Here is a 115,343-nt window from a genome sequence, read left to right on the forward strand (position 1 = left end):
AGAGACAGCTAGAAAAACGGCAGTGGAATCAGGAATTTGTACTGAATGTCCTTATACTGACAAAGAGGAGAGACTGAAAAATGGTTCTGTCAAATTGGCAGAGTACAATGGTGTGATGCTGTCCTGTAAACTGCACCATTTGTTTGGCTATGTGTTTTCGACCTACCGTATGGCTCCTGAAAGCGAGCAACCTCTTCAAAGACAGTTTTTTTATAACAAAGAAGCAGCAAGCCAAGACTTTGCGATTCGTTCTGGGCTAGTTGATGAAAGGGCTCTTTTCACAGAAACTGAACTAATGGTTTTGCATTCTAACTTAGTCAAGCTTACAATGCTGGATAACAATCTTTCAAATGATGACATGCTTTCAGTCGGAAGAATGATTGAGAAAATTGAGGACATCGTTCCAGAGCTGCAAGGCAGGGACTATGACTTCGATTTTGAGGATGAGTTCAAGCAGGACATGGAGATAGGGGGGTAACGCATGCGAAATAAACGAAATCAGGTAATATCTATTGCAAGATTTTTAGCTTATAAATCAGACTTAAAGTTCAAAATGGAAAATATGACTGAAGATGAATACTTGAACAATCCAATCGGACTTGATGTAGGGCAGTATATTGATGATATGCTTAAATATTGTCCTGAGCAAACAGTAGACTCTGTATTAAAGTATCAGAACGAAATGATTTCAAGACTTGGGATGGAATACTTAGTGGTTGTTGCATTTATGACTTATGTAGGAGGAGGTGAATCAAATGCAGGATAGTAGACCAAACGCTAATATATGGGGCAACATCATCACATGTGGAGAAATTGCAATTGGAGTCTATGAAATTGTAGGAGAACACAAAAAAGGAATCATGATGCCTAAAAAAATGGCAGAAGAAATGCTTCCTGAATCCGTCATAGAAATGGCTGAGAAAGATGGCACGAATCTTTGTTTTACAGATGAGCTTAGTGCCAGTATGGTTGCAGATGAACTAATTGAGCAAGGAATTGTCACTGATCCTATATTTATCGCAAAACAAGAGGCTTTGAAGCAGCTTGATGATGCTGAAATGGATACAGGGTTTGAATCGTTTAATGAGATCGATTTTGAACTTGAGATTGAGAGGTGAAATTCTTGAAACTTGTTTATATATGTTCTCCACTAAGAGGAGCAATTGAAGAGAATATTAAAAAGGCCCATAGGTATTGTGAATATGCGGCTGGATGCGATGTTATTCCATTAGCTCCGCATACAATTTTCACAGCTTATTTGGACGATACGATCAAAGAGCAGCGAGAGCAGGGACTCAAAATGGGTTTGGAACTACTTAAACGGTGTGATGAGATTTGGGTGTGTGGTGATGAGATTTCTCAAGGAATGATAGGAGAGATAGACCTTGCAACTAAGTTAAACATTCCAACGATTTATGCACTTGATCATCATGTAGAGGAGGGCTTGAAAATTCGACAAAATAGTGTGGCTTTGGGTATTGATGATTGTTTGCCTGGAAGCGATCATCAGAATTATGAAAACAAAATATTAGTATTGAATCCAGAAGCATTAATCAGTAACTGTCGAACTGCGGAGAACAGTCTTTGGATTGCCTATAACGGATTTGGTTGTACATATGGTGCAAGAGGACAGGCAGTATATGCAAAGAATCTCTTTGACGGACATGAATCTCGCTGGGAAAGAGCTGATTTTCTAGGTATTGTTAAGCCGGAAAGTTTGAGGAAATGGCTTGAAAATACACCAATTAAAAATGAGTTGGCTGAATCCCTAATAATGGAGCAAGACAAGTGTGAGGATATGGAGCGATGAAGAAAGAGTCTAAACTAATTATCTGTTCATTGATTTTTGTATTAGGTACATTTGGGAACTTGTTTTTTTCGACAGCACTGCACCTATTGCTTTCAAGGGAAATGACAGTATTGAAATTGCTGCCAATCAGCGAGTGCGTCAATAGTCTTTTTCATAGTAGGCAACATGGACTGTTATATCTTTGTTTGCAAGGATTTGTGCTGATTATTGCCATCATGTACTACTTCACAAATCTAAGACCCTATCAATCTGATTTGGTGGAAATAACGCCAGATATTAAGACGCCCGTTTCCGTTGGTCAATTTCAGCATGGCTCAGCACGATGGCTAAAAGACGAAGAAAAGGATAAAGCATTTGACAGCTTTATCCTTGATCCGAGTCATCCATTGATAAAGCAATTGCTTATGCCAGAAGAAAAGATTAAGTCTTAGAGATTTTATGCCCAGTAATCTAATTTAATGTATTGCAATAATGAAAGGAGTTGATGCTTATGAATGAAATAACAAGGCAAGGAGGTGTTGTAATCGGAGTAAAAAAAGAAGGAAACAATGAGCGAATCTATTATATCGGTGAAGATAGTCACTTGCTTTGTATCGGAGCAACACGCTCAGGAAAGTCCCGAAACTTAGTTATCCAGTCGATTTGTACCCTTGGACTTGCTGGAGAGTCCATTGTTGTCAGCGATCCTAAAGCTGAATTGTTTCACTTCACTTCGGAGTTTCTTAAAAAACTAGGTTATGAAGTATTGGTTTTAGACTTTAAAAATCCTGGGAAAAGTCAAAGATATAATATTTTACAACCCATCATCAATGCTGTGAATCAAGGTGATACTGACAAAGCTGAGATGCTGGCATGGGACTTAACGAATAATCTAGTCGGCAAGCCCGAAGGTGAAAAAATCTGGACCAATGGAGAATGCTCTATAATTGCAGCTTCTATACTCTGCGTGGTATGCGATAATAAACTTCGTCCAGAATATCAGAATCTAACCAATGTGTATTGGTTCATAGCGGAAATGGTAAAAACAATAGGCAATAAAATGCCTCTACTTGAATACGTTAAAAAGCTTCCTCCTGCTCACCCTGCTAGAGCGTTATTGTCAATATCTGACGTAGCACCAAGCAGAACCAGAGGGAGCTTTTATACATCTGCACTAACAACCTTAAGGCTGTTCACTGGAAAATCGATTTATGCTATTACGCATAAAAGCGACTTTCAGCTTCAAGATATTGGACAGAAAAAGCAAGCATTGTTCATTATCCTGCCTGATGAAAAGACCACTTTTTATCCGGTAGCGTCGCTGATTGTCTCACAACAATATGAATTGCTTTCTAATCTTGCAGATATGAGAGGAGGTCGATTAAAACAGAGAGTCAATTTTATGCTTGATGAATTCGGTAACTTCACTACAATCAGTGATTTTACAAACAAATTAACGGTGGGTGGCGGTCGTGGAATGCGGTTTAACCTGTTTATTCAATCTTTCTCACAACTTAAAGAGAAATATGATGAGAATACTTCGGATACCATAAAAGCCAACTGCCAGACATGGGTTTATTTACAGGCCGATGATATGGATACCTTGCGTGAGATATCAGAAAAGCTCGGTACGTACACCGTTTCAAGTTATCAATTATCTGCAAACCATGCAAAGTATTCCACACCATCTAGCTCACACAGCATCAGCTTAATCGAACGAAAGCTATTGAACGTTGATGAAGTGAGGAGAATTGGTAGACCTTATCAAATTGTGACTTCACGAACACATCCGGCAATCATGTATTCTCCAGATCTTTCACAGTGGTATTTCAATAAAATGCTAGGTCTTGGAGATAAGGAGCATAATCGAAAACTGAGAGAAGAAAGGGAAAATAAGAGACCTATTATTACGAACACAAATGGAGAACTAGCACTATGGAACATCTGGATTTACTATCAGAAGGATATTGTTCGAAAAATGCAACAGCAGGCTCAAAAGGGAAATGGCGGGTTTGCCAATAATGAAATTGACTTAGATTAATAAGGAGGAGGAATCCGTGAATATCAAAGGTTTAAAAAAGATTATCAAAAGGTTTAAGAGAACGGTAAGTGCTGGAATGATGGCATTTACCGTTTTTTTTATGAGCAATGTACCGGTTTATGCGGATGATGTTCAAAACAGCAAGATCGTAAAAGGTACAGAAAAGTTAATTGGTGATGTCACTACATGGCTGATGGTGCTGGCACCTGTTGTTTCAGGACTTCTAATAATCTATTTCTTCATTCGCAGGTCGGCTGCAGATGAAATGGATCAGAAGAAATGGAACAATCGAATTGTTGTGGCCATTGTGTCCTGTATTGGTGCAGTTCTAGGTTCAGCAACTTTGAACCTCATTGTTGGCTACTATAAATAAATGTACACGTTACTCTGACTATGCGAAAGCATGGTCTTTATTGTTAAACAACCAAATTTTAAGGAGGATTTATTCATGAAAAACTTAATCAAACAAGCGGAAAGCAAAGCTATCAATGTGAGCATTATGCTCAGAAACAAGGCATTTGAGGTATGTGAAAGAACTAAAGGAGTTATGACAAACAATGAAGGTCAAGGAACGCTTGACGTTGCTATTACGGTACTTATTTCAATTGTACTTGGCGCATTGATTCTCGGTGGTTTGTATCTTATCATCAGCGGTACAGTTCTTCCAACAATCACTCAAAAGATTAAAGAAATGTTTAACTATCAGGGCTAATAAGCATAAAAACAGATCTATGGCAGCGTGTAACTCATTGCCAAATTTATAATATCAGGAGGCTTTTAAATGAACATTAAAGCAGAAATTAAGAAAACATTTGAGGACAAAGGCAAATTAAAGGCAGTGGCAAATCTGGTTTTTGAAGATGGATTTGTCGTAAAAAATGTGCGCTTGGTGGAAGGGGTCAAAGGTCAATTTGTTTCTATGCCAAGCCACAAGAAAAATGATGGCAACTATATTGAAGTATGCCATCCAATCAGCTCAAAAGTGAGAGAGCAAATTGAAAAATGTGTGATGGAAGCCTATCAGAATGTGATGATGGCATCTGTTGCGAATGCTGACAAAGCAGAGTAAAGGCAATTAAATCCTTGGGAGAGCACTTAATGCTCTCCCCGAAAGGAGTGATTAAATTTTGGAAGTCATTTTAGTAGCATTGATTATTGCCTTACTCAATGGTTCGATTGCCTATATTGATACACTACTTACCGATATTGTTCCAATGACACTTTATGCAGAACAATATATGACAGTGGTATCTGGAGTTAATCTAGCTGAAACTTTGTTTGACATCATATTTGGATTTGGAGTTTCACTCATTATCTTAAAGTTTCTCAAGAAAGGCTTTGATACCTATATTTTGTGGACAGATGGTGATGCTGATGAAGAACCACTTTATTTACTGACCAATTTTTTTAGAGCACTAGCAGTGGCAATCAGCTTTCCAACAATTTATGGTTGGCTTGGTAGTATTGTTGAGGATATGACGAATGATCTTCTTACAGCTATTGGTCTTGCAACAAGCTACGACTGGCAGGCTTGGGTAAATGGCATATCAACACTTGGAATAGTAACAGCCATATTCGGCTTGATATTTATTATCTGCTATTTCATGCTTTACTTCCAATTCTTAATGAGAGGTTTAGAAATATTGATCCTTAGAATTGGTGTGCCGTTAGCCTGTGTAGGTTTACTTGATAACGATAAGGGGGTATTCAGAAGTTATATCACCAAGTTCTTTCAATCAACACTGGCTGTGGTTATTCAGATTTCACTTGCGAAGCTAGGAGTCGGGCTCATGCTCAATATGCACATCTTTTGGGGTGTAGCATGTATGATGCTGGCAATACGTACACCAAGATTTCTGCAAGACTTTATTATTACAACGGGTGGTGGAGGCACTGGTGTAATCAACAATGTGTACCATAGTGTAAGACTTGTCGGTATGGCAAAGAACTTGGCGAAATAGAGGTGGTTTTGATTTGGTCACAATGGATGACATTTCAGTTGCTATCATCAGTTTGATTAGAATTGGTGCAGTGGCAAGATTTATTTATTGTATGGTGCGATTATCAGCTGCTGAAGAAGAGGCTACCCAATATAAGAAAAGAGCCAAGAATACGGTGATTTTCTATATTATTGCCGAGAGTATTTGGCAGATAAAGGATTTGGTGCTGTACTACTATTCTTGAGGGAGGATTTCAATGGATGAAAAATTATATATCCCAATGGGTGTAAAAACAGAAACAGAAATATTTCCTGGTTTCGGAAGGCGAGAATTTCTACAGTCTATTGTTGGGTCAGTAGGCACAGGAGTTTTAGCCTTTCTTATTTGGGCATTTTCACGTAATGTAACACCTTCTGTAATCTGTATTCTTACCGGAATTGTAGGGTCTGTCATGATGACAACAAAAGATCAAAGCAATCTATCGGTAGTGGATCAGGTTAGGAATATGGTTGGCTTCATGAGAAGCCAAAAGTATTATCCCTATGCTTATGGGGATGAATGGAGGTTGGGAAAATAGTGTGTGATGAACAAACTGATAAAAAGAAAAAGATGACCTTCATAGATTTTTTTAGTGGCATTGGAGGCTTTCGTGCAGGGCTTGAAGCCAGTGGAATGCAATGCATTGGTCATTGTGAAATTGATAAATACGCAGATTTAAGCTATCGAGCTATTTTTGATGTAAAGGAGGATGAGTGGTTTGCCAATGATATCACAAAAGTTAGACCAGAGGAAATCCCAAGAGCAAACATTTGGACTGCCGGATTCCCTTGTCAGGATATTTCAGTTGCAGGCAGTCAAAGAGGACTTAACGGAAAAAGAAGTGGACTCTTTTTTGAAATTGCTAGGCTCATCGAGGGCAAAGATGCCGAAGATCAACCCGAATGGATTATCCTTGAAAATGTTAAAAATCTGCTTTCCGTTAATCGAGGATGGGACTTTACGACAATTCTCGATACGCTGGCCTCACTCGGCTACGATTGCCAGTACGGACTTCTTAATTCACGAAATTATGGAGTGCCACAAAACAGAGAACGAGTCTACATTGTCGCTTATCGACATTCTGGAGGAAGAGGTTCTGGAAAAATATTTCCTCTCACAGGAAGCGACGGAAAAACTCTTATCCAACTTATAGGCGGGATGCAAGGTCAAAGAGTCTATAGTCTAGATGGAACAAGTGTTACACTCTCTGCACAAAGCGGAGGCTGGGGTGGAAAGACAGGTCTTTATTTTATTGACCTTAACAAAAATAGCAGAATCACAGATACAGCTCGGTGTATTAAAGCAAGATATAATGCCGGAATTACCAATCGTGGAGCGGATAATTCCGGTATTTTTTATGCTTGTGCAAGGGCGGTTTTGACTCCAAACAGACTGGAAAAAAGGCAAAATGGTCCAAGACTAAAGCCGTGTGGGGAGCCAAGTTTTACGCTAACAGCCCAAGATAGGCATGGCGTTCTTATTTGTAGCTGTGAAAATTGCAGTAAAAGCATTCGTGTGAATGAAGCGACAAAACAGGGCTTTGCAGAGGCTACATGTGGAGATAGCATCAATTTAGCTTTTCCAAATAGCAAGACTAGACGAGGAAGAGTTGGCAAAAGCATTGCTCAGACATTAGAAACAGGATGTAATCAGGGAACACCATTAATCGGTTGTGGTCGTATTAGAAGATTGACGCCGAGAGAATGCTGGCGTTTGCAAGGTTTTTCAGATGTGATGTTTGATAAGGTAAGGTTAATCAATTCGGATAACCAACTCTACAAACAAGCCGGTAATTCGGTCACGGTTTCAGTGGTACTTGCACTTGGAATTAAGATTCTAAAAGTCATAGAAGAAAATGAGGAGGAATTGGAGCAGTGATACTATGGATTATCAAAGGGTTATTGTTTTCTGTGTTCTTAATTATTGCGGCAATCTGTGACATGAGAAAACGAGAAATCCCCGATGCAATTCCTTTTTTCATTCTTGTGGCAGGCTTTTTATCAGTAAATATGGTGGAAGCTTTGATAGGTATGTTCCTTACAGGTATTCCTTATTTACTTGCTGCGGTATTGATTAAGAAAGACACTGGGTTTTCAATAGGGGGAGGCGATATTAAATTGATGGGGGCTTGTGGCTTTGTACTTGGTGCTCCCTTTGGTGCTTTACAAAGCATCTTTTCGCTCCTGCTTGCACTTGCTACAGGCATGTGTATCAAGGCTTTTAGCTCAAATAGAAAATGGAATTCCATAACCCTCCCACTAGCACCGTTTTTCTGTGTGGGAGGGATTTTATCATACTCAGCACTTGTTCTGAGTTTAATCAATTAAAAATAGGAGGATTTTGTAAATGAAAATGAATTTGAATATGGGTATTTTTAAGAATCGAACAACTGTAGGGTTGATCTGCATTGTTCTGTCTTTAGTTATTTGTTTTGGTATCACACCGCTATTTAACAGTAGTCTTCGTTCTCAAACAGAAATTGTCAGAGTTACATCAGATATAAAAAAAGGTGATGCTATAGGGGCGGATAAGGTTGAAGTGGTTAAGGTAGGAGCTTATAACCTACCAGACAATGTGATGAAAAGCAAAGATACTGCTGTAGGAAAATATGTGAATGCTGATATGCAGAAAGGAGACATGATTCTCTCGACAAAACTCTCGGATAAACCACTTACTGAATTCGAATACCTTAATGATCTTGATGGCACTAAGGTTGCTATGTCCATCACCATCAAAAGTTTTGCAGCAGGACTTTCAGGGAAATTAGAGGCAGGGGATATCGTAACACTGATTTCATCTAATTACGATAATATGGGCACAACCAATATTCCGTCAGAACTTCAATATGTCAAAGTGCTTGCTGCCACAGCAGAAACTGGAACAGATAAAGAATACACTTCACAAAAGGAAACAGATACGGATAACCCTGAAAAAAAACTGCCGGCAACTTTGACTCTGCTCGTGAATACCGAACAGGCAAAAGTACTTGCAGATCTTGAGCAGAAGGGTAATATTCATGCTACTTTGGTTTATAGAGGAACTAAAGAGAATGCAGATAAATTTCTGAATGAACAAGATAAATTTTTTGTTAAGAAAGTGATGCCCCAAACAAATTCAGAGCAGGTTATCCAAAATCCTGTGAAAGAGGGGGTGAAGGCTAATGCAGAATAATGGTAAGCAAATATTGGCTGTATGGGGAAGTCCAAACAGTTGCAAAACGGTTACAGCCATTAAGCTAGCAAAAATGCTTTCCGATAGAAAGAAGAATGTCATGCTTATTCTTTGTGATGATATTTGCCCTGTGCTTCCAACTGTTTATAAATCAAAAGATCCAATTGAAGTTTCATTGGGTGAAGTCCTATCTGCACCCAATATCACACAGGAAGTAATTTTAAGAAACTGTTTAACACTTGAGAAAAATCCTTACCTGAGTGTGCTTGGATATAAAGCCGGTGAAAATCCCTTCTCTTATGCTGAATATAATAAAGAGCGGGCAATTGATCTTCTGGTCTTGCTACGTCACATCGTAGATTATGTGGTCATTGATTGTTCAAGTATTTTAACCGAAAACATCATCTCTACAGCAGCTCTTGAAGTAGCTGATGAAGTGATTCGTATGGGAAGCTGTGATTTGAAGAGTATTTCTTATTTCATGTCTATTCTACCACTAATCAGTGATTCAAAATTTGGTGCAGATAAGCATATCAAAGTACTGTCGAATGTCAGACAATTTCAGAGCAGTGATGAATATAGGAATGCATTCAGTGGCGTTTCTTATTCAATGCCATATGTTCGGTCCTTGGAGGAACAAAGCGAGACACTAACTCTATTTGAGGAGCTAACAGACAAAGGTGCAAAAGGTTATGAAGCCATTATAAAAGAAATTATTAAGGAGGCGTTCGGGGATGAGTAAAAATATAGGTTTGTTTTACAACATTGCAAAGCATAAAAAAGAATTCTCCGAAGTCCTAAAAGAAGTACAGGAGTATCTTACGAGCAAATATGCAACCATGATTGTCAATAATGAGGTTGAGCAGAAGCAGCAGATAACGGCTTATATTGCAAAATATCTGACCGATTACAGTTTGGGCGTTGAGGGTATGAACTCAGAGGAATTAATCGAAAGGTTATATTCTGAGATGGCCGAATTCTCATTCCTTACAAGCTATTTATTTGCTACAAATATTGAGGAAATAAACATCAATAGCTGGAGGGATGTAAAAATAACCTATTCTGACGGAAGGGTTATTCCTTCCTCAGAAAAGTTCAATAGTCCTGAACATGCAGTTGATGTTGTAAGACGACTTCTTCATAAGTCTGGAATGATTCTTGACCACTCTCAGCCTGGGGTGGTCGGGCATCTTTCAAATAAAATTAGGATTACTGTTTTAGGGAATCCGATCACAGATCATGACAAAGGAGTTGCTGCATCCATTCGTATCATCAATCCTCAAAAGTTGGCAAGAGAAGATTTCATCAGAAACAATACAGCAACAGAACAAATGTTAGAGTTTCTAAGCGATTGCCTAAGATATGGATTATCCATGTGCGTGACTGGAAGTACAGGCTCAGGAAAGACCACCTTGATGAGCTGGCTTTTGTCTACTATTCCTGAAGATAAGCGTGTTTTTACTATCGAAAATGGTTGTCGTGAATTTGATTTGGTCAAAGAGGACGAACATGGGAATATCATCAATAATGTTGTTCACACTGTTACAAGGTATTCGGATGACCCAAAGCAAAACATGGATCAAGAAAAGTTGTTGGAATACGCATTGACTTGCAATCCTGATGTAATTTGTGTGGGTGAAATGAAATCAGCAGAAGCATTTGCAGCTCAGGAAGCTGCTAGAACAGGGCACGCAGTAATTACCACGACACATGCGAATAGCTGTACAGCAACTTATCATCGTATGGTGACGTTATGTACCCAGAAGTATGATATAAACGATAAAACACTATACAATTTGGTGACAGAAGCCTTTCCGATTGTGCTATTTGTAAAAAAGCTTGAGGACAACACCAGAAAGGTAATGGAAATCACGGAGTGTGAAATTTGTGAGGATGGAACTCGCAAAATTCACACTCTTTTTCGTTATCACATCACTGAAAATGCAGTTGTTAATGGCAAAATGCAGATCAAAGGTGAGTATCAAAAGGTAGAAAATATTTCTCAAAGTCTTCAAAAGAGACTTCTTGAAAATGGTATGCCAGTAAGGCTACTTGAGAAATTCTTGGAAGGAGTTGATGTGCTATGACTTTGTTGATTGTCATTGCCTTTTTAGGTTTGATTACTGGGAGTTTTGTTATTCTAAAGCTTACACCCTTCGAACTTATTGAGGATATCATGAAGCCTTTTCTGAAAAGAAAAATACCAATTGCCAAGCAAATCGAAGCTGTTAAAAACCCAAAGTCTGCAAAAGGAGTAAGAAGAACGGTAAATGAAGCGAAGGAAGTATTAAGGCTCATGGGAAAGGAAGAGAAGTTCGGAGCGATTTGCGTGTTTTCGTTCTTTCTTATGGTGATTGGACTATTTGCCTCGGTCATCATGGAGAATATATTGATGATTCCGGTAGCAACACTTGGAATGGCATTGGTTCCATTTTGGTATCTCATTTTTACGTCACATTCATACAAAAAGCAGATGGATGCTGAAATTGAAACTGCTCTATCTATTATTACAACAAGCTATTTGAGAAATGAGAGTATCATTACAGCTGTTCAAGAGAATATCAGTTATCTCAATCCACCAATTTCAAATGTATTTCTGGGTTTTCTGACTCAATCAAAAATGATTAATGTAAATGTTAAACAAGCGCTTGCTGACATGAAACTTAAGCTGAATCATTATGTTTTTCATGAATGGGTGGATGCAATGATTGCTTGTCAGGAAGATAAGACTTTAAAAACAACCATGGCACCAATTATCTCAAAGCTATCTGATATGAGGATTGTTACGGCAGAACTGGACTATTTGATGTATGAGCCGTTAAAGGAATTCATTACAATGGCTCTTTTACTGGTAGCCAACATTCCACTGATTTATTTTCTAAACAAAGAATGGTACAAGGTTTTGACTGATACAGTCTTTGGAAAAGGAATATTGGCAATCTGTGCAGCTTCAATTCTAATTTCGTTTGCTGCGGTGATTAGGCTCACAAAACCAATAGATTATAAACGATAGACCAATAAACAATTTAAGAGAGGAGAATGACTATGAATCAGAATAAGACAATTAAACAAGAGGATTATCAAAGAGCTTCTCTATTGTTAGGGAAGCTCTTTGAAGTAGAAACCGATATTACTGATCAAATCAATACTTGCATGGGACATTATGGGGTTGAAGGATTCTTCCAAAATCTCGAATCCTTTGATTTTTCAGCGGAGGTATTTGAAAAACTGGATGCAGTCAGAATGGTGCTTTTCGGACTAGGAGAAGAGGTTGTTCCAAAAGGATTTATAGAGAAGATGACTGGTGCGAAAGGAGGACAGGGGCATGAAGAAAAACTATGATGAAGCTTATGCATCTAGTTTCATAAAAGGTATTAACAAGTTAACAGGAATTTCTGAGACCAAATTGAAAAAATATGCATCCGACAATAATCTGTTCAATGTCCTTGAGCATCCCAATATCATTGAACCGAGTAAGCCTCAACTTGAAAAAATCAATATGCTCAATGAATTCATTTCTACCTACAAGCTACTAAAAATGCAGGAAAAAGAGAATAAAATTGTCCTCAATTCTTCATCGGTAGCAGGTGAATATTTTGTTTCAATGCTATGTGGGATAAAGGACAGAGAGAAATTCATGGCAGCATTTCTTGACAGCGGTAATAACATCATCGAAACGAGAATCTTTTCCGAGGGAAGCATTGGTGAGGCGGTTGTTTATCCTAGAATGATTTTGAAAGCAGCCCTTGACTGTGATTGCAAGTCGATTATCCTTGCTCACAATCATCCTGGAGGCAGCTTGAGTCCATCAATTCAAGACCGTGAGATTACAGAGCGACTGGTTTCTATCTTTGCACCACTTCAAATAAGCGTAATCGATCATATTATTGTTGCAAATATCCAGTTTCATTCAATGGCTGAGCGGGGAAATCTGCCAAGTCCTTGTGCGAAGAATGTCAGCTACGATGCAGTTCCTTTAAATGAAAACAATCGGGTTAAAGAGAATGGGGGAGGATTTCAACATCTATCTGACAAAGAGGATTCTATTGATTTGGATGATATTGAGCTGTTTGGGCAGGCAAATGAGGAGGAAGATGAATGGGAGAGATAACATACTACATGATTTTGCTAGTTGCAGGCATTATTTTGGTTTCAGGGCTTTATATCTTTTTTGCTGATACACTAAAGCTACCAAGAATGGCGGTCACAAAAGCGGTTCTCAATGTATCGAGGCAGGATAAAAAACAAATCAAAATCATAGAAGTCATAATATTTGACTTATCTTCAAAACTAGCAAATTATATACGACTGGATGGTTACAAAAAAAGAAAACTCACATCAACCCTTAAATCGGCAGGCATTAAGCTGACTCCAGAAACGTACATTGCAAAGGCGTGGGTTAAAACAGGTCTGATTGCAGCATTGTTGATTCCTATTATGCCTATTATCCCGATATTGGCTCCGGTTATAATTCTTCTCGCCATAGCAGTATTTTTTAGGGAATTGAGATTGGCAGATGAAATTCTAAGACAAAAGAGAGAAGAGATTGAATATGAGCTACCTAGATTTGTATCAACGATTTCTCAAGCACTTAAGGCTTCTCGTGATGTGACAGCAATGCTTAAATCATATCAAAAAAGTGCAGGAGATAGTTTTAAACAAGAACTTGAGATAACAATTGCTGATATGAAGTCAGGTAATGAAGAAACGGCACTGACAAGGTTGGAAGCACGTATTGGCAGTTCAATGCTTTCTGATGTGGTTAGAGGGCTAATCTCTGTGAAACGAGGGGACAACGGTGCGATGTATTTTGAAATGTTGAATCACGATTTCAAACAATTGGAACTGCAAAAGTTAAAACTCATAGCAATGAAACAGCCAGGCAAAGTTAAGAAATACTCGTTTTTAATGCTAGGATGTTTTTTACTCATGTACCTTGGCATTCTCGGCTATGCAATTATCAATGCCCTTGGAAAGATGTTTTAGTGAAACCTATTTTAAAATGAAGGGAGGAATAATGAGTGTTAATGGCATTATTGAAAGATAAAAAAGGTGCAAGCTTTGTAGATGCTTGTGTAATGGTCCTTGCTATTGCAATGGTTTTGGCTCTTGTCTTAAAGATCATGCCTGTATTCATTGCAAAACAACAATTAGATACATTTGCAACTGAAATCTGTAGAACGGCTGAAATAGCTGGTGAAGTTGGGAGTGCAACCTCAATTAAAGCTGATAAGCTTCGTACTCAGACAGGGCTTAATCCCACAATTCAATGGTCTAAAACGGGTAATATACAACTCAATGAAGAATTTACTGTAATTATAACCACAAACGTCAACATAGGTTTGTTCGGAGAGTTTGGGTCATTTCCAATCACGTTGACTTCAAAAGCCACTGGAGCATCGGAGGTGTATCATAAATGACAAATTTGAGAAAAGTATTCTCCAACAAACAAGGAAATTCAACCCTACTTATCATTGCACTGGTTTTGACCATTATAATTCTCTCGTGTGCTACTTTTGAATATATGAGATTGATGGTTGTCGCTATTGGAGTTAGAGATTCTGTTCAATCAGCAATCATTGATGTAGCAACGGAAAACTGGGATGAAGTCTATAATGGACTTCGTGAAGGTTATTCTGGTGGCTATTCACTCACGGGTACAACATGGGAACAAGACTTAACCTCAGGGGATGTATATGACAGGCTTGAGGATAATCTTGGATTAGAACAAAAGGGTGGAAGCTATGCTAAATATGCTGGTGATGTGTTGGAGTATGAGGTGTCAGGTTTATCAATTAATGTAATCAATGCGCCACTTGCACCATCAAATCCAAGGAGTATCAATCAGTTCACGGTAGAAGGAGCGGTTGATGTAGCGGTTCCACTTTCATTTGGGTGGGAGCACTTACCCTCGATGAAAATTAGGATGGGACTCAAAGCGGTATATATACCAAAATTTTAATATTACAATACATGCAACAAAGTGCGTAAAAATGACTGGACTATACGCAACAACGGTGATATAATCTAGTCAAGAAGAAACAACAAAGTGCATAAATGTTTTTAACCTTAAAGGAGGATTTTATATATGAGTATTAATATGCAACAAAGCAAAAAGAAACTTGTAATTGCAACGACTTCATTTATTTTCATAGCTGCTATTGTCATTATGATTTTGGTATTCGGGGGCAATGGAAATAACAATGAAATTAATAAAGCTCAAAGTAATGGTACAGATGTTACAGTAAGTGAGGTTCAGAAAGAAGTAAAAGTTGAACCGACTATTACTGAATCAAGTGAATCAGAAGTTGAATCAAGCATAGTTGTGCAAAGTATCGATGATAACAAAAATGATGAAAATGAGAAAATTGATACAAATGACATTCAGCTAACAAAGATCCCTGAAAAACCACAGCCACCTGAGAAACCAGCTACTGCGGTTGATACTGATGAGCCACATGATAAACCCACTGACCCTACATTGACCGATCCTACGAAAAAGCCTTCTGAAACCGTTGAGCCTGTCGAACCTACTAAACCAACCGAAGAAAAACCTTCTGGCGGAGAAACAAACAGCAAAGGTGAAACTTATGTACCTGGTTTTGGATGGGTTAAAGATAGTGGCCCTAACGTAGGTGGAACAAGTGATTCTGACGGCGATTGGAACAAGCAAATTGGAGATATGAATTAAATAAAATTTTGATGATACTAAGGCGAGTCTTTATGATTTGCCTTTTTTTTATTTGAAAGGAGACAAAATGAAAAGAAGAGTTTATTCTTTGATACTTATAGTGGTGCTGTTACTTTCAACATCGATATCAGTATTTGCTGATGGTGATGGGAATATCGATAACGGCGGTGGGAGTATGGGTAATGGTACAAGTCAGAATTCATGGACTCCCGGTAATGATGGTGTAAGGGTTACTGTTATCGATTCGGAAACACAAAAACCAGTTGGAAGAATTGTTGACTATACAAACCAGAATCCTGCTTCGAGTATCATACATTTTGGGAAGGTTTCAAAAATCCAATATAGGAATGGGACTTCATTAGTTCCGGTTATGGGTGGCTACTATTTTAAGAAACCAATGAACCCTTTGCCCTTAATAATTAGTAGTGGGAGCACCTCTGCAAGTATTGAAGCAATTAAAAAATATTTTTGTTCAGAAGGTGCAGCTCAAATGATAGCCGATGATGCTAGTATATCGTTTGAAAAACTGACTAATGGAAGTTACAAATTGCTTCTTGAACCGATAGCGTATTTTAAATATCAAGGAATTCAAATGGGCATGACCGCTCATGAAGCAGCCATGTATGACCAAATCCAAAACGGTGATTTGAGAAGTAAAATGGTCAGTTTAACTCATAAGAATTTGCCACTTGCTATGTTCTTAGAAAGATCTGACTTAGGCTTTCCTGCATGGAATGGTTCAAGTACAAGCAAGCAAACAAATTCGACAATTATGAAATACCTTGGCTTAGGTATTGTGAGCTACAAGGAAGCGCCTCCAGTTGATCCGGTTGATACCTCAGTAGTATACAGAATCAATACACAAGTCATTACAGCGGTTACGCTCAATGCCTCCAACGAGATAAATCCAGATAGTCCTGCAACAGTTACCTTCAATGTTGGGGGAAGTATATACTCCATGAGCAACATCGTTGTACCACAAGGTAACAGTCAGCTTGTCTGGTGCAAATGGACAACCCCTACTTCTGAACAGTATGTAACTATTACTGTAAGTACAAATAAAGGCAGCCTAAGCGAGAATGTTATAAAAGCAAAGATTGTCGATCTTGGTAAAAATCCACCACCTAATCCTACTGCAAATGATCGAAATGATGCCTTTAAAGTGCCTAACTTACCTAATAAAACTCAAACAACCTATTCTACTTGGAGTGTATGGTGGGCACAGTGGCATCCCTATTGGGTTTGGATATCAGATTGGGATTGGTGCGATCATGGTGAATGGGGACATTGGGTAGATAATGGCTGGTGGGAAGATCATGGATGGTATGACTTTTTCACAAATGTTTACAGTGCATCTTTGAGTGCTTCAAGTTCGGTAATTCCAGACAATAAAGTGCCTACCGCTTCTGGGAAAACGATGAAAAGTGGATACGGAATCAATAACAAAGTACAGACTGTGTTAAATATATCTGCACCAAGTAGCCATGTAACGGCAGCACAGACAGCAGTGAGTTATTTTCCTGAATTTGAATACAACACCTATTGGAGGTTATTAGATTTAATCAGTAACGGTTACTCATCACAATTTGAATTCAAGCCGAATCTTTATAGCACCTATAAGCAAAAAAGCCACTTTTCACCAATCTGGTATCCTGATGGTCAATACCGTGTTTACACTTATGTTCAAGATGCATGGACGCCTGCGGGAATGTTATCAGCAAACCTAAATGATGCGATTACCATTTCGGGATCGCTGTATGATGATTGGCACATTGCGCCAAAACAGTAAGGGAGGAAAACCTATGGAAAATATTAATGATACAAATGATATAAGTGATGTGATTCAAGTGCTCATAGTGGAGCCACAAAAGAGACCTTATGTGAAGGAAATAAGAAATGATTTTAGAGCCATGCAGGATATTGTAGGTGGTCCGATAGAGTATGTTTATCTGTCAGATGAGGTTCATATTTATTGCAATGAAGAGGGCAAACTTTTGGGACTGACAGGCAATCGCAAGATGGGGAATGGAGATGTCCTCGCAGGAACATTTTTTATTTGTGCTGATGATGGTTATGGCGGAGACGTTTCTTTGACAGAAGAGCAGATTGCTGAGTATACGGCAAGATTTCAGGAACCAGAAACTTTCTCTTATAGAGAGATGGATAGCAAGATTTTTGCGAGGGTAATGCCTGCTTATAGCATGGAGGATTTCTTAGAAAAAATGGGAATTGCTAATGAGGATGAAGAAGATTTGGAGAGGTAAAGTTGCGAGTATATCTAAAAAGATGTGCTCGCTATTTTTTTTGAGAGGTGGTGAGCAGATTGGGGCATCGAGGCATTTTTAAGATAATGGAGAACAATTACACTACTGGCTATTATACACATTGGGGAGCAGGAACTGTTTTTAGTGGTTTCTACAGGTTGAAAAATGCTTATGATATTCAAGTCAATCAGTTCCCTGAAAAAAGTATCTCTGAAATCTTCGGGCATTTAAGCTACGAAGGTGAGTACTTAGAATCAGAAGAAGTGACAGATTTAATTTTTGAACAACTTTCAGAAGATGAAACAAAGAATGAGGATCTAAATTTTGAGACACATAGCATGCTTGAGATGAGAGTCATTTATGACCTTGACAGTAATCATGCATCTATTGAGTTCAATCACTTTTATCATCCTAGAATGGGAAGCTTCGGTATACCCATCAATGAAGCGATTCATAATGTTGATCTGACACTGGCGATTACAAAGGAACATGGAATTGAAGATTTCATTGAAGCATCAAAAATATTTGAAAAAGGTTCGGGTATATATGAGCTTTTGTTGGAATCATCAAGGGTAAAAGAAATTGCTCGTGAAGATGTTGAAAGTTATCGAAGTAAAGAAAATGAAGAATTGGAGGTGGAAGTTGAATGATTTGTCCAATCGTTATGATTTTGATATGTGCTGCCCTTGGGGGTGGCACATTTCTTTTTATTAAGATATCAGAAAATAAGCGTAGAGCTATTCAAGCTACTGGTGCTTGTCAAACAGCAAACGAGTTTGTCAATGTCAAGGATATAAAAGGGAAATTTCTTTATACCAGAGATGCATTGGTTTTATGTTATTTAAGAATAAATCCAATCAGTATTGATCTTTTCAGTAAGACAGAAAAAAGCATTATCATCAAACAATTAACAGCAAGTATGTCTAGTATTCAATATCCATTCAAATTTATTGCAGTATCCAGACCAGTAGATATAACGCCATTAATAGCAGAATTGTCGGAAACGCTCATTACCAGTGACCCTAAACAAAAGGAGTTGTTAAAGCAAGAGATTGTTGAAATGACTACTTTCGCATTATCGGGAGAGGTAGTTGAGCGCCAGTTCTATGTTGTGATATGGGACAAAGCATATGATGGGGCAGAGAAAGAGCTGTTGATCAAAGCTAAAGAGTTTTCCTGTAACTTCACAGATAATGGAGTGTGCTGTGATTTGCTTGAACAGCAAGATATAGTCAGACTATGCAATCTGGTTAATAATCCCGCCTATATTCATCTTGAGGATACAGACTTTGAAGCAAATATTCCAATACTGAAAGGTGGTTTTAAGAATTGATAAGAGAGAAAAAAGGCAAATCAGATTTTGTCCCTGTCAATGAAGCACTTCTTAATGTTATTACGCCAATGGGATTAGAAGTGAAGAGAAATAGTTTAGTTGTAGGTGAAAACACGGGAAAGATATATGGGATAGTTAGATATCCTCAAAAAGTTGACATTGGTTGGCTTTCCAAAATAACAAATATTCCGAGCACCATTGTATCAATTGGCATTAAGCCGGTGGACAATGGTGCTTTAATTTCTGCCATTAGTAAAAGCATCATTCAAAATCGTGGAGCTGCTGAGAGTGCCAAAGATCCGTTGACTCGTCAAAGAGCTGAAAAAGCTGCCGAAGATGGTGAACGTATCATGCTGCAGATTGATCAGAATGGTGAAACTGTTGCACTTATGAGTCTAACAATCATGCCACTAGCTCATGATGAAAAGCAGTTTGAAAAAGTGAGCCGGAGAGTGGAGAGCGTGGTTAATGTTATGAAGGGCAAGGTTAGAACCCTTGCTAATCTTCAAAAGGATGGACTACAGAACATATCACCGACGTATCCAACAAGCCCAGTTATTGAAAATATCGTACAAAGAATCATCCCGATGAGCACTTTTGTTGGTGGATTCCCATTTGCAAGCTCAGGATTCAATGATGGAAGTGGCTATTACTTTGCAAAAGACAATAATGGAGGGCTTGTTATTGTGGACTCATGGAAAAGGGGTAATGATAGAACCAATTCCAACATGGTAGTCATGGGAGTAGCAGGCGTTGGTAAGTCTACCGCAGTAAAGCACATCATCCTTTCAGAATACATGAAGGGTACTAAGATTATCATCATCGATCCGGAATCAGAATATAAGGATTTGTGTTTTAACCTTAATGGAGACTGGATTAATGCGGGTGGAGGCATGAACGGCAAAATTAATCCGCTTCAAATTCGACCTGCGCCAAGAGACAGTGAAGAAGAACCGGATGAAAAGGGTGGTAAATTATATGCCGATGTAGATGGCATGAGTGACATGGCACTCCATGTTAAAAACCTTGAAATCTTCTTTCAATTATATTTACCAAGCCTTAGCGATATGCAAAAAGCTGTCCTTAAACAAAGCATTATAGAATTGTATCAACGCTTCGGAATTGATTGGGATACAGATATTTCAAGATTTACGAACAATGAATTTCCAACGTTTAGTGAACTTTATAAGTTGATTGAAGAGAAGGCTAAAGTCAATACAGGCGATAGTGCTTATCGAGATTTGGCATTACTCTTATATGACGTAGCGAATGGCAGTGACAGCTTTTTATGGAATGGATACAGTACGATTGAAACGCACACACGTTGTATTTGCCTAGATACACACAGCTTGCAAAATACAAGTGATAACATCAAAAGAACTCAATATTTTAATCTTCTTGGCTGGTGTTGGGAACAGATGAGCAAGGACAGATCAGAGCGTGTGCTTCTCATTTGTGATGAAGCATATCTCATGATCGATCCACAAGTGCCTCAAAGCCTTGTTTTTCTTCGTAACGTTGAGAAAAGGGCAAGAAAGTATGAAGCTGGTTTGATTATTATCTCTCACAGTGTTGTGGATTTTCTATCTCCTGAAATCAAAATGTATGGGCAGGCTCTACTTGATATACCTTGTATAAAACTGATTATGGGATGTGATGGTCAGAATTTGAAGGAAACGAAGGAACTCTATAATTTAACTGAAGCAGAGGAAGAACTACTTGAAAGCAAGCGTAGAGGACATGCCTTGTTTGTTATTGGATCTAAGCGGCTTCATGTAAATTTCGAAATACCGGATTACAAGTTCAATTATATGGGGAAAGCCGGTGGAAGATAAAAACAGGGTGCAGGCAGTCATTTGCTTGCACCTTGTCTGATTTTAAGGAGGTGTAATTCTTGGCGATAGATCCATTAATTGCAAAAGCTTTAATGCATTTAGCCGTAAAAGTGGCTACAGATGAAGAATCAAGAAAGAAAATTCTACTACTTATTTTAACACCTGTACTGTCGGTACTGCTGATTATGTCAATGTTCTTCTATATCCTAACTCATCCTCTGGATTTTTTAGGTCAGTTTTTTGACAGTCAAACGCTTAGTTCGGTTGAGCAGCTTCAAAGTGATTTTGGGATGTATCAAGGTATTCTTCAGACAGATCCCGATTATGTGGATAGCTATGGCATCAGTTATGAAGGTATCACTATTAATAAAGAGAGTGAGACACCTGTTGTCTACTACAACCAATTGGACAGCAGATGGGCTGACAAACCATATGGAACTGACGATATTGGGAGCTATGCTTGTGGTCCAACTTCAATGGCAATGGTGATATCCAGTCTTACAAAAGCCGATATCGATCCTGTTCAAATGTCTAAGTGGGCATATGACAAGGGATATTGGTGTAAGGGAAGTGGTTCTTATCATTCGTTAATTCCTGGCGCGGCTAAGTCATTTGGATTAGATGTAGAAGGTTGCCAGTCAACAGAAACAAATCGTATTGTAGATGCTCTAACGGCAGGGAAACTCGTTGTAGCAATTATGGCAAAAGGACATTTCACAGCAAGCGGTCATTTTATAGTACTCAGGGGTGTGACAAAGGAAGGCAAAATTTTGGTAGCTGATCCTGCAAGCAGAAAGAGGAGTGACCAAGAATGGGATTTATCCATTATCCTAGATGAAGCTAGTAGAAATGCAGGGTCGGGAGGTCCGTTTTGGATAATCGGTAAGAAATAGCGGAGGTATAGAATGAGGAAAAAATTGATAATTGAGCTGTTTATTTATATTGTCATTGTCGTGATCGGCATTATTATGTTGGTAACAAAGCCGCTTGATAATAAAAGAATTGACCATGATTTAAAGATTGGGGGTGAGCATAATGCTATTGTATCTTTCCAGTAACGGAAAAAGTGACTTGCTTGATTTTCTTGAAGAAAAAAAGGCAGAATCAGCAAATCGAGAACTCATTATCAAGAAGCTTGTTGGGCGATTCACCCTAAAACAGTTTGTTGTAAAAGATATGAGAAATTATCTTGCTTGTAAGTTTTTCGTGATAGACATGTGTTGTGCTAATGATCTCCTTGAAGACTTTATCATCGCAATGAAGTCATTTCAGATGATGTTTAATGCAAGAATCATAGTAGTGCTCTCTGGTACTAAGAACGAATCTGATTATATTGACAGGCTCATTGAAATTGGGGTGACTGAAATTGTTACTTCTATAGCCGTAGAAACTTTGGAGGAGGAGATTCTAGAATGTTTGTCCAAAGACGGTATGGAGAGATACAAGCCTAAGAAAGAATTTCCAAAGTTTGAAGTTAAGCCTGTAAACCCAATCAAAATCAGTACAAATGAAATTCAAATACCAAAATATAAATGGAATGCTAAAAATGTGAGAATTGCTGTTATAGGTGCGAGCAAGAGAAGTGGTGTTACCGTAACAGCTTTCAATTTTGCCAATTGGTTGATAGCCAGAGGTGCTACAGCCTGTTATGTGGAAATGAACATGAATAGGCATCTTCACTATCTCATTGAAAGATACACACTCGAAAAGTCAGGGGAGCATTATCCGGTTGGTGATGTTGACTGCTTTTTAACCTCTGAGATAGACAATAACTATAACTTCATTATTTATGATTTGGGTACGGTGAATGAACTGCCAAGTCTCTTTAGAGATGCGGAATTACGATTAATTTGTGGGAGCTTGCTTCCTTATGAGGAACTAGACTATTCAAAATTACTGCATCAATGTGAGGGCTTGTCAGCTTTCAAAATGGCTCTAGCGGTTCCAGAGGAATTTCAGATAGACTGCCAGTCAACATTCGGAGAAGATTTGCTTATTGCCGATGCTTCTCATGATCTTTTTAATGACAACATAAATGGACATATCTATTTACCTATGGTGAAAAATCATATCGTTCCTGAACGGAAATTATAAGCATACAAATCATAACGAACATAAATAGAGGAGGACAATATGGCGAAGATAGAATATATGACCAATGCATTTCAATCAGATTTAAAACCAAGGGCGAGACTGGTTCTGAACTGTCTTGCCCTTCACAGCAATAAGGAAGGGCAATGCTTTCCGTCTATTAAGACAATTGCAAAGGAATGTGGTTACAGTGTCAACACAGTAAAACGGGCATTGGATGACCTTGTAGAAGCAGGGTTTGTGGTCAAAGAGGCGAGATTTGACACTGAAAGAAAGCACGGTGGTCAGACGTCGAATCTTTACACACTTAATATAGAGCAACCAAAAGGTGAAGAAGAAAAAAAACAGGGGAAGACCCCAGAACAAAAAAAGACAGCTGATTGTGAGGTTCAGGCTGAGATTGATCATAAGCAAACAAGTCAGAAACTAAGCGAAAAGCAATACATCAAAAATGAGCTAGGGGTAGCTCATAATGATGAGTGCGCTGATACCATAGAGATATCAAAAGAATTAATGTATCCATATTATAGCTTTTCGTGGGCTGGGGAGGAGCCCAAAAGTGCATCCCCTTGAAGTGTACAGCTTAACTATATTATCTAAAAGTGAAAAAGAAGTATTGTTTAGGTTGTAATAGATTAAATAATACTCTAAATAGAGCGTATTCGATTTACAATAGACAGTAAGTGTGTTATTCTTTTAGTTGTGAAAGTGTATCCTAAAGTTAGTGAGGTGTAGGTATGGCAATTAGGAGCAAACTGTCCATTTTGATGGGTGCTAAGAGGTATAACATACAAGATGTTTATGAAAAAACGGGACTTGCTCGTAGTACAATTGCCAATTTGTATCACGACAAGACTCAGAGGATAGATTACGATACGCTAGATAAGTTATGTAAACTATTTGAGTGCAGCATTGGGGATATTATTGAGTTTTATGATGAAGTTAGTGGCTAAATTAATAATAAATACAACATTGTCCTGCGTTAGGACATAGGAATTGGGATGGTGCTATGAACGATAGGAATTTGACTTTTATAGATTTATTTGCAGGTGCTGGCGGTCTTTCAGAGGGTTTTGTTTCCAATGGAGGATTTATTCCTGTTGCTCACGTTGAAATGAACCCACACGCTTCTATGACATTAAAAACAAGAACTTGTTATTATTATTTAAGAGAAAACAATAGACTAGATGAATACAGAAGTTATCAGCGCGGTGAAACCACTCGTGATGAGCTTTTTGAACGAATGCCAAATGGTATGCTTGATACAGTAATTAACAGAGAAATATCTGATGTGACAACAGGTGAAATATTCGCTTCCATAGATGAGATACTAGAAAACGCTGATATTCATAATATTGATGTTATTATTGGAGGTCCGCCATGTCAGGCATACTCATTAATAGGGCGAGCAAAAGACCCAGATAACATGAGAAATGACCCAAGAAATTTTCTTTATAGGCAGTATATTAGATTTTTAAATCGATATAGACCACGCATGTTTATATTTGAGAATGTACCAGGTATTTTGACTGCAAATAATGGGGCAACATTTGAAAATATTATAAGAGAGTTTAATGAGGCGGGATATACTGTTGATCACCGAATTTTGGATGCTGCTAATTTTGGTGTATTACAACATAGAAAAAGAGTAATAATTATCGGTTGGCAAGCTGATCTAGAAATAACATATCCGGAGTTTAGAATTACTGAGGTGCAGGCTACGGTTAACGATATTTTAAGTGATCTGATAGGGCTTGAAAGAGCAACTGAGAACAATGTCTATATTGCAGAGCCAACTGACTATTTGAGGGGGAGCGGTATTAGAACTGATGATGATATTTTGACTCATCATACATGTCGTTTCCATAACCCAAGAGATATTGAAATATATAGACGAGTAATTACTGCCTGGAATGAAGAGCATAGAAGGTTGAGATATACTGATTTACCGGAAGAATTGTGTACACATAAGAATAGGAATGCATTTTTAGATAGATATAAGGTGGTTGCGGATGATATTCAGTGCTCTCATACTATGGTTGCACATATCTCTAAAGATGGACATTATTTTATCCACCCAGATGTTACACAGTGCAGGTCTTTATCTGTTAGAGAAGCTGCGAGAGTACAATCCTTCCCAGACAATTATTACTTTGAGGGTCCAAGAGCAGCTAAGTTTGTTCAAATAGGTAATGCAGTACCCCCGTTGATGGCTAAAGGATTAGCACGAGGGATTAGAAATATTTTAGAAAATATTTAAAGAAGGAGCTGTAAAATGCAAAACTTGCTTATCCAAGAATATGGACAAATTAAAAGAACTGAATTACAACACAATCCATACTATTGTTTAAGTGGGTCTGATATTGATATTAACCCTCATCAAATAGAGGCATTTTGTGTTGCCGTTGCATCTCTAAAGTCAGGTGGAGTGATACTTGCTGATGAAGTTGGACTTGGAAAAACTATTGAAGCGGGCTTGGTAATAAAATATGTTTTGCATGCAGGTGCTAAAAGAATACTTCTAATAATGCCTTCTAATCTAAGAAAACAATGGCAAATTGAATTAGAAGAAAAATTTGATATTAACACTATTGTTGTAGATAGCTTTAATATTGATGAATACTATGAGCAAGTAGGCAAAGATAATAAAAAGCCAGTTGTCGTTATTTGCTCATATACATATGCTTCTATGAAGGCAGAATTATTTAGTAAAACCGACTGGGATTTTGTAGTGTTCGATGAGGCGCATAAACTAAGAAATGTACATAAATCGGGAGTTAAAACTGCAAAAAAAATATATGAAATTACCAAAGGAATCCCAAAGATAATGTTAACTGCAACACCGTTGCAGAATAACTTGCTTGACCTTTATGGACTGGTATATTTCATTGACGAAAAAATCTTTTTTGACAAGAGACTTTTTGCAAAGAAATATATTAAAACAAAAGAATTTATTGAACTAAAAACGCATATAAAGCCAGTATTACAAAGGACTCTCAGAAAAGATGTTGCTGATTATATTTCGTTCAAACAGAGAGTTTGTATTACGGTAGATTTTAAACTGTCTCCTAAAGAGGCAGCTTTGTATGTTATGGTAAATGAATATCTAAAGAAAGATATTATTTATGCTATTCCATCATCAAACAGAAGCTTGATAACAGTTGTAATTCGTAAGCTGCTTGCTTCATCAAGTCATGCGGTGGCTGCTACTTTTGAAGTTTTAAAGGACAGGCTCACTGCATTGAAAGAGAGTACTCGACTTGAAAGTGTAGAAAAAGGATTAGATTATTTCTTTGATTTTTTAGATGATGACTATGAGGATGAAGAAAATGCATTAAAACAAACAGAGCTTTATGACAGAGATAAGGTAAATGAATTTATTCAGCATGAAATTAATGTTGTTGATGACATAATAAAACTTGCAACAAGTATAACTACAAATGCAAAGGCTAATGCGCTTATGAATGCACTAGTTACTGCTTTTGAGAAACAAAGAGAATTAGGCATAAATGAAAAGGCAGTAGTATTTACCGAATCAATCAGAACACAGGAATTTCTTTACAATGAACTAATAAATAAAGGTTATGCAGGTGAGGTGCTTCTATTTAATGGGAATCCAACAGATAAGAAGACAACTGAGATATACAAAGCATGGAAAGCTAGGAATTATGGTAAAGCCTTTGGCAGTAGAAACGTCGAAACGAAGCATGCAATTGTGGATTACTTTAAGAATAATTGTAAAGTTCTGTTGGTGACGGATGCTGGATCAGAAGGTCTTAACCTCCAGTTCTGCAACTCAGTAATTAATTATGATCTACCTTGGAATCCACAAAAAATTGAGCAACGAATAGGCAGATGTCACCGTTATGGGCAAGTGAATGACACAATTGTTATCAACTTACTTAATACCGAAAATGTGGCAGACAAGAGAGTATATGAGATACTCTCAGAAAAGTTCGAGCTATTTGAAGGTGTATTTGGTGCCTCAGATCAAGCATTAGGATTATTGGAATCAGGAATGGATTTTGAAAAAAGAATAATGCAGATATATCAGAAATGTAATAGTATTGGTGAGTTCAATAAAGAATTTAAAGCATTAGAGAAAGAGTTTGAACGTAAAAGAAATGTTAAATTCCAAGAACTTAAGACTTTATTAACAGATGATGAAGCAATACACTCTAGTAGTTTTAAAAATACTCTTTCTGAAGTGCTGGTGTACTTGGAAGAGCTAAAAAAATGGAAAGAAGTACAACCACCTGTGAAAGGTTTGAAATATCCAGCAGCCTTCGAGGTAAGTATTGAAAATAAAACTAAATACGGATTAAATCATGGCTATATTTTTATGGGAGCATTATATAATAATCAGAATTTTATTTTGCCGTTTTTATATGTTTATGATGAAAAGGGCAATAAGATAGATTTAAGCGAGGGTCAAATTGTTGAAATGCTAGAGAAGATAAATGAAGGAAATATCAAATCTATTTCGATAGCTAATAATGATTTGGTTAAGTGTGGGGATAGCATTTATAGCGAACTGATGATTAAACATTTTGGACGTAATAAAACAGCTATTGATTACAACAAACAGAAAATTGAGAATTGGACTCTTCTCCGAAAAGACTATTTTAACCTTGAGATTGCTGAGCTCGAGAAAGGAATATCTGTGTTAAAGGATCAAGCGTTTGCAACTAAGAACTTCAAGGAAAAGATTGACTTCAAAAAGCAAGCTGAAGCAAAGGAAAAAGAACGAGATGAAATGATAATCAAATTTCATCAATCTTTAGCAAAAATTGATGAAGAAGCAAGTCAGTTAATTAATGATTTTGAAAAGCAATTTGAAATAGATCCTGTACTATTTGCAAAAGTAGTCGTGAAATTTTAGGAGGATAAATGAATGAAAAAGCAAGGGAAATTGGAGCTAACTTGGGTTGGCAAATATGAAGAAAAAATAGTTGAGCCGCGAATTTTGGTTGAAGATAAATCGAAATCCTATGGCGAACAAAATTCGGAAAACATGCTTATTCATGGAGATAACTTAATTGCACTAAAAGCATTAGAACAAGATTACGCTAGTAAAATCAAATGTATTTATATTGATCCGCCATATAACACTGGTTCTGCTTTTGAACATTATTCAGATGGGCTAGAACACTCAGAATGGCTATGCATGATGAAACCAAGGATGGAGATTTTGCATAATTTACTAAGTGATGATGGGAGTATATGGATCACTCTGGATGATAACGAAGCATTTAGATTTAAAATATTGGCTGATGAGATTTTCGGAGAAAGTAATTTTGTTGCTACTATAATATGGAATTCTAGAAAATCTAAACAAAACGATACATTGATTAGTTTGTCACATAACTATATTTTTGTTTATGCAAAAGATAAGACTAAGGTAGTAATAAATAAAATGTCGGTGGATGTAGAGAAGTTTTCAAACCCAGATAACGATCCTCGAGGTCCGTGGGTTGCAGACCCTTTCGATGCGCCACAAGTAAGAACTAATTTAAGCTATGCTATAGAAAATCCTAATACCAAAACAATTTATAATCCTCCACAAGGAAGACATTGGAGAACAACGCAAGATGAATATTTAAAACTACTAAAGGATAATAAGATTGTGTTTGGGAAAAATGGAACTTCAAAACCTCAACAAAAAAGATTTTTATCAGAGGCAAAAGGGATAACTGTTGGAACTTTGTGGGATGATGTTGGAACAGCAACAGAAGCAACAAAAGAAATTCAAAAGTTATTTAATAGGGAGCAGAATTTTGACACACCAAAGCCTGAGAGACTAATTGAACGAGTAATATCTCTTGCCACAGAAGAAGGAGATATTGTACTTGATAGCTTTTTAGGAAGTGGAACAACAGTAGCTGTTGCTCATAAAATGAACAGAAAATGGATTGGAATAGAATTGGGGCAACACTGTTATACACATGTAATTCCTAGACTAAATGTAGTAATAGATGGTGAACAGGGTGGAATATCAAAACTGGTAAATTGGAATGGTGGAGGAGGGTTCAAGTTCTATGAACTTGCAGAATCATTACTTGTTAAAAACGAGAGATTACCAATATACCAAATTAATCCTTCCTATACTTTCGAAATGATGGTTGAAGCAATTTGCAAACTAGAAGGGTTTAAATATAAGCCAGTGGGGGAGTATCATGGAACTTCTTCTGAAAATAGGTTTATCCATGTAACAAACGAATTTGTAAATAGCAGTTATATTATTTCTGTAACTAAGAATCTAGACAAAAAGCAGTCTTTGTTAATATATTGTACTAAAAAGCAATCGGCTATGATTTTGCCAGAAAATGTTGAAATAAAGAAAATACCAAAAGATTTGCTTGCTAAATGCAACTTTGAAAGTGAGGGTTTATAATGAGTATCGTTAGTAAAATTAACTGGGCAATGAGCTTGAGGGAACCACAATTAGAAGCTCTCACATACTTAGATGCAATCAGTTCTAGGTTGGAGTATAAGACATGTACAAAAGAAGAAGCAGAGAAAATTGCCAAAGAAAATTGTGAAAATAATCGTAATATTAAGATTGATAGTGACTTAAACTTTCCATCATTCTGTTTTGAAATGGCAACTGGTATTGGTAAAACAAGATTAATGGGAGCAAATATTTATTATTTATATAAAACGAAGGGTTATAAGCACTTCTTTATATTAGCTCCAGGCAATACTATTTATGATAAGTTGCGAAAAGAAACCATGCCCCATCATCCGAAATATATGTTTAAAGGTTTAGAGGCTGAAATGGGTAGACCTAAAATATATGATGGCGAAAACTATTTAAACTATCCGGCTAAATATATACAGCAAGAGCTTCATGTTGAAAAAACATCGGAGATACAAATTTTTATATTTAATATTGGTAAAATCTTTCAACGTGGTGATGTGCAATTCAAGTTTCATGAGTTTGAAGAAAACTTAGGTGGATCATTTGCAGAAGTGTTAAAGAGCTTTGACGATTTAGTAATCTGCATGGATGAAGCTCACAGATATTATGCACCTGCGTCAAAGAAGGCGATTGACTATTTGAACCCAATTTTAGGTTTAGAGTTTACGGCAACACCTAAACCTGAAAATAAAAATATTATTTATAGCTTTGATTTGGCTAAGGGTGCTGGAAAATACTTAAAAATACCAGTTGTAATGGGTAGAACCAATACAGCAGGTTTCAGTGCTGCAGATATTGAAGAAATGAAAATGAAAGATGGAATTAAGCTTCATGAGCAACGGAAGGCAGTAGTCTATAAATACTGTGTGGAAAATAATCTACCACAAGTCAAGCCCATAGTATTAATATCTTGTAAAGATACGACTCATGCAAAAGAAGTGAGAGATGCCATTGATTCGGATGAGTTCTTTGACGGACGTTATAAAGGTAAAGTTATAGAGATCCATTCAGGAACATCAGGGGTAGAATCTGATGATAATATTAGAAAACTATTAACGATAGAGGATAATACAAACCCTATTGAAATAGTTTTACACGTCTATAAATTAAAAGAGGGCTGGGACGTAAATAATCTATTTACAATTGTTCCACTGAATGCAGCCAAAAGTGAGATATTAGCGTTGCAAACGATAGGCCGTGGGCTTCGTTTACCTTTTGGTCAAATAACTGGACAGGATGAATTGGATACGCTTGACATTGTTGCACACGATCACTACAGAGAACTCATTGATGATGTGAAATCTAATCCGATATTTAAGACCCGAGATTTGGATGAGAACGATGTTCCTCAAAACAAATCTGTTGATATTGTCTCTGAATTTAATGACGGCCAAATGGCTCTTTTTGCACAAACGGTAGAGTATACTGCGATAAAATCATTTCAAGATATTAATGACCTTAAAATCCAAGAGGAACTTTATAAAGGCTACTTAAAAGCATATGCCAAAGAACTAAAACCGGTCAAGGATGATAAAGAGGTTGATCAGATGTCTATATTTGATCTTGAATCGTTTGCAAACAACACAGCAACTGTAGAAGATAATGTTCAAACAACAGAAAATGATGTACCAAATACCAAGCATAAGCCAAGGTTACCAGTAATGAAGAAAGACGAGTTTATAGACAAAATTAAAAAAGTGGCACAACGTTCAGTGAGTGTTCCAAGAATTAGTATAGGCTATAGCTCTACGATTGATTTCAAGCCTGTAGCAATCAAAAGAAACATTGTAGATTTTGATACAGCTTCTTCATTTATAGAAAGGTACGACGTTATTAATGATAAGCTTTTAATGTCGATTGAAGCTGTAACACTGGAAACACCAGATCCTGTTAATGAGCTTGCTTGTATGCTGCTGGATTCTATCGATGAATTTGATTCTAATGATGCTGAGTATATTATTGATGTTGTTGAACAGTACATCAATCTTATAGAGGGCAGTTTTGAAGATAAAAAGAAAATTGTAAGACGCTATGCAACTGTAATTATTGAAGATATCAGAAAACAAGTATATGCTGCTAAAGAAGAACACACTGAGTTCATCTATAATGTTGAAAAAGATTTAATACTGTTTGGGAAGTTTGTAAAAAATGTTAAGCCAGATGGAAAAGTAGATTTCAAGAAAGAGATTGCTGATAAAAAGAATATTAGACAATATCTTTATACCGGATATAAAAAGTCATATTATCCTGATAACGGCTTTGATAGTGATGATGAACGCAAGCTCTCTGTAATATTGGAAGAAGATCAAGAAGTATTAAGATGGATCAAACCACCGCTTAATCAAATGGGATTATTCTACAAGGCGGGGCACCAGTATAATCCTGATTTTATTGTAGAGACAGCTGATTCAAAATATTTAGTTGAAGTTAAGGCAAGCAATATGACCAAGGATGAAGATGTTTTAGATAAAGCAAAATCAGCGATTAAGTGGTGTGAATGTGCTACCGGTGTAGATGCTGATAAAAAAGAATGGAAATTCAGGCTCATTTCAGGTCAAAACATTGCCATTGGTAACAACTTTAAATATACTATGGGAATGAGTGAGAATTTGGAGGGGCTGGCAAATGAGTGATTTTATTTATGCTAAGGTTAGGGAAGAAATGCTTAACGCTTTAAATACAGATCTTATAGGTCCGAGCGAAGTGGAGGAAATGCTTGATGAATCTCCATTAAGCACATATATTACTGGAATGCTATACCCACTAAAGAGTCAATTGCCGAGTGATTTTGAACTTGAAAACAATGACTTTATCAGTGATACAATAACTGATGAGAGTGAGACTGCGGATGAAGAGTATGAAGATAAGGTGGTTGCAAAATTCAAGCAGCAGTCTTCTATTGGCTTAAGTTTTTATGTTATAGAAGAATTGGCGAAATTTGAAGTCAAAGCTAAATGGGGTGAATACTGCAAAGATAAAGTTGAACAAGAAGAAGACGTTGAAAGCGGAAAAAAGAAAAGCAAAAAAACTGTGTATATACGTGAGCAAAAAACAGAGTCAATAGTTGTTGACTTGAAAGGCTTTGATAAGACACATGATATACCATTAGTAACTGACGCCTTGGTGAAAATTCGGGTTATCCAGTTCAAACTGAAAAACAATATTAAATTGGTATCGGTTTATCTATATAACGGCAAACAGTCTAGTCAAGATAGAGATTTTGAAAATGTAATGTTTCAAGCTGAAATATCTGTCAAGGCTACTGATGAGAGTGATATTTTCTTGCCTGAACATAAGTGTCGTGAAAAGGAAATATCAGATGAGTTCTACTATGAGAAAAGACCTATTTACTCCAGAGGGCATGGTTGTGCAGTAAGTTGGCAGAGGGCAGATAGTGATAAGGCGTATGAGATTACGACGGAATTTATTCCTACGCATGAAATTAATGGCGTAAGTCCTGAATTGGAAAGCTTTGGAGAGAAATACTTTTCAATGAGGTTCATGTCGAGACCTTCTAACAAAGTCGAAACAATAGCAAAATTAAGAGCTTTGAGCGATGAATATGCTCATTGGATTGGTGACTTAAATAAAAATGATAAAATGCAAGATTCTACATTTGCTAAAAAAGGCGAACCGATTATTGATGAATGCCAGAAGGCTTATAATAGGATAACACAGGGCATAGACTTACTTGAAATTAATGATGACGTTTTTAAGGCATTTTGCTTTATGAATCAAGCGATGTATTTACAACGAAGTATCTCGCAATTTGCAAGTAAACATGGAAAAGGAATAGATTGTAGCCTTGGAGATTTTAGTAAAGAAGATCATAGCACATGGAGACCGTTCCAAATTGCATTTATTCTACTAAACATCGCAAGTAGTGCTAATCCACTTGATACTTATAGAGATAATGTAGATCTATTATATTTTCCAACTGGTGGAGGTAAAACAGAAGCTTATTTAGGGTTAATTGCTTTTGTTATTGGATATAGAAGATTAACTGCATCAAGTGAAACTGAGTATGAAAAAGATGGTGGAGTTACAGTATTCTTAAGGTATACTCTACGCTTATTGACCACGCAACAACGTGATAGATTAACTAAAATGATTTGTGCAGCAGAAATAATTCGCAGTAAAAACCCTGAGATCTATGGTAAAGAAAGAATTTCTATAGGTTTTTGGGTAGGCGGTGGGGTCACACCTAATAACTTTAAAGAATTGGATGATACTGAAAAAGGTCCTCAAGCTATAAATAAACTTACAAAACAAATTATAGTATGCCCAATGTGTGGAACTGCAATAAAAAAAGACAATTATGATATAGATACCGACAAGTGTGAAGTTAAAATTCATTGTCCAGATTCGAAATGTCTTTTTTATAAATTTAATAGCGTAACAATACCAGTATATCTGATTGATGAGGAAATATATCGAAAATGCCCTACTGTTATTATTTCAACTGTTGATAAATTCGCAAGGTTGCCATGGGATGAAAAAATGGGATTACTTTTTGGTAAATCAGATAGGTACTGTGAACGACATGGTTATATAGCAGTAGGAGAGGATCATAAAGGTAAACACAACAAAAAGAAAGTATTGCCCGCAACACAAACAGTTGGAGCAAAATCTTTCTACCCACCAGAATTAATTGTACAAGATGAGTTGCACTTAATAACCGGTCCACTTGGAACAATTTATGGTGCTTATGAGACAGTTATTGAGGATTTATGTTCAGTATATAAGAATGGGAAGAAGATACTTCCCAAATATATAGTATCGACAGCTACAATTAAGAATGCAGATGCACAAATTAGATGTTTATATGGGCGTGACAATTTTTCACAATTCCCTCCTAGTGGATTTGATATTAGTGATAGCTATTTTATTAAAGAAATTCCACTTGAGGTAAAGCCATTTAGAAAATATTGTGGCATTTGTGCTACTGGCAAATCCATGAAAACAACAATTTTAAGAGTTTACTCAGTTCTACTACAACAAGCATTAGAACTATCAAAAATCGACGCGTACAAAGATTATGTAGATCCATACCATACCTTGATTGGATACTTTAACAGTATTCGAGAGCTCGGCGGCACGGTTAGATTATTACAGGATGACATTCCAGCCAGAATCAAACGTATTGTTAAAAAATATGGATATGGATCAACTAGATATTTGAATAGAACAAAAGAAATAACTTCTCGTGTATCCTCCTATCAGATTGCTGAACTACTTGAAAAGCTAACACTAGACTTGAATGATAAGGAATGTTTAGACGTTGCTATTGCAACAAATATGATAGCGGTGGGAATGGATGTTGATAGATTAGGGCTAATGTCAGTTATGGGTCAACCAAAGCAAAATTCTGAATACATACAGGCAACTAGCCGTATTGGTAGAAAGTATCCTGGACTTGTGGTAACAATTTATAATCCATATAGACCAAGAGACTTATCTCATTATGAAAACTTTAAAGGGTTCCATTCGCATATGTACAGATATGTTGAAGGTACTACTGCAACACCTTTCTCGGCTCGTGCAAGAGATAGGGTTCTTCATGCTTTGCTGGTATCACTTTTGAGATTGAAAAACGGGGAACTGGCTATTAATGAAGGTGCAAGTAGAATTGATGACACGGCAGATACAGTTCTACAAGAAGCAAAAAAAATAATTTTGCAAAGAGTTGCAGTTGTTGCTTCAAAAGCTAATGATGATACTCTCAGAGAAATGGATATTTTTATTGATGAATGGAAACATCTTAGCAATGGCGATAAAAAGCTGTATTACTATGTTAAAAATACAGAAAAATTCAATAGACTGTTGAACTATTATAACGAGTTCTGTACACCAAAAGAAAAACCAACACTTAACTCAATGAGGGAAGTAGAAAGCACATCAGCATTATATTATTACACAGAGGGGGCTCAATAGGATGAAAATAAATAAACTTGGAGAATTAAGACCAAACCAATTAATTACAACCTTTGGCCCTGGGGCGATATTAGACGTGGTTGATGATTCTGTGACTGTGCTAGATATTAATTATTGGGATAAATATGGTAAAACAATTTATGATTCTAGACTTGCTTCATACCTTGGGGTGGATAACTTTAAAACTCCAAAGACTTCATGGCAAGGAGATATTCCAGTAGTTTCGTTTCCGAATTATCATATATGTAAAAAAAGCACATGTAGTAATCTGTTTAATATTAGTGAAAATTTTGATGTAGACAAATATTTGCAAAACGGTCCTACTTGCCCTATTTGTGGCTTTAAAGCGTATCCGGCAAGATTTATTATGTCTTGTACAGATGGTCATTTAGATGACTTTCCATGGCGTTGGTGGGTTCATCACGGGGATTCTACGTGTAGGAGAGATCTAAAATTAGTGTCTACTGGTAATACCTCTTCACTTGCTGAAATCATTGTAAAGTGTGAGTGTGGTGCCTCAAGAACAATGAGTGGATCAACTCAGTCAGAGAATTTTGCAGGCTTGAAATGTAGTGGCAGACATCCACACAATCCTAAAATGATTAAAAAGTTTAATGGTCTATACTCGAAATGCGATAAGCCAGGTATACCTTCACAAAGAGGAGCCTCAAATGTTTATTTTCCAGTGATTAGAAGTGCAATATCTATACCACCTTGGATAAATCCTTTAAATGCTATGATAGATGAACATTATAGAGATATCTTAAATTTGAGAGAGTACATAGGCGAAGAGGCGATCGTAAAAATATATGAAAAACACTTTACTGGAGTTTGCTCTCAGGCAGAATTCATTGAAGCTGTTAAGCGAAGAGATGAAAAGGTTAAAGAATTCATTGAAATTAAAGAAATGGAATATGCAGCTATTACCCACCATAATGACTTGATGTACCAGACGGATGTTAAATATTTCAAAGCTGAAGAAGAGCCTATTCCGACGTATTTGTCAAAATACTTTTCTAGGGTTGTTAAAATTCACAGGCTAAGAGAAGTCATGGTATTGCTTGGATTTATGAGGATGGATTCGCCAGAACCAGAAGTAGAAGATGCAAAGAACATTGTATATCTAACAAAGAACAAGGCTGGTGAGTCTTGGCTTCCTGGAGTTGAAATTAATGGCGAAGGTATTTTCATAGAATTTAATAAAGAAACAATTTCTAAATGGAATTCTGTACTTAGAACAGGACAATTATCGGATCAATATAAAAAGTTCTATAACGAATTTTGTGGCTCAAGAGGCTGGACAAAGTATAAAGAGAGAAATGCAGAATATGTTTTATTGCATACTTTTGCTCATCTAATTATTAAAGAAATGTCTATGCAATCGGGTTATTCCTCGTCGGCAATTAAGGAAAGAGTTTATAGTAGCGAGAATATGTGTGGAGTACTTCTTTATACTGGTAGTGCGGATAAAGAAGGTTCGTTGGGCGGACTTGTTGAAATTGGTGAAATGAGTAAATTGATTGTAGTATTAAAGCAGGCGCTTGAAAATGCGATGCTTTGTACGACCGATCCAGAATGTATGATGAGTGAACCTTCTTCTGATGATCTCAATGGAGTGGCTTGCCATTCATGTGTCATGATTGCTGAAACTGCATGTGAAAGTGGGAATAGACTTCTTGATCGTTCACTTGTAGTTCCTCTGCCCTCAAAGGAAGAGAGTGCTTACTTTAGAGAGTTGGTGAGAGATTTATGCGGGATCGAAGTATAGGTATAGCTATTATAGTTGAAACGCTTGTTTCAGAAGTAGAAAGATTTGGTGGAGAATTATTCGACCTACAGGTGTTTAAACAATCATTTCGGTCAATAAAAGAAAAGTTCCCTGTATTAACCGATGAAGAGACATTTGATCTAATACAAATGGCTATAAGTTTATATAACTACAGGGTTACTGAGAAAGTTGAATTAGTTATCACTGCACCTAATAGCTTTAAGCTTAAAGCCCTTAAGACAAGTGTTGTTATTAAAGAGCTTATAAATGGGGCACAGAAAAGCATCACACTAACTGGATATTCAATATCTGATTATTTCTGTGATCTTTTAGATGTGCTCGTTGAAAAAAGCCGGAAAGGTATTTATATCAATTTGTACGTTAATGACTTCAATAGCAAAAAAGAGCAGTTGGATAAATTGGAAATGTATAAAGGTCGGTATATGAGCATTTATGATTATAACAAAGGTGATGATAAGATGGCCGCTCTGCACGCCAAAATTGTAGTTGTTGATGGGTGTAAAACTTTCATTTCATCTTCAAACCTTTCTTATCATGGGTTAGAAGGTAATGTTGAAATGGGTGTTGTCATTGATTCGGTAAGGAAAGCTAGTAATGTGGAGGAGCTATTTAAGCAATTAAGAACACAAAAGGTATTTAAAAAATTGTGAGATTCATAATCCGTTTTATTGGACACCTCTTGTGATAATATTAAATCATTAGAGGTGTCGTTGTATAAAGGTAATTTGAAAATCAATCATATAATCATATAAAGGAAGGTGAAGTAATTGTCAGACATTAGCATACCTGTAGAATTCAAATCAGATGAAAAGGGTTATTATGACAGACAGTGCCCAAATGAAAAATGCGAATTTGTTTTTAAAGTATATATGGAAGACTGGAAAGAAAAAGTATTAGATGAGCAGGTGTTTTGCCCTATGTGTGGACATGCTGCACCATCTGACCAGTGGTACACTCATGAGCAAATTGATGCTTTTCAGGAGATAGCTGCTAGTTACGCTCAATCTTACATCAGTAATGAATTTGATAAGATGTTTGGGAAAATGGCTCGAAGTACACGTGGCAATAAATTTGTTCAAATAACTTATAAGCCGGGTAAAAAAATATCATTTGTTAATAACCCTATAGGGCAAAGACCTGAATGGGAATTGGAAATAACATGTGAAAAATGTCAAACTCGATATAGTGTAATTGGTAGTGCTTACTTTTGTCCATGTTGTGGCCACAATGCAGTTGAACGTGTTTTCAATGAATCTTTAGATACAGTTCAAAAGATGATTGAGTCTATCGAAGATATATATAGTACCTTTGAAAGAAGTTATGGAAAAGATAAAGCTGAATCAATGTGTCGCTCTATGATAGAAGGCACATTGGGTGATATTGTTTCAGCTTATCAAAAGTATGCAGAAGAAATTTTTAGACAAGTTATGCCAGATAAAAAGGTTAGAGTTAATGATTTTCAAATAATTGAGAAAGGTAGCAACTTATTTAAAGAGGCTACTGGAAAGGGCTACGATTCTTGGCTTTCTCAAAATGAAATTGATGATATACACATGTTATTTCAACAAAGGCATTTAATCGAACATAATAATGGATTGATAGATGAAAGGTACATACAGAATTCGGGAGATGTATCATATAGGATAGGCCAGCGAGTGATAATAAAAAATCCGGATGCTATGAGATTATTAAAACATATAAGGAAATTATCAGATGGATTAAGCAAAATAGGGGGGATACAGAATGAATAAGGATTTATTTTATAACTGGCTCAAAAGTTTTAAAAAACTTGACTCAACAACAAGCAATACAAGATCTTCAAACTGTTTGAGAATTGAAAAATTCTATGGAGATCTTGATGAACAATACAATGCTGATCGCTGTGTAAGCCTTATAGAGCAATTGACTTACACGACTACTGACAAAAAGCTTGAAATTAAACCAAAACACAATATACCTATTGATGGGGACATATACAATGGGACTCATACTCTCAAAGCTGCTTTGAAGTTGTACATAGAATTTAAAGATAACAAGATGATTGAGGAACTTAAAACAGTTGCTGATGTAGAAGCAGACAAGCATGACGGGTCATATGAACTTGTAAGAGAAACGGTTCAGGCATTGTCAACAGTTGAAAAGGGTCAGCTTGATATCAAGGATCTTGATTTGCTCTATTTTATGGTGGTTGGAACTTGGCGGAGTGGAATAGATGTTAAAAGGCAGAAAATCAGGGATAGTCATTTGGATGGTAAAGAAAAAGAGAAACTATTGGCAGTTTTAGATAGAGTAAAAGAAAAGGCGGAGAAGCATGAATATGAAAATATTGAAGGTGAAGCTAAAAAGTTAGGGTGGTCAATTGGGATGTTCGGCACTGGTTTTCATACATTTGCCTCAAAGGCAGATAAAGAAAGTGCAGAAGAGTTTATCTCGCTTTGTGTTGACCTAAAAGATATGACTGATGATGAAGCAATGTTCCAAAAAACTGCCGAAACAATTAAAAAAGGCATTAGAGGAATGCAAAGTGCTGCTGCTTCAGTGATGCTACATTGTTTGAAGCCAACGACCTTTCCTATCATGAATAGTGCAGTAAATGATACTGCTTCACTTTTTCTAATTGAAGGTGTGTCATTAATGATAGAGTACAATTAAGTTCGCAAAAGTAAAAAAGGAAAAGCCATCGGTAACTCCGAAAAGGTAAGTGCTGAAGCAAACCAAAAAGGAGTTGTTAACCGATGGCTTACCCAAATTCTACCGTACCTTTTGAAAAAATGCTAATGAAATTTGTAACCGAAGAAGATCCCATGCAGGCTATGTTAAAATGGCTCTGCGAAAGGCTGATGGAAGCAGAAGTGGATGCAAAGCTAGGTGCTGAAAAATCAGAACGGTCTACTGAACGTCAAGGGTATCGATCAGGCTATCGCGTTCGCCGTTTCGATACCCGGATGGGGACACTGTATTTAATGGTACCCAAACTGCGAAATGGCGGCTATATCCCTTTCTTTGTGGAAGGTAAGAAACGTTCTGAATTGGCCTTGATGAATGTGATTCAAGAAGCCTATGTTAATGGCGTATCCACCCGTAAAATAGAGAAACTCACTAAGTCCTTAGGCATTGACTCCATGTCACGAAGTCAGGTATCAAGCATCGCTAAAGAACTGAACGAACAGGTTGAAGCCTTTCGTAATCGAAGTCTCGATAAAGTCTATCCCGTACTCTGGGTGGATGCTCTCTATGAGAAAATCCGAGATGATCGAAGGGTCAAAAATATGGCAGTGCTGATTGTAACGGGTATTGATCTAGAAGGCAAACGAGATATTCTGGCCGTAGAGCCCATGCCAGAAGAGTCCACAGCAACCTACACCAGTCTCTTCGAAAAGTTAAAGTCACGAGGACTAGAGAAAGTCTGGCTGGTTGTCTCAGATGCCCATAAAGGGTTAGTTAAAGCTGTTCAAGAGTCCTTTATCGGGTGTTCCTGGCAACGCTGTAAAGTGCATTTTATGCGGAACATCCTCGCTCATATATCCGGTCGAGATAAGCAAGCGTTTGCTAATAAACTAAAGCAAATCTGGCTTCAACCAGACTATAGCAGTGCAAAGAAATACGCTAATTCTCTGATGGATGAGTTTGAGGCCAAATATCCTGAAGCCATTAAAACTCTGGAAGAAGGGTTGGAAGACTCACTACAGTTTTTCAGCTTTGCAGAGATTGATTCAAGAAAGATCGCGTCAACCAACCTGCTGGAAAGACTCAACCGAGAAGTACGTAGAAGAACCCGGGTGGTTGGGATATTCCCAAGTATGGATTCCTATATTCGGCTAGTAACCAGCTACCTTATTGAGTATAGCGAAGACTGGTGCAGTGGCCGATCCTATATCAATCCAAAAATCATCACTTCGATTGAGCAGGAACGTTCAAAAGCTGCGTAAGCCTTAATCATTAATTCAGAAAAGCATGACGCTCGGCGCTAGCCAAGCAAACTCTCTTTGATTTAGGGTTACTCTTTGGGGTGAAAGAGACTTTGCCGTCTTCAAGCGTTTTGGTAGGGTGCACGTGTCAATGGGATGATGCCGAGCATATCCTCGGCCTGACGGCCTCCGGTATCCCTCGCATCACCCTTGACACTCTTCCCAACTTACGCTTTTACATAAAACATTTAGCCTTAAGGGGTTCTGATGGTTTTTGCGAACATTTCTTGACACTATCTCATTAATAAAGCCAAGAGAATTGGAATACTATGTCCAAAATGCGAGTCAGCTGAAGAAATTTAGAGATGAAAAATGTCTGTTTAGGAATTATAGAGCAATGGATATGAAGCTGTCTATATATGGCCGTAGCAAAGAGACAATTGAAGATGAACCGGATATATTCACTATACAGCAAGATGATAAAATCAATATATGGAAAGTATCTCATGGAAATAATGGTAGTTTTACAGCAGAAGAAAGAGAACGATATTTGGATCAAAGTATTATTACGGTCCATAGAGATACGGGAAAAGGACAAGGTGCTGAGTTTGAAAAGGGTATTAAGATTGGTGATTATTTTTACTTATGCCATGGAAATAGCGGTGTAAAACTACTTGGAAAGATTACTTCCGAAGCGATGCAGCTTGACACTAAGACTGAGGGGTGGCTTTATAGGAGTTATGAAGTAGTGGCATATTCAAAAAATCCTGATTATCAATATTCTGCTTCACAAAAAGGATGGACACCAAATTATAATTCTACCGCTTGGCGAGTGCCAAGAAGCGATTTTGCAGAGTTTGAAAAACATATACTTATACCTTGTTTTAATATGAGAGTGCAAGAATTGATTTCTGATGAAATAATTGTCCAAACTCAAGTGAATACTTCAGCGGATATGAATTACTGGTGGCTCAATGCAAGCCCTAAAATATGGAGCTTTAGTAATATTGAAGTGGGACAGGTTGTTGAATACACATCTATCAACGAAAATGGGCATAAACGTAAGATCTATAAAAATTTCGAGAATGCAAAAATCGGGGATATTGTTATTGGCTATGAATCATATCCAGAAAAGGCTATTGTTGCTATATGCAAAATATCGCAGGAACATGATGGAGAAAAGATATGGGTTGAAAAAGTTCAGAATTTGATTAACCCAATTAAATATAGCGATTTGCTTGAAATTGAAGAATTAAAAGACATGGAGTATTTCAAAACACCTAGGGGTAGTCTATTTAAACTTACGCATGATGAATTTGAGGCTGTAATGGATTTGATTAAGGAAGAGGAACCGTCAAGCCCCAAAAGTGCTATAGAAATATACAATCGAGAAGATTTTTTGAAGGAAGTTTTCATTTCAGAGCAACAATATGATGAGATTGCTATACTTTTAAACAGAAAGAAGAACATCATTTTGCAAGGCGCTCCTGGTGTAGGAAAGACATTTGCAGCTAAAAGATTAGCATATTCCCTGATGGGTTGTATGGATGATACAAGGATTGAGATGATCCAATTCCATCAGAACTATTCCTATGAGGATTTTGTGATGGGATTCAGACCTGTTGAAGGTGGCGGTTTTGAGTTAAGAACTGGTATCTTTCATCAATTTTGCTTAAAAGCGTCCAATGATCCAACAAGAGATTACTATTTTGTTATTGATGAAATCAATAGAGGAAACTTAAGTAAAATATTCGGTGAGCTCTTGATGTTAATTGAGAATGATAAACGAGGTTCAAAGTTCTCTGTGCCACTGACTTATAAACCTGATAGCCGTTTCTATGTACCCCAGAATGTATTTATAATTGGGATGATGAATACAGCAGATCGATCATTGGCAATGATTGACTATGCACTTAGGAGAAGGTTCTGCTTTATTGAAATGGAGCCTGCATTTGGAACACATGCGTTCAGAAAGCATTTAGTTGATAATGGGATACACGAAGACCTGATCGAAAAAATCATCATCAGAATGAATTATTTAAACAATCAAATCGCAGCTGATGGCAATTTGGGCAGAGGATTCAAAATTGGCCATAGTTATTTCTGTAACCCGTCTACTGATGAAAACTGGTATCAAAGCGTTATTGAATATGAGATTAATCCGCTAATTGAAGAATATTGGTTTGACAATGAAGAAAAAGCTCAAGAATATATGGATTACTTACTGGGGTGATATGAATGGCGAATGAAATTCCAATCCGGAATATTTACTATATGCTTAGTTATGCGTACGATGTTTTGAAAGAAGGAGAGAATGTCAAATTAGCAGATGAGGTTTTTGAGAATATCTATGATCTGTTCGGGAAAATCCTTGTAAATGGGCTAGGCCTTTTGATTAAAAGGGGTTTTAACAGAGAATATATCAACTTATCTGAAGAGCTGCCTTTGCTAAGAGGCAAGATTGATATAAATGAAACTTTGAAAAGACAGAATCATATAGTAGGGAAGCTTAATTGTGAGTACGATGAGCTCTCCTCTAATGTTCTGTTTAATCAAATCATTAAAGCATCTATCACAAATCTTGTAAAATATAAAGGAATTGATAAACAGATTAGAGAAAAGCTTATGAATATCAATCGCTATTTTCAAGACATTGATTTAATTCAGCTACAAAAGCAGCATTTTTCACGCATTAGGTATCATCGAAATAATCGATTTTATAGATTGATAATAGACATCTGTGAGCTCTTGTTTGATGAGATCCTAGTTTCGTCACAAAAGGGCGAGACAATATTTAAAGATTTTATCAGAGACGGCAGAATGGCTGCATTATATGAAAAATTTATACTGAATTTTTATAAGAAAGAGTTATCAGAGGTGCAGGTTTACTCTCCTATTTTCCAGTGGGACAAAGACTCTGGCTTTGAGCATGTTGGAGCCAGTTTTTTGCCAATCATGAGAACTGATATAGTGTTACAAAATGAAAAAGAACAGTTGATTATGGATGCCAAGTATTATTCAAACGCACTTCAGGTTCGAAATGTTGGTGATACTAAAAAGCTGATCTCAGGCAATCTTTATCAGATTTATACTTATATCAATAACAGTACATTTACTGGCAATAAGTCAGGAATGCTTATTTATCCTGTTGTGGATACAGATATGGACTTTGTTTATAGTATTCAAGGTAAAAAGATATATGTAAAAACATTAAATCTTAATACAAGTTGGGAAAATATCCATCATCGTTTAATTGATATTGCAAAAGTTATATAAAACACTATACGATTTATTGGACACCTCAATTGGTATTATGATATCATTTGAGGTGTAATTATTTGGAATATAAATATGAGGTGATGACAGTGGCAAAAAGTTCAAATCAAAAATTGAAGCTGCTATATTTAATGAAAATGCTACTTGAGAAGACAGACGAAGAAAATACCATGACCATTAATGAGATGATTACTGAACTTGGGCGGTATGATATTACAGCGGAACGTAAGTCTATTTATGACGATCTTGAGGCTCTTAGAAATTATGGGTTGGATATAACAGCACGCAAATCAAAAACGACAGATTATTTTATTGCAAGTCGTGTATTTGAGCTGCCAGAATTGAAGCTTTTGGTAGATGCTGTGCAATGTTCTAAGTTTGTTACGCATAAAAAAAGCAATGAGCTTATAAAGAAGATTGAGAGTCTTGCAAGTTCACATCAAGCATTGTCCTTACATCGACAAGTCTATGTATCAAATAGAGTCAAGACGATTAATGAGAGTATCTATTATAACGTGGACAGGCTTCATGCTGCCATAGCTGAAAATAAACAGGTTTCCTTCAAATATTTTGATTATGACATTAAGAAAGAAAAGGTTTATAGAAAAAGTGGAAATAGATACACGGTTAGTCCTTATGGGCTCTCTTGGGATGATGAAAACTATTACTTAGTTACATTTTCTCATAAGTATAATGACTTCACCCATTACAGGGTTGATAGAATGTCTGACATTGAATTATGTGAAAGTTCAAGAGAACCATTACCAGAAAATGAGCACTTTAATATTGCTGAATATTCTAAGAAAGTCTTCAACATGTTTGGTGGTGAAGAGGTTACTGTAAAATTGCAGTTTGATAATTCGCTTGTTAATGCAGTAGTCGATAGATTTGGTAAAGAGATTATGATTGGGAAATTGGATGATGATTGTTTTTATATATGGATTAAAGTTGCTGTTAGCTCAACGTTCTTTGCCTGGTTGTCTCAGTTCGGTGCTAAGGTAAAAATACTTTCTCCTGATGCTGTAATTGAAAAATATAAGAGCAATATACATGATATCTTGGCGCAATATGAATGAAATAATAAATGGACTGAAAGAGGTGTTAATAATGGATAAACCCAATGGATTTCAACTACCTGATAATTTAAGAGGTCGTAGTATTGATGTTAAAGTTATTCCGACAGTATGCAATTTAGAAAACATGTTAAAGAAGCTTATTGAGGTCAATGGCGATTTCTCACAATTAAAGCAGTGGGAAAAAAGAAGTTATAAAGCATACCTGATTGAAGAAATTAAAAGCAGGATATTATCGGCTCCTTCATATGCATGGAAAGATATTGTTAGGGAGCATATTCTCTCAAAAAGACCTTCTGATTTTGGGGCTAGTGTTATTGATATATACCTTGTAGCCTATGTAACTGAAACTTTCGGCACTGGAAAAGACCGGTTCTTTGAACATATAAAAAATAAAGGGATCAGTGATAATGGCAACTCAGCTCAAGCTATTTGGCAGGTTGGTAAGGGTGATGGAGTATACCTTGAAATCTTACATGAAAACGGGAAAGTAAGAGACTGGAATTTTATTGAAAAATGGGTTAAAGGTTAGTAAAAATATTGTGAAAGGGGTCATCATGGGAGATTACATCTTAACATATTCAAAGACAAAGTTTTTTCCATTAGAACCTATATTGGAAGATATTGATATTTTAGATATCGCACACGCACTGTCGCTTATGACAAGAGCAAATGGACATTTCAAGCACTTTTACTCTGTTGCACAACATTCAATAAACTGTTTCAGAGAGGCTGAAAGCCGAGGGTACTCAAAAAAAGTTCAACTTTGCTGCCTTCTTCATGATGCAAGTGAGAGTTATATTTCCGATATAACAAGACCTGTGAAGAAAAATCTACATGAGTATTACCATATCGAGGCAAGACTTCAAAGTTCTATATTTGAAAGATATGGTATTACACTCCTGAATGAAGATGAAGAAAAGCAAATAAGTGATGTTGACGATGCAATGCTATATTATGAATTTTTAGAACTAATGGGGAATGAGATATTTGATATTGTACCATTAATATATATAAAACCTGATTTCTCAGAAAGAGTTTTTTCAAGTGTTGAGAAAGAATTCATTTCATCTTTTAATAAACTGATGGGGCATCAATCTGACTATAGCTGTATTGGAATTGATGCTTGTAATGGTAAGTGGGTTGCTGTCCATATATCAAATGGTGAATTTGATGTTAGAAAATTTAGTACAATTGATGAAATATGTGATGCTTACCCAAACTGCGATAGCTATATTATTGACATACCAATTGGATTGCCAGAGTCTAAGGCTGACTTAAGACCGGATCTATTTGTCAAAAAGTTGCTAGGGAAAAAGGGTTCAAGTATTTTTGAGGTTCCTTGTAGGCAGGCGATTTACTCAGAAAACAAGGTTGATGCAAGAAATCATAATATTGAGGTTATGGGGAAAAGTTTATCTGAACAAAGTCTTGGTATTGCTAAAGCTATAAAGCAAATTGATGAGTTCTTACTAAAAAGACCTAAGTGGAAGAATAAGCTGGTAGAAAGTCACCCAGAATTCTGCTTTTCAAAGCTTAATAATGATAGGCCTATTCTTGAAGATAAAAAGACTCCTGCCGGCCAAAATGCTAGATTAGATGTTTTAAGAAGATATTACCCTCATGCAAATCAGATAGTGGAAAAGTTTCTTGCAGATGTTCCTTATCGAAAAAAGGCAGATGATGTTATAGATGCAATGTGTTTGGCTGTAATTGGCAAAGAGATGATAGAGAAAGGCATTAAGACAATACCAGAAAATCCAGCTCAGGATAGTAGGGGAATTATAATGCAAATGGTGTATGTTGAATAACTTTTAAAAGGATTGACTGTCCGTTTTATAGAACATTCATTTTGATATAATTATATAGAGGATTTACATTCCCGAATTATTCTGACTTGTGATTTGAAATAAAGCTATAGAATGAAGGAGTAAAAAATGTCAAATATACATTACTTCCCACGGTACTCACAAAAAGAGAATATGGTAACCAACAACACCATGCTTCTTTTTAGCCGGCTATACAATAATAGTCCTGAAAAGTTCAGAAGATTTATTAATGCTTTTCTAGAGGAAAGTGGGATAGAGCTTGATACTACAGTTCGCTTTAAGCAACAAGAAAAAGGTAAAGGTAGTATACCTGATGGAATGATAGAGCAGGAAAGCTTTAAGATTATTATCGAAACAAAGCTATATGGACAAGAAGAGATTAAGCAGATTAAAAATCATTGGAATGCATTTGAGAATGAGGATAAACAGATTTTCCTATGGATTAATAAAAATTCAATTTCAAAAAAGTATTATGAAAATATAATTAGCCATCTTAATAAATTCAATGACGATAATGATTCGAATATTGGATTTGCTTCAACAACTTTTAAGGATATTTGTACTTGCTTTAATGAAACACTTCAAGAATATGACTTTGAAATGAAAGCACTGATTGAGGATTTTGAAGGCTTTTGTGATGAGTGTGATTTAATAGACAATGCAGATACAAAAATCAGGGTCGTTCTAACTGGTCAGACCTTTGAAGATAACCTGAAAAACAATATTTATTACAATCCAATTGATAGAGGATTCAAAAATACAAAATATATTGGTTTGTATAAGAATAAAGCAGTCAGAGCTATTGGTGAAACAATCTGCTGTGTTGATGCTTCTCACGATAATAGTACAGATAGTATCAAAATTATAGAGGTTCAATATGGAATATTGTCCGATCATATGATGGATACATTGAAGAAAGTAATACATGATGCAAGAGATAAATACGCTCATGCTTTCAATGAAGGTCAAAGGTTTTTCTTTGTTAATGAATATTTTATTACGGAGTATGCAAAGAAAAGTAAAGGCGGGCTTATGGGCACAAGATATATTGACTTAGGAGAGGTAGAAGACTTTAAGAAAGAAATGACAGTTGATGAAATTGCTGAATTGCTTAAGACGAAAGAATGGAACGTAGGGTAATAGTTAGTGTTTTTGCCAATAGTTGATTGTTTAGAAAGGGAGTGGAGTATGAAGATTAAATTAATATGGCCTAAATGCAGATTTCTTAATAAACAATGGACTAATGATGCGATGGATTCCTATTGGGTTCAATGCACAATTGATGAAGCCAAGAACAAGGTGTTTACCTATTTATCTGCATCACAGATTGAAGAAAGTATGAAAAATTGGGAGCCAAAAGAAAATAATGAGGAACAAATTAAGAATGAATCAGATTGTCTTCATTTCCTTATCTCAAAAGATTTAAAATCAATAGAATCATTTCCTTGGTACTATCCTTATTCCGGACAGTGGAATGCCTATTGCCCGTTTGAAGAAATTGAGGAAATTGATATTAGCGACTTAAAAGAAATACTTGCACTAGGCGGTGTAGTAATTTATGAAGCAAAAGAGGTTAGAGAATGAAGAATAATGTATTGGATGGAATAATGGGTTTGTGTGTTGCTGATGCATTAGGTGTACCAGTCGAATTTATGAGCAGAGAAAAGCTTAAAATGAATCCTGTTATAGGTATGCGAGGTTTTGGTACACATTATCAGCCTGTGGGTACATGGTCTGATGACACAAGCATGACTCTGTGTCTTGTAGACAGCCTTATCAAGGGACTGGATTATAATGATGTTATGTCCAAATTCTTAATGTGGTTTGATAAAGGTTCATATACGCCCTATGGAGAGGTTTTTGATGTAGGCATATCAACAAGAAACGCTATAAAACGGTTTTCTGATGGGATAGAACCATTAAGATGCGGTGGTTTAAATGAACGTGATAATGGAAATGGTTCACTTATGCGAATACTTCCGATTTTATTTTATATTCAGTCTATTTATGGAACTGACTTTTATGAGATCGATGAAGCGTTTAGTGTTATTCATAATGTTTCATCACTAACACATGCTCACAAGCGTAGCAAAATAGCCTGTGGAATATATATTTCAGTTGCATCGATGTTATTAGGTAGCATGGATCTGAAAATAGCTATGGAATTAGGCATCTATAAAGCCTCAGAGTATTATAGAAAACAAACAGAGTTTAAAGATGAACTTTCTCATTTTGATAAGATTTTTGCAAAAGGTTTCGAAAAGTTGGACAAAAAGGATATTAAGAGCAGTGGATATGTCGTGGACACATTGGAAGCAGCTATTTGGTGTTTGCTTAATTCAAACACCTACAAGGATTGTATTCTCATGGCTGTGAACCTTGGAGAAGATACGGATACCGTCGCAGCTGTGGCAGGTGGACTAGCTGGTCTATATTATGGCTATGAAAACATTCCGTGTGAATGGCTAGATACAATAGTAAAACGTGAATATGTTGAAAGTTTAAGCAATCAGCTCTATTTATCATCAATTAGAAGCAGTATTGAAAAGTTAAGCGCATTTATTCCATATTTTGAAACTGTAAATAAAGAAGATGTATGTCATTGGGGTGGCGGTGAAAAGCTTGGAGATAATCATTTAACGATGCCATATCCTGATTATGAACGGACATTACATGATTTTATTCAAGCAATCTATAAATCTAACATCATGTGCTATGACTATCTCGATATTATTCATAAACGGGGGATTGATGGTACAGAACAGATGAATTCTGCAATTGATACTGCTGATTTTGAACTTACAAAGGCGATTCTTACTGGGTATGTTCGGCAGGAACGATTTTGTGATGGATTATGGGAGTCAGCAGTAGAAGATAAGACATTTCTGAAAATATTAAATAGGCTACAGCGGTTATTATCAGAAATGTTCAAAATGTAGACTACAGGGTTTTCTATTAAATGATACAATACGGAGATTTCCTCAAAAATAAATATGAATCTATTTTGAGGAAAAGCCTCTCTGAACAAACCATTCTTTTGTTAATAGATTAGTCATTTAGATTTTACCTCCTTAAACTTTGAGTACCTGAGGACAATTAGCTTCAAGTATTTAGCAAAATTCATGGAGGTTGTTTGTTACATTGAAAAAAGTGAGGGTTATTTTCTCGATAGTGTCAAGAAATGTTCGCAAAAACCATCAGAACCCCTTAAGGCTAAATGTTTTATGTAAAAGCGTAAGTTGGGAAGAGTGTCAAGGGTGATGCGAGGGATACCGGAGGCCGTCAGGCCGAGGATATGCTCGGCATCATCCCATTGACACGTGCACCCTACCAAAACGCTTGAAGACGGCAAAGTCTCTTTCACCCCAAAGAGTAACCCTAAATCAAAGAGAGTTTGCTTGGCTAGCGCCGAGCGTCATGCTTTTCTGAATTAATGATTAAGGCTTACGCAGCTTTTGAACGTTCCTGCTCAATCGAAGTGATGATTTTTGGATTGATATAGGATCGGCCACTGCACCAGTCTTCGCTATACTCAATAAGGTAGCTGGTTACTAGCCGAATATAGGAATCCATACTTGGGAATATCCCAACCACCCGGGTTCTTCTACGTACTTCTCGGTTGAGTCTTTCCAGCAGGTTGGTTGACGCGATCTTTCTTGAATCAATCTCTGCAAAGCTGAAAAACTGTAGTGAGTCTTCCAACCCTTCTTCCAGAGTTTTAATGGCTTCAGGATATTTGGCCTCAAACTCATCCATCAGAGAATTAGCGTATTTCTTTGCACTGCTATAGTCTGGTTGAAGCCAGATTTGCTTTAGTTTATTAGCAAACGCTTGCTTATCTCGACCGGATATATGAGCGAGGATGTTCCGCATAAAATGCACTTTACAGCGTTGCCAGGAACACCCGATAAAGGACTCTTGAACAGCTTTAACTAACCCTTTATGGGCATCTGAGACAACCAGCCAGACTTTCTCTAGTCCTCGTGACTTTAACTTTTCGAAGAGACTGGTGTAGGTTGCTGTGGACTCTTCTGGCATGGGCTCTACGGCCAGAATATCTCGTTTGCCTTCTAGATCAATACCCGTTACAATCAGCACTGCCATATTTTTGACCCTTCGATCATCTCGGATTTTCTCATAGAGAGCATCCACCCAGAGTACGGGATAGACTTTATCGAGACTTCGATTACGAAAGGCTTCAACCTGTTCGTTCAGTTCTTTAGCGATGCTTGATACCTGACTTCGTGACATGGAGTCAATGCCTAAGGACTTAGTGAGTTTCTCTATTTTACGGGTGGATACGCCATTAACATAGGCTTCTTGAATCACATTCATCAAGGCCAATTCAGAACGTTTCTTACCTTCCACAAAGAAAGGGATATAGCCGCCATTTCGCAGTTTGGGTACCATTAAATACAGTGTCCCCATCCGGGTATCGAAACGGCGAACGCGATAGCCTGATCGATACCCTTGACGTTCAGTAGACCGTTCTGATTTTTCAGCACCTAGCTTTGCATCCACTTCTGCTTCCATCAGCCTTTCGCAGAGCCATTTTAACATAGCCTGCATGGGATCTTCTTCGGTTACAAATTTCATTAGCATTTTTTCAAAAGGTACGGTAGAATTTGGGTAAGCCATCGGTTAACAACTCCTTTTTGGTTTGCTTCAGCACTTACCTTTTCGGAGTTACCGATGGCTTTTCCTTTTTTACTTTTGCGAACTTAATTGTACTCTATCTCTTGTACCAATGACGTTGGCAATTGATCACTGATCGTACATTCATCATCGTGTGATAATAATTTTTCATTAGGAACCAATTTTTCTTGTAAATCATATGATTCCTTTTCGGCTACACGCGGAGAAACCGAATGTTCAAATGCTTTGGTAAATATATTAACAGGGCTAGCAACAGATTTCTGTAATTCTTTGGTTGATTCATTACTAAACTTGCGAACTTCCATAATAACTTTAGCTACCCTCCGTGCAATGCCCGGCAACTCTTCAGGCCCAAATAAAATAAGCGCGATAGTCATAATTAAGAAGATTTCAGTAAAGCCCATGTCTTGCCTCCCTTATTTCACGCTTGGCTTTTTTCTCTTTTCCTAATTAGGTACCCAAGCCAGATACTGATTTCATAGAGGAGATACATCGGAGCAGCCATGAGAAATTGTGAGAATAAATCTGGGGTTGGAGAAACAATGGCCGCTAAAATGACAATCGCCAATATCGCCCAGCGCCTCTTTTTTGCTAACGTTTTTGGGGATAATACTCCAATTTTAATTAAGATTAGTAATACTCGAGTTTGACAGCAACAACGAAAATTTTGTTGCTGTTAATTTTTAATTATGGCTTTTCATGCGGATTCAAAGCTAAAAATCCTTCCAAAAAACCGCTGAAACTTTAGAATGTAGTGCCGCACGTTGGCAAATAATTACTGTTATCACCTCGATTTAAGTGGTATAATGGTGTTGCTATGTTTGCACGTATTAAAACAGCCTACAATCGGGACGGCTCGGAACGCCGTTACCTTCAAATCTGTGAGAGCCGTCGTGAAGAGGGTAAGGTTCGTCAAAAAGTCCTTTGTAACTTGGGGAGAGTGGAGGATCTCCAAAATGGGAAACTTGACGACCTGATTCGCTCTCTTGCGAAGTTCTCCGATAAACTTGCTGTGGTGGATGCCGCTGAAGATCTCTTTGCAGACTGGAGTAAAGAGTATGGACCCTCTTTGGTCTTTCGTCGACTCTGGGAAAACCTTGGACTTCATGAAATACTGGCTCAACTCTTTTGCGAGAGAGAATTAAGTGTGGATGTACAAGAAGCCATCTTCTGTATGGTTTTAAATCGCTTAACGGAGCCCACCAGTAAACTGGGAGTCAGCGATTGGAAAGATTCCGTCCATCGCCCAGAGTTAGAGAGTTTGAAGCTTCATCATTTCTATCGAGCGATCGACTTCTTGGATGAAAACAAGGAAATGATTGAAGAGAAACTTTTCTACCATCATACCGACCTATTTACCCGTCAACTGGATCTCGTTTTCTTTGACACGACCTCCACGTATGTGGAAGGAGACGCAGGGGCTTTCGACCTTCTCGAATATGGCCATTCCAAGGACCATCGGCCGGATCGTCTCCAAGTTATGATTGGAATGCTGATGTCGAGGGATGGAATTCCCATTGCTCATCATGTCTTCCCTGGGAATACCCCGGATACAGATGCATTTATTGAAGCGGTCAGTGATTTGAAAAAACGATTTAATATCCAACGTGTTATTGTTGTTGGGGATCGGGGCATGATGGGCAAGCGGACCTTAGAGCTTCTCGAGAAATTGAACCTTCAATACATCCTGGGAGTTCGGATGCGAAATGTTAAAGTTGGCCCTGAAATCGTAGCTTCCCCTGAACCGTATACTCTTGTTAAGGATAACCTCAAGGTAAAAGAAGTTACCCTCGGAGGAGATCGATATATTGTTTGTTTAAACGAAGAAGAGGCTAAACGAGATCAAGCCGTTCGAGAAAAGATTGAGATTAAACTTCGTAGCAAGCTTGAACACGGGAATATTAAGGATTTAATCGGGAACAGCGAATACAAAAAGTACATCAACGTCACACAGGATGCGGCAACGATTAATAAGGAAAAACTAAAACAAGCAGCTCTTTTTGATGGTCTATACATATTGCAAACGAATACTCAGCTTCCTACAGAGGAAGTCGCGACCGCTTATCGAGACTTATGGCAAATTGAACGTGCGTTTCGAAATCTCAAGAGTACGCTCGATTTACGTCCGGTCTACCACTGGACGGAACGGCGGATCTGCGGACACATTATGCTTTGCTTTCTCGCACTCGTAATGCAGATCAAGTTTCAAAAGCTTCTTATGAATTGCGAAAGTGAATACGGCTATACCGAAGTAATTCGTGCGCTAAGGAAAGTCCATGCCGTTAAAATTAAAGTTAAAGATCAGGAACACTTAGTACGAACCGAGGTTCATGGCGCTGCAGCGATCGCATTTAAAGCAGTCGGGGCAAGGATTCCAGAAAGAGTTCAAAAGGTATAGATGAATTCCCACAAACAGGGAATTGTAGTGGTATGCGCAAATCTAAAGTTTGGAAGCCCTTGAAATTCAATAGTTACAGCTTTCGAGGTGTCAAACTCGAGTAATATGATAGGAAGTTGAAACACCAGCCCAAATGTTAACAAGAAGCTCAACAGAAAGCTAATGTATGACGTTTTCGTCACAAATGGTGTGGACTGAACAGCTCCGCTTCCAGCATTAAGAAGAAACTTAATCCCGATAGGTATTATTACATATAAACAGAAAGCGGCCCCTTCCAATAAAAAGAAGTACAGAGGTTGGCACAATAAAGTATAAATACTTACGCTCATTTTGTTTTAGAGCTGGCAATACAAAACTCCAAATTTTCCACATTAGAACAGGGAGTGCAAGAGCGACACCAAAAATCACAGAAACCTTAATCTTAACCAACATTGGTTCCATCGGCGTTGTAGTAATAAACGTGATATCTCCCAGCAAAGATACCGGACGTGCTAAATAGGCAAAGGTAAGATCACTTACAAACCATCCTAATACCGTACCCCCAGCAATGGCGTACGCAGCTACGACAAGCACTTTCCGTAAGTCTCTTAAATGGTCTGTTAACGGCATATTGTCGTCATTACGTTGTCGCCTTCGCACTTCTGCTTTACTTCCTTTTTGCGCTCATTTTAGGTAGTCAACTGCTTAGGCAGGATCTTTTTCGGTTTTAGCGACAATATTATCTTCTGTTTTCTCTTCTTCTGCGGTCGCAGATTTAAATTCTCTAATACCATTACCCAGCGATTTCCCTAATTCCGGCAACTTACCCGGTCCAAAGATGACCAAAGCTGTAACAAGCACAATCCCCATTGTCACTGGTGTTAGAAATCCAAATGTTGCAAGCATCATTTATCACCTCCATCATATTAAACAATATTTCATTTTAACCATATTCGAGATGCAAGATATTCTGCGTTAAAACTTACAGTGGACTAGATCTAATAATCTACCCGACCCATTTCAACCAGCTTTCCAGCCATCTCAACAATTTGACCAACTGCACGTGTTACCTCCTCAGTCCCGTCGGCCTGGACTTCGATGACTCTACTAAATTGCCCAATTTCTGTGACTAAGGAGGAAACTGACTTCCTTACTTTCTCTAAATCCTGATCTATTTCTTTTGTTAATAATTTGGTGTTTTCTGAAAGCTTCCGCACTTCATCTGCGACAACTGCAAATCCACGACCGAGTTTGCCCACCCGAGCAGATTCGATCGAAGCATTCAATCCTAAAATGTTTGTCTGCATCGAAATGCTCTTAATCTTGTTAAGAACGACATTTATATGTTCAACATCAGAGTTGACTTGTGCGATTTCACGAGCCATTGCTTTTGTATTCACGAGAATTTCATGTGATTCGTTAGATAAGTTATCCGTTGATGCAGAGATTTCTTGAACCGCGGCCAAAACCCCTTGACCAGCATCCATTAAAGTGTCAAAACGTTCATCGGAAATACCCACCATGACACTGCCAACAATTTTTCCCTCATCATATACTGGTAAGCCTATACCGATGTGAGGAATACCAGCAACTTCTTTCGGGATTTTTTTCACTACTCTTTGCCCAGTTTGCATCGCAATGAGACCGGGCATACCCTCTTTTAGTACATCACCTGCTTTTGCATGAAGCATGAGCTTTTTCCCGTTAAAAACGGCAAGCATCTTTTCGGTATCGCTTACTCCGATAATAACATCTTCATTAAATAGTTTTTGAATTTCACTCGCTATATCAACAAAGGATTCTAGTTTCAATCTTGATAACACCTTTCACAACAATGTTCGTACCGTTATGCCAATTCTTCACAAGCCATCTGTTGGTGTGCTCTGCTTTCTACTGCTATTTCTACCAGCTTTATAATTATGACGCGATTCGCGGTGGTGGTAATAATCTTAAAAGATAGGATAGATTAACTTGCCAAATTGATTTTTAGCAAATAGTCTATTGTTTTTTTTCGTAAATACGATGCCAGTAAAAAATTGATGTCCATAAACTCTTCGGGGAGTTGACCGTTTTGTCGGCTTTCGTTAATTCGCTTTTCAAGATATTTGATTTCATCCGGAGTAAGATTTATCTCTTCTTTCTCAATAACAGAATTTATCATAAGTTCCCAGAGAATCCTTCTGGATGCCTCTTCCTTACATTCGGCCAGCAATTGGTCTGCGGTTATTTTTCTATGGATCAAATATTCCATAAGTTCCATATCATCAACTATTTTGAGTTCTTCAGTAAATTTCTTATATAAATCTTCAGCAGCTGAATCCAATTCTTCTTCATCAAATTCATACTTACATTGTTTAACTAAAGCTTGGAAAATCAAGATAATATTTGCCTCCCGTTCCTTGCTCTCTTTTTCGTGAGTGATTTTTAGGGCCAGCATATTTTTTAAGTCTTTCAGGTTTTTTAGATCAGGTTCAATTTTCCTAATTAAGTCTTCAGTCAATTCTGGTTTCTTCACCACAAAAACGCTCTTAATCTTAACGGTAAATGTAATCTCGCTTCCCCACCAACGCTGAAATTCTAAGGCATCGGACTGAATAACAGTCTCAAAGGTCACTGTGTCGCCCATTTTCTTCCCTAGGAGATTTGCACTAACTTCTTGAAATACACCTTCACTGCCTACTATTAATTTTGTATCGATGCTTCTTATAACCGGGACTGTTGCATCCTTTTCAAAACCGTCAATATCCACGATTACATAATCGTTTGTTTTAATAGGCTCATTTCTTTTTTCTTCTTCAATTTCATCAAAAGAGCCTATGATATAATCTAAGGCTTGCTGAATTTCCTCTTCTTGGACTGTTGTATCAAAACGCTTGACATTTAGACCCTTATATTGTCCAAGTTCGAACTGCTTCATTATCACGATTCCTCCCTCATTATGTCTATTTGATACGCTACTTTCTCAAGAAAATTTCAACGGTCAGCCCTAAGGATTCCCACTGACTGAAGCATTACAACAAAATGGGCGACTGCGAAAATAAGGATCAAGAGTGTGAAGACAAGGTCTCTTGTTTTTCCTTTTTTTTGCGTTTCAATCGATCTACTCTCTGTTTCCATATTTTTACCTCCTCATTTCGCCAACGGTTAAGCAAATTGTAAATAAATCCTACCGGACAGAAGAATTTACAATAAAAACGGCTAATAAATAAGCTCATAAACAAGAAGATCGGTAACATCAACCACATTAACCATACCGATTTGAACAGGAAGAGCGCGCCAAAAGGCTCGTAATCCAATGTCCCATAGTCACCCAGTAATGTACCCAGCAGAAGTGCAACCCATAAAATGGTCGGAGCCACCAGCCTGAGTATTTTAATAGTCTTCTGGGAAATATTCAGAGATTTGAACCCTGCAGCCTTGTTAAGAATCTCCTGTACTGCTCCAAAAGGACAAATCCAAGCGCAATACAAATTTTTCCCCAAAAGGATAATAAATCCAAGAGACCCGGCCATAAGCACATACCATTTCAGGTTAGTTATCCTGGGAATCTGCAACGTAATTGCTGAAAGAAGCAAGCTGCCTGTCACAAACTGATTAACGAGAAAACCAAGCACCACGACACTAACCAGCAGGAATGCCAGACGTATTTTTACGAGTTTCTTAATAAAGGCTGAGGCAAACGCAATTAAAAACATTGCAATCATGGCCATATCCTTCCAGCTAAGCTGGAATAAATCGTAAGGGTTGGCCCATTGGGTATTAAAAAATTGCTCTGATAAATAAGAATTCCCTTTGTTCACAGCCTCAGCCACAGCATGTGACGATACTGTTGAACCTGTTACCACGTCAACATAATTATTTGTTTTTATACTACCCAGATATCCTGAATATCCATATGCTCCTCCCAAATAAATAGGCTCCTTGATTGCAAGACCTTGAAAGTGGTCAAAATACTTTTGGTCTGTGAGCCTTTCAAAAAAAACCGGAGTCTCTCCCTGTTTAGTAATAATAACTTTTTCTATAAGGCCCTTTTCGTTGACGATAGTCATAGCCTCAACTCTGGATTGATATCCTATAGCCGAATCACATACTGCATAGAAACGTCCCTGTGCCGTATCGATTTTATAGGCATGCTGATTCCCCATCATTTTTTCAATGGATATAACGCCGAGAACATTTTTTTGGATGATTCCCTTGTAATCAACCGATTGAGGAGCCCAGAACACACCATATAAAATAGCTATTATGGCAGTGAGAAGTAAACAAAATTGATAATAGTATTCCCAGCCTCTTCTATTTTCCAATTCTGCTTTATTTTTTTTTGTTTTCACAGCTTATCAACCTCTTAAAAAATTATGAAGATTATAGAGATGAGCCAGTAAGTATCTGAAGAGACACTTACTGGCCTCATTAGCTCTATGGTTTGATACTCTAATTGCTAAGCAGAAATAGAATCCGAACTTTCTCTGATTTTTTTTGCCGGATGGTTAGCCAGCCTGTAAGTAATAATCGCAGGAATAAGTGCCGTGCCTCCGAAGAAGATAAATCCCATGCCAATAGCTTGGTATTCACGCTCCGCAAAGCTGGAATATCCCCAGGCCAAAGCAAATATAAAGAAAAAGTTGGCGAGGAACCCGCAGATTTGAAGAGGTATGGTATCTTTGCCCTTCCCTTTCAGATACCGCCAGATTCCGTATTGGATAAGCAATGCAATCATACCCAGTGCCATCCAAATCAGCACATCATATATATTCATAATACCTTTCACTCCTTATAATAATTTTCTCCTTATGATTAATATATTTGACATTGAAATCACTATTGTTTTATAGACTCAGGATTATTCCAGAAGTCTTTGACCATGTTCTGAACATAACCCGATTCAAGTCTTTCATCAGGGTTTACAGGCCCGTTATAGCCGAACCATTCATCAAACTTGCGGGCTGCATCCTGAAGCAATGGTATTCGAGTGGCTATTCTGGCCACATCGTGGTTCCAGGTCTCGACTTTGTTCCACGAACATACAGCTACACAATTATTGCAGGGACTACCGTTATAGGCCCAGAAAGAGCCGCAACGGTTGGAATCAACATGCCATTTTTCAGTATATGGATTTTCGGCTACCTCACAATCCTCTGGCTGCAGAACCTTAGGGTCTTTCTCATGGGAGATGGCCTGGGCGGGGCAGGCATCCGCACATTTTTTGCACAGGCGGCAGAACTCGCGTACCCCGAATTTTCTCGGCTTGTCCGGAGCAAGTTCCAGGTCGGTGTAGACTTTGGCGATGCGATGTCTCGGACCGAATTTCTGGGTAATTAAAAGTCCGTTTCTGCCTGCTTCTCCAAGCCCGGCCTGAACGGCCATAGGAACATTTAGTCCGGTATCGTTTCCGCACGGCGCTGCATAATAGCCAAGCTTCCTCAGAAAAACCGCGATTTTGTAAGCTACTTCTGCCAAATTGGAGTAACTTTTCCCCGTCGCGGCACTGGAAATGACTGACGGTGAGGTGCGTATAGCTTCGTAATCCTCTTCAAGAACGAAGACAATCACACTTTTTGGTTTGAAACCTGCATACTTCTCCCAATCAGGTTCAAATTTTGCATGTCCGAAAACTTCTACTCCCCCGCCTGACAGCATCTTTGGCAAATCCCATGGCATTAATTTGGTTCTGCCGTTGGGCATTTTACAAGGTTTTGAAATCTTCCTGCCCCAGGTAGAATAGGTCCAACGCTCGTCATAGGGTGCGATGCCGGCCAGATCGGCTCCCAGGAAACAGGCTGCCTTTTTAACCATTTTACTGGCTTCTTCCTTTGATTTGAATTTCCACTGTTGGCCTTGTTGTCGCACACTTTCAACATCGCTATTGTCCCAGTTGTACAAACCGGGTACCATGACAGGCTCATTAGCTATTTCATTGGTCATAGGATTTATGGGATAAGGCGTGATTACACTTCCCGGACCACCACCTGCTGCGTTAAATCCGCAATAATCAAATTCTACAGCCCAGGCGCCGGCGTTCAAGGCCTCATCCAACCCGGTCCAGCCTGTTTCATTATGGCGCTGGGTTAACATGGCACCCAAATGTTGACTATCGAAAAGAACGCCTGTTTCTGCATGTGTCGCCGGACGCCCTTTGATCCCAAGTCTTTCTGCATTAAGCATGGGCAGGTCTTTCCCCGTATCTTTCTTGCCTGTGATTTTGGAAACATCGTCGTAATGAAACTTAATAGGAGTCTTGTTTTCTTCCGGGTCGAAAGTCTTTTCAAAGAAGTTCTTTAAACTATTGTAACGCTGGTACTTTGCATCCACCTTGTATGGAAATTCCGAGGTTTCCGTGGTCGGAGCCACGATGTCCGCAGCATCAGCCACCAAGGGACTAACGACCCCCTTCACCACAGATGCCGAGGCTACAGCAGCTGCAGCTGCTCCAAGTATTGAGACTTTTAAAAAATTCCTCCTGTTGATTTCTCCCATTCCAAACTTCCTCCTTTATAATAATTGCATGTCCTTTAAATTATTATAAAACTATTCTATTGATAGTGTCAAGAAATGTTCGCAAAAACCATCAGAACCCCTTAAGGCTAAATGTTTTATGTAAAAGCGTAAGTTGGGAAGAGTGTCAAGGGTGATGCGAGGGATACCGGAGGCCGTCAGGCCGAGGATATGCTCGGCATCATCCCATTGACACGTGCACCCTACCAAAACGCTTGAAGACGGCAAAGTCTCTTTCACCCCAAAGAGTAACCCTAAATCAAAGAGAGTTTGCTTGGCTAGCGCCGAGCGTCATGCTTTTCTGAATTAATGATTAAGGCTTACGCAGCTTTTGAACGTTCCTGCTCAATCGAAGTGATGATTTTTGGATTGATATAGGATCGGCCACTGCACCAGTCTTCGCTATACTCAATAAGGTAGCTGGTTACTAGCCGAATATAGGAATCCATACTTGGGAATATCCCAACCACCCGGGTTCTTCTACGTACTTCTCGGTTGAGTCTTTCCAGCAGGTTGGTTGACGCGATCTTTCTTGAATCAATCTCTGCAAAGCTGAAAAACTGTAGTGAGTCTTCCAACCCTTCTTCCAGAGTTTTAATGGCTTCAGGATATTTGGCCTCAAACTCATCCATCAGAGAATTAGCGTATTTCTTTGCACTGCTATAGTCTGGTTGAAGCCAGATTTGCTTTAGTTTATTAGCAAACGCTTGCTTATCTCGACCGGATATATGAGCGAGGATGTTCCGCATAAAATGCACTTTACAGCGTTGCCAGGAACACCCGATAAAGGACTCTTGAACAGCTTTAACTAACCCTTTATGGGCATCTGAGACAACCAGCCAGACTTTCTCTAGTCCTCGTGACTTTAACTTTTCGAAGAGACTGGTGTAGGTTGCTGTGGACTCTTCTGGCATGGGCTCTACGGCCAGAATATCTCGTTTGCCTTCTAGATCAATACCCGTTACAATCAGCACTGCCATATTTTTGACCCTTCGATCATCTCGGATTTTCTCATAGAGAGCATCCACCCAGAGTACGGGATAGACTTTATCGAGACTTCGATTACGAAAGGCTTCAACCTGTTCGTTCAGTTCTTTAGCGATGCTTGATACCTGACTTCGTGACATGGAGTCAATGCCTAAGGACTTAGTGAGTTTCTCTATTTTACGGGTGGATACGCCATTAACATAGGCTTCTTGAATCACATTCATCAAGGCCAATTCAGAACGTTTCTTACCTTCCACAAAGAAAGGGATATAGCCGCCATTTCGCAGTTTGGGTACCATTAAATACAGTGTCCCCATCCGGGTATCGAAACGGCGAACGCGATAGCCTGATCGATACCCTTGACGTTCAGTAGACCGTTCTGATTTTTCAGCACCTAGCTTTGCATCCACTTCTGCTTCCATCAGCCTTTCGCAGAGCCATTTTAACATAGCCTGCATGGGATCTTCTTCGGTTACAAATTTCATTAGCATTTTTTCAAAAGGTACGGTAGAATTTGGGTAAGCCATCGGTTAACAACTCCTTTTTGGTTTGCTTCAGCACTTACCTTTTCGGAGTTACCGATGGCTTTTCCTTTTTTACTTTTGCGAACTTAATTGTACTCTATCATTTTCTCTCGCTTGTAAACTTTATTGTAAATTCAATTAATATATAATATCTATGATTTTCAAGACAATGGCACTTGCTAATTTAGTGACACATCTTTAGTTTATGCTTAGTTGCAATATGATTTAAGGATGAATACTTTGGTTAATGTTCGATGGAATTATATCATCAGAGTTTTAAGATTTAAAGCTTACAACATATTAGAAACCAGATAACTAGTCATTATTATTGATTGGACACAATGCTATAGTTTCGGATTCGATTCCGATTGAATCTCATTGGAAGATCAGTGAAAAATAATGTGACCTTATAGTAAAGAATAATGTTTACCAATGGACTGTTTTTATTTCAAAAACTTCCCTGTATGTTTATTATTACAGGAGGTTGAGAAATGGACTATAAGGCTATCGGAGAAAGAATAAAACAAGAACGAAATAAAATGGGACTTACACAATTTCAACTTGCTGAAAGCATTGATATATCACCTCAATATGAAGGCAAGATAGAACGAGGTGAAAAGCGATTTTCATTTGAGACGATTGTGAATCTATCAATTGCTTTAAACACTACACTAGATTATCTTGCATTCGGTCATAGAGATAGTGATAAAAGTCCTGAAAGGTTAGAAGAGGAGCTATTAGCTAATAAACTATCGGAAGGACAAATAAGTTTGTTAAACGATATTATTCGAGCTATGTTAGTTCATAAAAAAAGAGGTTGAAATAGGGGTAGAGCACCTAGAATGGGTAATCTACCCCCGTTTTATATTGACAATAAGTACTGAGAGTGACAATTGATGTTTACTGTTAGGGACTTTTGGTGTAAAATGGAATGATAAAATGCTAATACCTGTAAAATATGTTGCTATAATGTTTAGAAAGAGTAAAGTAAAATATTGTTGATAAATAGAGATAATTAATAGGTGAGGTGATCTTTTTGTATGAAAAATGCTTTATATAAGAATATTCCTATTTTTATGGGGTTAGGGGGATTGTTAGTAAGTTCCATTGTTTGCTTTACCTATTACAGCATACAAGTAACCTTCTATAACTATTTTTGGATATGTGTTATTGCATTTTCAACTGTCATTAGTATATTCTGCGGCCTCTGGATGAAAAACATAATTTATTATGCCTATAAAGACCCGCTCACGGATCTTTATAACCGTAGATACCTCTATGAAAAGTTAGAATCAGAACTAAAAAGGTTGAATCGTTCAAAGACTGCACTTTCATTAGTCATAATTGATATTGACCATTTTAAAAAGGTAAATGATAGATACGGGCACTTAGCTGGGGACAAGCTTCTCACACGGATTTCGAAAATTTTCACAGAAAATTCTAGGGAGATTGATACTATTGCACGGTGGGGAGGCGAAGAGTTTGCTATTATCCTCCCTGATACAGATAACCAAGGAGCGTTAAAATATGCGGAGAAGATAAGAAAGGCAATAGAGAAATCCCAAAAATGTTTTGGTGTTACTGTGTGCATTGGATTGGCAACAATTGATAAACCAATTGATATGGATATATTATTTGCAGAAGCTGATAAAGCATTATTCCAAGCAAAGTCAGTTAGGAATAAGGTTGTAGGAGTAACTCTCTTATTAGGAGAAATCCCCAAAAATTAACACAGGTGGTATCTATTTTTATGTCAAATAATTCAGAACTTAAGATTGAGATTGAACAAATAAGACATCTTTTAAATACAGTTGTTACTGATTTAGGAGTAAATGACTGTAATTATAATATCATATTGGATATTAGTACAAGGATGGATAAATTGATCTTGGAGTACTTAGAAAATGAAAGATAGGGGGATTGAGTTTTGCGTTATCAGGAAACTATGCAGTTAATGGAAGCATTGAAACAACATCCTGTTCAGGGGACGCTTATCATTTTGTTAATAGTTGCACTTCTTGCATTCTTGATTTATCTTGATAAAAAGAAAAAATAGTTTTCAATGAGATAGAGAGGACATTCCTCTCTCTTCTGCATTAATAGGGATTTTTTTGCAAAACTTTGATGATTTAGCTGCTTGATGGTACTTGAAAAACTTAAGTTTACTGTCCGTTTTAATGTACACAGTGCATGATATAATAGAATTGGAGGTGTAGAATATGAAAAAACTATCTACTGCAGCTGATACAAAAGACATATCATTGACCATTTACAATGGAGGCTTTGGTGCTGTCAAGGAAACACGTACCGTATGCCTTACGGGGGCTGAGACTGAGCTTGTTTTTGCTGATGTAGCACAGCAAATAGAAACTGATTCTCTTTTGGCGGAGGGCTTGAATATCTTGGAGTTCAACTATGATTATGACTTGATTGATAGGGGTAAGCTCCTCAAAAAATATATTGATAAGGAAGTCTATTTAAAAGACAGAAAAACCGGTGAAAAGAAAAGCTGCCGTCTTTTATCGATAGAAGGAGCTGGCAGATGCGTATTAGAGGACAGTGATACGAAGGAAATATATATCGATACGCAGGCAGAGCTTGTTCTCCCTTCCTTGCCATCAGGGCTTATAGTAAAGCCTGCGCTTGTATGGAAAATTGGGAAGTCGACATCTGAAGATGTTAAGGTATCCTATCTTAGTAAGGGCTTCAATTGGAATGCAAACTATGTCGTAGAGATTTTGGAAAAAACTTTAAACATTGCTGGCTGGGCAGAAATTGAAAATCAAAGTGGTGCAACATTTGAAAATGCCAAAATAAAGCTTATTGCCGGAGATGTCAACAGAATTCAGGATGATGAGGAAACCGACTATGAAGGACGAATGTATGTATGTGAATCTTCTGCAGCACCTCAAGCGGAAGAAAAAGCTTTTTTTGATTATCATATGTATACATTGAATAATCTGACGACATTGAAAGATAATCAGACTAAACAAATCAATATTTTGAATGGGTTGGGTATCCCTTATAAAAAATACTATAGGCTTGATTTGCGTGAAGAAAAGGCTAACGTCATTATTGAGTTTTCAAATAAAAAGGAATCTGGATTAGGCATAGCAATACCAAAGGGAAAGATCAAGCTGTATAAAACTGATGATGCCGATAACTCACTTGAATTTATAGGTGAGGACAAAATAGATCATACACCAAAGGATGAGGAAATCAAGCTATCGATAGGGAATGCTTTTGATATAACCTTTGATTTCACAGAATCTGACAGAAAGAAATTAAACGGATTTGAACACTACAAATATGAGTGTGTTATCAAGAACCATAAGGCGGAGGAGGCAGAGGTACATTTCGAGCATTATGCATGGGGAATTTGGGAAATGGTTTCTGCAACACATGAGTATTCGAAGAAATCTTCAGGTCTAATTGAGTTCTCTATTAATGTGCCGGCTGACAGTGAGATAAAGGTAGAATTTGAATATAAAGTTGACCAGCGTACAGAAATTGTTATAAAGAAATGATTTTTAAATTCTTACGAGTGAGGAATATGATATGGAGAACAGTGTATTAGAACGATATAAAAACTTGAAAACCCTTGTTATAGACCGTAAAAAGCAATTTGACAGACTAATTAACTTCATGGAAAATGAAACCACATGGCTGACTGCGCCTGCAAGTACAAAGTATCATTTGTGCAAAGAGGGCGGACTTTTGGAACACTCGGTTAATGTGGCTGAAACCATGGTGAGAATAAAGGCTGCCATAGCACCGCATATTACCGATGAAAGCTGTGTTATAGTTGCGTTGCTGCATGACCTGGGAAAAACTGGTATGCCGGGAAATCCTCAGTATTTTGTAAATGAACCAACAGATAGGCAAAAACAATACGGCTATCCTGCCAGTACCCCTTATAGGTTTAACACTGACCTAATTTATTTGAGTGTACCTGTCAGGAGTATATATTTAGCGCTTCAGTATATCAGCTTGGAGGAGGAAGAAGTGCAGGCAATTGTCTACCATGATGGACAATATGTTGAGGACAACCGTTCTTGTGCTACCCATGAAGTACCACTCACATTACTTTTGCAGTACGCCGATAGTTGGAGTGGTTTTGTTATTGAAAAATGATGTGATTTGAAAAAAACAAAACTTGCAGTTGTTACATATTGCCGATATTAAGAAGGGGGGTAATTTCAATGCCAACTGCTTTGGATATTCTTAATTCAAATAAAAAATATTGTTTTAATCCATCGAAGGATAATCCCAATGATCTACCGGATCAAACGGGAATATATATGATAAGTGCGAAAAACAGGGATTGTCTTGAGAAAATAATGGTGGATGTCGTGTTCCCTGAGCTGGATGGTTTTCCTATTATTTATATTGGAATATCAGAAACACAGGGTTTGAAAAAAAGAGATTACCGAAACCATTTTGATGGAACAGCAAGGAAATCTACCTTACGAAAGAGCTTGGGTTCTTTGTTTAAATGGCAAGCAGATAGATTATATGACAAAGGCGGTAAATATAAGTTTAAACCTGATTGTGAGCAAAAGCTTTCAAGATGGATGCAAGAGAACCTGATTATGTATTATTGGCTTGTTGATACTGGCTTATCTGATTTAGAAACAAAACTCATTGATGAATTAAATCCTCCATTGAATATTGCAAAGAACAAATGTCCAGTTAATAAGGAGTTCAGAAGGTATTTGTCCGAGTTGCGCAATTGAATTATAAGCATAGAAACAATATTTGGAGGGGAAGAGATGAAGAAATATAGCGGAAGTGGATTGACACCATTGTTTTATTCTGAAATATCGTCAAGCTATATGCTGTATGATATATTCAAAAATCAAGAACAGATTATATTACAACTTATAAAGGAGCAGTTTAATCTACTGCCGGATAAGATTATTGTTGAAAGAGAACGTGCATATCCAAAGAAAGGTTCTATTGATATATTTATTGAGTTTATGAATGCTGACAAGAAGCATGCCTTACTAATAGAAGTAAAGGTACATGATTATCTAAGTGCGACCGAAGGGCAAATCAGTACATATTATAATGCGGTGGTTGAAGATAGTGTATATGATGAGGTATATTTCATTTATCTGACACAGTTTACAGCAGATAATGATTTCAAAGGAATTGCAACTCCGAAAACAATAGACGAAGCGAAAAAAGGCAAAGAGCTTATAAAAGAGCAGTTTGTACATATCTCATGGGAACAGATGCACACATTCTTAAATAAACACTATGAGATACTGACAGAGGAACAACAGTTAATAGTTTCGTTAAACAGACAATGGATATTGCAGCAATGCGAAGCCGATTTGGAGAGCAATAAAATTGATGTAGGAGAAAGAGGGCTTGAGGATTACTTCTTTGACGTAAAAATAGATATTAGGAGCAGGTTGCCCTTTGGAAATGAGGTTTGTGAAAATAAAAGACAAATTTGGAGAGTAGATACATCCACATTGGAGGAAAAGCAACTCGACGCTGTTTTAGATGTAATTAAAATACATTCTGGGTCAAATGCGGTAAATAAAATAAAACAATATAAAACTGAAGAATTAACCTTGCAGGGTGCCAAGGATTTTTTAATGCTGATGGCACAAAGCATTGAGGACTGGAAACTTTTATCGTTTTATTCAAAATTGTTTCTTCTTGCGGAAAAGCTAAGCTACTTGAAATTTAACGGTACAGGGACAAGGGGTTTTTCTATTAAGCTTGAAATTCAAGGAAAGGGCGAAATAAGCCTATGTACCATATACAAAAACAAAACAATAGATTTTTCACTTAAGAGGTGATAGTTTTGAAAGAGAAAGAACTCATTGATAAAACTGAGAAAATAATTGAGGAATACAATTCAAATACAGCAGATGATAAGACTTCTTTTAACATCTTTACAATCCTTCGTGAGGAAGATGAAGAAGTTATGTTGCATTCAAGATTCATCTATGAGCTTCTTAATCCTAGAGGATCTCACATAATGAAGCAAAAGTATCTTTCTCTGTTTTTGAATGTACTTGAAAATAAGGCTGGTACACCATTGCCGCATTTTTTAGATGAACATTTGTTAACAGCAACCGTTTATAGAGAAAGGTTTAACATTGATTTACTGATTTACCTCCCCGATGGCTATACAATGATAATTGAAAACAAAATTTATGCATATGACCAGCAATCACAGCTTGATAGGTACTTTAATACCGTTGTAAATCAATGCAGGCGTGATGAAAATAAGATATTCATTGTTTACCTTACTCTTGACGGTCATGAGCCAACAGAACAAAGCAAAGGAAAACTGAAACACGATATCTATCAAATTAGTTATGCAAGTGAAATTGACCATTGGCTTGAAATGTGTTGTGACGAATCTACTAAATATCCTAATCTCTATGAGACAGTTATGCAATATAAAAGACTTGTGTGTCAACTGAGTGGTAAGATTGATTGCGAGGATGGTGGTATGATGAGTGAAATTGCCAATCTTATCTTAATGGATAAGGAATCTTTGGAAAGTGCTATCAATATTAATGGTGCTCTAAATATTGCAAAATCCCGAGTGATTTTACAGCTATTTAAAGCTTTGGAATCCGAAATGCGTAAAGCTGGTTATAAAAAAATATCTTCTGATGAAATGGAACTTGAAGCTATTGAAAATTACTATAATGCTAAAGAAATAATTTGGCAAAGGTATCTCGTAAAGAGTTACTCTGGTAATTATGAATTCTGCTTCGCATTTGAGATTGATGACCGTTTGTACTATTACTTTGCATTTACCACAAAGGGAGAATGTGAAATTATTGAAAAAGCAGATATTGGAAAACTGCATCCGCAAATATATAAGAAATGTCTTAACGCTATTCGTAAGGCACATAATATTGAAAATATCAAAAGAGCAGCATCTGGTAGCTTAATATGGGATTATATTTATGATTCATCCGGTAAGGATTATAATTTTAAAAGATTTTCAGAAAACTGTATAGAACTTTATGGCAATATTTACAGTGAAGCGAAAAGGATTTGTGAAGAACTTACTCCTATTATAAGGCGGGTAGAATCTGAGTTATGATTGATAGACTATTACAAGAAAGGTGATTGTATGATGCTAAAAAGGATTGATGATTTGCAGTTGAAAGTTTCTGCAAAGAACTTTAAAGTGGATAAAGATGTGAATTTGTGGGGTGGAGCGGATGTTGTCATTACTGATGCTATGACAAAAGATCTTGAACTATGGCAAGGAAATCCACCTTTTGTTGTAGGGATTGGAAAGCTTGGGTTTGCTGGGAGACAGGTGGTCTGTACAAAGCTTGCCAGAGAATTAAGTTATGTTTTCTATGAACTTAAAGATATTTTCCAAGAATATATTGATTACAATAATAAATATGAATTCTATGGAAGGCTTGCTTCGGCAGCTCGTATTGCGGATTGCTATAAAGATGAAAAAAATATGCTGATAGAAACAATCAATGAAGCCAAAAGAATGGCAGAAGAGATCATAAATATTGCATATTATTATTTTGCATATGGCTCAAATATGAATTCGGTACAAATGTCAGAGAGGTGTCCTGGAGCAAAGATTGAAGCTAGGGTTAGGCTTCAAGGATTCAGATTCATCATTAATGAACGAGGTGTTGGCTCAATTATTGAGGATAGCTTATCACATACTGATGGAATTCTATGGAGTATAACTAAGGAACATATTGATATACTAGATGAGCGTGAAGGCGTTAAGCACAACACATACTTTAGAAAGAATATTACTGTTATGAGTCTGGAACAAGTTGAAAGACAATACGAAGCGCTTGTTTATATTGCATCAAACAATAAACTTGGGAAACCAAGACTAGGATATTTAGAACGAGTTATCGAAGGGGCTCAGGAAAACGGAATAGATAGCGATTATATTAGAATTTTGAAACAGAATTGGGAATAGAGCATTTACTTTACAAAATTTAAGGGGTTTGTTAATCTACTTGTGATAATCCGAAATTACCCCTACTACGATTGATTAAGCTTTAGGACACATAAAAATAAGTTAAAATTTTGAAATGAAGATATAAAAATATGAATTAGACTAAAACAAAGCAGAGCCTTTTAATGGGTAAAAGACTCTGCTTATTTTCTTAAGAAATCTGATTTAGGATCAATGACAGTTCTGAATTCATATCCCCTTGTATTCATTGAAGCCATTTTTAAAGCGACTAAATTTATATCAGTATAAAGTGCTTTAGCAATTTGCTCAATATCGTAACCGCCATAGGCATATGTGAAAATCTCATCATCCGGTAAAAGAATTTCTGATGCAAATAAATTGGCTTCATATTCAGGACGGCTTTTCATGTCATAAAGCATAAATTCCTGCAAGCAAACTCGTTTTGCTAAATCACGATGAAAAATATCATGGCCTAATTCATGAGCACAAACAAGCTTTTTTGTGTAGGAGTCTAATTTTTCATTGATAACAGCAAATCGATTTTTCTTAAGATATTTGTACATTCCCTTTAGGTTGCCTAGATCGGCATAGAAAACTTCTACACCTGTTGCCTTACATATTTCAAATGGGTCTCTGGTATCATATTTTTTTATAAGATCGTAAGCGACTGATTGGATATAGTCTCTATTTGGCATGATGGATTCACCCCCTATCATAATCAGCATATCAAATAACATATCCTAAAAAACGGACAGTGATTATTTATCTGTATCCTCAATATATTTTTTTGGAGTATACTTCTTATTATTATCTTTAGCTTTCCAGTACATTTCTGTGATGGCTCTAAATACCTTGTCTTTATCTGCTTCATTCAACTCACCGCCTGCAAATAAGCCGCCAAGTTCTTCCACAAGTATTTTCGCATCTTTCTTGCCGCGAGTACCATATTTCGTTGCTGCTTCTTGGATAAAATTATCTTCTTCTTTCATTAATTCTTCGATAGTGGTGCTTAAAGCAATACATAGCTTATTCAGAATGGCAACATCCTTTGGATAACGTTGATTGCTTTCATAATTTTGAATTGAACGTAATGAAAGACCGGTCTTATTAGCTAACTCCTGCTGACTCATTTCTGCCAAATTCCTGAGTTCTTTAATTTTATCACCAAACAACATGATTTTGACTCCCTCCTATTTTGACGCATTTTATATGCAACATAGTTCATAATAATTTCATTGACAAACGAAAGTATGTTCGTGTATAATTTGAACAAGAAACATGCAACTTCGTTCGTAATAAATATACCACTATATGTTGCCTATAGTCAACATGAAATATAAGGAAGGTAGATAACATGAGAAAAGAGAGTCGGGTAATGAAACAATGTGCGTTAATGTATAAAGGCTTAAATATTGATCGAGAAACTGTCTTACACAAAACCAAGCTATTAATGAAAATATATAGACCAGTGGTTTGGTCAGCGTCAAATCGAGTGTTTGAGGTTTGTGAGAGTGCTGAAATATATTGCAGTAAGAGGATGGAGGAAGCACTGGAATATCTGGCATACTATGCACCAGATACAGAACAGGAAAAGTTTTCGGAGAAAGTTAGATCGTTATTTGAAACACAGTGGTTGATATCATTAATTGACAGCACGATGAACAAAATTTACGAGTATCCTGACAATGGGAAAATATATCATGAAATTTTGAGCAAGCAATATTTAACCGTTTATAAATATACTGAGCAGGAAATGCTTGAATTGCTAAACATGGAGAGAAGCACTTATTATGACAAGAAGAAAGAAGCGATAGATCTATTTGCAATTTGCCTTTGGGGCTATACGATTCCATCAATGAGAGGATTATTTGGAATAGCAGACGGAGAGTCCATAGAAATACCAAACTTTTTTAAGTTATAAGTGCCCCGACTAATTCCCGACCTTAACCCGATAAAGTTCCGACTGATTCCCTACTGCTTTCCGACAAACGACATGTTACACTAGCTATGCTGGTGAATTATGGCTTTAAATTATTCAATATTAGGACGATGATTGCAATGGATAGGAAGGCAGATTCTATTATCTGAAGTGAAGCTGGATTTGACCATCTGCTTATTTCTGGGGTCAAAGTATAGTAAGAGTGTGTAGCTTTTTGAAAGTATTTGCATAAAACCATTTACAGACATTCGTATTTATGGTAAATTATATATGCAAAATAAAAAGCAGTCGAAGTATGAAGCTACCCGCTTCAAAAAGAACTATGCTGAAGGTTTGAAAGTGTTGCGACGATATTATTGAATTTCTCTTTACTGAGATTTTGTCTATAAATATATGTCCGTAGCTTTCCTATTCACATAGGGAATCTGCGGACTTTTTGTTTTGTAAATAAAACAAAAAAAGGAGATATTATTATGGGAAATTTGAATCATGTGAATTTAACACCAAATGTTAGAACAATCGGTGTTGCTGGAGGCACTGGTGATGGTAAAAGTGAAATCACTAGTACATTTGCATCTCCAAGAGCAAAAAAAATTATTGGTAAAAGTGTTGGAGAGACAAATTCAACATTAAAGGAACGGGTAGTGGTTTATTCAGAAGCTCTAGTTAATGAAATAATTGTTGCAGTTAAATTAAGAGACGACATCTTTGAAAGACAAGATTTTATCGATCTTATTGTTGTAGCTATGTCAAAAGTGGTGCGTGACAATGGGAAAGTTATAGCTTATGTTTCAGGTAAGGCAAATGAGGATTTTATTACTTTTTTGCTTGCTGAAATAACAACAAAAGTTAATTCGAGAGCAATACTTTCATTTCTTACTGAGGATGAAATTGACAAGTTGGCGACGGACGTTTCTAGTGTGTTAGAAAATAATGATTTTTATAAAAACAACTATTCTATCTACAACACGGCTAAGAACAACTTGGGAAATATAGAAGTGAAGGACAACTCTGCAAAAATGTTCGGAGCAATAAGGAGTGAAGTTGAAAAATCATTTGATCAATTAGATAAAAATATTCTGGATCAATTATGGGATATATGGAATGGTGTTAATCAATCTTTGAAGTGTTTATTTTTTAATTATTTCCAAAATGATGATATCTCGAAAGATGGGTATTATTACTTTGTGATTAATCTGGATGAACAAGAATCTAGTAGTGATTTTGTTGATGCAATGTTTACCTCAAATGACTTGCGTAAAGGGGACAAGCTATCAATTGAGGTGCTATGTTCTGAAATAGTGATGTATACACCGATACATGAAAAAATTGCAGAAATGATTAAATCCAAAGAGAATACAAAGAATGTGCTTATGGGCAAGGATGGGAATATAGCAATTGGAATATATGATACAAGAGGCCTATATCATACTAATTCTGGTGAGGATGATAATTTAGAATATTTTACGGAACTTTTATATGGTATCAATTATGATGCATTAATGCTAGTCTGTCCGCTTACAGGAGATACCAATGAAGCAAAGCTTAGAGAACTTTATTCAAACTCTATGAAGAAATACAATAAGCAAATACCGGTGTTCATTTTGAATAATAAGGTTGACCTTTTTATAGACGCATTGAACAAAGAACTCAGTAGTGAAGACCCGCTATCAATAGAAGTTTCCAATGAAGTTTTATCTTTTAATGAAATAAAGAATAAAGTTAATGATAAAATGTCTACTATTAGAGAAGAGCTACAGAAATCTCAGCATAAAAATAGGAAATCTTCTGAAATACTTTCTTTACCGTGTTATCTGAAAAAGGACAACAATATGACTAGGGAGCTTTTAATAGAATATAATGCTATTAATGCTATTAGAATTATGGTTGAAGAAATGACACAGCACCTACAAGCTAATGCTGTGAAAATAAAATTTGTCCTGTCAGATAGTGGAGAGTCAAATATTTTACCTTGTATTAATGAAGATGCTGTAAAGAGTCTTGTTGTGAATACTTTTGCTCTTCCAGAAACCGAAAAAAAAGTATTTGCACCATCTCTTCTTGATATAGCAGATAGTGTGGGTAAAACTCCACATGGAAATGCTTATAATGCTCTACGTAGAAGGTTAAAGAATGGTAATGGATATACGTCTAATATCATTGAAGAATACTTTTATAATTGTAAGTCCTTCTCAGTGAATTTTCCTGGCAATCTTAAAAACTTTGTGACAAAGGATTTTATAATAAAATTATTAGATACTGCTGTTGAGTATAAGGGTGGAGCGTTTAAAGAAAGTGATGGAAGTAAAAGACTGAATGAAATAATCATTAACAGTGGGTACTTTAATACTTTGGAGTTTGTTGCTCAAATGCTCTATTTTAAAGCATTGATGGATGCTGAAAACCAAGGTTCATTTAGCTTTGGAATGAAATTTAATAGATTTCTAAACAATTGCAATCCTTATTTTAATAAGGCAGAAATCAATGAAGGTGCTTACATTGATGCAATTATTAAAACTTTATCATTAGCAATAAATAAAGCAGCAGATTTACATGTTTTATACGTTTAAATAGTAGCTGCTTGATACAATACAAAAATTAAATATGATCCAAGAAAGCTATCGAAGTATGAAGCCACACGCTTCAAAAAAGACCTATGCTGAATGTAAGAAAATGTTATGACGATATTATCGCAAACCAATTTAACTATCTGGTTTGGTATTATTTGGTCCATAACTTTCCTATTCACATGGGGAAGTTATGGACTTTTTGTATTGTGGTAAAACGTCTAAATTAAGCATTTCAGAAAGATACTAAAATCTTGATAACTTGGATTGTATAAATACAGAAAGGAAAGATATCATGCGAAAAGAGAGCAAAGTTAATAAACAATGTACATTTATGTATAAAGGTCTTAAGATTGACCGCACAGCGGTCCTACATAAAAGCAAAATGCTTCTGATGATGTACCGTCCTGTGGTATGGTCTGTATCAAATCGTGCGAATGAGGTATGTGAAAGTGCTGAATATTATAGTAGTAAAAAAATGGAGGAGGCGCTTGAGTATTTGGCTAACTTTGCTCCAGATATTGAGCAAGAGAGGTTTTCTGTACAGGTTAGATCTTTATTTGAAACACAATGGCTAATTTCTTTGATTGAATCAGCGATGAGCAAAATACATGGCTATCCTGAAAATGGGAAGCTCTATTATGAGATTTTAAGCAAGCAGTTTTTAACAATCGATAATTATAATGAGAGAGAGATGTTGGAACTACTGAATATGGAGAGAAGTACTTATTATGATAAGAAAAGAGAAGCGATTGATTTGTTTGCAATATGTATGTGGGGATATACTATTCCATCAATGAGAGGAATGTTTGAAACCACAGGGGATGAAGTTGATATTCCATGCTTTTTCAAGGCATAAACCGCCCCAACATATACCCGACAATAACCCGATTAATACCCGATAGTTTCCGTACTGTTATCCGACATCAAGCATGTTACAATGACTATGCTGGTGGATTTTGATTTTAAATAATTTAATTACAGATGCAACTGCCTCAGACCATTTTGGTTTGGGGCTTTTTTTATGCCCTTTTTTAATTAGCAAATAAATATACGGCGTATATGGCCGGAGGTGATTTTCACTTCCGGTCTTTTTTTATGCCCAGAAACAGGAGAAAACCAATGAAAAGATGGGAAGCTTACATAGCTCGTTATCCATGATCTCCAAATTTCGCTAGATAAATTACAAAACGAAATTTGGAGGTTATAAAAATGGATAAGAAAAAGAAGTTTTGTATTCGTATTGAAGATACAATTCAGGAAGTTTCAGAAGAAGTGTACAGAGAGTATTTCAAGATGGAGCGCCGTGAGCGTTACTTGGAAGAGCGTGATCTGGTAAATGGAAAGGTCCTTTACTCAGATCTGGATAATGTTCATCAAGACGTGTTGGGCGAAGATATTCTTGTTGACTCGATTGTTGAGGATATCTGTGAACTTGTGACTACTAAAATCATGGTTGAAAGACTACGAGAATGCCTGGTTCTATTACCAGATGAAGAGTTGGATTTGCTTATCCAGCTCTTTTTTAATGAAAAAAGTGAACGCGAGTTGTCGGCAGAGAGAGGTATTCCAAGAAAAACAATCAGTTATCGCAAAGACAAAATACTGAGCAAGCTAAAAAATTATTTATAAAAATTCAAAAAAGATTCGCCCACCCCCCCTCATTTTTCGGCTTAGAAGTGAGGGGGTAATTTTTTCCTTCTCATTGCTCCTTGAAAACTGAATATACGATATATCAGGAAAACCACCTTTGCAGCCCTTAAAAGGCAAGCAACATAAGCGGATCGCCATGACCGTCATTGACGAGAGCGACTAAATCCGGCTTGAAATAGCCCGTGGAACGGCTAATTGCGATGACTAGCAAAGGGATAAATAATGATACTTCTGCCTTGAACGCCTTACCGCATTGGGCAGCCTGCAATAAACGACAGGATAACGCTCATTTGGCTTGAGAACTTATAGCCATGTTAGCTTATATGATGTTTCCAAGAACAACCTGATGTATCCCCTTAGTTGTGTCAGGGGCGTTGAGAACAAATTTGACACATAAAAATCTACTGTTCAAACGAAATGCTTGACAGCAGAAACTATGCGGTGGACTGTACATTAGTGGGTTAATAAAATTCCCAAACAGCCTGTGCAGGCCACCGTATCATTGTGCTGTCAAGTTTAATATTAAACGAGGAGAGAAAAGAATGTTTGAGATAAACATGACGGATGAAGTGAATATGCATCAATATCTCAAAAAGAGTGGATGCAGAAATGAATTGAAATATTTATTCACCTATGAGAATAAGTATATATTTGCTATAAAAGAAAACATGACCTTGAATTGTTACTATGTGGTCAATATTTCAGAAGCTTCAATTGAGCCAATTTTAAGAAGTAAACATAGTTTTAGTGAGGCTATTCAGAATAAGCTCGTTGAGAAACTTAGTGAGTCACCGTATTATAAAGCTGCGCTTCCTAAAAGTCCGCTAGAAATGATTGATTATATTTTTAGAAAACTGATGACGGAAAAAGGATTTGTCATTAGAGAAAATCAAATTGAGCTTTCAAAAACTATGTATGAGGGCATTAAAAATAACCATGTTGCAATTTGTGAAGCAGAAGTTGGTACTGGAAAGACCTTCGCTTATTTAGTTGCCAGTTTAGTCTATGTCCTATACGAAAGGAAAAGGCGAATCCAATCGGGGAAGTTTACCTATTTAGATGGGGAAGACTGTTATATCCCATGTGCCATATCGACTTCAAGTATAGATTTGCAAAATGCCATAATAAAAACTTATGTACCGGTCCTTTCTGAACTGTTGATAAAGCAAAGAATCATTGCCAAACCATTGAGTGCTGTTTTGAGAAAAGGAAAGGATCATTATTTTTGTCAAATGAGATATGATCGACTGATGGATTATTTGAAGACCAGTCAAAAGGCAATAGATATCGAGTTATTAAGCAAGTTAAAAGGGATGAAGATTTCGGAAGGAAGTATTGATCTTGATGAGTATAAGGGTCTAAAAAATCATATTACTCAAAAAATAAATGTTCCAAAATCCTGTGAAATTGCATGTCCATATTATAAAAACTGTAGATATATTACACACATGGACAATGTGAGATCAGCTATCCACGACTTTCAAGTGTGTAATCACAACTATTATCTCGCAGACACGGTTAAGAGAGATAAGGGAAAGCATACATTGTTGCCAGAGCATGCATTGGTCATTTTTGATGAGGCTCATAAATTGACAGAAGCAGCCATTCAGATTTTAGGGACAAGTTTTACAAGTGATAGTGTCCATACAATAGCGAATATTTTAAAGAGTAATTTGAAAGGCAACAAAGCTTACCTCACTACAGCTAAGAGAATGATAGAAGACATGGAAATTACTAAATCGAGATTCTTTACTGCTTTAACTTCAAGGATTAATTCAGAATCTATTGATGATGACGCATCTCAGATAAGAATTGTAATTGGCTATAATGAAAAACAGATGTTACTTAAGATAATTAGCCAAATAGAGAAGATTAAGGCATTCTGTGTAATAGACATTTCAAAAAATAGAAATTTAGAAATATTGATTGCTGAAATTATTGAACAAGTCAATGTTTTCTATCGAGATGAAAACATCATTTATTGGCTTGAGAATCCTGGCAGTGAAAGGTTCATTTCAGTCTGCTCAATACCAACGGATTTGGAACGGCAATTACGCAACTTGCTTTGGGTAAATGGGATACCAAAGATAGTAACCTCTGGAACCCTCTCAGATGATAACGGATTTGATTACTTCAAGCGGACTACGGGCATTGACAAGATATCTAGCGATTATATCAAGGAAACAAGCTGCAAATCACCATTTGATTATCGAAACAATGCCCTGTTGTATGTCAGCGAAAAGGTTCCATTTCCGGATAAACAAAGTACGGATTATATATCAGCACTAGCTGAAGAAATCTTAAATCTAGTAAAAACAACTTCAGGGCATACAGCAATCTTATTTACGTCATATACATTACTTTCTAAGATTTATGAACTAATAAAAGACCAAATTGAATTTCCAATCATTAAGATGGATAAGAGCGTGAAGAACATCGTTGAAACTTTCAAAAAGAGTAGAAACGGTGTTCTTTTTGCTACCGGATCATTTTGGGAAGGTGTTGACTGCCCTGGAGACATATTATCATCGTTAATCATCGTTAATATACCATTTCCAACGCCAACGCCTATTCTTGATTACAAAAAAGAGGAGCTTGCTGATATAAAAACATTCATTGATACAATTGTTTTTCCAGAAATGATAATCAAATTAAAACAGGGTATGGGAAGGCTGCTTAGATCTGAAACCGACACAGGAGTTGTTGCAATCCTGGATTTTAGAATTAGTACTAAAGGTAAGTACAGAAGGAGAGTTTTAAGAGCACTGTCAGATTACCGTGCTACTGATTCGCTGGATGAGGTGAATAGGTTTTTGCATCAAGTAAAGTCGGTGGACTACTTTTGTGACTCGAAATAAAAGAACATGTGACTGAAGAAGCACCTCGTGAAAGGAGGATTTTATAGATATGCCTATGACATTAAGAGAAATGAAAGAAATAGATATTAGAACTGTTGATCCAGATACATTGGTAGATATTAAAACAGTAACTGTAAATACGGATTTGCCAATAGATGAGCGTAAAAAGGATTACATCAGGCAAGTGAAAAATCCTTATTGCTTTAAATGTGGTAAGGTTGTTGTAAAAATGAGTTTTGCAGAAACAACAGCAACTCTTGAAGATCAGCTGGAAAATTATTTTAGGAACTTATAGAACAGTAGAAGCAAAACTTTAAAAGTGCTTTCCTAATATCTGGACGCTGGGTAAGTTCTGTGCTATGCTTTTATTGGACTATTTCAGTGAAGCCTAATGTGTTTAAAGTTTTGCTAATACTTTAAATAACAGGAGGCTTTGCAATGGAATTTATAAAAGGCGAAAAGATTTATAATGTTGCAATCTATGTGAGACTATCGAAAGATGATGGTGACAAAGAAGAAAGCGACAGCATTTCAAACCAAAAGGAACTAATAAAGGATTATTTGAAGTCGAAATCAGATGTACAGATTGTTTCTGCTCATGTCGATGATGGCTTTAGTGGAGTTGACTTTAATCGTCCTGCTTTTCTTGAAATGATGGAAGAAATCAAGACGGGCAAGGTCAATTGTGTTGTTGTTAAAGATCTTTCACGATTCGGAAGAAATTATATTGAGGCAGGGAAATACATTCAAAAAGTATTTCCTTTTCTTGGTGTGCGCTTTATAGCCATCAACGATCATTATGATAGCGCGGAAGGATCATCAATTACAGACAACATCATGATTCCGTTTAAAAATTTAATCAACGACTCATATTGTCGTGATTCATCTATAAAAATAAGGAGCCAGCTTGAAATCAAACGTAAAAAGGGCGATTTCATCGGCTCTTTTGCTGCTTATGGATATAGAAAAGCTGAGAATGAGAAGCACAAACTGGCTATTGATGAGTATGCAGCTGACATTGTACGTGACATTTTTAAATGGAAACTTGAAGGCATGAGTCAACAAGGAATTGCTACTCGTTTAAATGAGTTGGGGATCTTGTCGCCCTTGGAATATAAGCGTTCTTTAGGCGAAAAGTATAAAACAACCTTCAAGGTGAAACAGCAAGCACTTTGGTCGGCGGTTGCTGTAAGACGAATACTAACCAATGAACTTTACCTTGGTGTTCTGGAACAAGGCAAGCGCACCACACCAAATTATAAAGTCAAAAACAGAGTAGAGCGGCCAAAGGAAGAATGGGTGCGTGTAGAGAATGCTCATGACCCAATTATTACTAAGGATCTCTTCGCAACAGTAAATGCTTTGTTGCTCCATGATACTAGAATTGCTCCTAAAGAGGACAAAGTATATATGTTCTCAGGAATTGTTGCTTGCGGAGATTGTAAAGATAACATGATTCGCAAGACGGTTCCTGCTAATGGCAAGAAATATTACTATTTTGCCTGTTCAAGCAATAGAAACGATAAAGATAGTTGTACAATGCACAATATAAGCGAAAAAAGCTTCACAGAAGCGGTACTTACGGCTATGAATGCTCATATTCAAAGCGTTTTAGATATAGAAAGAATTTTGGCGTACATTGAATCTTTACCATACCAGCAAGAAGAGATTATTAAATTGGATTCACAAATAAAAAAGGCAATGGATGAAGTTGAGAAAATTCAAAATTATAAACTGAAATCCTACGAGAGTTATGTAGATCAGTTTATAACAAAAGAAGAATACAAAGCCCATGTCAGTAGGTACAATGAAAAGCTAGAAAAGGCAGAAAATTTAATTCAAAAAAGAACTTGTGAAATTGAGGATATTGTAAACAATAAAACCGCAATCAATCTTTGGATTCAGAATTTTAAACAGTACCAAAATATCGAAACGCTGACTAGAAAAGTAGTTGTATCACTGATAAAAAAAATATATGTCTACGAAAACGGCAAAATTGATATTCATTTTAGGTATCTTAGTGAATATGAAAGTGCTATTCGCTTCATCGAAAGTGCAAGTAAATCGGATTCCTTTGATGTAACAGTGTTAAAGGAGGCGATGTAAATGGCTAGAAAAAGCAGACGACAATCAGTTATTGCAAATCAAGAGACCATTGTATCAGAGAAAGCTTTTAAGGTTGGCATCTACGTTCGACTTTCAATCGAAGACACTCGAGATAGAAAAGATAGCGACTCTATTCATAATCAGACGTATATGCTCAAACAGTTCGTGGAGGAAAGACCTTATCTACAAACCTATTCGATTTATACTGATAATGGCGAAAAAGGAACTAATTTTGATAGGCCAGAATTCAATCGATTGATGGATGATGTGAAAGCTGGAAGAGTAAATTGTATAGTGGTTAAAGACCTATCTCGATTTGGTAGAGATTATCTTGAAACTGGAAATTATCTTGAAAAGATTTTTCCGTTCTTAGGAGTACGGTTTATTTCCATTAATGATAATTATGATAGTTTTAATCCCGAAAACACAAATGAAGGATTGATCATATCCCTTAAAAACTTACTCAATGACGTTTATACAAAAGACATCTCAAAGAAAATTATTACCTCCTTCAAGGAAAGGCAATCGAAGGGAGAGTTCTTAGGAGCTCACGTGCCCTATGGCTATGCCAGACCTAACGATGGCAGTTATACCTTGGTTGTAGATGAGGAAGCTGCAGCGGTAATACGTCAAATCTACAAATGGAAGCTTGAAGGATTAAGTGATGCTGTAATTGCCAGAAGACTAAATGATATGAACGTTCCATCACCTAGCAAACATAAGCTTAATAAAGGCGAATGGAAAAGTGAGCGTTATAAGGGAAGTGTGTGGCAACGAATAGCAATAAAAGCAATTACAGAAAATGAAGTTTATCTAGGACATAAGATTTATGGAAAGATTCAAGCTTCTCTGTATGAGGGAAAGAAGAAATCAAGAATGCCAAGAAATCAATGGACAATAATCGAAAACGATCATGAGCCAATAATTGACCAAGAGAGTTTTGATATTGTGCACAATAAGAGAGTACTGATTAATGAGGAATTTCATGAAGCCGTCGATAGAAACAAGCATTTAGAGAATACAGAGAATATTTTCAAAGACCTTGCTAAATGTGGCGACTGTAAAAGCAATTTAGTAAGAAGAAGGCACATTAAGAAAGGTGAAATAGAGTATTATTATTTCTTGTGTACCACGTTCGAAAGTAACAATGGTTGTAAATGCTCTAGAAAATACATTTTTGAAGATGAACTGAAGGCTGCTGTCTACGAAACCATTAAAAACGAAATAGAGCTAGTGAATGATATTGATAAGATTATTGATAATGTAATGGCAGAAAACAAGCGCAGTAATGAAAGCAATAATATTGCGTTAGAAATCAAAAAAAAGAAGACAGAGATAGAAAAGTTGCAATCAATCAGAACTACACTATTTGACGATTATTTGGAACAATTGCTGACGGAACAAGAATATCTTTATGCAAAGAATGACTATGACAAGAGAGAGGAAAAGTTTAGAAACCGCCTTGATGAGCTCTTCATAGAGCAAAGTAGGTTTGCTGAGGTCTATACACATGAAAACAAGTACTTAACTGCATTTAGAAGGTTTATGGATGTTCCAGAATTAAGTAGAGAAATGCTGACGGCTTTGGTACATTCCATTGAGCTCAAGTCAGACAAGAATATTCATATCAACTTCAAATTCAAAGACGACTTTGAGGTACTAAGAGGCCACTTTGCCACTCAAGGAATTGAGGTGAAGTCTTATGAATAAGTTGGTGGTAGCAATGTATATCAGACTTTCTGATGAAGACAAAGACATTGCAAAAAGTACAATCAAAAGTGAAAGCGACAGTATTGGTAATCAAAGAAACCTACTTGCGTCCTTCATTAGTAATCATTCAGAGCTGGCTGATGGGAAGGTATTAGAATTCTGTGATGACGGCTACAGCGGAACCAATTTTGAAAGACCTTCGGTTCAGAGATTACTAGCACAAGTAAAAAGAAGAGAAATTGATTGTATTGTTGTTAAAGACTTTTCTAGGTTTGGAAGAAATTATTTAGAGCTTGGCGACTATTTGGAGCAGGTATTCCCTTTTCTAGGGGTGAGGTTTATATCTGTCAATGACGGCTATGACAGCGCTAAAAACCATGGAATAACAGCCGGAATTGATGTTGGATTTAGAAATCTGATTTACGATATGTACAGTAAAGACCTCTCCCAGAAAGTGAAGACTGCTAAAACAGTAAAGATGAAAAAGGGTGAATATATTGGGTCTTTTGCTCCATATGGTTATTTGAAATCAAAAGAAAAAAAGAATTCCATTGAGGTTGATGAAGAAGCTGCATTGATTGTTAAACGGATTTTTAAACTGGCAGCCGATGGGGACAATACCAGTACCATTGCAAAGCTACTCAATGCAGAGGGCATTCCATCACCTGGAGCTTATTTTAAAGAGAAGCATAAAAATAAAAAGTGGTCAAAAACAAAGAGCACGTTAGTGTGGCAGACAATGGCTATCCTCAAGATTCTTAAAGATGAAACGTATATTGGCAGCACTCTAAATCATAAACGGGAAAAGTTAGATGTAAATAGTAAACAGACAGTGGCAGTGTCAAGGGAGCAGTGGATAGTCGTTTCAAATACCCACGAGGCTATTGTAAGTGAGGAACTCTTTGAGAAAGCCCAAGGTGCTATTAGAAAAATAGATAAACGAAAAAGCTATACCATTGATACAGAAAGGGTACTTTATGGACAAATGAAATGTGGTTATTGTAATAAAAATCTACAGAGGTTCCCAAGGAAGAAACCATATTATAAATGCAGTCGGTATCTTTATGATGACCAGTGCCTTTGCTATCGAGGGAAAATAAATGAATCCGATGTTTTGGAGGTATTGCTTATTTCTATTCAGCAACAGGCTGTTCTTGCTAATAAAGCAGAGAAACTGATATCTAAAGCTGCAACAAAATCTGAAAAAGAAATTGGAACAATTGTTCAGGAGATTAGAAAGGCACAACAATCTATTGAGCGCTTTAATGCACTAAAGGTTGAAGAATATGAGAAGTACCTTGATGGGAAAGTGAGTAAGGATAATTATATCCAGGCAAAAGAGAAGATTAGCTTTGAAATGGAAAAAGTAACGAACCAGATCAGCAAATTGGAAACAGAATATGAAATTCAAAATATAAAAAAACAAGAATCTGACAATCAGTTTGTGGATCATTTCAAGGGAAAGCATAAAATTAAGGAGCTAAGCAGGGAATTGGTTGCGGAACTTGTCGATTCGATTTATGTGTTTGACGAGAATCGGATTGAGATTGTTTGGGAGTTCGCTGATGATTATAAGAAGATAATTGAGCTGATTTAATTATTTATGAGCCGAGTAGTTTCTTTAGGGAAACTGCTCGGCTTCGTTTTGAACACCTTATGTAGCTCTCATTGAATTACATTCCAAGATATGGTATAACTAAGGAGAATTGCAAAACTAATAATATAAGAGTGAGTTGGTATGTAATAATATTGCGCGTGGGGGAAATCTCTTTATGTATACAGTTAATTGGGATAAGTTTAATGTGAAAAATCCAGATAAACAGAATGCATTTGAAAGAATGTGTCGACACTTGTTCATGAGAAAGTTTAAAATTAGTGGATATGACTTTACCGCTAATTATAACCAAGCGGGCTTAGAAACAGAACCAATCAAGTTTGACGGTAAACATTATGGGTTTCAGTGCAAATATTCCACGAATCATAATTCAACATCATTTTATAAACAGGTTTATGATTCACTTGATAAGGCATTTAAGATTTATAAAGATAATCTGAATGAAGTGTATATCTACACAAATCTTGATATAAAACCAGAATGTACTAAAGAAGAATTAGCAGATCAGAAATTAACTACAGATCGTGTGAAAATTCAAAGAATGGCTAAAGAGCTCAATATAGCTTTAACGTGGATAAAAGAAGAAAATTTTTCAGAATTACTTAATGAAATAGGTAATCTTGATATTTATAGACTTTACTTTTCTGCACAAAATGAAGTTGCATTTATGGATTCAAATATCTCAATAGAAGATAGAACGTTTTTAAAGTCAGACTCTTTTTTAGAGTTACAAATAAACGGTAAAGGATTCAAAGAGATACAAGATGTTATTCTTGATAACAAGATAAGTGCTGTTATAGGTGGTGCGGGTACAGGGAAAACCGAAATTATGAAAAAGATGTATTTACATTGTTCGGAAAATTTTCTTGAAAACTATTCGAAGTCAGCAAATATTGAGTCTGAGGCTATACCTATACCTATATTTATTAGATTAAGAGAATGTTTACAAGGGGATTTGGAAAATCTCATTAGATTCAGGCTTCAAGATTATAACATTTCTCTTGTAGATGCGGGGCAAAAATTCAGTTATTTTTTTGACGGATTAGATGAAGTAAGTATTAATGATGTTGTTAAAATTATTACTACAGTTAAAGCGATAATTGGTAAAGAGAACACAAAGTCAGTTGTTATTTCTTCAAGGAACAGTTCACCTAATCTGACCTTTTTGCAAAGAGATTTAGAGTTAGAAATTTATAAGATTGATGCACTAAGTCAAAATATTATCGACTTATATTTTGAGAAAAAGATTGATGTAACTAAGATCAAAAAATACACGGATATAAAAGAGAATATTCAAACTCTGTTGGAAGAAATAGAAGATATATTTTCTATCAATTTATTATGGAAGACAATAGAGAATATAAACAATGAAACAACCAAAATAGATCTAATATTGCAATCAACAAATCAACTGATTGACAATCATAGAAAACTGGTAGAACTGAACTTACCAGAGATTAAATCACAAAGTATTGAAACAATATTGGCAGATGTTTCGCTGTTGTTACAAACAGAAAGAACACTAAGTATTTCAGTCTCTAAATTTCAGGACATTATAAGAGCACGATACTTTGATTTGACATATAAAGAAATAGATTCAATAATCCATGTTTTAGCAGAAATGTTTTTTGATATATCAAGCGATGAAAAAAAGCAATTTATATATTCATACAAACATAGGCGCTACCATGAGTATTTTTTATACAAAAAACTTAGTCAAACTTTCTATCTTAATCCGTTTGTTTTTAGAGAACTTGGATTGTTGACAGATAAGGATTTTATTATAAATATTTTTATGTTACAAGAATTAAAAGAAAGTATAACCGAAAAAGACGTTTTAAAAAATCTTTCATTACGTTTTTTTGAAGCTTATTTGGGTAAGGAGTATTGGCATGGATATGAAAATAAATATATCGGTTTAAAATCAAGATATGGTGTTGGAAATGAATCATACCTCCAATCAGAAAAATTATTAGATTTCCTATGTACCAAGAACGAATTTGAGCTAAGTCTGTGGTTTGACAATGAGAGTGCTTCAATCAAAGGATTTCTGGATGCAAGTAATTATTGGAAATTTATCAAGAGATATTTTGTATCACAACAGAAAGACATAAGGACAGTCTTGAATAAACATTACGTATTTGATGAAGAATTTCTTAAGGAAGCAATTAACAAAAGTCCATGTGCATACTGGTATTGCATTTGTGTAATGGATAATGTTTCGTATAAGGAGATCTATGAAAAAATCATTTCATCTATGAAATTGAATAATATTGATTCGGAGTTGGATTACATACATTCATATACTCAAAACAACGCAACCAAATGCATAGGATTTTTTGAAATAGGGCTTGAATTATTTAGGGTGGAATTTCAAGATATTTTATTAAATTTGACGGTAGACCTTATGGAGGTATTGTGCTTTACGCTAATAAGAGCAACTAATGTTTACTATCTTTTCGGAGATAGTGATGATCAGAATAATTTGCGTGTTGCTATAGCAAAAAGCATAGAAAAGAATGTTGAATTATCAAACAAATTAAATACTGCTATAGTATATTATTTGCTTACAAATAAAAATGACAATTTAAAGCTTTTGGAAGAAAGATTTGTTAAAGTTAATATTAATCACTATGGTACTTGGGATCGCAATTTAGAAGCAAATAGTTATATTACGATAATCTTAAAAAAAGAAAACCAGCTCTATTCACGTGAATATAATTTAGGCGTAGAAATAAGAAAAATACTTATCGATAATTACCCATCAAGTAAAACAAATGTATTAAAGTTAATTATTAACAGTGTGAGAAAATACAATCTTATATATGATAATTGGTTTTCATTTAGTAATTCAAACCTAATAGGCGAGATAATTTCTACCCTTGATTTTGATACAAACAATGTAAAAATTTTCCTGAAAGAACTTTTGAGCTATGATAGTGTTATTTCTACTACCACAGTTATGTACAAAATATTTCTGAAGAATAGAAGTCTATTTAAATCAATAACAAATATACGAATATTAAATAGTATATACCTTAAGACTAATGTACAATTATCGTACTATGATGATAATACAGACTATGATTATATGTTTGCTACCATGATGTCATGTTTTGATATTTCATTAAGTGATAGGTTTTTTATCAAAGCTTTGAACAATAGTATTTGTCGACCCGCATTTAGGCATGAAGATTTGATTTCACATGTATTGCCTAAATGTATTTATGTTGCACATCAAAACAATTGGTTTGAAAAGCACGAAATAGAAGCTTTAATATTTCGTGTCTATTCGATGTTAAAAATTATGAAAGATACAACCGATAGCGGTGGAAGATGGGAAACTATTAAATCGGTTATAGAAATATGTTTGCCGGAATCTTCGTTGCTAGAAGAACTTTATGATGTGAAATCAAGTAATGCTTTTCATGACGAAAATGCTGATTCAGTTATTAATTCAATTATAGATATATCAATAAATGATATTCAAAAATATTATCAGTGTGAAATAGAAGATATTAATTATAGCGATAGAAATACTTGGAATTGTCTTATTTCAATAGAAAAATCGCGGGATAATCAGCTTTCTTTGCTATTTGAAAATATGAAAAAAAATTACTTCCCAGAAATGGATAATAGCAATCTTAATCCATATTTCTACATTATTACTGCATTGCTTTTAGATGATTTAGAAACCAAAGAAAAGATGGTAGATTTTATATTAGAACAAGGTGGCAGAACTGGCCTGGTCAATATGATCAACGCATACTCCCTTCTTGGAGAAGATGAATTGGCAAGAAAGTATATAGAACAATTATTTGTATTGTCAGAAGCGCTGGTCTATCCTAATCAAGAGTATTATTTGAAAAATCAATTGTCTCACAATCATACAAATAAAATAATGGGTTTGATATTAGATAGTAAGAAAAATGACTGGATGGAGAATAATGAGAAACAGGAAATGACCCTTATAAATGATCCGAGCATCAAAATAAAGTGGTACGATACAGAAAGGGATCATCCAATAAATGAAGAATGGGCAACGAGGCACCCTGATAAAAATGCGTATAAAGTTGACTATACTATTACTTATAAAGATGCAATAATTGAAGAATTTTCTTTGGTATATGTAGACGGTTACCGAGCGTTATTACCCTTTCCGAAAATCGGTACTAAAAACATACCACGTAAAAAATATCTGTTAAGCTTGCTATTTAATGAAAAGAAGAATTTGCATGACTATATCAGAAGTGCCGGTTTAATAGTAGAATAATTAAACCGCCATTTTACTCTATAAAAAATAAATTAGAGTCGTTCATTTCATGATGGACGATTTTTTTTAGTTTTTACTTGATACCGGTTGACTCGAGTTTGACAGCAACAACGAAAATTTTGTTGCTGTTAATTTTTAATTATGGCTTTTCATGCGGATTCAAAGCTAAAAATCCTTCCAAAAAACCGCTGAAACTTTAGAATGTAGTGCCGCACGTTGGCAAATAATTACTGTTATCACCTCGATTTAAGTGGTATAATGGTGTTGCTATGTTTGCACGTATTAAAACAGCCTACAATCGGGACGGCTCGGAACGCCGTTACCTTCAAATCTGTGAGAGCCGTCGTGAAGAGGGTAAGGTTCGTCAAAAAGTCCTTTGTAACTTGGGGAGAGTGGAGGATCTCCAAAATGGGAAACTTGACGACCTGATTCGCTCTCTTGCGAAGTTCTCCGATAAACTTGCTGTGGTGGATGCCGCTGAAGATCTCTTTGCAGACTGGAGTAAAGAGTATGGACCCTCTTTGGTCTTTCGTCGACTCTGGGAAAACCTTGGACTTCATGAAATACTGGCTCAACTCTTTTGCGAGAGAGAATTAAGTGTGGATGTACAAGAAGCCATCTTCTGTATGGTTTTAAATCGCTTAACGGAGCCCACCAGTAAACTGGGAGTCAGCGATTGGAAAGATTCCGTCCATCGCCCAGAGTTAGAGAGTTTGAAGCTTCATCATTTCTATCGAGCGATCGACTTCTTGGATGAAAACAAGGAAATGATTGAAGAGAAACTTTTCTACCATCATACCGACCTATTTACCCGTCAACTGGATCTCGTTTTCTTTGACACGACCTCCACGTATGTGGAAGGAGACGCAGGGGCTTTCGACCTTCTCGAATATGGCCATTCCAAGGACCATCGGCCGGATCGTCTCCAAGTTATGATTGGAATGCTGATGTCGAGGGATGGAATTCCCATTGCTCATCATGTCTTCCCTGGGAATACCCCGGATACAGATGCATTTATTGAAGCGGTCAGTGATTTGAAAAAACGATTTAATATCCAACGTGTTATTGTTGTTGGGGATCGGGGCATGATGGGCAAGCGGACCTTAGAGCTTCTCGAGAAATTGAACCTTCAATACATCCTGGGAGTTCGGATGCGAAATGTTAAAGTTGGCCCTGAAATCGTAGCTTCCCCTGAACCGTATACTCTTGTTAAGGATAACCTCAAGGTAAAAGAAGTTACCCTCGGAGGAGATCGATATATTGTTTGTTTAAACGAAGAAGAGGCTAAACGAGATCAAGCCGTTCGAGAAAAGATTGAGATTAAACTTCGTAGCAAGCTTGAACACGGGAATATTAAGGATTTAATCGGGAACAGCGAATACAAAAAGTACATCAACGTCACACAGGATGCGGCAACGATTAATAAGGAAAAACTAAAACAAGCAGCTCTTTTTGATGGTCTATACATATTGCAAACGAATACTCAGCTTCCTACAGAGGAAGTCGCGACCGCTTATCGAGACTTATGGCAAATTGAACGTGCGTTTCGAAATCTCAAGAGTACGCTCGATTTACGTCCGGTCTACCACTGGACGGAACGGCGGATCTGCGGACACATTATGCTTTGCTTTCTCGCACTCGTAATGCAGATCAAGTTTCAAAAGCTTCTTATGAATTGCGAAAGTGAATACGGCTATACCGAAGTAATTCGTGCGCTAAGGAAAGTCCATGCCGTTAAAATTAAAGTTAAAGATCAGGAACACTTAGTACGAACCGAGGTTCATGGCGCTGCAGCGATCGCATTTAAAGCAGTCGGGGCAAGGATTCCAGAAAGAGTTCAAAAGGTATAGATGAATTCCCACAAACAGGGAATTGTAGTGGTATGCGCAAATCTAAAGTTTGGAAGCCCTTGAAATTCAATAGTTACAGCTTTCGAGGTGTCAAACTCGAGGTTGAGTCACATGACAGTAAGATGATTACCAAAAAACTACTTTGGATTTTACCGCTATAGTTGAGTTCGGTTTCCACATTATTTGTTCGATTAATAATATATTTACCTTGTCAAATTATTTGACAAGGTAAATATATTATGGTAATCTAATTTCAAAGAGGTGGCGTTATATGAACGAAAAAGAAAAGAAACAAAAGCAAATACAATTGCTTCAACAAAATCTAAGCAGTATAAGAAAAATTGCTGGTTGGACAGCGGAACAACTTGGAGAAAAAATTGGTGTTACAAAGCAAACTATCAGCAACTTAGAAAATTCGAAAACGCCAATGAACTTAACACAATATATCGCTATTCGTTCGATTCTTGATTATGAGAATGAGTTAAATCCGGATAACACTGTACTCCCAAAAGTTATTAATATTTTAGTGGACATAGGCGCGGAACTTGAAGAAGAGAATTATTCTGAAATAAAAGATACTGCAGAAACAGTAGCGGCATCAGCATCAACAGGTAAAACAGGAGTAGAGCTTGAAAAAACATATACAAGTCTGTTGAAGACGGTACCTGGGGTTATTGGCGCTCTCACAGCATTGGGCATTGTACTTGGTCAGTCAAAATCAGTTACAGAAACAGCAAGTTGGCTGAAAAAAATATTGAAGTAGGAGGTAATAAAAATGAGAAATCCAATCGAGAACCTTGGTGATTATAATAAAGTTAGAGAATCCTTGCAAGCAGCAGGAGGTTGTATGGAGACTCTTTATAAGAGTGTCGGAGACACTGCTGTTTCCAAAGCAGCCCCAAAACTACTACTCAAAGGTGGTCTGATAGGGGTAGTCTTATGTGGTATTGCCTACTTTGGGCATAAAGGGAGTTGTTTTATGAAAGATAGAAAGCAGAAAATAGAAAACGAACCAGCTTTAAAAAAAGTATTTATTGAGGCAGTCGAAGCTGAGTCGTCGAAAAGGAATAATGAAGAACTCACAGATTGTGACGAAATAAATTAAACAGGAGATGACTGACATTTGATTTAGGTGATTTGTGGTCTGCGCGGAATTTAATGATTAAGTCTGAAAGGAATGTGAATGTAATGGGGATTTTTAATCGTAAGCATAATAAAGATGGAGATGGATTTTCTTCATACTTCAAATGTAATGGGGATATTGAGGTGCATGTGGACGAAAATGGTACGGAAATTTTCCAGGTGCCTAATGATTATAAATGGGTAGGCACAGAAGAAGAGGATGGGGTTTTTTGCTCGAATTGCGGTGAAGAAATTTATTACCACAACGGTGGATACATATGCGTGCACTGCGAAAGCACCTTTTCGGAGCATGAGCTTGAGGATCACTGTGGAGGCGGTATAACTCATGGTTAATTGTGGAATCGAAGTTAATTAACAAGTACTACAAAGGAAAAAGATGCTTTGACTGAAAATGTCAAGGCATCTTTTTCCTTTGTAGCGAATAGATTTAGATATTTTTTTAGTTTTTACTTGACACAGGCTGAGCCATATGACAGTAAAATGCTCCTGTGCACTAAAACTGCTAAGACTAAAATCCTCAGCACGTTGAGAGTTTTATTGTTGGCAGATTTACTGATTAAGTTAAATATTTTGCAAATACATGTCTAAAACGATGATTAATATTGTGATGCAGCAGGAAAAGTTATACAATAAATATAACAATGTTGTTAATATCGTTATTCCGTTTAGGAGGTAGACATATGTCAAATGTTAATGAGTTATTAGAGAGTGCAATAGCTGAAATAGAACAGTTGAATACTGAGGAAATTTTCTTAGTAAGAGATCTGTTTAAAGGGTATGAATGGAATCGAGTTTCCCGTAGTAATCGTCTCCTATTAGGAACATTATTTCTAAACTACATAAAGACAACTGATAGTGGAATAGTTCCTATTGAAAAAACTTCTTCTGGTCAGCAAAAATACAAAAAAATTGCTGATGATATGTAAAGGGGAGGTGTTTTTGTATGAAGGTTATTCCGCTACCTATAATTGAGCCGCCTAAAGACTCAAGTCGAATTTTTGATTTAACAATTGATCCCTTAGTTCGATTGCGTACTTTTGAATCAGGAGTGTTTGAGGATATTGCTTGCCAATGGGCATCAGGCTATCTGGCTCAAAGTGAACATTACAAAAATGTAGCTCAAATTGGTGGTTCAAAAGACTCAGGAAGAGATATTGTTGCTTATCTGGAGGAGTCTTTACAAGAGTTTGATATTTTTCAGTGTAAGAGATATAAGGAACCTTTGTCACCTTCAGTATACATGTCTGAATTCGGAAAGCTTTGCTACTATACAATGATTGGAAAGTACAATAAACCAAGAAAATATTTTATTGTGGCAAGTAACGGTATTGGACAAGAGTTGAGAGATTTAATAGAGCACCCTAAGACTATTAATCAACAGCTAATCGATACCTGGGATAAATATTGCAAGCCTAAGAAAAAAATTATAGCAGATGGGCTTCCATTAACGGATGAGTTAAAAGAGTATATTATGCAATTCGATTTTAGCATAGTGTCAGAAATTTCTCCTCAAACTTTACTCGAGCAGTTTGCACAAACAAGGTGGTATAAATATCATTTTGGTGGTGGTTTACGACAACGACCTAGAATGCAAAAACCGCAAGAAATTCTTGACAATGAAGAAACCAAAATGGAATATGTCAATCAATTGCTTAAAGTATATTCAAACCATGAAAACACATCAATTTCTGGCATAGAGAGCCTTAAACCAAGGGAAAAACTACATACTCACTTTAAACGACAACGAGAATGCTTTCATAATGCTCAGGCTTTAAAACGTTTTGCGAGAGATGAATTTATAAATGATGATGTTTATGATGATTTAAAAAACCAAGTTTATCATGGAGTTATCGCAACTTGTGAGTCACCTTATGATGATGATTTGAAACGAGTAGATGATACTATTGCAAGATCTCAGCTTCTTCCAATTAAGACAGCTGAATTAGGTGAAATTAGTATTTTAGAGAAAAGTGGTATTTGCCATGACTTAGTAAATGACGAAGAAATGAGGTGGGTTGATGATGGCAACGAAGATCAAAATATATAACTCACCTGAAGAAGTTGGCGTTAGAATCTTGTTCATTCTAGATATATGCGAAAAAAGAATGAGTTCACAAAGGATTATGTATTATGATTATTTTGCTTTACACTTAAAAGATATAGATGCAGAATATGAAAGTTTACACCCAGACAATCCAAACCACTCCTCGGAAATTGCTGTAAAGAGAGCATTAATAAATAAAGGGTTAAATCTTATGATTTCAAAAGGGCTTATCAGTATTAAATATACTAAAACAGGAATCTATTATCAAAAGAATAAACTAACAAGTCATTTTATAAATTTACTACAAAATGGATATGTTGATCAGTTGAAGAGGAATATCAAAATTGTGGACGAGAAGCTTTCGGGTTATTCAGATAATGGAATTTATAAATATATCGATAAGAACATTGGATCGTGGGTCGGAGAGTTTGAAAAAGACATTTATATGGGAGGTGAGTTAAATGAATAAGTTCGGAATAGAAATTAACAAGTTGGTATTACAAGGAGCCGGAAAACAGGATGCTCTATTAACTTTTGAAAAAGGCTTGAATGTAGTGGCAGGTGCTTCCGATTCAGGTAAATCCTTCGCTTATGAATGTATAAATTTCATCTTTGGCTCGACAGATATACCGGAAATACCAAATGAAGCTATAGGATATGAAAGTGTTTTTTTAGAGTTTTTTGATAAAGCAGCGAAACAAAAAATAACCTTAAAAAGAAGTCTAAAGGAAAGTGAAAAAAATAACATATTTTATATCTATTCAGACATTGATCACTTAGTTGAAGCAAATTATGAAGTGCTTTCAAATGATTCAAAAGCAAAGAATAGTTTGTCTTCGAAGTTACTCGCATTATTCAACTGCCATTATAGAAATGTTTTAAAGAAAACATCAAATGGGGAAACAGAAGCCTTTACCTTTAGAAAGTTTGTGTATTTAATGATGCTTAATGAATCCCGTATCGTGCAAAAAAACTCCCCTATTTATATGGGAGATACTAGGCGAGATAAAACTTCGTCCAAAGAAGTAGCAACATTTTTTGCAATTTTATCGGGTTTTGATTATCAAAAACATGTTAAGCTTGAAAGTGCAGAAGTCAAAAAGGCACAACTAAAAGGTGCAGTCGATGAGTTGTCTCTAATTTGTAATAATTTGCGAGTTGAAATTGCTGAAACAGAGAATCTTATTCAGGGATACAATACTGATCAGATTAATGAGCGAATTGCCAACCTAGATTCCTTTATTAAGGAACAAAGGCTAATAGTAGTAAAGCACGAAGAAGAACGTGAACGTTCTGTTCAAAGGCTTAATTCTTTGGCAAATGAAAAAAGTAGGATTGCAGATAATTTATCAAAATTTAGATTACTTAAGAAGAACTATCAATCTGACATTGACAGATTAGAGTTTATTGAGCAGTCACACGACTATACTGGGCAGTTAGCAGAAATGAAGTGTCCAATATGTAATACAACCATGAAAAGTACAAATGTAGATAAGGAGATTTACTATATTGCTATTGACAAAGAAAAAAGCAAGCTTAATACTCATTTAACTGATTTACAGGAAACGATAGAAGATTTTGAATGTGATTTAACTGAAATAAGTAAATCTATTGTAGAAGAACAGAGTAAGGTTAAATATATTGAAAACATTCTAGACGAACAGGCAAACAAAATTTCAAAGACCGTATTGGATTATGAAAATTATTTAAAGATTCGAGATAAAGCTGTTGAAATTCAAAAGAACAGAAAGAAATTATATGATACTACAGCTCGTATTGAAGAGCTATCTGAACGGATTGACAATACTAAATCTGTTACAAATAAAGTTGAAATCAAAAGGTTAACAGATGAACTAATGCTAGAATTTTGCAAGCTAATACAAGTATTATTAGAGGATTGGTCTTTTATTACAAAAACTAAGGAACAACAAGTTATTTTTGAAAGAAAGTCGAATGATGTAGTTGTTTGTAACAAAACTAAGGCATCCTACGGTAAAGGAGCAAGGGCAATTATAAACTCGGCATTCATAATTTCTATTATGAAATATTGCGTTGAACGTGGACTCTCACATCCTGGCTTTGTTGTTTTAGACTCTCCCTTAACGACTTATAAAGAAAAGGATAGAAAGCAAAATGCAAAAAATGAAGAGGTTGACAAGAGTGTAAAGGATTCCTTTTTCTATAGTCTATCTAGAGAATGCAACGACTATCAGATTATTATTTTTGATAATGAGTTGCCACCTAATGATCTGACGAATATTACATATCACCATTTTACTGGAAACCCTGAGATAGATCGCACGGGATTTATTCCTAATTAAATTTATAATTTTATAAGCAAACGCGTATAAGTGGTGGTACCTACATAATCATGAGACTCAAGTCGAAAAGATAATTCGAGTGTATATGAGATAAGATAAACTAAGAAATAGGATCAATTATTTTATAAAATTGGTCCTATTTTTTTAGTTTTTACTTGACACAGGCTGACCCAGGACATAGGAGGGAAGAACGGTAAATCCATAAATCCAAAGGGTCCATAATTAATATATTTTGCAGGGAAACGTACCACGAGAATTAATAATACATCGATAATTGCACCGAAAAAGAGACCATAGATTAATAATTTGCGAATTTCTTGCCTGGGAACTAATACGATGACTAGAATAGCTAAGAGGCCTGTATACAGCGGATAAATCAAAAACGTTGGCAAACTTATCACCCTCTGTCGTAGTATTATGCTGTAGTGTTAGCACAGAGAATGGATGTTATTCAGGTAGAAGCAAACGATGGCAATTACGTGAACGGTTTGAAAATTTCGAAAAGGTCCTCTGACAGGGGCTAGGATGAAGGGCGCCGCCACAGTGATAAAATTATTAGAGTTAGGAAACAGGTGCGATATTCAGAGCAATACTGAGAAATACCTAAAATAAAACCAAAAATCGCCTTAAATCATCTCTTATGTTTCTAAGAGGAATGCCGATAATAAGAGTAAGATTGTTGTGTACGGGAGTGGATTCAAAATGAAAATAGATGGAACGTCAATATCCTCGGTCGGAAGTATAAATGCAACGAACCGTGTGGTATCTACCCATAAAAAAGCCGCATTATTGGGGAACGAGCAAGATGGAGTGAAGGTCTCTGATAAGGCTCAACTGTACCAAAGCCTCCTGCAGAAAGTGAAGGAGATTCCTGAGGTTCGTGAAGACAGGATACGTGAAGTCAGTGAGAGAATCAATAAAGGTGAATTTAAGGTCGATGCTCAGACCATCGCAGATAAGCTTTTAGGTCGTGAATAAATCAATTATTCCTTATATCTAATGTAATCTTTATAAATGAACTTTGTATTGCCAGAAGGAGGTTATCCCGTGCCTGAAATCCAGCAACTCAATGATAACTTAAAGACCCAGGCGCGTATTTATAGCGAGCTCAAGCAACTTGCAGAGCTTAAGCAGCAAGCGCTGGTTAAGAATAGCTTGCATGAACTCGAGGCCGTTACAGTTCGAGAAGAGCAACTCCTGATGGAAGCTGCGCAGATGGAAAAGGAACGGCTTTTGTGGGCTGAGCAGATTTCCGTTCTTATGGGTAAACCTCCCGAGAAAATCACCTTGACAGAACTCGCAGAGCGTTATCCCCAATTAAGAGAAGTTAAGACGGATTTAGAGAGGGTTCTCACGAACTTGAAAGAAGTCCATGAACTGAACTCAGAACTTCTAAAGCAAGCCATAAAAGTCGTGGATATTACTCTTGGGGTACTCACTGCACAACCCACTGGCAACCTATATAACCGCCCGGGTAAGAAAGAAAGTGAACCTGCGAATTCAGTTCGATTTTTAGATAAAAGTATTTAGAGGAGGATTCTTATGCGCTCCACATTTTCCGGATTAGAACTTGCTCGGCGAGCGCTGGAATCCCAGCAAACCGCCTTGGATATAACTGGACATAATATCGCGAATGCCAACACTCCAGGCTATTCCCGGCAGATGGCAAACCTTCAGCAGACCGTGCCGAGCAGCATTCCCAGCATGGGGCATAATCTGAGTATTGGTACGGGAGTAACCGTAGCCAGTATCGAGCGCGCCCGAGATCTCTTTGTCGATAGGCAGTTTCGTTGGGAGACCTCTAAGCAGCAATACTGGGAAGGTCGCCAAGATGCCCTGACAAAGATTGAAGGGCTCTTGAATGAGCCTTCAAATAATAGCTTGCATGATGATTTAGACAAGTTCTGGAATGCTTGGAGTGACATGTCAAAGAATCCTGAAAATATGGGTTCTCGGTCGGTAGTCCTTGAGCGAGCTGCGAGTGTCGCAGATACTCTTCATCATATTGACCAGCAAATTACCGAGATGCAAAAGGGACTTGACTCAAGCGTCCGTGTACAGATTCATCAAGTCAACGTGTACGCGAAGCAACTGCAGGATTTGAATCTGCAGATTAAGCGAGCAGAAGTCGCGGGAGACAATCCCAATGATCTCAAAGATAAACGGGATGCAATCGTTGATGAACTCTCTCAAATCGTCAATGTACGTGTGGTGGAGAGTAAAGATACCACCTTCAAGGATCGCGAGGTCAATATTTTCAAGTTATATCTCGGCAATGATAATGTGGGGAACCAAATTCTCGTTGATGACACCTCCGCCTATCAGTTAGAAGAACCGAGTGCTCCCGCTGCAAACGGGCTTCCCTTTGCTCAAGTAAAGTGGGCGGCAGGACATCCTTTGGGTAATGTCGACGTAGACCTAGGAGATAAATTAGGGAAACTTCAAGCTAATCTTTTAATGCGGGGTTCTCAATATGACTTGGTAGCAGGTGAGACGAAAGATAATGCATATCTGTCTAATCTGAGAAAAAAATATAACGATTTAGCTAATGGAATCGCCTATGCTGTAAATGAGATACATAAGACGGGAGTAGCGCAGGGGATAACACCACCGGCACTAATTCCAGATTTCTTCGAAACGAACGATGGAACAATAACGATAACAGCAGCGAATATTAAGGTCAGTTCTACACTTAACACAGACCCCTGGAAGATCGCAACCGGAAAAACAAACTATGGGGATGGAGAAATTGCGAAAGACATCTCATCTCTATCCTCAGGTTGGGCGGGACTTCCTTCTACGGCAACAATTCCGCTATCGGCAACTTCCTTTGGGGATTTCTATGGAGCCGCAATCGCAGAAATGGGCGTTGATGTCCAGCAAGCGAACCGAATGAAGGAAGGACAGGACGTTCTCGTAACCCATATGCTTAACCAGCGGGAGTCCTTATCCGGTGTTTCCCTAGATGAAGAGATGACGAATCTCGTGAAGTTCCAAAAGAGTTACTCTGCAGCAGCTCGACTAGTCACCATGATGGATGATATGCTCGATACTATCGTCAATCGTATGGGAATGACGAGATAACTTCTAGAAATGTCGAATTCCGAAGGGGTGAGACCCCGGAAAGTAGGTGAGTCCTTTGCGTATAACTAATAACATGTTAAGCAATAATCTTCTACGAAATCTTGAAGCAGCTCAGGGGCGAATGGATCTGCTTCAGAACCAATTGTCTTCGGGGTACCGGATTACTCGACCCTCCGATGACCCGGTCGGAATCGAGAATGCCCTGCGGATAAAAAGCAGTATCTCTCATGTCGAACAATGGAGAGCAAATGCCAGTGAGGGTTTATCCTATATGAATACGACCGATAGTACCCTGGATGATATGACGTCCATGCTTCAGCGGGCCAAGGAACTTGCGACCCAAGGGGCGAATGGGACTATATCTACTGATGATCGGAATAAAATTGCACTAGAGATTGATCAGATTAAAGAGCAGATGGTTCAGCTTGCGAATACACGGGTTGGAAGCAAGTATATATTTGGTGGAACTGCGAATGAAGAACCTTTTCCTAGTGGTGCTACTCAATGGCAGGGTTCTGACGATATTATGAAATTCCAAGTGGGAAGTAGTTTGAGCCTTGAAATCTCCGTGAATGGGAAGAAGTTGTTTGGAGTTACCCCTATCGATGCTACGACTGATAGTGTGGGAATCTTTAAAACCTTAGAAGACCTGAGTTCTGCTTTAAAGACCTCAGACATGGCTGTTATCGATAGTAGTATTGATGGCTTGGAAGATCAAACGGATAATGTCGTTAATTATCGTGCTCAACTTGGGGCGCGGCAGAATCGCATGGATTCTCTTTATCAGCAGTTGGATACAACGGCTCTGAACTTAACTCAATCTCTCTCCGATATTATGGATGCTGATATTGCGAAGACCCTCGTGGACTTCAAGAGTCAAGAGAACGTGTACCAAGCTGCGCTATCTGTGGGTGCGAAGATCATTCAACCTTCACTTGTCGATTTTATGCAATAAGGAGTCTTTTCTATGCTCCAACTTAACATAACTACCCAACCCATTCGTCTGGAATATAACCTTCAGAATGCTCAGTTGAATTTACAAACGAATCAGCCGAAGATCGAGATGGAGACAATCCCTCCGCGGTTGGAGATCAGTCAACCTCGGGGTGAGTTGACAATTGATAATACGGCTTATTACTATTCCGTTGGTCGAAAGAATATGACAGACTTTGGTCGGGATAATGCTACGTTTGGAAGACAAGAGGGTTTAAAAGCAATTGCAGCTACCGTCGAAGAGGGGAACCGACTGGCTCAGATTACAAAACCAACGAATGTGATTGCTGACCTAGCTTTCGAATCCCGCTTCTCTAAGCGCTTGGAGATCGATTGGGCACCCATTGCTGCGCCGGACATTTACTATCAAGCAAGCCCGGCCCAAATCGAGGTTATCCGTGGAAAAGTAAACTACAACCCGCAGCCTGGCATCGTCCAAGGAGATTACCAGCCAGGAAAGGTCGATATTCGGGTTACACAATATCCTAGTATTGAGATATCAACTGTAGATGTCAAGGTTTAAAGGAAAATCACCCCAGATGACATTTCAACGCCATCTGGCGTATAGTCGAATTATCTAGGGGCTTAACTCCACTAAACTCCCACATTAGAAGCAAAGCATAGTGGAGTTTAGTCATTGTACAATGAGAAATGTATCTCCAAGGAGGAAACAATGAAAATAGGATCCACCCGATTCGGTGAACTCGAAGTAGAAGATAAGAAAATTCTCCATTTCCCTCACGGAATTCCCGGTTTCCTTGAGGAAAAGGCCTTTGTGCATTTACCCTATGAAGCGGAAAGTCCGTTCTCTTTCCTCCAATCGGCTACTGAAGTCAACTTAAGCTTCTTGCTAGTCGATCCGTTTGTTTTTTTTACAGACTATGAATTTAAACTCGAAGATGAAGTTGCAGCTGAATTGGGCCTGTCTCCGGAAAATCCACCACAAGTGTTTTTAATTGCTTCTGTAAAAGAAAAACTGTCGGATATGACCGTCAACTTGTTAGCGCCTATTGTTCTAAATGGAGTCAACCGTACAGGCAGGCAACTTATTCTGGACAAGCCAGAGTATTCCATCCGCCATAAATTGTTTCCGGACGGACTGCCCTCAGAAGCGGTTGGAGGAGGCGTATAGTATGTTGGCATTAACACGAAAAGTGGGCGAACGAATTGTTATCGGAGATGATATCATCGTGACGGTGGTCAGTGTCAAAGGGGACAGCATTCGCATCACCGTTGATGCCCCTAAGGAAATCAAGATATACCGCGGAGAGATTTACGATGCCATCGCGGCAGAAAACCAACAAGCGGCTGTTCCGAGCGATCTGTCGGGGTTGGATATTCTCAAAGAATTACAAATCAAGAAGTAAGGTGCTTTCGCGGCTTGCTTCTTTTTCATTTCAAAGAGTATATCCAATTATGTAAATTACTACTAATGGTTTTCGTAATTCTTCCGATAATTTATATAGAGCAAACATACTTCAGATGGAGTATTAACTCCATCTGAAGTCGAGTTGGTCTTACCCAGGGACTAACCGCCACTTACCTCCTGATTAAGAAGCAGGAGGTAAGTGGCGGTTAGTCATCGGATAAAGGAAGTATAAGAATGAGGTGTAATTGGATGGATATGACAGTAGTGAAGACTCCCATCAATATGAGAAATTACTCATCTACCCCATCGGCCGTGGCGTCAGAGGAAGCAGAAGTCAATAAATCCATTTCGGTCGTTAAATCTGAAGTGGGTAAAAATCAAACCCAATTGGAAAAACAGGACAAGGAGAAGCTTACTCGCGAGGATGTCAATCAACTTACAGATCACTTGAATAAGTTCATGAAAACGATAAACGCAGATCTTCAATTTGAATTGCATGAGGAAACCAAGCGAATGATGGTCCGATTTGTTGATCAGAAAGACCAACATGTCATTAAGGAATTTCCGCCCCATGAGTTGTTAGATACCTTAGCGGCGATTCGGGATTATGTAGGAATCCTACTAGATAAGAGAGTTTAGAAATGTGTAGATTGATATGACTATAGATAAAAATTGAACTTTCGACAAAATAAGATGAAATATCGAGATATCAGAAGAAATATTGATTAATTCAACTACAATTACTAGTTATAGACGTTTTTAATCCTAAGGTAAATACCCTAATTTAGCGATATCTTAAGTAAGCAGGAATAGTGGACAGCTTCCTCCTCAACCGGCCGGAGGGTGGAAGATTCTATTATTATCCGCAAATAAAATGCACGGGCAAGGATGCCTGGCTTCAAAATCAAGGAGGAATATACACATGATTATTAACCACAATATGGCTGCGCTCAATACCTATCGTCAACTGACTGCCAACAACACTAACAGTTCTAAATCCCTAGAGAAACTCTCTTCAGGTCTTCGTATCAACCGCGCTGGAGATGATGCTGCAGGTCTTGCAATCTCTGAAAAAATGCGGGGTCAGATTCGTGGCTTAGACACAGCTAGCCGTAACGCTCAAGACTCTATCTCACTAATTCAAACTGCTGAAGGTGCTCTCAACGAAACTCACAGCATTCTTCAACGGATGCGCGAACTAGCAGTTCAAGCTTCCAATGATACTAATGCAACAAGTGACCGTAGCGAAATCCAAAAGGAAATTAACCAATTAACTGATGAAATCGACCGAATTGCCAATACAACTGAGTTTAATACTTCAAAACTCCTTGATGGTTCTAAAGTAGGTTTACGTGATACAATTAAAGGTGCGGTTACCACTCAGCTTAATACTACAGCTGACGTACAAGCAACTCTTAGTGCGGGTCAAGCTGACGGTTCTGCAGTAGATGAAGTGGGTACTATCATAATCACTCGTACTAAGATTACTAGTGCAGCAGGTACTGCTGCTGACTTTAGTATTGGTGACCCTAATGGCATTGGTGGAACGCTTTCAAGTGGTATGGCGCAAATCGACATGGGTAACTTTGTAATTGATTTGACTAACCTTGACAATCTAAAAGTTGGTGAAAGCGTCACCATTAGCCTCACTAAGTATGAAGATGCTAAGTTTGATGCAACCAAATCACTATCCATGCAAATCGGTGCTAATAGCGGACAGAACATCCTTATCGGAATTAACAGCATGAAAGCTGCTGACATTGGTGTACGTAGCGGTGTAAATGCTCTTGATGTAAGTAGCTATCAAGATGCTACAGCTGCTGTTACCAGTATCAACAACGCTATTGAACTTGTCTCTGCTGAAAGATCTAAGATGGGTGCTACACAAAACCGTCTTGAACACACCATTAACAACCTCGGAACCTCCAGTGAGAACCTAACTGCTGCTGAATCTCGTGTTCGTGACGTTGACATGGCTAAGGAAATGATGAACTTCCAGAAGAACAATATTCTTTCCCAAGCTGCTCAAGCCATGTTAGCTCAAGCTAACCAACAACCTCAAGGAGTTCTTCAACTCTTACGATAAGAATATCAAGTATAATAAACATAATATATACAAAATGCCCTCTAAGCTTGAGGGCATTTTGTATATTCACTAGACTCGATAATGTGAAATGAGGGAACGCAGTGAACCTTTTTGAAGAGAATCTTGCAATAATTAGTCAAAGAAATGCTCCGGATTTCATTGCGGAAATGGAAACAGGAGAAGCTCCCTTTAACTATCTTGGTACGGATGAAGAGGGAGTCAAGATTTTCTATGGTTACGATGACAGACCTTTTATCATTGACCAAGTGATTGATGAAACCCATTTGCCTAATCCTAATCTGAGACAATTAGTATTTCTATTTGGTATTGGATCCTTAGAAGAAATTCGAAAAGTCGCTAGACATGCACATAAGGAATCACTTTTTGTAATAATCGAACCTAATCCATACTTCTTTCAACACGCTTTGTATTATGAAAATTTTAAGGTGATTGAAAACTTAAATTATCTCATTGTTACAGAAATAGCGGATAAGCTATCTAATCTATTTAAGATTCTTTTTTCAACAAAGCTATTCTATTTACTTAAAAATATTACCTTCTACCTTAATTCATACTATCGAAAATATGATGGCGGTTCAGTTAATAAGTATATTGATAAAATAGGGACCGCTATTAAAAATAGAAGTTTTATTATGGGTAATTCAATTCAAGATTCTCTTATTGGACTTATTAATAATCTGAACAATATAAAATCATTGACTGAGAATGTTAATATTGCAAACTTAAAAAATAATTTTTTAGGAGTTCCTGCCTTCGTAATCTCAGCAGGACCATCACTAGATAAAAATATTAAGGAATTAAAAGCAGTACAAGGAAAAGGGATGATTATTGCCGTAGATACTATTGCCCAGAAATTATTAGACAATGGGATTACACCGGACTTTATCTGTACTGTTGAACGAGGCTCTATAGTGTGGGAATATTTTTACGAAAATAGAGAATATCCCTCCAATCTCTACCTTGTATCATCTTTAGTTGCTGATCCAAGAATTATTGAAAAGTTTAAATGTAAAGCGGTTTTACCGATGCGTTCTAATGTCCGTGAGTATTATTGGTTTAGCGAGAAACTAGGCTTAACTCAAGATTATTTTATGTGGATGGGTGCTTCTTGTGCACACATCGCAGCAGGCTTTGCACTTCATGTTGGAGCCTCACCCATTGTTATGGTAGGTCAGGATCTTGCATATGGGAAGAATGGGACACACGCTAACGGTACTGTATATGATACAAAGCCGCTAGATCAAGAGGATAAAGGGTTATTGATTCCAGGGTACTACGGAGGTCAAGTTCAGACTCGTAAGATTTGGATGGAATTCAAACATATCTTTGAAAATATGTTTGAAAAGACTGATCGATTAATTATCAATGCGACTGAAGGTGGGGCAAAAATTGAGGGTACTGTCCAGCGTCCGCTTAATGATGTTGTAAAGGAGTATTGCATCCAAGAATGTAATGTGCTAGAAAGGATGCAGAAGGTTCCAAATTGTTCTATTGATTGGAATTCAGTGGAAGATAAAATGAATGATTACCTTAAGAATCTGGAAGGATTGCAGTCTAACATTGCTGATCATTTGAATGTACTTAAAAAGTATAGTCAAGATTGGGTAGGTTCGATGCCAGAGAAAAGAGTCAAAAAGATATATCAAACAATGAAGAAAACCGATGTTTTTTTAAAGTTAATAGATACAGACCAATTATTATACCATAATATTCAAGGCCCATTGGCTATACTCTTGCAGAAGTTCCATGCTATAGAAGAAGTAGATTCTTTGAGAAGCTTGAAGGAGAATCTAGATGTTCAGATTGAGCTTTGTGAGATGATGGAGAATACGATGTGGCTAATTATCCAAGTGATTCAGGAAAATTTTCCTTGGAACAGTACTGAACATTCCAATGAGTAACAAATGAATTCATTTGTAACCCTGAAATGCCTAAAGTCTACAAATAAGCCTTGGGATTGGTGTAAACCCGGAGCCATCGGAGCGCCGGATATCGTAAGAAACCTAAGCAGTTTATTCGATAGTCATGCTATAATTAGCCCTAGGATGACAGAAGAAATCTATATGCATTATAAAAAGGTGATGTTAGATGTTTAATAATAAATCAATTCTAATTACCGGGGGGACCGGCTCCTTTGGGAAGCAGTATGTAAAGTCTATTCTAGAGTACTATAAGCCTAGAAGAGTTATTGTCTACTCCCGGGATGAACTGAAACAATTTGAAATGCAACAGATTTTTAATTCATCGGAAATGCGTTATTTTATCGGGGACGTGAGAGATGCAGAGCGACTTAGACAAGCGATGCTTGGTGTAGATTATGTCATTCATGCCGCTGCATTGAAGCAAGTCCCAGCAGCCGAATATAATCCCATGGAATGTATTAAAACCAACATTCATGGTGCTCAAAATGTTATTACTGCTGCTATTGAAAATGAAGTGGATAAGGTTATCGCACTGTCCACTGATAAAGCAGCTAATCCAATTAATCTCTATGGGGCCACAAAGTTAGCATCAGATAAGCTATTTGTTGCTGCTAATAATATTACTGGGGGACATCGGACACGGTTTTCGGTTGTTCGATACGGTAATGTTGTGGGGTCGCGCGGTTCTGTTGTACCATTTTTTAAAAAAATGATTTCTGAAGGTGCTACAGTATTACCTGTTACTGATCCAAGGATGACTAGGTTTTGGATTACGATTCAAGATGGAGTACATTTCGTTTTGCAAAATTTTGAAAGGATGTATGGAGGCGAAATCTTTGTTCCTAAGCTCCCTTCGATGAGAATTACGGATTTAGTTGAAGCGATGGCTCCTGATATGCCAATAGATATTATAGGTATCAGACCAGGAGAGAAATTACATGAAATCATGGTTCCTGCTGATGACTCACACTTGACACTTGAATTTGATAAACATTACGTAATTAAACCAACTATAAGCTTTACTTTTAATGTTGATTATGAGACTGATGCGATTGGAGAAAAAGGGAAACCAGTGGAGCAAGGTTTCGAATATCAATCTGGGACAAATTCAGAGTTCCTTACTGTTGAACAGTTAAGGGAGATGAATGAGCAACTATGAATCAAATTCCCTATGGGCGGAAGCATATTATCGACGATATTTTGGCGGTAGAAGGAATCTTGAGGTCTGATTGTTCAACTCAAGGGCCAACGATTGAGAGATAGGATGACCAGTATTGTATAATCATACAGTCAGAGAGGTTTTAAAATGAAGGTTGGAATAATTGTACAGGCCCGAATGACATCCACCCGATTACCTGGGAAAGTACTGAAGAATGTGATGGATAAACCACTTCTTGAGTATCAAATTGAACGACTACGTCGGGTTGGTCGTGCGGACGAAATTATTATTGCAACAACTACGAATGGAGCGGACCAGCCGATTGTTGATTTATGTCAGCGTATGGGAGTAAAAGTTTTTCGAGGTTCTGAGGAGGATGTCCTTTCAAGATACTATGGCGCAGCGCAAGAGTATGGTTTAGATGTCGTGGTGCGAACCACGTCGGATTGTCCTCTCATTGATCCTGAAGTAGTTGATGATGTGATAGGTATGTATCAAGAGCACGTGGAAAGCTGTGACTATGTTTCGAATTGCTTAGCTAGAACTTATCCTAGGGGGATGGACACAGAGGTTTTCCCATTCAGTCTCTTGGAAAAGGCTTATATGGAAGCGACTGAGCAAGCACTACGTGAGCATGTCACCCCATATATTTATGACAGTAACCAGAGATTTCGTTTAATTAATGTAGCTTATCCAGGTGATGAAAGCCATCATCGGTGGACGGTGGATACTCCGGAGGACTTTGAGCTTATTAAACGTATTTTGGAAACACTATATCCTAAAAATCAAGCTTTTGGATTGAAAGACGTCCTATCTGTAATGAATGCTCATCCGAGCTGGTTTTATCTTAATGCGCAGATTGAGCAGAAGAAGATAAGGTAACGGTTTTTAATAACCGGAGAAAAAGAGTTGATCATATGTTAGTGGTTATACGTGCTGACGCCTCGCAAACTATTGGCAGCGGACATATTATGCGTTGTCTGACTTTGGCAGATCGATTAAGGTTACAGGGTGCAAATATAAGTTTTGTTTGCCGGGATTTCCCTGGAAATCTATCGGAGTATATCAGAAGTAGGGGTTTTGAGGTGTATCTCCTACCTAGTAATGAAGCGACTAAACCGATATTTAACTACCCAGAGCAGGTGTGGCTGGGAACCACCTGGGAATCAGATGCGAATCAAACTATGGGTGCCCTCAAAAGGTATGGGAGGACGATTGATTGGTTAATCGTTGATCAATATGGTATTGATTATCGGTGGCAGTCGAGTTTGCGGACGAAGGTAAATAAGATCATGGTGATTGATGACTTGGCAAATCGGCGTCATGACTGTGATGTATTACTAGATCAGAATTACTATCATTACATGGAGGAGCGTTATCAAGGATTGGTTCCTAAGGGTTGTTCTATATTTTTAGGCCCTCGCTATCTCTTGTTAAGAGAAGAATTTTATAGAGCCAGAAAGAATATGAGAGTCAGAACGGGCAAGGTTTCCAATCTCCTCGTGTTCTATGGGGGAGCAGACACGACAAATGAGACTGAGAAATGTTTAAAGACAATAAGTGAGTGTGTAAACTCAAGGATAAAGATTAACGTGGTAACTGGTCAGTCTAATCCACGTAAAGAACGGATTAGGGAACTATGTTCATTGAGACCGAATATTAATTATCATTGTCAAGTTTCGAATATATCGGAGATGATGAATATAGCCGACCTAGCTTTTGGAGCGGGGGGGGCGACAACCTGGGAGAGATGTTTTTTGGGCTTGCCGTCCATCGTAACCGTAACTGCTGAGAATCAAATGGAAACAACTCAAGCAGTTGCTGATTTGGGGGCAATTTGGAATCTAGGGTGGTATGAGAAAGTAAATACAGTTATGTTGAATGAAGTTATTGAAGGATTTCTTATCGAACCTAGTAAGATAGTAGAAATGCAAATAAAGGCCCTAGATGTATTGGAAGTTAGAGATGCTTCAGGGATTGAACAGTTGATTAAGGGAATTTCTTAAGTGTGGAGTGAATCAAGATTAAGGTGAAAAATGCTGAACTCAATATTTGGCGCAAAAAGGAGTTAGGGCAGATGCTTAAATTGGTTAATATTGAAGAAGCAGACCTAGAAACACTGATGCACTGGCGGATGCAACCAGATGTAACCAAATATATGTATACTGAACCAAAGTTAACTATGGAAATGCAATACAAATGGTTTCAATCCATAAACCAGGATCCAACGTGTAAACACTGGATGATTGAATTTGAGAATACTAAGATTGGCACTATAAATCTGACGAATATAGATTACAGAAATAGTAGGTGTTCTTGGGGGCATTATATTGCGGATACATCTTTACGCGGTAGGGGTATCGGAAAGGCAATAGAGTATAATATTTACGATTATGTATTACATGAATTAGAATTAAATAAATTAATAGTGGAGGTATTAGCCTTTAATGAACATGCAATAAACCTTCATAAAAAATGTGGTTCTCAAGTCGAAGGTGTCTTAAAACAGCATATTAAGAAGGGAAACAAGTATCACGATGTTGTAGTCATGGGGATATTAAGAAGTGAGTGGTCGGAGCTTAGAACTAAGGTAGAATACGATAAAATAATTATTGAGGGTAGGGAAAACTGAAAGTTGGACTTTCCCAAGATCACTCAATGGAGTGCATTAATGGCAAGGTGGAGAAGTTCTAGCATTATCGGGGTTGACGCACCAGAATTTTTGTGTAAGGAAGAATAAGGAGAACTCAGATGAAAGTGTTTGAGATTGAAGGAAGAAAAATAGGAAAGGATTATGAGCCTTTCGTTATAGCTGAAATGTCCGGAAACCATAATCAGTCTTTAGAACGGGCCTTATCAATTGTTGAAGCGGCAGCTAAAGCAGGCGCTCATGCCTTAAAATTGCAAACATATACAGCTGAAACCATGACCCTGGATATTAACCAAGGAGAATTTCACATTGATGACCCTGAGAACCTTTGGCAGGGTAACTCTCTTTATAATCTGTACAAACAGGCATATACTCCTTGGGAATGGCATAAACCTATCTTTGATCGTTGCAGAGAACTAGGCCTCATTTGTTTCAGTACGCCCTTTGATGAAACTGCCGTTGATTTCCTGGAATCGTTGAACGTTCCATGTTATAAGATTGCATCCTTTGAAAATACTGATCTTCCCCTTATGCGAAAAGTCGCCTCCACAGGAAAACCAATGATTATATCAACGGGTATGGCAACTGTTTCTGAGATTGATGAAACTCTGCGTACCGTGAGGGAGAATGGATGTAGTGAAGTCGTTTTGCTTAAGTGTACAAGCAACTATCCTGCATCACCTAAAAATTCAAATTTGATTACTCTTCAGAATATGAGACAACTCTTTGAATGTCAGGTAGGATTATCTGATCACACACCAGGCATCGGGGCTGCTGTAGCAAGTATTGCGCTTGGTTCGACAGTTATTGAAAAGCACTTTACTCTGTCGAGATCCGATGGAGGGGTAGATGCTGAATTTTCGCTGGAACCAAAAGAAATGAAGTCTTTGGTCGAAGAATGCAGAAGGGCTTGGGAGGCCCTAGGTTTTGTTCATTATGGCCCCACAGAAAAAGAAGAAAAGTCTTTACAATTTCGTCGCTCTTTGTACATAGGTCAAGATATGTTAGAAGGTGATATATTTACACCTGACAATTTGCGTGTAATTAGGCCTGGTTTTGGGTTGCCCTCCAAATATTACGAAATTCTATTGGGCAAGAAGGTAAATCAACCAGTCAAAAAAGGGACACCAGTGGGATGGGGATTAATAGGTTAAGATTTTTAGAAATTTATCAGCTTTTAGGAGGTAAAATTGGACAAACTGAGGCTTTTAAGTAGGATTAGTAAATTATATCAAGAGAAAACTAATATTATACAATATCTAAAGGGTATAGATGGGCGTGAGCATAATTCGGTTGAAGATATTTTGATAAGCTACGACTTTCAAGCTGGTACGTATATACAGAAATATCTAGAAAATCCTGAGTTTACTAAGGAATATTGTTTTTATCTTGCAAATATCATAAATAGTTTATGTGAATTTAATTCATTATTAGAAGTTGGAGTTGGGGAAGGTACTACACTTGGCCCGTTGTTGAAAAGTCTTACTCAGCAACCAAAGAAATGTTATGGCTTTGACATATCATGGTCGAGGGTAAAATATGCGAAGAGATTTTTAGATGGATTGAATCTAAATGATGTTGAACTATTTACAGCTGATTTATTTTGCACACCACTAAGAGATAACTCGATTGACATCGTATATACTTCTCACTCCATTGAACCGAATGGTGGAAGAGAAGAAGAGGCTCTCATAGAACTTTATCGCATCACTAAGAAATATTTAATACTATTAGAACCATCATATGAATTTGCAAATGAAGAAGCAAGAGCAAGAATCTTAAGTCAGGGTTATATAACTAATTTGTATACAACTGCAAGACGACTTGGCTATAAAGTTATAGAACATAGGCTCTTTGAAGTAAGTTCAAATGCTTTGAACCCTACTGGAATAATGATAATTGAAAAAGATATTAATTCAGAAGAATTAAATCCATTATGCTGTCCGATTACTAAAACTGAGATTCAGAAAAGTTATAATGCCTATTTTTCAAAAGAGAGCCTTCTAGCATATCCGGTAATTGGAGATATACCGTGCCTGTTAAGTCAAAATGCTATAGTAGCAACTAGATTTTTAGACTAATAAAATCTACAGTAATAGAAAGTAAGAAACGCTTATATACAGTAATTGATTTATCTAAATAACCAAGATCTCACACCATGAAATTAAACGAAATAGATATAGCTGATTCAGGGGATATCGTATTTCAAGTGGGAGCAAATGCTGGACGAAGTGTGAGTTTCCAATGCCGTGATCTTAGGACATCAGCATTAGGGCTAACGACCGCTAATATCGCAACACTTAGTGGAGCTGAAGCCGCCAATAGTGCTATTGATGCTGCTATAGGTGTAGTATCTAGCGCCCGAAGTTACTTCGGAGCCATTCAAAATCGATTGGAACATACGATAGGGAATTTAAGCAATGCAGAGGAAAATCTAACAGCAAGTGAGTCGCGTATCCGTAACCTAGACGTGGCGAAAGAGATGGTGGGTTTCCAAAAAAATAATATCCTTGTTCAAGCCGCTCAAGCCATGCTGGCCCAAGCAAATCAACAGCCTCAAGGCGTTCTTCAACTTCTACGTTAATTGCTTAGAGGAAACTCAATACAGACATCACAAGGTCAGTGACATTTGTCTCTGACTTTTTGTATTTTTTGCTTTCAGTTTTCAAAATTATTTAGGTTCATTAGACTAAAGTATTGAGGCTATTTTTCCGATAATCACTATATGAGTGTATTTTGATTTGGTATTGGCAATTGTAAGATGCCATCGGATAAATTAGAAAACTATTCATCTTGAAAATAGGGGGAATTTTGATGGTTATGCGGACTTATGGTCTAAGCGGTTCAGGAATGGATGTAGACCAAATGGTCAAGGATTTAATGAAAGCGCGTCGTGCTTCATATGATAAGGTATGGCAGAAGAAGACCCAGCTGGAATGGAAAAAAGCGGATTACAATTCGATGTATACTACGCTCAGTAATTTTCGCAATACCACAGCTTTTAATTATAAGCTGCAAAATACATTGATGCCCAAAAGTATCTCCTCCACGGCGGAAAGCACTGTTTCAGCAACTGCTAACTCCGATGCAGCCAATGTCAGCCATACAATTAGTGTGACACAACTTGCTGAAGGCGCTAAGTTGACAAGCGCCGGAAGAATATCCGTACCAATGGCTAGTAAAGAGAGCTTAAGTACTCAGTTTGGATTGGCAGCAGATGAAACCTATGAGATTATTATCAAAAACGGGACAGCTTCGAAAACCATTCAAGTGGATACAAACAAGAGTGTTTATGATTTTGTCAGAAGTATAAACGATGCTGGCATTGGCATAAAGGCTAACTATGATGCTACCTTAGATCGATTTTTTATAAATACGTCTGGATCGGGGGCAAATGTTGGCCTGGACTTCTCGGGTACTGTCGACATAGACGGCTTAGACTTTCTTAATAAGACGTTGAAGCTTGCCGATGTTACATCGTTTTCGACAACTGGGCAGACAAGCAGTGCAGATATCGGTCTAACAGATGCTGATGCTTCGCTATCTTCACAATTGGGAATGACAGGTAGTTTCATATTAAAATTGACGAATGGTACTATCACTAAAGATATCACGATTAACAACACCGATTCGCTAAACAACCTAATTAGTAAAATAGATGATGCTGGTGTTAACGCCGATGCTAGCTATGTTGGTGGACTATTCACTCTTAAATCGACCAGTGGAACACTAAGTGTCGCAGGAAGCGACCAAGCGGCCATTGATTTCTTAAATGATAAATTAAATCTAGATATATCCCAGACAACTTCGAACCAAACAGGAAAAGATGCTCAGTTTAACTTGGATGGCGTGAATCTTTCTCAGACTAGCAACGCCTTCACAATTTCTGGTGTGACCTATAATCTCAAGGCACAAGGCTCATCTAATATTGTTGTTTCGGCTGATAACGATAAGGCCATCTCAAATGTCAAAGCTTTCATCGATTCATATAATGCAACACTGGAGAAAATCAACGGCGAGCTGAAAGAAGAGAAATATTCGACTTACCTGCCACTTACGAGTGAACAGAAAAAAGAGATGAAGGATTCAGAAATAACAGACTGGGAGAAACAGGCGAAAAGCGGGATGCTTCGTCGTGATTCCATTCTGCAAGACGCAGTATACAAATTACGAAGTGATATTTCCACGCCCATTAGTGGCCTCACTGGAAAATATAATAGTCTGGCGTCAATCGGTGTAACAACAGGAGATTATTCCGAAGGGGGCAAGCTTTACCTGGATGAAACCAAGCTGAAGAAAGCTCTGGAAGAGGACCCCGATGTTGTTAGTAAGCTCTTTAGTACAAGTAGTGATACTCGGGCGAACCAGGGTGTGGCCGTCCGCTTTTATGATACGTTAAAGACCTCTATGGATAAGATTGCTACCGTGGGCGGTTATAGTGGTACGATTGCTGATGACACAAAAAGCAGTTTGGCCTTGCAAATAATTAGCTACAATAAGAGCCTAATAACTATGAATGATCGTCTAAGCGATATCGAAGATCGTTACTATAAACAGTTCGATGCCATGGAAACCGCACTAAGTAAAATGAGTCAACAAAGCAGTTGGCTTTCACAACAGCTAGGTAGCTAAGGAGGAATAAGAAGATGAATTCACAGATGAACATGGCAAATGCCTATAAAAATCAGCAGATTATGACTGCCTCACCTGAGCAACTAACCTTACTCCTCTATAACGGAGCCTTACGTTTCCTGAACGAAAGTATCCAGGCAATGGAACAAGGCGATTTTCCAAAATCCCACAACGCTAATCTTCGTGTCCAAGACATCGTACGCGAATTCATGTATACGCTAGACATGAATTACGAAATCTCACAAACTTGGGCTCAACTTTATGAATACACAGAGTATTGCCTTATTCAGGGCAATATCAAAAAAGATATAGAGCTGCTGCAACAGGCGAAGAGTATACTAGAGGAAATGAGAGATGCCTGGGCTGGTGCCATGAAGCAAACTCAAGTCGCTCGGGCAGCAGGAAAGTAATAGGAATGGGTGAGAAGTGATGGCTGAAAAGACAGCTCAAGCCTTATGGCAGGATTACCTTTTCCTAACCAAAGAGATGTTGAAATTCCTTAATAAGCAGGATATGGAGCTCTTTTACGAACTAATGGATCAGCGGGAACGCCTGCAGACCATCATTGAAGAGACCCCGGACGAGGGCTTCAAACTTTCGCCGAAAGGGTTGAGTTTGCTCGCCAAAGTTGAGAGAGAGAATCAAGTCATATTCCATGATTTGCAGTTGAAGCATAGTCGTGCGAAGCTACACCATCAGGTATCAGAAGTTTACAATAACGTGGGTAATGCTTCAGTTAGTAGAGTCAACTGGGAACGATAATTGGATTGATAGAGGGGGAATTGGAATTGATCGAGCCAATTCAATCAAATAAGCAGACCACTGTCATGCCCATAGATACTTATCCCGGTCAAAAGCTCGAACGTTCGCAGGATATTCCTAGACCTATCGTCGAACGAAAAGATGAATTACCTTCAGCTCGTGAGGAGATTCCTCGCGA

At 37.2% G+C, this 115,343-nt stretch carries 113 protein-coding genes and 2 pseudogenes (2 of these 115 only partly in view); 101 read left to right on the forward strand and 14 right to left on the reverse strand.

Annotated features, from left to right (window positions below; all coding sequences use genetic code 11):
- The 51 genes from ACZ42W_RS04455 to ACZ42W_RS04705 form a co-directional block, all read left to right on the forward strand.
- A protein-coding gene (locus ACZ42W_RS04455; RefSeq protein ID WP_144677797.1) for a hypothetical protein crosses the window boundary here: on the forward strand, positions 1–478 show its 3' portion. Its footprint begins 200 nt before the window's first position; only the last 478 of its 678 coding nucleotides appear in the window; its start codon lies beyond the left edge, outside the window; the stop codon is at positions 476–478.
- Positions 479–481: 3 nt separating this feature from the next.
- The gene (locus tag ACZ42W_RS04460; protein WP_144677798.1) at positions 482–766 is read left to right on the forward strand and encodes a hypothetical protein; all 285 of its coding nucleotides are present in this window, start codon (positions 482–484) and stop codon (positions 764–766) included.
- Positions 756–1,118, forward strand: coding sequence for a hypothetical protein (locus ACZ42W_RS04465; RefSeq protein ID WP_144677799.1), 363 nt, complete (start codon positions 756–758; stop codon positions 1,116–1,118). Before ACZ42W_RS04460 ends, ACZ42W_RS04465 begins: the two co-directional genes overlap by 11 nt.
- Positions 1,119–1,123: 5 nt before the next feature.
- The gene (locus tag ACZ42W_RS04470) at positions 1,124–1,810 is read left to right on the forward strand and encodes a DUF7768 domain-containing protein (RefSeq protein ID WP_144677800.1); all 687 of its coding nucleotides are present in this window, start codon (positions 1,124–1,126) and stop codon (positions 1,808–1,810) included.
- Positions 1,807–2,241, forward strand: coding sequence for a TRAG family protein (locus ACZ42W_RS04475; RefSeq protein ID WP_144677801.1), 435 nt, complete (start codon positions 1,807–1,809; stop codon positions 2,239–2,241). Before ACZ42W_RS04470 ends, ACZ42W_RS04475 begins: the two co-directional genes overlap by 4 nt.
- A gap of 59 nt (positions 2,242–2,300) precedes the next feature.
- Positions 2,301–3,830 (forward strand): VirD4-like conjugal transfer protein, CD1115 family, encoded by a 1,530-nt coding sequence (locus ACZ42W_RS04480; protein WP_144677802.1) that lies wholly within the window; start codon positions 2,301–2,303, stop codon positions 3,828–3,830.
- A 76-nt stretch (positions 3,831–3,906) separates the two neighbouring features.
- Entirely contained in the window at positions 3,907–4,203 is a 297-nt protein-coding gene (locus ACZ42W_RS04485; protein WP_144678678.1) for an Mbov_0395 family pilin-like conjugal transfer protein, read from the forward strand.
- A gap of 75 nt (positions 4,204–4,278) precedes the next feature.
- Complete coding sequence (locus ACZ42W_RS04490) at positions 4,279–4,542, forward strand: DUF6133 family protein (RefSeq protein WP_172625449.1); 264 nt, start codon at positions 4,279–4,281, stop codon at positions 4,540–4,542.
- 69 nt (positions 4,543–4,611) lie between these two features.
- The gene (locus ACZ42W_RS04495) at positions 4,612–4,899 is read left to right on the forward strand and encodes a SpoVG family protein (RefSeq protein WP_144677803.1); all 288 of its coding nucleotides are present in this window, start codon (positions 4,612–4,614) and stop codon (positions 4,897–4,899) included.
- A gap of 58 nt (positions 4,900–4,957) precedes the next feature.
- Positions 4,958–5,791 carry a conjugal transfer protein TrbL family protein gene (locus tag ACZ42W_RS04500; RefSeq protein ID WP_144677804.1) on the forward strand — a complete coding sequence of 278 codons (834 nt, stop codon included), beginning with the start codon at positions 4,958–4,960 and terminating at the stop codon, positions 5,789–5,791.
- Between the two features lie 13 nt (positions 5,792–5,804).
- On the forward strand, positions 5,805–6,014 hold the full coding sequence (locus ACZ42W_RS04505; protein ID WP_144677805.1) for a mercury transporter: 210 nt from the start codon (positions 5,805–5,807) through the stop codon (positions 6,012–6,014).
- A gap of 12 nt (positions 6,015–6,026) precedes the next feature.
- Positions 6,027–6,347, forward strand: coding sequence for a hypothetical protein (locus tag ACZ42W_RS04510; RefSeq protein ID WP_144677806.1), 321 nt, complete (start codon positions 6,027–6,029; stop codon positions 6,345–6,347).
- A complete protein-coding gene (locus ACZ42W_RS04515; RefSeq protein ID WP_348981658.1) occupies positions 6,347–7,687 on the forward strand; it encodes a DNA cytosine methyltransferase in 1,341 nt (446 codons plus the stop codon). Before ACZ42W_RS04510 ends, ACZ42W_RS04515 begins: the two co-directional genes overlap by 1 nt.
- Positions 7,684–8,136 (forward strand): prepilin peptidase, encoded by a 453-nt coding sequence (locus ACZ42W_RS04520; RefSeq protein WP_144677807.1) that lies wholly within the window; start codon positions 7,684–7,686, stop codon positions 8,134–8,136. Before ACZ42W_RS04515 ends, ACZ42W_RS04520 begins: the two co-directional genes overlap by 4 nt.
- Before the next feature lie 19 nt (positions 8,137–8,155).
- Entirely contained in the window at positions 8,156–8,980 is an 825-nt protein-coding gene (cpaB, locus tag ACZ42W_RS04525; RefSeq protein ID WP_243131341.1) for a Flp pilus assembly protein CpaB, read from the forward strand.
- Positions 8,970–9,722, forward strand: a complete 753-nt coding sequence (locus ACZ42W_RS04530; RefSeq protein WP_144677808.1) for a ParA family protein — start codon at positions 8,970–8,972, stop codon at positions 9,720–9,722. The genes cpaB and ACZ42W_RS04530 overlap by 11 nt, the downstream gene beginning before the upstream one ends.
- Complete coding sequence (locus ACZ42W_RS04535) at positions 9,715–11,067, forward strand: CpaF/VirB11 family protein (RefSeq protein ID WP_144677809.1); 1,353 nt, start codon at positions 9,715–9,717, stop codon at positions 11,065–11,067. The genes ACZ42W_RS04530 and ACZ42W_RS04535 overlap by 8 nt, the downstream gene beginning before the upstream one ends.
- The gene (locus ACZ42W_RS04540; RefSeq protein ID WP_144677810.1) at positions 11,064–11,993 is read left to right on the forward strand and encodes a hypothetical protein; all 930 of its coding nucleotides are present in this window, start codon (positions 11,064–11,066) and stop codon (positions 11,991–11,993) included. Before ACZ42W_RS04535 ends, ACZ42W_RS04540 begins: the two co-directional genes overlap by 4 nt.
- A gap of 32 nt (positions 11,994–12,025) precedes the next feature.
- Positions 12,026–12,322, forward strand: coding sequence for a hypothetical protein (locus tag ACZ42W_RS04545; protein ID WP_144677811.1), 297 nt, complete (start codon positions 12,026–12,028; stop codon positions 12,320–12,322).
- The gene (locus tag ACZ42W_RS04550) at positions 12,306–13,091 is read left to right on the forward strand and encodes a JAB domain-containing protein (RefSeq protein ID WP_144677812.1); all 786 of its coding nucleotides are present in this window, start codon (positions 12,306–12,308) and stop codon (positions 13,089–13,091) included. Before ACZ42W_RS04545 ends, ACZ42W_RS04550 begins: the two co-directional genes overlap by 17 nt.
- Positions 13,079–13,966 carry a secretion protein F gene (locus ACZ42W_RS04555; RefSeq protein WP_243131342.1) on the forward strand — a complete coding sequence of 296 codons (888 nt, stop codon included), beginning with the start codon at positions 13,079–13,081 and terminating at the stop codon, positions 13,964–13,966. The genes ACZ42W_RS04550 and ACZ42W_RS04555 overlap by 13 nt, the downstream gene beginning before the upstream one ends.
- 41 nt (positions 13,967–14,007) lie before the next feature.
- Positions 14,008–14,400 carry a DUF4320 family protein gene (locus ACZ42W_RS04560; RefSeq protein WP_144678683.1) on the forward strand — a complete coding sequence of 131 codons (393 nt, stop codon included), beginning with the start codon at positions 14,008–14,010 and terminating at the stop codon, positions 14,398–14,400.
- Positions 14,397–14,942 (forward strand): hypothetical protein, encoded by a 546-nt coding sequence (locus ACZ42W_RS04565; protein WP_144677813.1) that lies wholly within the window; start codon positions 14,397–14,399, stop codon positions 14,940–14,942. The genes ACZ42W_RS04560 and ACZ42W_RS04565 overlap by 4 nt, the downstream gene beginning before the upstream one ends.
- Before the next feature lie 126 nt (positions 14,943–15,068).
- The gene (locus ACZ42W_RS04570; RefSeq protein ID WP_144677815.1) at positions 15,069–15,671 is read left to right on the forward strand and encodes a DUF6550 family protein; all 603 of its coding nucleotides are present in this window, start codon (positions 15,069–15,071) and stop codon (positions 15,669–15,671) included.
- Positions 15,672–15,738: 67 nt separating this feature from the next.
- Positions 15,739–17,460 carry a hypothetical protein gene (locus tag ACZ42W_RS04575; RefSeq protein ID WP_144677816.1) on the forward strand — a complete coding sequence of 574 codons (1,722 nt, stop codon included), beginning with the start codon at positions 15,739–15,741 and terminating at the stop codon, positions 17,458–17,460.
- A 13-nt stretch (positions 17,461–17,473) separates the two neighbouring features.
- Complete coding sequence (locus ACZ42W_RS04580) at positions 17,474–17,935, forward strand: DUF3846 domain-containing protein (RefSeq protein WP_144677817.1); 462 nt, start codon at positions 17,474–17,476, stop codon at positions 17,933–17,935.
- A 59-nt stretch (positions 17,936–17,994) separates the two neighbouring features.
- The gene (locus ACZ42W_RS04585; RefSeq protein WP_144677818.1) at positions 17,995–18,585 is read left to right on the forward strand and encodes a hypothetical protein; all 591 of its coding nucleotides are present in this window, start codon (positions 17,995–17,997) and stop codon (positions 18,583–18,585) included.
- On the forward strand, positions 18,582–19,268 hold the full coding sequence (locus ACZ42W_RS04590; RefSeq protein ID WP_144677819.1) for a hypothetical protein: 687 nt from the start codon (positions 18,582–18,584) through the stop codon (positions 19,266–19,268). The genes ACZ42W_RS04585 and ACZ42W_RS04590 overlap by 4 nt, the downstream gene beginning before the upstream one ends.
- Positions 19,269–19,336: 68 nt before the next feature.
- A complete protein-coding gene (locus ACZ42W_RS04595; RefSeq protein WP_464170864.1) occupies positions 19,337–21,103 on the forward strand; it encodes a VirB4 family type IV secretion system protein in 1,767 nt (588 codons plus the stop codon).
- A gap of 59 nt (positions 21,104–21,162) precedes the next feature.
- On the forward strand, positions 21,163–21,996 hold the full coding sequence (locus ACZ42W_RS04600) for a C39 family peptidase (protein ID WP_243131343.1): 834 nt from the start codon (positions 21,163–21,165) through the stop codon (positions 21,994–21,996).
- Positions 21,997–22,138: 142 nt separating this feature from the next.
- Positions 22,139–23,197: a hypothetical protein gene (locus ACZ42W_RS04605; RefSeq protein ID WP_144677821.1), complete on the forward strand. Its 1,059-nt coding sequence runs from the start codon at positions 22,139–22,141 to the stop codon at positions 23,195–23,197.
- A 39-nt stretch (positions 23,198–23,236) separates the two neighbouring features.
- Positions 23,237–23,767, forward strand: a complete 531-nt coding sequence (locus ACZ42W_RS04610) for a helix-turn-helix domain-containing protein (protein WP_144677826.1) — start codon at positions 23,237–23,239, stop codon at positions 23,765–23,767.
- 164 nt (positions 23,768–23,931) lie between these two features.
- Positions 23,932–24,147, forward strand: coding sequence for a helix-turn-helix domain-containing protein (locus ACZ42W_RS04615; protein WP_144677827.1), 216 nt, complete (start codon positions 23,932–23,934; stop codon positions 24,145–24,147).
- Positions 24,148–24,203: 56 nt separating this feature from the next.
- A complete protein-coding gene (locus tag ACZ42W_RS04620) occupies positions 24,204–25,454 on the forward strand; it encodes a DNA cytosine methyltransferase (protein WP_144677828.1) in 1,251 nt (416 codons plus the stop codon).
- 15 nt (positions 25,455–25,469) lie between these two features.
- Positions 25,470–28,076 (forward strand): DISARM system SNF2-like helicase DrmD, encoded by a 2,607-nt coding sequence (drmD, locus tag ACZ42W_RS04625; protein WP_144677829.1) that lies wholly within the window; start codon positions 25,470–25,472, stop codon positions 28,074–28,076.
- A gap of 12 nt (positions 28,077–28,088) precedes the next feature.
- The gene (locus ACZ42W_RS04630) at positions 28,089–29,588 is read left to right on the forward strand and encodes a site-specific DNA-methyltransferase (RefSeq protein WP_464168825.1); all 1,500 of its coding nucleotides are present in this window, start codon (positions 28,089–28,091) and stop codon (positions 29,586–29,588) included.
- Complete coding sequence (locus tag ACZ42W_RS04635; protein WP_144677832.1) at positions 29,588–32,248, forward strand: DEAD/DEAH box helicase family protein; 2,661 nt, start codon at positions 29,588–29,590, stop codon at positions 32,246–32,248. The genes ACZ42W_RS04630 and ACZ42W_RS04635 overlap by 1 nt, the downstream gene beginning before the upstream one ends.
- Complete coding sequence (gene drmA, locus ACZ42W_RS04640; RefSeq protein WP_144677833.1) at positions 32,241–35,549, forward strand: DISARM system helicase DrmA; 3,309 nt, start codon at positions 32,241–32,243, stop codon at positions 35,547–35,549. The genes ACZ42W_RS04635 and drmA overlap by 8 nt, the downstream gene beginning before the upstream one ends.
- Before the next feature lies 1 nt (position 35,550).
- Positions 35,551–37,317, forward strand: a complete 1,767-nt coding sequence (gene drmB / locus ACZ42W_RS04645) for a DUF1998 domain-containing protein (RefSeq protein ID WP_144677834.1) — start codon at positions 35,551–35,553, stop codon at positions 37,315–37,317.
- Positions 37,299–37,988 (forward strand): phospholipase D-like domain-containing protein, encoded by a 690-nt coding sequence (locus ACZ42W_RS04650; RefSeq protein ID WP_144677835.1) that lies wholly within the window; start codon positions 37,299–37,301, stop codon positions 37,986–37,988. The genes drmB and ACZ42W_RS04650 overlap by 19 nt, the downstream gene beginning before the upstream one ends.
- A gap of 117 nt (positions 37,989–38,105) precedes the next feature.
- Positions 38,106–39,089, forward strand: a complete 984-nt coding sequence (locus tag ACZ42W_RS04655) for a hypothetical protein (RefSeq protein ID WP_144677836.1) — start codon at positions 38,106–38,108, stop codon at positions 39,087–39,089.
- Entirely contained in the window at positions 39,082–39,990 is a 909-nt protein-coding gene (locus tag ACZ42W_RS04660; protein WP_464168827.1) for a hypothetical protein, read from the forward strand. Before ACZ42W_RS04655 ends, ACZ42W_RS04660 begins: the two co-directional genes overlap by 8 nt.
- An 83-nt stretch (positions 39,991–40,073) precedes the next feature.
- On the forward strand, positions 40,074–41,267 hold the full coding sequence (locus ACZ42W_RS04665; protein ID WP_011459365.1) for an IS256-like element ISDha1 family transposase: 1,194 nt from the start codon (positions 40,074–40,076) through the stop codon (positions 41,265–41,267).
- Between the two features lie 253 nt (positions 41,268–41,520).
- The gene (locus ACZ42W_RS04670; RefSeq protein ID WP_464168829.1) at positions 41,521–43,479 is read left to right on the forward strand and encodes an AAA family ATPase; all 1,959 of its coding nucleotides are present in this window, start codon (positions 41,521–41,523) and stop codon (positions 43,477–43,479) included.
- Between the two features lie 5 nt (positions 43,480–43,484).
- A complete protein-coding gene (gene mcrC / locus ACZ42W_RS04675; protein WP_144677839.1) occupies positions 43,485–44,522 on the forward strand; it encodes a 5-methylcytosine-specific restriction endonuclease system specificity protein McrC in 1,038 nt (345 codons plus the stop codon).
- An 83-nt stretch (positions 44,523–44,605) separates the two neighbouring features.
- Positions 44,606–45,598, forward strand: a complete 993-nt coding sequence (locus tag ACZ42W_RS04680; RefSeq protein WP_348981685.1) for a helix-turn-helix transcriptional regulator — start codon at positions 44,606–44,608, stop codon at positions 45,596–45,598.
- A 31-nt stretch (positions 45,599–45,629) separates the two neighbouring features.
- Positions 45,630–46,127, forward strand: coding sequence for a hypothetical protein (locus ACZ42W_RS04685; protein ID WP_144677841.1), 498 nt, complete (start codon positions 45,630–45,632; stop codon positions 46,125–46,127).
- Positions 46,105–47,406 carry a DUF429 domain-containing protein gene (locus tag ACZ42W_RS04690; RefSeq protein WP_172625450.1) on the forward strand — a complete coding sequence of 434 codons (1,302 nt, stop codon included), beginning with the start codon at positions 46,105–46,107 and terminating at the stop codon, positions 47,404–47,406. The genes ACZ42W_RS04685 and ACZ42W_RS04690 overlap by 23 nt, the downstream gene beginning before the upstream one ends.
- 126 nt (positions 47,407–47,532) lie before the next feature.
- The gene (locus ACZ42W_RS04695) at positions 47,533–48,564 is read left to right on the forward strand and encodes a hypothetical protein (RefSeq protein ID WP_144677842.1); all 1,032 of its coding nucleotides are present in this window, start codon (positions 47,533–47,535) and stop codon (positions 48,562–48,564) included.
- 48 nt (positions 48,565–48,612) lie between these two features.
- Positions 48,613–49,008, forward strand: a complete 396-nt coding sequence (locus ACZ42W_RS04700; protein WP_144677843.1) for a hypothetical protein — start codon at positions 48,613–48,615, stop codon at positions 49,006–49,008.
- Complete coding sequence (locus ACZ42W_RS04705; protein ID WP_144677844.1) at positions 49,005–50,363, forward strand: ADP-ribosylglycohydrolase family protein; 1,359 nt, start codon at positions 49,005–49,007, stop codon at positions 50,361–50,363. The genes ACZ42W_RS04700 and ACZ42W_RS04705 overlap by 4 nt, the downstream gene beginning before the upstream one ends.
- Before the next feature lie 505 nt (positions 50,364–50,868).
- Here the strand turns inward: ACZ42W_RS04705 and ACZ42W_RS04710 are convergent.
- From ACZ42W_RS04710 to ACZ42W_RS04720, 3 genes and pseudogenes are all read right to left on the reverse strand, one after another.
- Complete coding sequence (locus tag ACZ42W_RS04710) at positions 50,869–52,062, reverse strand: IS256-like element ISDha1 family transposase (protein WP_011459365.1); 1,194 nt, start codon at positions 52,060–52,062, stop codon at positions 50,869–50,871.
- Between the two features lie 83 nt (positions 52,063–52,145).
- A complete protein-coding gene (locus ACZ42W_RS04715; protein WP_015261910.1) occupies positions 52,146–52,484 on the reverse strand; it encodes a Sec-independent protein translocase subunit TatA/TatB in 339 nt (112 codons plus the stop codon).
- A gap of 17 nt (positions 52,485–52,501) precedes the next feature.
- A pseudogene (locus ACZ42W_RS04720) lies at positions 52,502–52,720 on the reverse strand (twin-arginine translocase subunit TatC); the annotation flags it as partial.
- Between the two features lie 177 nt (positions 52,721–52,897).
- Between ACZ42W_RS04720 and ACZ42W_RS04725 the strand changes: the two are divergent.
- Positions 52,898–54,478: an IS1634-like element ISDha15 family transposase gene (locus ACZ42W_RS04725; RefSeq protein WP_015261909.1), complete on the forward strand. Its 1,581-nt coding sequence runs from the start codon at positions 52,898–52,900 to the stop codon at positions 54,476–54,478.
- Here ACZ42W_RS04725 and tatC read toward each other — a convergent pair.
- The 8 genes and pseudogenes from tatC to ACZ42W_RS04765 form a co-directional block, all read right to left on the reverse strand.
- Positions 54,466–55,117 (reverse strand): annotated as a pseudogene (gene tatC / locus ACZ42W_RS04730) (twin-arginine translocase subunit TatC). The gene ACZ42W_RS04725 and the pseudogene tatC sit on opposite strands and share 13 nt — an antisense overlap.
- Positions 55,118–55,162: 45 nt before the next feature.
- A complete protein-coding gene (gene tatA / locus ACZ42W_RS04735) occupies positions 55,163–55,363 on the reverse strand; it encodes a twin-arginine translocase TatA/TatE family subunit (RefSeq protein WP_144678687.1) in 201 nt (66 codons plus the stop codon).
- 92 nt (positions 55,364–55,455) lie between these two features.
- Positions 55,456–56,268 carry a methyl-accepting chemotaxis protein gene (locus tag ACZ42W_RS04740; protein ID WP_144677845.1) on the reverse strand — a complete coding sequence of 271 codons (813 nt, stop codon included), beginning with the start codon at positions 56,266–56,268 and terminating at the stop codon, positions 55,456–55,458.
- A gap of 155 nt (positions 56,269–56,423) precedes the next feature.
- The gene (locus ACZ42W_RS04745) at positions 56,424–57,374 is read right to left on the reverse strand and encodes a trigger factor (RefSeq protein WP_464168831.1); all 951 of its coding nucleotides are present in this window, start codon (positions 57,372–57,374) and stop codon (positions 56,424–56,426) included.
- A 127-nt stretch (positions 57,375–57,501) separates the two neighbouring features.
- Positions 57,502–58,788: a 4Fe-4S binding protein gene (locus ACZ42W_RS04750; RefSeq protein WP_464168833.1), complete on the reverse strand. Its 1,287-nt coding sequence runs from the start codon at positions 58,786–58,788 to the stop codon at positions 57,502–57,504.
- 107 nt (positions 58,789–58,895) lie between these two features.
- Positions 58,896–59,213, reverse strand: coding sequence for a tetrachloroethene dehalogenase (locus ACZ42W_RS04755; protein WP_464168835.1), 318 nt, complete (start codon positions 59,211–59,213; stop codon positions 58,896–58,898).
- Between the two features lie 62 nt (positions 59,214–59,275).
- Positions 59,276–60,931 carry a reductive dehalogenase gene (locus ACZ42W_RS04760; RefSeq protein WP_464168837.1) on the reverse strand — a complete coding sequence of 552 codons (1,656 nt, stop codon included), beginning with the start codon at positions 60,929–60,931 and terminating at the stop codon, positions 59,276–59,278.
- A gap of 338 nt (positions 60,932–61,269) precedes the next feature.
- A complete protein-coding gene (locus ACZ42W_RS04765; protein WP_011459365.1) occupies positions 61,270–62,463 on the reverse strand; it encodes an IS256-like element ISDha1 family transposase in 1,194 nt (397 codons plus the stop codon).
- Between the two features lie 488 nt (positions 62,464–62,951).
- Between ACZ42W_RS04765 and ACZ42W_RS04770 the strand changes: the two genes are divergently transcribed.
- From ACZ42W_RS04770 to ACZ42W_RS04810, 9 genes are all read left to right on the forward strand, one after another.
- Positions 62,952–63,281 (forward strand): helix-turn-helix domain-containing protein, encoded by a 330-nt coding sequence (locus ACZ42W_RS04770; RefSeq protein ID WP_144677849.1) that lies wholly within the window; start codon positions 62,952–62,954, stop codon positions 63,279–63,281.
- Positions 63,282–63,500: 219 nt separating this feature from the next.
- A complete protein-coding gene (locus ACZ42W_RS04775) occupies positions 63,501–64,190 on the forward strand; it encodes a GGDEF domain-containing protein (RefSeq protein ID WP_144677850.1) in 690 nt (229 codons plus the stop codon).
- 197 nt (positions 64,191–64,387) lie between these two features.
- Complete coding sequence (locus ACZ42W_RS04780; RefSeq protein WP_282433889.1) at positions 64,388–64,516, forward strand: hypothetical protein; 129 nt, start codon at positions 64,388–64,390, stop codon at positions 64,514–64,516.
- Positions 64,517–64,679: 163 nt separating this feature from the next.
- On the forward strand, positions 64,680–65,987 hold the full coding sequence (locus ACZ42W_RS04785) for a DUF4139 domain-containing protein (RefSeq protein ID WP_144677851.1): 1,308 nt from the start codon (positions 64,680–64,682) through the stop codon (positions 65,985–65,987).
- 31 nt (positions 65,988–66,018) lie between these two features.
- Positions 66,019–66,594 (forward strand): HD domain-containing protein, encoded by a 576-nt coding sequence (locus ACZ42W_RS04790; protein WP_144677852.1) that lies wholly within the window; start codon positions 66,019–66,021, stop codon positions 66,592–66,594.
- A 68-nt stretch (positions 66,595–66,662) separates the two neighbouring features.
- Positions 66,663–67,196, forward strand: coding sequence for a GIY-YIG nuclease family protein (locus tag ACZ42W_RS04795; RefSeq protein ID WP_144677853.1), 534 nt, complete (start codon positions 66,663–66,665; stop codon positions 67,194–67,196).
- A 36-nt stretch (positions 67,197–67,232) separates the two neighbouring features.
- Positions 67,233–68,276, forward strand: coding sequence for a PD-(D/E)XK nuclease family protein (locus ACZ42W_RS04800; protein WP_464168839.1), 1,044 nt, complete (start codon positions 67,233–67,235; stop codon positions 68,274–68,276).
- A gap of 5 nt (positions 68,277–68,281) precedes the next feature.
- A complete protein-coding gene (locus tag ACZ42W_RS04805; RefSeq protein WP_144677855.1) occupies positions 68,282–69,544 on the forward strand; it encodes a PDDEXK-like family protein in 1,263 nt (420 codons plus the stop codon).
- Positions 69,545–69,574: 30 nt separating this feature from the next.
- Positions 69,575–70,408, forward strand: coding sequence for a gamma-glutamylcyclotransferase family protein (locus ACZ42W_RS04810; protein WP_144677856.1), 834 nt, complete (start codon positions 69,575–69,577; stop codon positions 70,406–70,408).
- A 182-nt stretch (positions 70,409–70,590) separates the two neighbouring features.
- Here ACZ42W_RS04810 and ACZ42W_RS04815 read toward each other — a convergent pair whose 3' ends face one another.
- Positions 70,591–71,103, reverse strand: a complete 513-nt coding sequence (locus ACZ42W_RS04815; RefSeq protein ID WP_144677857.1) for an ImmA/IrrE family metallo-endopeptidase — start codon at positions 71,101–71,103, stop codon at positions 70,591–70,593.
- Positions 71,104–71,166: 63 nt separating this feature from the next.
- On the reverse strand, positions 71,167–71,583 hold the full coding sequence (locus ACZ42W_RS04820) for a helix-turn-helix domain-containing protein (protein WP_144677858.1): 417 nt from the start codon (positions 71,581–71,583) through the stop codon (positions 71,167–71,169).
- A gap of 179 nt (positions 71,584–71,762) precedes the next feature.
- On the opposite strand from ACZ42W_RS04820, the gene ACZ42W_RS04825 reads away from it, so the two are divergent.
- The 18 genes from ACZ42W_RS04825 (at position 71,763) to ACZ42W_RS04910 (ending at position 96,487) form a co-directional block, all read left to right on the forward strand.
- Positions 71,763–72,329: a hypothetical protein gene (locus ACZ42W_RS04825; RefSeq protein WP_144677859.1), complete on the forward strand. Its 567-nt coding sequence runs from the start codon at positions 71,763–71,765 to the stop codon at positions 72,327–72,329.
- 491 nt (positions 72,330–72,820) lie between these two features.
- On the forward strand, positions 72,821–74,917 hold the full coding sequence (locus ACZ42W_RS04830; RefSeq protein WP_144677860.1) for a GTPase domain-containing protein: 2,097 nt from the start codon (positions 72,821–72,823) through the stop codon (positions 74,915–74,917).
- A 292-nt stretch (positions 74,918–75,209) separates the two neighbouring features.
- Positions 75,210–75,773 (forward strand): hypothetical protein, encoded by a 564-nt coding sequence (locus ACZ42W_RS04835; protein ID WP_131929407.1) that lies wholly within the window; start codon positions 75,210–75,212, stop codon positions 75,771–75,773.
- Positions 75,774–76,126: 353 nt separating this feature from the next.
- The gene (locus tag ACZ42W_RS04840) at positions 76,127–76,546 is read left to right on the forward strand and encodes a sigma-70 family RNA polymerase sigma factor (RefSeq protein WP_144677861.1); all 420 of its coding nucleotides are present in this window, start codon (positions 76,127–76,129) and stop codon (positions 76,544–76,546) included.
- A gap of 563 nt (positions 76,547–77,109) precedes the next feature.
- Complete coding sequence (locus ACZ42W_RS04845; protein WP_144677862.1) at positions 77,110–79,425, forward strand: ATP-dependent DNA helicase; 2,316 nt, start codon at positions 77,110–77,112, stop codon at positions 79,423–79,425.
- Between the two features lie 49 nt (positions 79,426–79,474).
- Positions 79,475–79,720 (forward strand): DUF6870 family protein, encoded by a 246-nt coding sequence (locus ACZ42W_RS04850; RefSeq protein WP_131929395.1) that lies wholly within the window; start codon positions 79,475–79,477, stop codon positions 79,718–79,720.
- Between the two features lie 143 nt (positions 79,721–79,863).
- Complete coding sequence (locus ACZ42W_RS04855) at positions 79,864–81,531, forward strand: recombinase family protein (RefSeq protein ID WP_144677863.1); 1,668 nt, start codon at positions 79,864–79,866, stop codon at positions 81,529–81,531.
- Positions 81,532–83,241, forward strand: a complete 1,710-nt coding sequence (locus tag ACZ42W_RS04860) for a recombinase family protein (RefSeq protein ID WP_144677864.1) — start codon at positions 81,532–81,534, stop codon at positions 83,239–83,241.
- Positions 83,234–84,838 carry a recombinase family protein gene (locus ACZ42W_RS04865; protein WP_144677865.1) on the forward strand — a complete coding sequence of 535 codons (1,605 nt, stop codon included), beginning with the start codon at positions 83,234–83,236 and terminating at the stop codon, positions 84,836–84,838. Before ACZ42W_RS04860 ends, ACZ42W_RS04865 begins: the two co-directional genes overlap by 8 nt.
- A 175-nt stretch (positions 84,839–85,013) precedes the next feature.
- Positions 85,014–89,129, forward strand: coding sequence for an NACHT domain-containing protein (locus tag ACZ42W_RS04870; protein ID WP_144677866.1), 4,116 nt, complete (start codon positions 85,014–85,016; stop codon positions 89,127–89,129).
- 269 nt (positions 89,130–89,398) lie between these two features.
- A complete protein-coding gene (locus ACZ42W_RS04875; RefSeq protein WP_015261909.1) occupies positions 89,399–90,979 on the forward strand; it encodes an IS1634-like element ISDha15 family transposase in 1,581 nt (526 codons plus the stop codon).
- Positions 90,980–91,250: 271 nt separating this feature from the next.
- Complete coding sequence (locus ACZ42W_RS04880) at positions 91,251–91,742, forward strand: helix-turn-helix transcriptional regulator (RefSeq protein WP_144677867.1); 492 nt, start codon at positions 91,251–91,253, stop codon at positions 91,740–91,742.
- Positions 91,743–91,754: 12 nt separating this feature from the next.
- Entirely contained in the window at positions 91,755–92,084 is a 330-nt protein-coding gene (locus tag ACZ42W_RS04885) for a hypothetical protein (protein ID WP_144677868.1), read from the forward strand.
- A gap of 83 nt (positions 92,085–92,167) precedes the next feature.
- Positions 92,168–92,455, forward strand: a complete 288-nt coding sequence (locus ACZ42W_RS04890; RefSeq protein ID WP_144677869.1) for a hypothetical protein — start codon at positions 92,168–92,170, stop codon at positions 92,453–92,455.
- A gap of 347 nt (positions 92,456–92,802) precedes the next feature.
- Positions 92,803–93,048, forward strand: a complete 246-nt coding sequence (locus ACZ42W_RS04895; RefSeq protein WP_144677870.1) for a single-stranded DNA-binding protein — start codon at positions 92,803–92,805, stop codon at positions 93,046–93,048.
- 17 nt (positions 93,049–93,065) lie between these two features.
- Positions 93,066–94,169: an ABC-three component system protein gene (locus tag ACZ42W_RS04900; protein WP_144677871.1), complete on the forward strand. Its 1,104-nt coding sequence runs from the start codon at positions 93,066–93,068 to the stop codon at positions 94,167–94,169.
- Positions 94,141–94,635 carry an ABC-three component system middle component 2 gene (locus ACZ42W_RS04905; RefSeq protein ID WP_144677872.1) on the forward strand — a complete coding sequence of 165 codons (495 nt, stop codon included), beginning with the start codon at positions 94,141–94,143 and terminating at the stop codon, positions 94,633–94,635. Before ACZ42W_RS04900 ends, ACZ42W_RS04905 begins: the two co-directional genes overlap by 29 nt.
- On the forward strand, positions 94,628–96,487 hold the full coding sequence (locus ACZ42W_RS04910) for a coiled-coil domain-containing protein (RefSeq protein WP_144677873.1): 1,860 nt from the start codon (positions 94,628–94,630) through the stop codon (positions 96,485–96,487). Before ACZ42W_RS04905 ends, ACZ42W_RS04910 begins: the two co-directional genes overlap by 8 nt.
- 122 nt (positions 96,488–96,609) lie before the next feature.
- Here ACZ42W_RS04910 and ACZ42W_RS04915 read toward each other — a convergent pair whose 3' ends face one another.
- Positions 96,610–96,879, reverse strand: coding sequence for a hypothetical protein (locus ACZ42W_RS04915; protein WP_464168840.1), 270 nt, complete (start codon positions 96,877–96,879; stop codon positions 96,610–96,612).
- A 310-nt stretch (positions 96,880–97,189) separates the two neighbouring features.
- On the opposite strand from ACZ42W_RS04915, the gene flgM reads away from it, so the two are divergent.
- The 22 genes from flgM to ACZ42W_RS05025 all read left to right on the forward strand — a co-directional run.
- Positions 97,190–97,465, forward strand: coding sequence for a flagellar biosynthesis anti-sigma factor FlgM (gene flgM / locus ACZ42W_RS04920; protein WP_464168842.1), 276 nt, complete (start codon positions 97,190–97,192; stop codon positions 97,463–97,465).
- A 69-nt stretch (positions 97,466–97,534) separates the two neighbouring features.
- Positions 97,535–98,017 (forward strand): flagellar protein FlgN, encoded by a 483-nt coding sequence (locus ACZ42W_RS04925; RefSeq protein WP_464168844.1) that lies wholly within the window; start codon positions 97,535–97,537, stop codon positions 98,015–98,017.
- 12 nt (positions 98,018–98,029) lie between these two features.
- Positions 98,030–99,571, forward strand: coding sequence for a flagellar hook-associated protein FlgK (flgK, locus tag ACZ42W_RS04930; protein WP_464168846.1), 1,542 nt, complete (start codon positions 98,030–98,032; stop codon positions 99,569–99,571).
- 55 nt (positions 99,572–99,626) lie between these two features.
- Positions 99,627–100,526, forward strand: coding sequence for a flagellar hook-associated protein FlgL (gene flgL / locus ACZ42W_RS04935; RefSeq protein ID WP_464168848.1), 900 nt, complete (start codon positions 99,627–99,629; stop codon positions 100,524–100,526).
- Positions 100,527–100,538: 12 nt separating this feature from the next.
- A complete protein-coding gene (locus ACZ42W_RS04940) occupies positions 100,539–101,087 on the forward strand; it encodes a DUF6470 family protein (protein ID WP_464168850.1) in 549 nt (182 codons plus the stop codon).
- Between the two features lie 150 nt (positions 101,088–101,237).
- The gene (fliW, locus tag ACZ42W_RS04945; RefSeq protein ID WP_464168852.1) at positions 101,238–101,696 is read left to right on the forward strand and encodes a flagellar assembly protein FliW; all 459 of its coding nucleotides are present in this window, start codon (positions 101,238–101,240) and stop codon (positions 101,694–101,696) included.
- Position 101,697: 1 nt separating this feature from the next.
- Positions 101,698–101,931, forward strand: a complete 234-nt coding sequence (csrA, locus tag ACZ42W_RS04950) for a carbon storage regulator CsrA (protein ID WP_464168854.1) — start codon at positions 101,698–101,700, stop codon at positions 101,929–101,931.
- A gap of 236 nt (positions 101,932–102,167) precedes the next feature.
- Positions 102,168–102,572 carry a flagellar protein FlaG gene (locus ACZ42W_RS04955; protein ID WP_464168856.1) on the forward strand — a complete coding sequence of 135 codons (405 nt, stop codon included), beginning with the start codon at positions 102,168–102,170 and terminating at the stop codon, positions 102,570–102,572.
- Between the two features lie 283 nt (positions 102,573–102,855).
- Positions 102,856–104,019: a flagellin N-terminal helical domain-containing protein gene (locus ACZ42W_RS04960; RefSeq protein WP_464168858.1), complete on the forward strand. Its 1,164-nt coding sequence runs from the start codon at positions 102,856–102,858 to the stop codon at positions 104,017–104,019.
- A gap of 101 nt (positions 104,020–104,120) precedes the next feature.
- Positions 104,121–105,941, forward strand: coding sequence for a motility associated factor glycosyltransferase family protein (locus ACZ42W_RS04965; protein ID WP_464168860.1), 1,821 nt, complete (start codon positions 104,121–104,123; stop codon positions 105,939–105,941).
- Positions 105,942–105,944: 3 nt separating this feature from the next.
- Positions 105,945–106,136 (forward strand): hypothetical protein, encoded by a 192-nt coding sequence (locus ACZ42W_RS04970; protein WP_464168862.1) that lies wholly within the window; start codon positions 105,945–105,947, stop codon positions 106,134–106,136.
- Positions 106,129–107,121 (forward strand): UDP-N-acetylglucosamine 4,6-dehydratase (inverting), encoded by a 993-nt coding sequence (gene pseB / locus ACZ42W_RS04975; protein ID WP_464168864.1) that lies wholly within the window; start codon positions 106,129–106,131, stop codon positions 107,119–107,121. The genes ACZ42W_RS04970 and pseB overlap by 8 nt, the downstream gene beginning before the upstream one ends.
- A gap of 147 nt (positions 107,122–107,268) precedes the next feature.
- Positions 107,269–108,003 carry a cytidylyltransferase domain-containing protein gene (locus ACZ42W_RS04980; protein WP_464168865.1) on the forward strand — a complete coding sequence of 245 codons (735 nt, stop codon included), beginning with the start codon at positions 107,269–107,271 and terminating at the stop codon, positions 108,001–108,003.
- A gap of 35 nt (positions 108,004–108,038) precedes the next feature.
- A complete protein-coding gene (gene pseG / locus ACZ42W_RS04985) occupies positions 108,039–109,127 on the forward strand; it encodes a UDP-2,4-diacetamido-2,4,6-trideoxy-beta-L-altropyranose hydrolase (RefSeq protein ID WP_464168867.1) in 1,089 nt (362 codons plus the stop codon).
- A 71-nt stretch (positions 109,128–109,198) separates the two neighbouring features.
- Complete coding sequence (pseH, locus tag ACZ42W_RS04990) at positions 109,199–109,753, forward strand: UDP-4-amino-4,6-dideoxy-N-acetyl-beta-L-altrosamine N-acetyltransferase (RefSeq protein WP_464168868.1); 555 nt, start codon at positions 109,199–109,201, stop codon at positions 109,751–109,753.
- Between the two features lie 119 nt (positions 109,754–109,872).
- A complete protein-coding gene (gene pseI / locus ACZ42W_RS04995) occupies positions 109,873–110,925 on the forward strand; it encodes a pseudaminic acid synthase (protein ID WP_464168870.1) in 1,053 nt (350 codons plus the stop codon).
- A 36-nt stretch (positions 110,926–110,961) separates the two neighbouring features.
- The gene (locus ACZ42W_RS05000; protein WP_464168872.1) at positions 110,962–111,852 is read left to right on the forward strand and encodes a methyltransferase domain-containing protein; all 891 of its coding nucleotides are present in this window, start codon (positions 110,962–110,964) and stop codon (positions 111,850–111,852) included.
- A 77-nt stretch (positions 111,853–111,929) separates the two neighbouring features.
- The gene (locus ACZ42W_RS05005; RefSeq protein WP_464168873.1) at positions 111,930–112,355 is read left to right on the forward strand and encodes a flagellin; all 426 of its coding nucleotides are present in this window, start codon (positions 111,930–111,932) and stop codon (positions 112,353–112,355) included.
- 230 nt (positions 112,356–112,585) lie between these two features.
- On the forward strand, positions 112,586–114,403 hold the full coding sequence (gene fliD / locus ACZ42W_RS05010; protein WP_464168875.1) for a flagellar filament capping protein FliD: 1,818 nt from the start codon (positions 112,586–112,588) through the stop codon (positions 114,401–114,403).
- Between the two features lie 14 nt (positions 114,404–114,417).
- Positions 114,418–114,813 carry a flagellar export chaperone FliS gene (gene fliS, locus ACZ42W_RS05015; protein WP_464168877.1) on the forward strand — a complete coding sequence of 132 codons (396 nt, stop codon included), beginning with the start codon at positions 114,418–114,420 and terminating at the stop codon, positions 114,811–114,813.
- Between the two features lie 19 nt (positions 114,814–114,832).
- A complete protein-coding gene (locus tag ACZ42W_RS05020; RefSeq protein WP_464168879.1) occupies positions 114,833–115,165 on the forward strand; it encodes a hypothetical protein in 333 nt (110 codons plus the stop codon).
- A 20-nt stretch (positions 115,166–115,185) separates the two neighbouring features.
- Positions 115,186–115,343 carry the 5' portion of a flagellar protein FlaG gene (locus ACZ42W_RS05025; protein ID WP_464168881.1) on the forward strand. Its footprint extends 217 nt past the window's final position, so the window shows 158 of its 375 coding nt (coding positions 1–158); the start codon lies at positions 115,186–115,188; the stop codon falls past the right edge of the window.

The sequence above is a fragment of the Desulfitobacterium elongatum genome, assembly GCF_055378975.1.

Excerpts from the sequence above, each read along its gene's own strand:
- ACZ42W_RS04460 (WP_144677798.1), top strand. The coding sequence starts at position 482 with ATGCGAAATAAACGAAATCAGGTAATATCTATTGCAAGATTTTTAGCT.
- ACZ42W_RS04465 (WP_144677799.1), top strand. The coding sequence starts at position 756 with ATGCAGGATAGTAGACCAAACGCTAATATATGGGGCAACATCATCACA.
- ACZ42W_RS04475 (WP_144677801.1), top strand. The coding sequence starts at position 1,807 with ATGAAGAAAGAGTCTAAACTAATTATCTGTTCATTGATTTTTGTATTA.
- ACZ42W_RS04480 (WP_144677802.1), top strand. The coding sequence starts at position 2,301 with ATGAATGAAATAACAAGGCAAGGAGGTGTTGTAATCGGAGTAAAAAAA.
- ACZ42W_RS04485 (WP_144678678.1), top strand. The coding sequence starts at position 3,907 with ATGATGGCATTTACCGTTTTTTTTATGAGCAATGTACCGGTTTATGCG.
- ACZ42W_RS04490 (WP_172625449.1), top strand. The coding sequence starts at position 4,279 with ATGAAAAACTTAATCAAACAAGCGGAAAGCAAAGCTATCAATGTGAGC.
- ACZ42W_RS04495 (WP_144677803.1), top strand. The coding sequence starts at position 4,612 with ATGAACATTAAAGCAGAAATTAAGAAAACATTTGAGGACAAAGGCAAA.
- ACZ42W_RS04510 (WP_144677806.1), top strand. The coding sequence starts at position 6,027 with ATGGATGAAAAATTATATATCCCAATGGGTGTAAAAACAGAAACAGAA.
- cpaB (WP_243131341.1), top strand. The coding sequence starts at position 8,156 with ATGAAAATGAATTTGAATATGGGTATTTTTAAGAATCGAACAACTGTA.
- ACZ42W_RS04530 (WP_144677808.1), top strand. The coding sequence starts at position 8,970 with ATGCAGAATAATGGTAAGCAAATATTGGCTGTATGGGGAAGTCCAAAC.
- ACZ42W_RS04535 (WP_144677809.1), top strand. The coding sequence starts at position 9,715 with ATGAGTAAAAATATAGGTTTGTTTTACAACATTGCAAAGCATAAAAAA.
- ACZ42W_RS04540 (WP_144677810.1), top strand. The coding sequence starts at position 11,064 with ATGACTTTGTTGATTGTCATTGCCTTTTTAGGTTTGATTACTGGGAGT.
- ACZ42W_RS04545 (WP_144677811.1), top strand. The coding sequence starts at position 12,026 with ATGAATCAGAATAAGACAATTAAACAAGAGGATTATCAAAGAGCTTCT.
- ACZ42W_RS04550 (WP_144677812.1), top strand. The coding sequence starts at position 12,306 with ATGAAGAAAAACTATGATGAAGCTTATGCATCTAGTTTCATAAAAGGT.
- ACZ42W_RS04555 (WP_243131342.1), top strand. The coding sequence starts at position 13,079 with ATGGGAGAGATAACATACTACATGATTTTGCTAGTTGCAGGCATTATT.
- ACZ42W_RS04560 (WP_144678683.1), top strand. The coding sequence starts at position 14,008 with ATGGCATTATTGAAAGATAAAAAAGGTGCAAGCTTTGTAGATGCTTGT.
- ACZ42W_RS04565 (WP_144677813.1), top strand. The coding sequence starts at position 14,397 with ATGACAAATTTGAGAAAAGTATTCTCCAACAAACAAGGAAATTCAACC.
- ACZ42W_RS04570 (WP_144677815.1), top strand. The coding sequence starts at position 15,069 with ATGAGTATTAATATGCAACAAAGCAAAAAGAAACTTGTAATTGCAACG.
- ACZ42W_RS04575 (WP_144677816.1), top strand. The coding sequence starts at position 15,739 with ATGAAAAGAAGAGTTTATTCTTTGATACTTATAGTGGTGCTGTTACTT.
- ACZ42W_RS04580 (WP_144677817.1), top strand. The coding sequence starts at position 17,474 with ATGGAAAATATTAATGATACAAATGATATAAGTGATGTGATTCAAGTG.
- ACZ42W_RS04590 (WP_144677819.1), top strand. The coding sequence starts at position 18,582 with ATGATTTGTCCAATCGTTATGATTTTGATATGTGCTGCCCTTGGGGGT.
- ACZ42W_RS04595 (WP_464170864.1), top strand. The coding sequence starts at position 19,337 with ATGGGATTAGAAGTGAAGAGAAATAGTTTAGTTGTAGGTGAAAACACG.
- ACZ42W_RS04605 (WP_144677821.1), top strand. The coding sequence starts at position 22,139 with ATGCTATTGTATCTTTCCAGTAACGGAAAAAGTGACTTGCTTGATTTT.
- ACZ42W_RS04610 (WP_144677826.1), top strand. The coding sequence starts at position 23,237 with ATGGCGAAGATAGAATATATGACCAATGCATTTCAATCAGATTTAAAA.
- ACZ42W_RS04615 (WP_144677827.1), top strand. The coding sequence starts at position 23,932 with ATGGCAATTAGGAGCAAACTGTCCATTTTGATGGGTGCTAAGAGGTAT.
- ACZ42W_RS04620 (WP_144677828.1), top strand. The coding sequence starts at position 24,204 with ATGAACGATAGGAATTTGACTTTTATAGATTTATTTGCAGGTGCTGGC.
- drmD (WP_144677829.1), top strand. The coding sequence starts at position 25,470 with ATGCAAAACTTGCTTATCCAAGAATATGGACAAATTAAAAGAACTGAA.
- ACZ42W_RS04630 (WP_464168825.1), top strand. The coding sequence starts at position 28,089 with ATGAAAAAGCAAGGGAAATTGGAGCTAACTTGGGTTGGCAAATATGAA.
- ACZ42W_RS04635 (WP_144677832.1), top strand. The coding sequence starts at position 29,588 with ATGAGTATCGTTAGTAAAATTAACTGGGCAATGAGCTTGAGGGAACCA.
- drmA (WP_144677833.1), top strand. The coding sequence starts at position 32,241 with ATGAGTGATTTTATTTATGCTAAGGTTAGGGAAGAAATGCTTAACGCT.
- drmB (WP_144677834.1), top strand. The coding sequence starts at position 35,551 with ATGAAAATAAATAAACTTGGAGAATTAAGACCAAACCAATTAATTACA.
- ACZ42W_RS04650 (WP_144677835.1), top strand. The coding sequence starts at position 37,299 with ATGCGGGATCGAAGTATAGGTATAGCTATTATAGTTGAAACGCTTGTT.
- ACZ42W_RS04660 (WP_464168827.1), top strand. The coding sequence starts at position 39,082 with ATGAATAAGGATTTATTTTATAACTGGCTCAAAAGTTTTAAAAAACTT.
- ACZ42W_RS04665 (WP_011459365.1), top strand. The coding sequence starts at position 40,074 with ATGGCTTACCCAAATTCTACCGTACCTTTTGAAAAAATGCTAATGAAA.
- mcrC (WP_144677839.1), top strand. The coding sequence starts at position 43,485 with ATGGCGAATGAAATTCCAATCCGGAATATTTACTATATGCTTAGTTAT.
- ACZ42W_RS04680 (WP_348981685.1), top strand. The coding sequence starts at position 44,606 with ATGACAGTGGCAAAAAGTTCAAATCAAAAATTGAAGCTGCTATATTTA.
- ACZ42W_RS04685 (WP_144677841.1), top strand. The coding sequence starts at position 45,630 with ATGGATAAACCCAATGGATTTCAACTACCTGATAATTTAAGAGGTCGT.
- ACZ42W_RS04695 (WP_144677842.1), top strand. The coding sequence starts at position 47,533 with ATGTCAAATATACATTACTTCCCACGGTACTCACAAAAAGAGAATATG.
- ACZ42W_RS04700 (WP_144677843.1), top strand. The coding sequence starts at position 48,613 with ATGAAGATTAAATTAATATGGCCTAAATGCAGATTTCTTAATAAACAA.
- ACZ42W_RS04705 (WP_144677844.1), top strand. The coding sequence starts at position 49,005 with ATGAAGAATAATGTATTGGATGGAATAATGGGTTTGTGTGTTGCTGAT.
- ACZ42W_RS04710 (WP_011459365.1), bottom strand. The coding sequence starts at position 52,062 with ATGGCTTACCCAAATTCTACCGTACCTTTTGAAAAAATGCTAATGAAA.
- ACZ42W_RS04715 (WP_015261910.1), bottom strand. The coding sequence starts at position 52,484 with ATGGGCTTTACTGAAATCTTCTTAATTATGACTATCGCGCTTATTTTA.
- ACZ42W_RS04725 (WP_015261909.1), top strand. The coding sequence starts at position 52,898 with ATGTTTGCACGTATTAAAACAGCCTACAATCGGGACGGCTCGGAACGC.
- tatA (WP_144678687.1), bottom strand. The coding sequence starts at position 55,363 with ATGCTTGCAACATTTGGATTTCTAACACCAGTGACAATGGGGATTGTG.
- ACZ42W_RS04745 (WP_464168831.1), bottom strand. The coding sequence starts at position 57,374 with ATGAAGCAGTTCGAACTTGGACAATATAAGGGTCTAAATGTCAAGCGT.
- ACZ42W_RS04755 (WP_464168835.1), bottom strand. The coding sequence starts at position 59,213 with ATGAATATATATGATGTGCTGATTTGGATGGCACTGGGTATGATTGCA.
- ACZ42W_RS04760 (WP_464168837.1), bottom strand. The coding sequence starts at position 60,931 with ATGGGAGAAATCAACAGGAGGAATTTTTTAAAAGTCTCAATACTTGGA.
- ACZ42W_RS04765 (WP_011459365.1), bottom strand. The coding sequence starts at position 62,463 with ATGGCTTACCCAAATTCTACCGTACCTTTTGAAAAAATGCTAATGAAA.
- ACZ42W_RS04770 (WP_144677849.1), top strand. The coding sequence starts at position 62,952 with ATGGACTATAAGGCTATCGGAGAAAGAATAAAACAAGAACGAAATAAA.
- ACZ42W_RS04775 (WP_144677850.1), top strand. The coding sequence starts at position 63,501 with ATGAAAAATGCTTTATATAAGAATATTCCTATTTTTATGGGGTTAGGG.
- ACZ42W_RS04785 (WP_144677851.1), top strand. The coding sequence starts at position 64,680 with ATGAAAAAACTATCTACTGCAGCTGATACAAAAGACATATCATTGACC.
- ACZ42W_RS04790 (WP_144677852.1), top strand. The coding sequence starts at position 66,019 with ATGGAGAACAGTGTATTAGAACGATATAAAAACTTGAAAACCCTTGTT.
- ACZ42W_RS04795 (WP_144677853.1), top strand. The coding sequence starts at position 66,663 with ATGCCAACTGCTTTGGATATTCTTAATTCAAATAAAAAATATTGTTTT.
- ACZ42W_RS04800 (WP_464168839.1), top strand. The coding sequence starts at position 67,233 with ATGAAGAAATATAGCGGAAGTGGATTGACACCATTGTTTTATTCTGAA.
- ACZ42W_RS04810 (WP_144677856.1), top strand. The coding sequence starts at position 69,575 with ATGATGCTAAAAAGGATTGATGATTTGCAGTTGAAAGTTTCTGCAAAG.
- ACZ42W_RS04815 (WP_144677857.1), bottom strand. The coding sequence starts at position 71,103 with ATGCCAAATAGAGACTATATCCAATCAGTCGCTTACGATCTTATAAAA.
- ACZ42W_RS04820 (WP_144677858.1), bottom strand. The coding sequence starts at position 71,583 with ATGTTGTTTGGTGATAAAATTAAAGAACTCAGGAATTTGGCAGAAATG.
- ACZ42W_RS04825 (WP_144677859.1), top strand. The coding sequence starts at position 71,763 with ATGAGAAAAGAGAGTCGGGTAATGAAACAATGTGCGTTAATGTATAAA.
- ACZ42W_RS04830 (WP_144677860.1), top strand. The coding sequence starts at position 72,821 with ATGGGAAATTTGAATCATGTGAATTTAACACCAAATGTTAGAACAATC.
- ACZ42W_RS04835 (WP_131929407.1), top strand. The coding sequence starts at position 75,210 with ATGCGAAAAGAGAGCAAAGTTAATAAACAATGTACATTTATGTATAAA.
- ACZ42W_RS04840 (WP_144677861.1), top strand. The coding sequence starts at position 76,127 with ATGGATAAGAAAAAGAAGTTTTGTATTCGTATTGAAGATACAATTCAG.
- ACZ42W_RS04845 (WP_144677862.1), top strand. The coding sequence starts at position 77,110 with ATGTTTGAGATAAACATGACGGATGAAGTGAATATGCATCAATATCTC.
- ACZ42W_RS04850 (WP_131929395.1), top strand. The coding sequence starts at position 79,475 with ATGCCTATGACATTAAGAGAAATGAAAGAAATAGATATTAGAACTGTT.
- ACZ42W_RS04855 (WP_144677863.1), top strand. The coding sequence starts at position 79,864 with ATGGAATTTATAAAAGGCGAAAAGATTTATAATGTTGCAATCTATGTG.
- ACZ42W_RS04860 (WP_144677864.1), top strand. The coding sequence starts at position 81,532 with ATGGCTAGAAAAAGCAGACGACAATCAGTTATTGCAAATCAAGAGACC.
- ACZ42W_RS04865 (WP_144677865.1), top strand. The coding sequence starts at position 83,234 with ATGAATAAGTTGGTGGTAGCAATGTATATCAGACTTTCTGATGAAGAC.
- ACZ42W_RS04870 (WP_144677866.1), top strand. The coding sequence starts at position 85,014 with ATGTATACAGTTAATTGGGATAAGTTTAATGTGAAAAATCCAGATAAA.
- ACZ42W_RS04875 (WP_015261909.1), top strand. The coding sequence starts at position 89,399 with ATGTTTGCACGTATTAAAACAGCCTACAATCGGGACGGCTCGGAACGC.
- ACZ42W_RS04880 (WP_144677867.1), top strand. The coding sequence starts at position 91,251 with ATGAACGAAAAAGAAAAGAAACAAAAGCAAATACAATTGCTTCAACAA.
- ACZ42W_RS04885 (WP_144677868.1), top strand. The coding sequence starts at position 91,755 with ATGAGAAATCCAATCGAGAACCTTGGTGATTATAATAAAGTTAGAGAA.
- ACZ42W_RS04890 (WP_144677869.1), top strand. The coding sequence starts at position 92,168 with ATGGGGATTTTTAATCGTAAGCATAATAAAGATGGAGATGGATTTTCT.
- ACZ42W_RS04895 (WP_144677870.1), top strand. The coding sequence starts at position 92,803 with ATGTCAAATGTTAATGAGTTATTAGAGAGTGCAATAGCTGAAATAGAA.
- ACZ42W_RS04900 (WP_144677871.1), top strand. The coding sequence starts at position 93,066 with ATGAAGGTTATTCCGCTACCTATAATTGAGCCGCCTAAAGACTCAAGT.
- ACZ42W_RS04905 (WP_144677872.1), top strand. The coding sequence starts at position 94,141 with ATGATGGCAACGAAGATCAAAATATATAACTCACCTGAAGAAGTTGGC.
- ACZ42W_RS04910 (WP_144677873.1), top strand. The coding sequence starts at position 94,628 with ATGAATAAGTTCGGAATAGAAATTAACAAGTTGGTATTACAAGGAGCC.
- flgM (WP_464168842.1), top strand. The coding sequence starts at position 97,190 with ATGAAAATAGATGGAACGTCAATATCCTCGGTCGGAAGTATAAATGCA.
- flgK (WP_464168846.1), top strand. The coding sequence starts at position 98,030 with ATGCGCTCCACATTTTCCGGATTAGAACTTGCTCGGCGAGCGCTGGAA.
- ACZ42W_RS04940 (WP_464168850.1), top strand. The coding sequence starts at position 100,539 with ATGCTCCAACTTAACATAACTACCCAACCCATTCGTCTGGAATATAAC.
- fliW (WP_464168852.1), top strand. The coding sequence starts at position 101,238 with ATGAAAATAGGATCCACCCGATTCGGTGAACTCGAAGTAGAAGATAAG.
- csrA (WP_464168854.1), top strand. The coding sequence starts at position 101,698 with ATGTTGGCATTAACACGAAAAGTGGGCGAACGAATTGTTATCGGAGAT.
- ACZ42W_RS04955 (WP_464168856.1), top strand. The coding sequence starts at position 102,168 with ATGAGGTGTAATTGGATGGATATGACAGTAGTGAAGACTCCCATCAAT.
- ACZ42W_RS04960 (WP_464168858.1), top strand. The coding sequence starts at position 102,856 with ATGATTATTAACCACAATATGGCTGCGCTCAATACCTATCGTCAACTG.
- ACZ42W_RS04970 (WP_464168862.1), top strand. The coding sequence starts at position 105,945 with ATGAATTCATTTGTAACCCTGAAATGCCTAAAGTCTACAAATAAGCCT.
- pseB (WP_464168864.1), top strand. The coding sequence starts at position 106,129 with ATGTTTAATAATAAATCAATTCTAATTACCGGGGGGACCGGCTCCTTT.
- ACZ42W_RS04980 (WP_464168865.1), top strand. The coding sequence starts at position 107,269 with ATGAAGGTTGGAATAATTGTACAGGCCCGAATGACATCCACCCGATTA.
- pseG (WP_464168867.1), top strand. The coding sequence starts at position 108,039 with ATGTTAGTGGTTATACGTGCTGACGCCTCGCAAACTATTGGCAGCGGA.
- pseH (WP_464168868.1), top strand. The coding sequence starts at position 109,199 with ATGCTTAAATTGGTTAATATTGAAGAAGCAGACCTAGAAACACTGATG.
- pseI (WP_464168870.1), top strand. The coding sequence starts at position 109,873 with ATGAAAGTGTTTGAGATTGAAGGAAGAAAAATAGGAAAGGATTATGAG.
- ACZ42W_RS05005 (WP_464168873.1), top strand. The coding sequence starts at position 111,930 with ATGAAATTAAACGAAATAGATATAGCTGATTCAGGGGATATCGTATTT.
- fliD (WP_464168875.1), top strand. The coding sequence starts at position 112,586 with ATGGTTATGCGGACTTATGGTCTAAGCGGTTCAGGAATGGATGTAGAC.
- fliS (WP_464168877.1), top strand. The coding sequence starts at position 114,418 with ATGAATTCACAGATGAACATGGCAAATGCCTATAAAAATCAGCAGATT.
- ACZ42W_RS05020 (WP_464168879.1), top strand. The coding sequence starts at position 114,833 with ATGGCTGAAAAGACAGCTCAAGCCTTATGGCAGGATTACCTTTTCCTA.